Origin of the sequence: Flavobacterium piscis, from assembly GCF_001686925.1 — a bacterium.
Lineage (GTDB): Bacteria > Bacteroidota > Bacteroidia > Flavobacteriales > Flavobacteriaceae > Flavobacterium > Flavobacterium piscis.
The window spans coordinates 230,686-321,954 of record NZ_LVEN01000044.1 but is presented as its reverse complement, the minus strand read 5'-3'; the positions used below and the strand labels follow the sequence as shown (position 1 = coordinate 321,954).

Sequence of the window (91,269 nt, the reverse complement as noted above, 5' to 3'; positions counted from 1 at the left end):
AACGAGTTTGAATGTACATTGTAATCTGTCTAGACGTCCACGGCACAACACATGCTGTAGTATATCACTTTACAAATGAGAGAGTGTATGTTGACATGCCTGTCAAGAAGGTAGTTGGAATTGTGAGCTGTGTCTATAATGTAACCCCGACAGTGCCTGTAGTAACAGATAATTGCGGTAATACATTAACCCCATCTGCGCCTTTGATATCCACAACACCTGCTTGTAACGGAGATGTAACTTACACTTATACCTTCACCGACTGTACAGGAAACACACACGATTGGGTATATACCTATACCATCGAAAGAGTAGATTTCACAATGCCGGCCAATCAGGGATCAACAGTTGCATGCGCGGCATCGATTGTGACCCCGACAGTTCCCACAGTAACTGATAATTGCGGTACTATACTAACGCCATCTGCGCCTTTGATATCCACAACACCTGCTTGTAACGGAGATGTAACTTACACTTATACCTTCACGGATTGTACAGGAAACACGCACAATTGGGTATATACCTATACCATCGAAAGAGTAGATTTCACAATGCCGGCCAATCAGGGATCTACAGTTGCATGCGCGGCATCGATTGTGACCCCGACAGTTCCCACAGTAACTGATAATTGCGGTACTATACTAACGCCATCTGCGCCGATAATATCTGCCACACCTGCATGTAACGGAGATGTAACTTACACTTATACCTTCACGGATTGTACCGGAAATACACACGATTGGGTATATACCTATACCATCGAAAGAGCAGATTTTACAATGCCGGCCAATCAGGGATCAACAGTTGCGTGCGCAGCATCGATTGTAAACCCGACAATCCCTGTAGTAACAGATAATTGCGGTAATATACTAACGCCATCTGCGCCAGTGATATCTACAACACCTGCATGTAACGGAGATGTAACTTACACCTATACTTTCACCGATTGTGCGGGAAAGACACATGATTGGATATATACCTATACCATTGAAAGAACAGATTTCACAATGCCGGCCAATCAGGGATCAACAGTTGCGTGTTCAGCATCGATTGTAAACCCGACAGTTCCTGTAGTAACCGATAATTGCGGTAATATACTAACGCCATCTGCGCCTTTGATATCCACAACACCTGCGTGTAATGGAGATGTAACTTACACCTATACCTTCACCGATTGTACCGGAAATACACACGATTGGGTATATACCTATACCATCGAAAGAACAGATTTTACAATGCCGGCCAATCAAGGATCTACAGTTGCATGCGTGGCATCGATTGAAACACCGACAGTTCCCATAGTAACGGATAATTGCGGTAACATATTAACACCATCTGCACCTTTGATATCCACAACACCTGCATGTAACGGAGATGTAACTTATACCTATACCTTCACGGATTGTACAGGAAACACGCACAATTGGGTATATACCTATACCATCGAAAGAGCAGATTTTACAATGCCGGTCAATCAAGGATCAACAGTTGCCTGCGCGGCATCGATTGTAATACCAATAGTTCCCGTAGTAACGGATAATTGCGGTACTATACTAACACCATCTGCGCCTTTGATATCCACAACGCCTGCTTGTAACGGAGATGTAACTTACACTTATACTTTTACGGATTGTACAGGAAATACACACGATTGGGTATATACCTATAGCATCGAAAGAGCAGATTTTACAATGCCGGCCAATCAAGGATCTACAGTTGCGTGCGCGGCATCGATTGTAACACCGACAGTTCCCATAGTAACCGATAATTGCGGTACTATACTAACGCCAGCTGCGCCAGTGATATCCACAACACCTGCTTGTAACGGAGATGTAACTTACACTTATACCTTCACGGATTGCACCGGAAACACACACGATTGGGTATATACCTATACAATAAATAACACCGTTGCACCAACCGGAACAGCACCCGCAAACCTCTCTTTACAATGTATCGAAGATATTCCAATTGCTAATGTAAGCGATATAACAAATGCAGCATCGAATTGTAATGGAACAATTGCAATTTCAGTATTTGATACTAATAACGGAGGTACCGGATGTACAGCAAGTCCTTACATCGTAACAAGAACCTATACGTTAACGGATTGTGGAGGATTATCAACTCGTTTAGTGCAAACAATTACTGTAATAGACGCAATGCCACCTGTTTTTGCAGAAGGACTACCGGCAAATTTAACTGTAGAGTGCTCAGCAGTAATTCCGGCAGCAGTTACCCTTACTGCTACTGATAATTGTTCGACTGCAATCGTTACCTATAATGAAGTAAGAATAAACGGAAATTGCTCAGGCAGCTATCAGCTTCAAAGAACCTGGACAGCAAATGATGCTTGTGGAAATGAAACATCACACACTCAGATTGTAACAGTAGCAGATACTACCCCACCAGTTTTTGTTGAACCTTTACCAGCAGCAACAGTTGAGGCGGATTGCTCGACTATTCCGCCTGCTGTACCACTTACCGCCACAGACAACTGCGGAACAACGACAGTTAATTACAATGAAACAAAGGTTGATGGATCCTGCAGTAGTAAATATAGCCTGATAAGAACATGGACCGCAAGTGACAATTGTGGAAATCAGAATACTTACACACAAACCATAAATGTATCGTGCATTGCTGAGGTTTATAATGCAATTTCACCTAACGCAGACGGTATCAATGACACTTTTAAAATCGGGGGAATTGATTGTTTTCCTAATAATACGGTTGAAATTTTTAACAGATATGGAATCGCTGTCTATAGAAAAGACGGCTATGACAATGTAACCAATCCTTTCGAAGGCATATCTGATGGACGTGCAACCTTTCAACGAGGTGAAAAACTCCCTACAGGTACTTATTTTTATACTTTACAATATGACGATAATGGAAAAAGAGTCGAAAGATCAGGATATTTATACATCAATAATCAATAGAGATTTAAAGTAGTGGTAATGACTTTTTGGTATTCATTAGCATATTAAATAATCTCGAAACTATAAAAGAGGAATGGCATCAAGCCAATTCCTCTTTATAGTTTATAGAAAATCAAATGGCGTAGAAAAAGTCGAATGATTTTCAATTATAATAAAATTACCACTACTACATCTGCAAGAACATTACAAACGAATTTTCAGAGAAACGCAAAATTTGTAGAATTCAGAACATTTAGATAGAATTCTTTAATTCTTTAAAAAAAAATATTTTACATAAATAATAATAAAACATTATACTTTTACTGTGAAAATTAATATTGCTAAACAAAAAAAGAATCTAAATATCTGAACCTTGGTAAAAGAATCCAAACAGAATTTACTTTTTAATGGATACAAGGGGCTTTTATTTTTAAATAAAATAAGTGAATTTATTTTTAAATATAAGTGGCTACCATTTTACTATAGCAGTAAAGAAATAAATTAAAAAATGAAACAGGCGATTATCAATACAACCGTGCACACCGGTGATGAAATTATTACTAACGGAGTTATTATTATCGAAAACGGAACTATTCTTTCCGTTCAAAAAGAGGTTCCAAATGACATTGAAACAATTGATTTACAAGGAAAACATATTGCGGCGGGCTTTATTGACATTCAAATCAATGGTGGAGAAAAACTCTATTTTAGCCAGACTCCTACCGAAGAAACAATTCAGGATATTTATGATGCAAGTTTAAAATACGGAACGACTCATGTACTTCCGTGTTTGATATCGTCATCGCATGACACTATTCTTCAAGGAATTGAAGCGGTTCGCAATTACATTCAAAAACAGGATAATGGCGTGATCGCAATGCATTTGGAAGGTCCGTTTCTGAATCCGTTAAAACGTGGCGCACATAGTATTGATCAGGTTCGCAAGCCTACGAATGCGGAACTTGAAGAAATTATCAGACTGGGAAAAGGCGTAATCAAAGTCATCACAATTGCACCGGAATGTTTTACAGACGAACAACTAAATATGTTGTTAGAAAGTGATATACAAATTTCTATAGGACATTCTACTATTACGCATAAAGAAGCGCAGGTTTATTTTTCGAAAGGCATAAAACTTGTCACTCATTTATTTAATGCCATGACGCAATTTGGTCATCGTGAACCAGGTTTGGTTGGAGCTACTTTTGAAAATGAAAATGTATATGCTCCTGTAATTCTTGACGGCGCACATTGCGATTATGCTGCAGCAAAACTGGCATACAAACTCAAACAAGATAAATTCTTTTTGATTAGTGATGCTACCTTTTTAGGCCGAAAAATAGCCAACTTTAAATGGGACAATTTTGACGCGCATCTTGACAATGGTTTTTACAGAAATAGCGACGGCAATCTGGCCGGAGCTACAATCTCTATGCTGGAAGCAGTGCAAAATGCTTATAATCATTTAGATGTTTCTGCAGATGAAGCAATAAAAATGGCCACGTCACGCGTTGCAAGCGCCATTGGTATGGAAGATCAAATTGGAAAAATAAAACAGGGCTTTCCTGCGAGTTTTGTACAATTTAACGATGATTTATCTGAAATAAAAACTTTGACTTTTCTTAAATAACAGTACCATTATTTCATAAATACTATTCTGATTACCTCAAAAACTTTCAGCTTTTAAATCAAAATCAAAACATTTTAGATCAGATTTAAAAGTTGAATTTTTAGTTACAAATTATCTTTCGCTTTGCTAAATCCTTAAAAAGTAAAAGAATAAGAAAATCTAAAAAAACCTACTTTTATAACAAATTAAAACAGCAATTTTCTGTCAATATTCTTGTTTTTAATAATGATATTGATAGTTTTGCGTTGTATAAAATAAACCCCAAATTTAACCTACAAACCTTATGAGAAAAACCATTTCTTATTTTTTGCCCTTTGCTATTTTCGCGAGCATACTTATTGGCTGCAGCGACGATGACTCGAAAGGAGACGATTACAAAGCCAATTATTTGCCCAGCATTGACGCTAGTAATTTACCAAAGGAAAACCGACCTATGACCATGTTCGAAGACGATGAAAACTCGTCGAAAATGTATGATAACAAGGATCGTTTTTTCCGCGTTAACCAGCCCATGCAGATCATCCAAAAAGGAAAAGATTCTGTACAGGTTTCTCTTTATTCTCCGGTTGGACTGAGCGATGTAAAAGTTTATGCCAAAATAGCCAACTACGACAAGCGCTTTTTAATTTATGAATTTTCTAAAGTTCCTGCTTTTCACCGTTCTTTTCACCAACTTCCTTTGATTGAAGGCAAACACGACTATCAGTTAGAAAACGGAAAAACGGTTACGATTGATAAAATTGGCGGATTTTCTTCCGGTGCGATCGAATTTTCGGTAGAATCTACAGATCCTTTATTTGCCAAATTCAAGAAAATTAAATCAAATCGACTAGTGCAATTCAGCACGCAGTACCACCTTAATAATCCTGCTGATGATCCTAATAAATATTTACCGATGAATCCTGTTTTGGCTAAAGAAGCGATCACAATGATCATCAATTTCTCGTATGCCATTAGTCATCCCTTGTATTATGATACATTCATGAATTTTGACCGTTACAAAAAAGAACAGGCTGCAACAGCCGGAACAGAAATAAATGGAGCCTTAAACTGGCACGGAAATGCTGATGATGTCGATGGCGTTTATGATTATCTGACAAAAGCTCAAATCGAACAAGCGTATAATACTTATATTGATAGCCGTACACTGAATATGGCCATGGTTGGCGGAGGTTCTGCCTGGGGCGGAGGTGCTTTGGCATCGCAATGGGAATCGGGTTATGTTACCGGACACTGGAAAGGCGAAATGTCAGTTTGGTCACACGAATATTCGCACCATTCGGGTTATAACCATAGTAGTAATTTGGCCAATAGCGGTCAGGGCGGTGGTCAGCAGGAAATGTTAACAGAGTTTTATAAATATCTGATACATTTAAATGATCTTCCTTTTACTGATCCGGATGTATTAAAAGGATACACAAAGACTACTTATCTAACAGGTAGTTACAAAAAACCTGTGTTTACTATTAATCCTAAAAATACATTTTTAGTAAAATATAAAGGAGAAGGAAAATGGAACTAACCTACAAAACTATCATGAACAAAATACCGTTTTTACTACTATTACTTTGCTTTTTTACCAATTGCAGCAAAGATTCTAATGGCGATGATCCCACTACTTACAATTACTTCTACCCTACTGACGAAGCTTCGATAACGGCGGCTCAAATTGGGGACGGAACGGGAACTTTAGATCCGAAAGGAATCGCCATTGCCAACGAAAAATTATATGTTGCTAATGGAAATGTCCTTGAGGTTTTTAACGCGGTAACTTTGGCCCATATCAAAACCATTACCGAATATAAAAAAGGAACTACCACTACTCCGTTGACCGAAATTACTTCTGTTGCTGTTGATAAAGGCCGAATTTATATTGGAAGCCGTGAGTCAAGACTTTTTGTAATGGACGAAAATACAAATGCGGGAATCAGCATTGTTGGAAACGGCCAATGGTGGCAGACTTTTGTACACGTTTTTGGCGTTGTGGTAAAAGACGGATTGGTTTTCGTGAAAGAAAAAGAAACCTCGATTAAAGTTTTTGAAACTTCTCAAATTACAGAAACCAGCGATTGGAATTTAAAACCTATCGCGAAACTGAATACTTTAAACGGTTTTGACCAGGTGTATTCACTTGATGTTGAAGGCGAAAATTTAGTCGTTGCCGGAAGAGATGCAAAAAGTTATTTGTATTACAATATTGCAGGCATCAGAGCCAATGCGGCAAGCTCACTTACTGAACCTATAAAACCGGTAACGTCGACTATGGTAACTAAACCAATTGCCGTAAGTTTTACCAGTGACTGGGCTGTTACGTCTGAAAATAACGGAAACATCAATTATTTAAGACTTTATCCTAAAGCAGATTTTATGGCTCGTAACTACACGGCAAGCGTAAATGCTACTGATGTTTTAGGACAAAATCCTTTTGGAAGCATTGTAGGTGTTGCACAACTTAACGATCGTATCTTTTTATCGGATAACACCAATAAAAAGATTAGAGTTATTAAGCTGAATAAATCTGTGATTGAGGAACAGAATTAGAAAATTCCAATTTTTGAAGTCCCAAATTCCAAATTTAAAAAAAGCTAAAATCTCAAGTTTCTTTATTGGAATTTGGGATTTTTTTTATTGGAATTTAAAATTCTTTTATTCGTGAAATTCTTTGTCTATGAACGCAGATGACACGGATTCGCTAAAGCGCAAACGCGGATTTAAAACGGATTTTTTTATTTTTTGGATTTATTTTTTTAGGAGATTTATTCTCATTTTATAACTCAATATTGTCATCCTGAGCGAAGTCGAAGGACACGTAAGAAGCTCTACAAAGATTCTCGATTTTCTTTGGCTAATTTCTAGTGATTTCTCCTCCGTCGAAATAACAAGATTGCGAATAAATTCCGCGTAAATCCGTTTGATCCGTACAATCCGCGGGCCATTCAAAACAAATTAATCCCAAAAAAAGCTTGTCTTCAACAGACAAGCTTTCTTATTCTCAAACGAAAAACTCGTTTAGATCTTTACTTCTTTCGCAGCAGCATCTTTCGATTTTACTAACTGATTCACTCTCCAAATAAAAAATATGGAACAAAGTGTAATAATCGCAATTACGTATCCTAAAATATCATAGTTTTCAAGCGGAGCAGTTTTTGTTTTCTGATGCACAATATATCCCGCACAAACTGCTGCAATTCCGCCTGCAATTTGCTGTAAGGAGGATGATATCGACATATAGGCACCACGATCTTCTAATCCTGGAATAGCAGTATTTAGCGTTGTAGCAGGAATCATTCGGCTCATGATTCCCATAAACAAAATCATATTGATCACTACGATTTCCCATAGCGGAATAGGATTTAGGTTTGTATAAATTAAAATCATAATGATCGAAAGTATAGAACCCGCTGCAAACAATTTAAACTTGCTTATTTTATCACTTAACTTTCCGACCAAAGGCATGATAAAAAGAACTGAAAGTCCGGTAAAGAAAAATACCATTGGCAATTCTAAATGGCTAATTTTAATATTATTGACCAAAAAAGCACTTCCGAAAGGCTGTAACATAAATCCTCCAACCGAAAGAAAGGCAATAGAAGCAAAACCTATCTGATATTGTTTGTTGCTTAGCGTATGCCAAAGGTGCAAAAACGGACTCTTATCTGATTGTACTTCAAGGTGTTTGACAATGGGCTGCATTTGGGTGATAATCGCAATCAGAATCAGGACGCCTAAAACGGCAATCATGATAAAGGCCGAATGCCATCCCCAATTGTTGGCAAAATACAAACCAACCGGAATTCCTAAAATCTGACTGGTAGCAAAAGCCATTTGTATAAAACCCATCACACGGCCTCTTTGGTGAATGACAAATAAATCGGTTACGATGGCTAAAGATACTGAACCAATTACACCGCCAAAAAGTCCGGTAACGATTCTTGCCATAAGCAACATCATGTAACTCGATGAAAGTGCGCAGAAAACGGTACCAATAATGAATCCTGTATAAAAGAAAATCAATAATTTTTTTCGGTCGAATTTGTCTGCAAAACCTGCTGCTAATAATCCCGAAATTCCGGCACTAAATGCGTAAGCAGAAACGGCAAAACCAAAGTTTGAAGTGGTCATGTCGAGTGTTTTCATTAAGATATCTCCCAGCGGAGAAATGACCATAAAATCAAGAATTACAGTAAACTGCAAAAGGGCCAGAATGGCGATAATGATTTTTTGGTTAAAAGTAAAAGTGGGGCTGTCCCCTGATGTTTTTTCCATATAAACTTGTTATTTTTTATTAGTTTAATTCCTGGCATTCATGACCAAATTCGTTGATCATACCAATGATTGTTTCGGGTTTTAGTACCGAAGAAACAACGCGAAGTACACAATCGACATCTTCGTGATCGATACTCCATTGCTGTATGTCCTGATGCTCGTCGAGCGTTTTACGCAGCTGGCAAGCCGGATCTACAGTGGCAATATTTGTTTTAAAAACGTGTATGGTATTTAAATCAGTTTCCATAATTTTTCATGGTTTTAAAGCTTTTATGGTTCGGCTAAAAGCTTCTTTCATAATTTCATTGGTAAGCTTAAATGGCTTTCCTCCCATACTCTTACCCTCAGTATGCAAGTTCAACAGCGTGTATAAAGGTCCGTAGGCGACAGACCAAAAAGCTTCAAATGTCATAGGAACCAGTTCTTTATTACGTAGTCCGTTATCTATGAACTCTTTCATAATCATTCTAAAATCTGCAAACTCTTTAATAGAATCCAGAATAATTTCTGAGTGAGGCGAATGTTTGACGATTTCAAAAAAAGCAACTTCCTTGGGGTATTTCATGGTAAATGCCGCGCGGTTTTCCCATTGCTTCCATAATCCTTCTTCAAACGACATTTGAGGCGAAAAGTTTTTTACCGTACTGGTAAAAAATTTAAGTGCCGTAACAGCACCTATTTTTTGTATTAAATCATCTTTGTCTTTATAATAAATGTATAAGGTTCCAACAGAAATGGAACAGGCTTTTGCCAGTTTATTCATGCTGAATCCCTGAAATCCGTCGCTTACGATTTGATCAATTGCAGTTGTAATGACCAGCTTCTCTTTGTCAATATCCCGAATTCTCATGCTTTTTTTTGGCAAAGATAAAATAATAAATGAATGAACATTCTTTTATTAATTATTTTTTTGAAATTATTTTAATGAAGAAAAATAACGGGATTTTAAATTCAGATTTAAAAACTCTTGATATGAAAAAGATATTTAATGGTTTCAACTGTTGGGACACAATATATTTATCGTGTTTGATTATTTCGATACGTTATTTTGATACGTTTCCCGTGGTTGAAACCACGGGCTATGTTGAAATACGATAAGTTAAGATTTTAAGAAATAGCGCCAAAGTTTGTTATTTCGAGGAACGAAAAATCTCCGCAAGTAGCTCGACAATGAATATTCACCACAATCTTGTCATCCTGACGCAGGAAGGATCACACACGAAACTCGACAACGAAAATCAACAATCTTTGTCGAGTTTCGTGTGTGATTTCTCCCTTCTGTTGAAATGACAAAAATGCGCAGATCAACTTTGAACACATGTGATTTCTTCTGTGAAATGACAAACTAAACCAAAATATTCTTATGAAAATGAGTGCCCTAGCCCCGATAGAAGTGGAAATCCTTTTTCTGGCTTCTTTAGCCAGGAAAAGATTGGAACGGATAGCGGGATTAGCTCCTGAAAAAATATAAATTAAATGTGTCTTTCAAGATATACAACTTTGACCAAATTAGAACCATACGTAATTTAAAATCTCCTGTTTATAAAAAATCTTTTTAATCCTTTAATCAGTGGCTAAAAAAAACATCTCACTTTATTCCATAAAAAAACTCCTGCTCAGATGAACAGGAGTTTCAAAAACAAATCTAATTTCAATTTCTAATCTAATTCTAATATTTATTTTTATGCTAAACCACGTGTTAACCAACCTCTTTTATTGGCTGTAACAATGGCGTATGGTGTAATCCAGAATAGGCTAAAGGTGTAAAAAACACTGTATGAATACGCCCAAAGCGAATCTGAAAAATTATATCTTTTTGCGTAAAACAAAACCGGAAAGCTTGATACAATTAAGATTCCTAAAAATGTTGAACTTAAAAACAATAGTGGGTGAATGGCGATAAAAAAGAACATGAAAAGCATGAACGGATACGCCATAACGATTCTTAATGCCTGGTTCAGCCATAAAAGTCTTGAACCAAATTTAGATCCTTCTCTAAAATCGGTGAAAACATATTTTGCCATTGCGATGTTTTCACGCACATTACTTCTACTCCATCTGATAAACATTTTATATAATCCGGTGTATTCTTCAGGAACGTTTGTTAGTACATACGCATTTCGCTGAAACAATACGTGTTGACCTTGTTTTAAAATCATATTGGTCATGGCGCGATCTTCTCCAATGTCTGATGGTTGTCCCATAAAAGTCTGGTTGATCCATTCGTCAAGACAAGCGAAAACGGCTGTTTTTCTGTAAGCTGCCGCTGCTCCGGGAGTACAAAGAACCGAACCTAATTTGCTTTCGGCAGAACGCATAAATTCGAAACTCATTACGAAACTTACATTCAGCATTTTTGGTAAGATTGCTTTTTTGCTGTTCAAAACATGAACGTTTCCTGCCACTGCTCCGCATTTTTCGTCTACCACAAACGGGCTAACTAAATTACGTAGCGTATCTTTTTTCACGATCGAATCACTATCTACCGTTACAAAAATTTCACCTTTTCCTAATTCAAATCCACGGTATAAGGCGTGACGTTTTCCTGCGTTTGCCGGTTGTTGAAAAATCGTTAAACGATCTCCTAATTTTATTTTGGCCTGTTGCATCCAGTACCAGGTATCATCTTTACTTCCGTCATCAACGGCTAATATTTCTAGTTTATGTGCAGGGAAATCACTGTCGGCCAAACTCAATAAAGTATCCCAAACCAGTTTTCCTTCGTTATACGCAGGAACTATTACGGTAACTGTTGGCAACATTTCATCCGAAACGGATTCGATTGGCTTGTATTTAAAAAACAAGTATAAATTGTACAGGAAAACTCCTGTCTGAAAGAAAAATAATAATCCCGCAATGATCAAAAATGGCAGTCCCCAATTTGAGTTCAGACGCTCAATCTGAAACTGATCGAAGTCATCCTGCATATGATAAACAGAATAAGCTCCAACAAACATTAAGATAAAAGTACTTACCAGCACAAATAATCCAAACTTACTTTTGGTTCGCTCGTTTACTTTTTTTGTTGTTGCATGATCATTACTAATACGAAAAATGGAACTGTTTAAGGCTTGTTCGTTATTAAGATCTGATTTCGAGGTATAAAATTGTTCTGTTGTTAAGGTTTCACTTTTCATATGACACTACTTTTTGATTGCTTGCTATGGGCGTTTAGTTTATTTGCTTTCCCCTCGATTCGTTATTTTCATTTATCGAAAGGAATATCTACGTTATCCCATTTTGCAAGCGTTGTGCCATTATGTGTTTTTACTGGTTTTGAGTTGTTTAGGGGACTTAGTGTTTTGGAGAGTGTGTAATTATTATACGTTTTTGGGATACAGTATACAGTTTTTATTGGGGGTTTGAAAGGTTTCTGGGGTTGAGGTTTTGTTGTGCCCGAGAGGGCTTGAAGTTTTATTATAACGCTTTCTGAGATTTATTATTGTTATGCTGAGAGAAGTTGAAGGATTTTTGGAGTTTGGGATTTAAAATATTGGAATTTAATTTTTAGGAGCTATTTCCAGCCATCCGCTATATCTTTTCCTTGCTAAAGGAGCAAGAAAAAGGATGTCGCTTCTGTCTGGGCTAGGGGTTTTGGGGTGGTGAGAACATTTTTTTATTAATTTGAAAACTCGGGTATAAATACGCATTGTGGTATTTATAATTAATGGTACTCTTGTTATAAATATATTTTAGTGTAATATGGTTTTCCGTACCTTAATTTTAAAGCTTTTCAGTATGTTTGTATATTCCTAGTATTTATATCTTTTAAGTAATAAAATCAATACCCATCTGAATTCAAAAACTAGATAAACATAGATGACATCAAAATTTTCATTTTTACAAAGTAACTATCCTGAACTATTCACAATTAGTGAATTGTCAGAAAAGTTATATTATGTTGATCCAAATTCGTCTCTAGCTAAATCGCGTTTGTTTTCAGAAAAAATGACAATTCTAATTTGGCAATTTGAAGATTTAGGTTTATTTGATGGCAATCAGGTAGAACGAATAAACAAATTATTTTATAGCAATTCTATACCAGAAGTTATAAAAGATCTTTTCCATTCTATTAGAAAATCGGGGAATAGAGCAAGTCATGATGGAAATAGCTCAAAACAAGAAGCTTTATTTGTTTTAAAAAAATGTTATCAGTTAGCAAGATGGTTTTACGAAACTTATGAAAGTAGCATTTTAGTAAAAGACGATTATGAACTTCTTCCAGAAATTGACCATAAAAAAACAATTGAAACACTTAATAATGAATTAAGCAAACTTTCTAAAGAAGTCAATGATTATCAATCTAAAATTGCAACATTAAATGCTTCTACAAATATTATATCTAAGCGAAAAGAAAAATCTAATAAAAACGCGAATAATATAAATCTCGATGAAGCAGATACCAGATTATTATTAATTGATAAACAATTGGCCAGTGCTGGCTGGGAATGTGATTCTATTACAATTAATTATAAAAATAATAAAACACTTCCTGAAAAAGGTAAAAACAAAGCTATTGCAGAGTGGCCATGTAATGGTAAATGGGCAGATTATGCTCTATTTGTCGGCACAGAATTATATGGAATTGTCGAAGCTAAAAAATATTCAACTGATATTTCAACTGATTTACGTCAATCTAAAATATATGCAGAATGCTTAGAAATTTCTTCAAATTTCAAAACATTAGGAGAATGGAATTCATTTAAAGCACCATTTTTATTTTCTACAAATGGGAGAACTTATATTGAGCAATTAAAAACCAAAAGTGGAATTTGGTTTTTAGATGTAAGGAAGGATCGTAATAGAGCCTATCCTTTAAGAGGATGGTTTTCACCAGAAGGAATTGTTGAACAATTCTCAAGGGATGTTGAAAAAGCAAACGCTCGATTAGAAGAAAGTGATTACAATTATTTGCAAAATCCAAACGGATTAGGATTACGCTATTATCAAATTGATGCAATAAAAGCGGTTGAAGATAAGATTATCAATAATCCTGATGACAAACGCTCTCTTTTGGTTATGGCAACTGGTACAGGAAAAACTAGAACAACTATAGGTTTTGTTTACAGAATGATTAAATCAGATCGTTTTAAGCGAATTCTATTTTTAACTGATCGTAGATTATTAGCACTTCAGGCTTTAGGTAATTTTAAGGATAATAAAGTCGAAGATATTAATACTTTTTCCAATATCTATAAAATGGAGGAAATGAAAAATATTATTCCTGAACCTGATACTCGTTTGCATTTTGCTACCGTTCAAAGTATGGTAAAGCGATTGTTTTATTCTGAAAATGAGATTTTACCAATTGATACCTATGATTGTATTATTATTGACGAAGCTCACCGAGGGTATAATTTAGACAAAGAGATCAATGAAGAAGATTTAACCTTTAAAGATGAGAATGATTATGTTGGACAGTATAAAAGAGTAATCGAATATTTTAACGCTTACATTGTTGGCTTAACAGCAACGCCTGCCTTACATACAACCGAAATTTTCGGAAAACCTGTACACAATTATTCTTATCGCGAAGCAGTTATTGACGGATTTCTAACAGATCACGAACCACCATATATTATTAAAACAAGACTAAGTGAAGAAGGAATATTATGGGAAAAAGGAGAAAAACCTAAAATATTAAATTCTGAAACTAATCAAATAGAAGAATTAGCAGAGTTAGAAGATGAATTACACATAGAAATTGAGCAGTTCAATAAATTAGTAATTACTGAATCCTTTAATCGTGCCGTAATTAAAGATTTAGTTCAAAGATTAGATCCTGAGGGCGATGAAAAAACATTAATTTTTGCTGTTCGTGATAGCCATGCCGATTTAATTGTACAATTACTTTTTGAAGAATTTGAAGCTATAGGAGTTGAAGTCCCTCAAGATGCAATACAAAAGCTTACAGGAAAAGTATACGAAGTAGAAAACTTAACCAAACGTTTTAAAAACGAAAAATTTCCAAATATTGTAGTTACTGTAGATTTATTAACTACAGGAATTGATGTACCTCAAATAGTAAATTTAGTATTTATTCGCAGAGTGCGTTCTCGTATTCTTTTTGAGCAAATGTTAGGCAGAGCAACACGATTATGCCCTGAGATTGACAAACAATTTTTTAAAATTTATGATGCTGTAAGAGTTTATGAAGCCTTAGAGGATTATACTCAAATGAAAACAGTTTCAAATCCTTCTATTTCTTTTCAAAAATTGATTGAAGAATTAGATTATATTGATACTCCTGAACGTGCTAAAAAACAATTGGAACAAATTGTAGCTAAGTTGCAACGCAAAAAGAAGCAAATTAATCAAGGCCAACTTGAACACTTCATGTATTTAGCGAAAGGCGATTCACCTGAAGAATTTATTGAAAATTTATTAGAAATTGAAGATAATAATATCAAAAAAGTTTTAGCTAATTATGCCAGCCTTTGGGATTTTCTGGATAAGAAAATATATCAACCAAAAATGCAATTAGTTTCAGAGCATTTAGATGAAGTTACTGGAATAGAACGGGGATACGGAAAAGCCGAAAAGCCAGAAGATTACATTCAAGGATTTAAAAAATTTATTGAAGAAAATCGAAATCAAATAGTAGCCCTAAAAACTATCTGTACAAAGCCATCTGAACTTGATCGAAAATCACTTAAAGAATTAAAACTTTTATTAGATCAGAAAGGTTACAATGAAATTACATTGACCACAGCTTGGAAAACTGTAAAAAATGAAGATTTAGCCGCTGATATTATTTCTTTTATTAGAACTCTGGCATTAGATACCGATTTGATAAGTCATGAAGATCGTATTAAAAATGCAGTTACTAAAGTAAAAAATAGCCGTACGTGGAATGCTACCCAAATAAAATGGCTTGATCGTTTTGAAAAGCAATTATTAGTAGAAACAGTACTAACCAAAGCCGATTTAGATGCCAAACCTTTTAGTGATGAAGGAGGATTTTCCCGATTGAATAAAATCTTTAATAATGATTTAGATAATATTTTAACGGTATTAAATGAAAATTTATATACTGCCTAACCAACCATTTTTCTTAACAAATCCATGGAACGTTTATTGAAACAATTTTACATTTTAACAGCATTCATATTTATTTCATTTTCATTAAATGCACAGAAAATTTCTCTGGCAGAACTTCATACTTTAAGTTCAAATAAAAACTGGGAAACTTCTAATAAATATTTATTATCTAAAGGCTGGGAATATTATAATTCCAAAGTTGGCGATGATGAAAATTACAATGTTATAACATGGTCTTTTCAAAGAGATTACTATGACGATAAAAAAGCAAATGGGTGGTTTTACATTTATACTTTTGACGGATTACCAAATAAGGTAATGTATCGTTTTAGAACTAAGGCATTTTATACCACTGTAAAAAATCAACTAACAGCTAATGGCTATAAACTAAGTGATGAAGAAATTCTAAACCAAAGAGTAATTGCAAAATATACTAATTCAAATTATGTATTGGAGCTAACTTATTCTAGAGAAGAAAATGATGAAAATGATTATGGACAAAACAGTTTTACGGCTTATGAAATTACTGTCTATAAAAAAGGTGGCGTTTACGATCCTAATAATGGAAAAAAAGTTTTATTCGATGAAGATGGAAATCTTGATACCGAATATACTTTAAAAGATGGCAAAATAAGCGGAGAAGTCAAATGGTTTAATAAGGATGCAACATTAAAACGAGTTGATAATTTTAAAGCTGGGCTCGCTGATGGTCTTTCTACCACTTATTATTATGACGATACAGATAAAAAACTTAATGGTAAATATTTTGGTATTATAAAGAACGAAGCAAAAACGGGAAAATGGCAATTTAATATTATTGAGAATAACTCCGAAAGAAATTTATCTTATGAAACCTATATAAATGACATTAAAGAAGGAGATTTCAGAGATTTTACAAGTGACAGCTTGATATATGGAACTTATAAAAATGATCAGATTAATGGCAAATATATTGTTTATCGTGACTTAAGTAGAATATTTTTAGGAAATGCAATTCAAACAGATACAACAAAATTAGTGAAAACCAGCGAAGGACATTTTTTGAATAATAAAAAAACCGGATATTGGAAAGAATATTCTCTATCAGGTTTACTAAAAGCCGAAGGCAATTATGCTGACAGTTTAAAAACCGGAAAATGGAAAATTTATTATGAAAAATATATTGACGAAAAAGATAAGGAACTTCCCTACTCCGGAAAATTACATACAGAAGAAAATTATGTTCAAGGAGAATTAGACGGACAGGTTCTGAGTTATTCTTTTCTGAAAAAAGTTGAAGTTCCTTGTGAAAATACCGAAGATCGTGATTGCTTTATTGAAGAATTCATACCTGTAAATGCGAAAGTTCATTACACGAAAGGATTATTGAACGGATCTTTCGAAATGAAAAATGAGAAAAATGAAGTAATTGCAAAAGGATTTTATCTCAACGGAAAGAAGTCTGGAGAATGGACACATCTCAATAGTAGTGCAGTTTCTTTATTTGATGATCACACAATAGAAAAAGGATTTTATACCTCAGACTCAAAAGAGGGAAAATGGGAACGTTTCGATTTTGACAATAAACTAATCGAATCTTATTTCTATAAAAAAGATTTAATTGATGGAGAACATCTTTTATTTTCTAAAGGCCGAATAACAGAGAAAAGATTATTCAGCAACGGTGATCTTATCAATTTAACTCTTTTAGATTCAAATGAAAACGCGAGAATCAATTATAAAATTACAACCGTTTCCGATACAAAGTTAATATGCGAAAAATTTGAAAAATTAGCCGACGGTCTTTTTACCACTCAATTTAGTATCAAAAAAGAAAGTGGTAAAGCTATTAATCCTGCTACATTTGCAATTGACTTTGAAACATTGGATAATAATTTAAAAAGTAAAGATGGTTCTTATAAAAAACAAACACTGGATAAAAAAATTATAGAAGAAGGAAATTACTCAAACAATATAAAAGTTGGAACATGGGTAAATTATTATTACGATCAAAATATAAAAACAAGCTTTGAATATAATGGTTATGGAATAGTTCAATCTGAACAATATTATGATTTAAAAAGTAACACTTTCTTCTCAGGTGAATTTATATTCAGAAATTTTGAAGACGGAATTATTGAAGAACGAAAAGTAAAAGACGGTTTTAGAAATGGCACTACACGCTATAAGGACAATAACGGTAAAACAATTAAAAAAGAAACCTATAATACAGGTATTCTAAAAGAATAAAATTAAAAATACAATAAATAAACAATGAGCGCACAAGAAATAGCCAACAAACTCTGGAATCTTTGTAATGTATTACGTGATGATGGTGTTACCTATCACGAATACTTAAATGAGTTGACCTATATTCTTTTTCTAAAATTAAGTGAAGTAAAAGGTTTTGATGATAAAATTCCGGAAGAATATAAATGGCAATATTTTGTAAAAGAACACGACAACAATGAAGCTTTCGCCCGTTACCGTGAATTTTTAGCAACCGTAAGTAATAAAACTGAAAGTCAAAGTATAAAAGAAATTTACATTAATGCCTCTACAAGCTTACGTAAGCCTGTAAATTTTCGTTCTTTAATCACTGCTATAGACAAGTTAGATTGGTATGAAGAAGACGATCGCGATGTTATGGGAGATATTTACGAAAGCCTTTTAGAAAAAAATGCTGGTGAAAAGAAAAGTGGTGCAGGACAATACTTCACTCCTCGCCCATTGATTAATATCATGGTTGACTTAATGGCGCCGAAATTAGGTGAAAAATGGACAGATCCTGCTGCAGGAACTTTTGGTTTCATGATTTCTGCAGATCACTATTTACGAAGTAAAACTGATAGTTATTTTCATTTATCTGAAAAAGACAGACATTTCCAAACAACTCAAGCTTTTTCTGGTGTTGAATTAGTTCCCGATGCACATAGATTAGCTTTGATGAATGCTCGTTTGCACGGAATGGAAAGTACTATACATTTAGCTGATACGTTAACTGAATTTGGTAAAAGCTTAAAAGATTTTGACGGTGTTTTGGCCAATCCTCCATTTGGAACCAAACAAGGTGGTGAACGCCCAACACGTGACGATTTTACGTTTCCGACCAGCAACAAACAATTGAACTTTTTGCAACACATTTATCGTAGTTTAAAGAAAGACGGAAAAGCAAGAGCAGCAGTAGTCTTGCCTGATAATGTTTTGTTTGAGGAGGGTGATGGACAAAAAATACGTCGTGACTTGATGGACAAATGTAACCTGCACACTATTTTACGATTACCAACCGGAATCTTTTATGCTGCAGGTGTAAAAACCAATGTATTATTTTTTACAAGAGAAAAAAAAGAAACCAACAATACACAAAATATTTGGTTCTATGATATGCGTACAAATGCTCCAAATTATGGTAAACGTACACCATTTACTGAAAAAGCTTTTGAAGATTTCGTTCTAGCATATACAGGTGGAATACCTTTTAATAAAGTAGAGAAAGAATATGATGGTTTAGTTTCTGATGAGAAAAGAAAAACCATTAAAGATGAAAGATGGCAAAGTATATCTCGTGCCGAAATCGAAAAAAAGAAGTATAGCTTAGATTTAGGTTTAATTGCTGACAGTTCTTTAACTAATTCTGATGATCTAGGCGAACCTATTGATATTGCAAAAGAGGCATTATTAGAATTGCAAAGTATTACCGAGCAATTAAATGCTATGATTAAAGAGTTAAACTAATGGAAAAGCAATTACCTAAAAATTGGATTGAAACAGAATTTAAAAATATAACCTCTTTTGTAATCGGTGGTGACTGGGGAAAAGATACTTCGGTAATTGATGATGATTTTATTGAAGTTTTATGTATAAGAGGAAGTGAAATTAAAAATTGGACTAAGAACAAAGGAAATACAGCATCATTACGAAAAATAAAAAGAAGCAGTCTTACAAATAGGAGTCTTAAATTCGGAGATATTTTATTAGAAATTTCAGGCGGTGGCCCTGATCAACCCGTAGGTCGAACTGTATTTATTGATAATGAAGTATTAAATTTTGAGTCACATATTGAAAAGGTTTGCACTAATTTTTTAAGATTAGTTAGAATCTATGAGAATATAAATAGCGAATATGTAAATCATTTTTTACAATATTTCTATTCTACAGGAGAAATCACGAAATATCAAGGTGGTAGTAATAATCTTAGAAATTTAAAATATAAGGAATATGAACAAATTTATCTTCCATTACCACCACTAGCAGAGCAAAACCGAATTGTAGCCAAGCTAGATACACTTTTTGCTCAACTGGAAACTATAAAAACCAGTATGGCAAATATTCCTTTATTGCTTAAAGATTTTCGTCAGCAAGTGCTTACGCAAGCGGTTACTGGTAAATTGACTGAGGAATGGAGGAAAGGGAAGAAATTAAGAGAATGGAGCAACTGCATGCTTTTAGATGTGATAGTTGAAAAACCTAGAAATGGTTATTCTCCTAAGAGTGTAGAATACGAAACATCTTTAAAAAGTTTGGCTTTATCAGCTACAACTTCTGGAAAATTCAATGCAGCATATGTAAAATATTTAGATATCGAAGCACCTAAAAAAGATTCGCATTTATGGTTAAAAAATGGAGACATATTAATTCAAAGGTCTAATTCTCTAGATTATGTAGGAACACCAGCAATTTACGATGGTAAGGATTTTGATTTTATATATCCTGACATAATGATGAAGATAAAATCTAATGATTCAATATTAAATAATTTCTTGATGTATGTATTGTCATCACAAAAAACTAGAAAGTATTATAGAGATAATGCCTCTGGAACAGCAGGAAATATGCCTAAAATAAATCAAGAAATAGTTAGTAAAACTCCAATCATTTTACCTTCAATCAAAGAACAACAAGAAATCGTTAATCGCGTAGAAAGTTTGTTTGGTAAAGCAAATTCTATTGAAGAACAATACAAAACATTAAAACAAAAAATGGATACTTTGCCACAAGCCTTATTGCATAAAGCTTTTAAGGGAGAACTTACGGAGCAGTTGGATAGTGACGGTGATGCGAGGGAGTTGTTGAAGGAAATACAGGAGTTGAAAGATCAAACAGGAGTTAAAAAGAAATTGACTAAACAAGTTATATAACAATAAGAAAATATTTACATGAGATTAGTTGCTGTATATTTTATCAATAATAATAGATTAGGTAAGGAAACTTTAAATTTTGGTGGACAATATTTTTATAAAATAGATCTTGTTGGCGATTTTACTGTTGAAATAAAAAGAGAAAAAAACAGCTCATTTATAGAAGGATTTTATCATAGTCAAATTTCTTCTTTATCAGCCATTATTGGACAAAACGGATCCGGCAAAACAACAATTTTAAAGCATATAAAAGATATAAATCAAAGAGCATTTTTTATTTACGAACACGAAAATAAAACCTATATAGTTCATCGTAAAAATAGTAGAATATTCGAATTAGAAGAAAAATTTACAAGTCTTTTAGAAATTTCTTTCGATGAAAATATTTTTTATAATGATCGGATATTTTCAGAATTGGAAGAATATGAAGAGTCTAGTGATTCCGATGGAGTGCTCATTAAAAAAAAATCCAAGATTAAATATTTTTATTATTCCGTTTTATCAAATTATAATCCTAGATTAAAATCAGTAGATGATTTTATTGTAAAAGATCATGACAATAATATTATTAACATAAATAATGAAATAATACTTCGCCAGATAAATTTTTTATTTAATCTAGAGCTAATAGATAGATTAAAAAAAGTTTATCATGACTTTCCTTCATATGAATCATTGACAATAATTATTAAAGATAATTTTATAGATGATTTCGAAATACATGACTCAGAAAAATTTTTTAAGGAAAACACATCTGATAAACATCTTCCACAGAATTATAAATCTTTCTTTTTTGAATTAAACCAACTTTACAAAAAAGTGCCTTCTGATCAAAACAGAGTTTTTATAAGTCTATATTATAGATTTTTATATTTCTTCATAATGGCTAGCAATTATTCTCTAGCTAAAGTTGTTGGAGAAATAGAAGCCGATTTTTTGAAAACAAAAAATGCAATCGAAAATGGTTCAATGTCCATCGATTTATTTAAAAGCCTTATTTCATCATTTAGTATTTCACTTAAGTTTGATTCTTCAAATATAGAAGAGTCAATTAATTCAATCATTTCTAACGTACAAGAATTTGTTGGCATACAAAATTTCAAGGACCTTGAATTCAATATTCTGGAACAATTTATGAAATCATACTTTCAGTTGTTAGCGATGTTAGAAAATAACAATAATGATGGTAAATTAAAAAATCTTAATTTTTTAACTTTTAAACCAAATAAACATTTATCATTAGGAGAAGAATCTCTTTTAAATTTTTTCTCCTCTATTTATGATAATAAACAAGTTAATTGTAACACGGTAGTTTTACTTCTAGACGAACCTGAATTAGGTTTTCATCCTGAATGGAAAAAGAAATTTATAAATTCCATTATTCATATACTTCCTGAACTTTATAAAGAAATTAGCAAGGATATAAGTAATATTCAAATAATTTTCACATCCCACGATCCGCTAACATTGTCTGATATAGCAAATTCAAATATTATATATCTTCAAAAGATGCATGATAATAAATTGCAGATATTTGAAAATAGTATTAATCAAAAAACATTCGCAACCAATATAAATGAACTATTATCAAGTAGCTTTTTTCTTAATGACGAATTAATAGGCGATTTTGCAAGAGAAAAAATAGAATCAATTATATTAAAACTTAATTATTTTAAACTTTTAAAACAAATAGATGTTCTTGATAAAATTGTAGCAATTGAAAAGAAAACAAAAGAAGAAGAATTAAAAAAAATCAATTCAGAAATCAAAATAATATCAAATAAAAACAACATCACATTATCCATTGCAGACATCGAAAGTGAAAAAACAAATAGTATAATTCTGAAAACGATTAATATAATTGGAGAACCAGTAATTAGGCATAAACTATTAGAAATGTATGAAGAAGTTTTCATTGAAAATCATAAAAAAATAAGAGCAGAAAAAATAAAGCGTTTACTGGAAGAGAGTGGTTTAACAAAAGATGATTTATAATTATGATTTATATTAATCCCTTAGATCCGAACATAATCTCAGCTAAAGAATATCATTTTAAGCAAATTAGATGTTTTATCAATAAAAAAGTTGGAGGACCTTCTTGCGCAATAGCTTTAAATTGTAAAATATGCAAGTCAAAAATTAAGAGAGTTGATATCCATAATTCAGCCTTAAAAGCTTTTTTTTTAGATCAAATGAATTTAGAGCTGTTAATAAATTCAGAGCCAGAAGGTCTTAGCTTATTAAATAATGAATTTTGGAAACTATTGATTCCTGGTTTTGATATTATAACTTGGATTGGTTATTTCGACCGAAAGAATTTGACTCCTCGTTCTTTATCCCCTAAAAGGTATGTTTCTGGTATTTTGTACAAATACTTCATCGATGATTTGAACAAAATAATTAATTACGACTGGTTTATTGATAAAAATAAAAAATATTATTCTGCTTATGATTTAGCAAAGAGCCTTGATAGAAATTCTTGTACCTATTGTAATCGTGTATATACTTCAACAATAATAAATAAAAAAGGAAATAAGATAATTAGACCAACTTTAGATCATTGGTTTCCTCAAAGTGATTTTCCATTACTAGCTTTATCTTTTTACAATTTAATTCCTTCCTGTTCAAATTGCAATAGTTCAGTAAAAGGAGCAACTAATTTTAATCTTAATAACCATATTCATCCGTATGTTGACGAATTACAAACAGAAAATTTTTCTTTTAAATATCGATATAATTCTAAGTTAAATAATTATAGGATATATCTTCAGGACGTAAAGATTTCAAATAGTAAAGCAAGAAAAACACTAGAAGGAATGTATATTGACGAAATGTACAATTCGCATCAAAGTGAGTTAAGAGATTTGATAAAAATCAAAAAAAACTATTCAAAATCATACATTGAAAGTATTGAAAAATTATTTGGAAATAAACTCTCTAAACCAGAGGTTTACCGAATTTTATTTGGTGTTGAATATGATTCAAATGATTTTCATAAACTGCCATTAAGTAAATTTAAAAGTGATATTTTAAAAGATCTGGATATAATATAAAGACATAATAATAAATCAAAAACACACAATGAATATATTTTTCGGTAAAATTTCGCAAAAGTTTGATATTGTACAGTTAATAGAAGGATATTACACTGCCCCAAAAGAATCTTCATGGTTTGGAGAACTCCAACTTGGCGATTATGTGTATATGATTGGTGGCGATAAAGTACAATTTTGGCAAGCCAAAGAATGGGGAATTAAAAATGATAAGGAATCTTTGATTTTTGATATTATAAATTCTGATTTAGGAGTTAATGTTTCTCAATTAATTACACTAAAATTTTTAAAGTTAACAAAAGCTTTAGCCGTTCTAACTTCAAGATCAGCCCGAAGTAAAGCTTTTTTTAAATTGGAGATGTTAAAAGATATTCCTTTAACAAATTTATCTAATTCTCAATTTTATAAAAATCCTGAATTATTCAGAACAATCAGAATTATCAAAAAAGAAGATGTTATCGAAAATTCGGAAGATATTCAATTAATTTATGAGGATAATAAACTTCATCTTTTCGACAATAATTTCATTGCAAATTCAATAAAAAAAGAATTTGTTGACAATCTAGATAAAAAAGGAAAAGGCGCAAGAATGAAAGATAATGTATTAGAATATTTCTCTAATGCAGTAAATGATTTGCCAGCCACAATTACCTACAAGCAAATAGGATTAAGAAGTTTTTACGATACTTTTTTTTGCGAATATAAAAATAGCGAAAAGTATTTTCTAGTTGGTGCTTTTTGGAAAGGACATACCCCAGAAGACATGACAAATACTTTTTTGAAAGAAAGTTTCTGGCAAAATGGTTTTGAAACAGAATTAGTAGATGATGTAAATAAGGTACCCGAAGGAAGCCATATAGCAATAAAAGCCTCTTATGTAAGAGAACGGAAAACATCAGTAATGATGATTAAAGCTAGAGGTATTGTTCAAAAAAACCTGCAAGATGGACATAACCTCGAAATAGAATGGGAAGAAGATTTTATACCTTTCGAAGTTCCTATCGGCTCTTACATTAGGCATACCATCAAGGAGATTAATAATAAAGATCATATTCAAGCAATATGGTACGATAGTGAACAACCAATTAAAGAAAACACTTCTATAGAAGATAATAACCTTCCTAATAATATGGATATTCCTAAAAACCAAATCTTATATGGACCGCCTGGAACAGGAAAAACGTATAAATTACAAAGTGAGTTTTTTGAAAATTTCACGCTTAAAGAATCCTCAATTACTAGAGAACAATTTCTTGAAAATTTAGTTTCAGAATTGAGTTGGTGGCAGGTTATTAGTATTGCATTATTTGACTTAAAGACTGCAAAAGTTAATGAAATATACGACCATGAATTAATTAGAATTAAAGAAAAATTATCTGATTCGATAACAGTAAGACCTACAATATGGGGACAATTACAAAGACATACAATTTTAAATTGCCCTAATGTAAATGCCCGAGAAAGATCAGAACCACTATATTTCAGTAAAGATAAAGAATCAAATTGGACGATAGATAATGAATTATTAAACCAATATTATCCAGAAGCTTTTGATATTTTAGAATCTATTAAAAACTTTACAGGAAATGAAGGAATAACGATAAAAAACTACGACTTTGTAACCTTCCATCAATCATTTAGCTATGAAGATTTTATAGAAGGAATAAAACCTAAATTAGAGGATGGAGAAACTGAATTAAGTTTTGAAATTAAAGATGGGATATTTAAAAAACTATGTTTAAAAGCTGAAGCGGATCCAGGAAGTAATTATGCCATTTTTATTGATGAAATCAATAGAGGGAATGTTTCTGCAATTTTTGGTGAATTGATTACCTTAATTGAAGAAGACAAAAGGCTTGGTGCCACTAATGAACTTAAAATAAAATTACCTTACTCTAAAAGAGAATTTGGAGTTCCGTCAAATTTATATATCGTCGGCACAATGAACACTGCAGACAGAAGTGTAGAAGCATTAGATACAGCTCTAAGAAGACGTTTTTGTTTTGTTGAAATGATGCCAGATCCAAAAGTACTTGAAAAGAAAAACTTTAACGATCGAGTTTTAATTATGGAGAAGATTAATCAAAGAGTTGAATTACTATTAGATCGCAACTACACTTTAGGTCATTCTTATTTTATTAAAGAAGATTTTGAAAATTCTTTTAAAAATGAGATTATACCTTTACTACAAGAATATTTCTATAATGATTGTGGAAAAATAGGTTTAGTTTTAGGAAGAGGTTTTGTAAGAGAAAAAGAAATTTCCAAAAATAATACTGCTTCTGTTTTTGCAGATTTTGATACTAAAAATGATATTGATATAATTAAATCATACGAATTGATTCCTTTCAATGAAATTGATTTTAAATCCGCGATAGAGACTTTATTAATTTAAATATGTCAAAAGAAAACACTATCCAAGTTTTTGAACATGGCTTTCTTCCAATTAAAGGTAAGTTCGAGCCACGACATTTTGTGGCTCTTTCTAAACTTAATGCACTACATAATTATCAGTATTTTGATTTAAAACACAATGGTGTAGTGTTCAAACAATTCGTTGGTGTTATTCAGGTTGACGGTTTAACAATTGAGATCTTGCCTAAAATTGATAATGACGGTAAAAGTACTAATGTGTGGCAAAAAGCTTTAATAGAAATGCTTCGCGTTACAAAAAAATTGAAAGTCCAAAAAGTAGATCAGGCAAATGTAAACAGACAAAATATTCATTTACTGGACCTCTACTTTGAGTGGTTTTTAAATGAAGTTCAATCCTTAATTCATCAAGGTTTGATCAAACAATATTATAAAGAAACCGGAAATGTCAAAGCATTAAAAGGTAAATTAGAATTTGCAGGACACATCAGTAAAAATCTTGTTCATAAAGAGCGATTTTTTACTACTCATCAAGTCTATGACAAAGATCATCTTGTTCATCAAATAATTTCTAAAGCTTTAGATATTGTAGAAAAATGTACCAAAGGCAACTATTTATATTCTAAATGCAAAACCGTACAACTGGATTTCCCAGAAGTAAAAAACATTTCAGTTACTGAAGCAACATTTTCAAAAATTCCCAAAACCAGAAAAACCGCTCCTTATGAAACCGCTTTAGCAATTTCAAAATTTATTATATTAAATTTCGCTCCCAATATTTCAAGTGGTTCAGAAAACATGTTAGCCTTATTATTCGATATGAATAATTTATGGGAAGAATATATATTGGCAAGATTGAAACAATCAGAAAGAAAAGTAACTGTTCGCGGTCAACAGTCTACAACTTTTTGGAATAGCATTTCAATAAGACCTGATATTGTACTTGAACATGTGAACAATAAATTTATTATTGACACAAAATGGAAAAACATTTCAAACGATAAAACTTCAACACACGATTTACGTCAAATGTATGTTTATAACGACTATTGGAATTCTGATAAGGCAATATTGTTATATCCATCAAATAAAACAGAACCACCTCTATTTAAATCATTTGAAGATCATAGTATACAAAAATACAGAATAAACAATGGGAAAAATGAAGAAATAAAACAACATCAATGTGGTTTGGGGAAACTTTCTATTTTCGAAAAAAATGGATCTGAATTAAATAAAAACATTGGCAATGAAATAATAGATTGGTTTATCGATCCACAATAAGGTTAATCAATTATTTTAACCCCCTACTCCTCATACATCTCCATCCACAACCTCGTCTCCTCCAAATCCAACTCCTTCTCAATCTTCCTGAAAATCTCTTCATTGACAGAACCCGATTTATGCATCGATTCTAATTTATTGCGTTCTACGTTTAGAAGATCGATTTGAAGTTTGGTGAAGTCGTTAAAGATCTCGCCGCCCATTATATTTCCTTTTCCGAAGAAATTGGCTGGGAGTTCGGTTTTTTGGAGGCGGTTGAATTTTACCTCGTATTTGCTTTTGATGTTGTGCAGCAAATCATCGTTGAGTAACGAGAAATTATCTTCGATATGGGTGATGGTTTGCGAAACGATGATGTTTCTTATCTCGTATTCTTCGGCGATGATGGAATATTTTTCGATTTTTAATTTTTTGATCAGCCAGGGCAATGTCAGTCCCTGAATGACCAAAGTCGAAAGAATCACACAAAATACCAGATAAATGATGAGGTTTCGCAATGGGAATGCTTCCGTTTCGTTCATCATTAGCGGAAGCGCCAAAGCAGCCGCCATCGACACCACACCACGCATTCCTGACCAGCCGAAAACGATCATGTTCCGGAAATCGAATTCTTCCTGCAAACGGATTTTTTTACTGATATATCTTGGCAGCAATGTCGCCGGAATCACCCATAAAAAGCGTACCAAAATCACGACCAAACTTACCGAAGCGCCCCAAATAAACAAAGACCAACCGGAGTAATCCCCGATCCCTTCGATAATTTGTCGCAACTGCAATCCGATTAAAATAAAGATCAATCCGTTTAAGATATTGGTTAGAACACTCCAAATTGTTCCCGTCATGATTCGGCTTTCGTGCGTGAAAATCGTTCCGGATCTTGCCGAAAGAAAAAGTCCGGTTGCCACTACGGCCAAAACTCCCGAAGCTTCAAAATGTTCGGCAATTAAATACGATGCAAAGGGCGTTAGTAAAGTTAATGTCGCTTCGATCACCTCATCGCAGACAAACTTTTTATGAATAAAACTCATGATATAGCCTACGCCCAAACCAATAGCGATTCCTAAAACCGACATGATCACAAAATTCAGTCCGGCTTGCCACAGTACAAAATTTCCAGCAGTAATAGCGGTCAAAGCATATTTGTAAGCGACCAGACCACTGGCATCATTCACCAGACTTTCGCCTTCCAGAATTGCAATTAATCTTGGGTGCAAACCCAAACCTTTTGTTATGGAAGTAGCCGAAACCGCATCAGGAGGAGAAACAATCGCACCCAGTAAAAACGCTAACGGCCAGGAGATATCATCTATCAGCATATGGGCTGCAATGGCTACGGCCACGGTGGTAAAAAGTACCAAACCTACAGCCGCCAAAGTAATGGGACGAATGGTTTGTTTAAAATCTGACCAACTGGTGTACCACGCCGCGTGATACAAAAGTGGCGGCAAGAAGACAATAAAAACCACTTCGGGACTTAAAGCAATGACCGGAAGCCCCGGAATTACACTAATGATTACGCCGCAAAGTACCAGCACAATCGGAATGGGGAAATTGTATTTTTTACTGATGAGGCTCAAAAAAGCAACACCAAATAGTAACATGATAATTACGGTAATATTTTCCATTTTCTGATTGTTTTGGTAATCCTGGTATTTAGAGTACGAATATAATATTTTTAAACTTTGCGTTAATTTTTTTAAACACATAGAAACATAGATTAAAACTTTATTGAAGATGATTTTAAAAAATCCTGATTTTCTCACATAGCTATAACCTATATCAAAAACCGATGATTTCCTGACAGCTTACTATGTGAATTCATGTTGAAGTGAAACGACTTTTTTTTCGCCCTCTAAAGCTATGTTTCTATGTGTTTAAAAATTATAGCCACTGATTAAAAAAATACAATGTTGAAATAAAATGCAGTAACAAAAAATACTCCTTTTGAGAACTTTGTCAAAGTTTTGAACTTTGACAAAGTTGGTGACATCATTAATTTTTAAAATTTCCATCTTTCAAAAAATCATTTTAATCCTTTATCCCGATAGCTATCGGGAGTGGCAAAAAAATAACACCCAACACAATTAAACTCAACCCCGCAAAACCTCTTTTAACCAAATTTTATCATACTTTCCATCATAAATAACCCAAAAAAAATTACATTTGACCCTTAAATTCATTGCCTTATATTATGATTCAGAAAAGAAATTTTATTGGTTTACTGACCCTGTTAGCTGTCTTTTTTTATGCGCCGTTAACCTATTCACAAACCAAAGCGGCTACAACTGAAACTGCACCGGTTAAAGCTGATACTACTCCGCCTAAAACCCAGACCAAATCGAAACTTTTTGAAGAAAGTGCTACCGACAGCGATTATTTGATGGCGATCGAAAAAGCCGGAGAAGTTTTGGAATCTGCTCATAATGACACCGAATTTGACGGAAACAGTCATCGTTTGTTTGGAGAAATTAAAAGAACGCAGGGAAAACTCGATCTTATTCTGGTAAGCTTAAAAGGGGCAAACCCTAACGTGCGCAACCAGCAAATGTATCGTATTGTGCTCAAAGAAATCGAACACGAACTTGACGAACAAAATACGGCAATTAATTCCCGCAATCTGGCGCTTGAAAAAATCAAAGGCAGGGTAATTGATTTGCGCAAGGATAAGACTTTAATGGGACTTTTGAAAGATACCATTAAACGCCAGCAATTTAAAAAAGAATTTGCCAATCTTAAAGAAAGATACCTGAGCACAGACAGTTTAATGAACAAAAATCAGGGCATTTTAAATACCAATAAAAGACTTACCGTAGAACGAAAAATTGCCGTTTCGAATGCGCTAATTACCGTAGAAGGTAAATTGGAACAATCCGGAATAAGCATGCTCAGAAAAGAATATCCTGCTTTGTGGAATATCAGCGATTCTACTTCTAAAAAATTAGTCGGAAAAAATATCAGGGCTAAAATAATTATCGAAGAAAATGTCGCTTCGTACTATTTGAGTTATAAAGCAGGCGCATTGATCTTTTTGGTATTATTAATGGGATTATTGGGCTGGTACATTTTTCGTAATTTAAAATACCTTAAAAATAATGGCCACGAAGAACATTTATCTGAATTTAACTTTAAATATATCAATAACGGCATCATCGTTCCAGTTGCTGTAGTAGGTCTTAATATTGCGGTAGTGAGTAATTTGTATGCTCCGGCGATGTTTATAGAGCTTATTCAGCTTGGTCTTTTGGGACTTATTACGATTCTCTTCAAAGACAATTGGTCAAAAGTGGCGATGCGCAATTGGCTGTTGCTTTTAGTTTTATTTTTTGTATTGTGTTTCCTTGACTTATTTATAGCCGTTGGGTTTATACAACGCTGCGCTTTTATTATCATCAATATTTTGGGTGTTCGTTATGGATTCGTTCAAATTAAAACCCTAAAAGATCAGCTTTACTACAAAGGATTTTTTAAATGGGCAACGATCATTTTTATTGGTCTGAATGTACTGGCAATCCTTAATAATCTTTTTGGAAGAGTTTCTCTTGCCAATATGTTAAGCATAACTGCTTTTATATCGCTTACTCAAATTGTTGCACTAAGCGTACTTTTGAAAATAATTTTGGAAATTATCCTTTTACAAATTTATACGACCCGTGTAAAACGTGGTATCGAAAAGATTTTTGATTACGAAAGCTTGTCTGAAACACTCAAAAAACCTTTCATCATCGTGATTAGTTATATGTGGATTGTAGTCATTGCAGCCAATTTAAACATTTGGGAATCTTTACGTACGGGTTTAAATTCATTATTAAGTCATCCCAATACCATCGGAAGTATCACTTTTACGCTTGGAAACATCGTACTGTTTTTTATCATTATCTGGGTTGCGCATTTATTGCAGAATTATGTAGCGTACTTTTTTGGTGAAGTTGATGATGAAAACGAAGAAAACATCAACAAAAAGCAACATTCTAAATTATTGATCACGAGACTTGTGGTTTTAATTTGCGGTTACCTTTTGGCCGTTGCTGCATCCGGAATGCCTTTAGACAAACTGAGTATTTTACTGGGAGCTTTGGGTGTTGGTGTCGGACTTGGACTTCAGAGTGTGGTGAACAATTTCGTTTCGGGGATTATTTTGATTTTTGATAAACCCATACAAATTGGAGACGTAATCAATATTAGTTCAGAATCCGGGCGAGTAAAATCGATGGGATTGCGTACCACCAAAATCAACTCGGCAAACGGTGCGGAAATTATTATACCAAATGGTAATTTATTGTCGCAAAACATTACGAACTGGACGTATACTGATAATTTTAAACTGGTAGAAATTGCTGCAGAAGTCAGCGGAGATGTTATGCCGGAAGACATTAATGCCTTAATATTATCCTCTCTTGAAAGCATGGATTTGGTAAACAATACGAAACCTCCGCATATTTATTACACTGCAATTGCCGATGAAAAATTCAAACTGCAAATAAAATTCTGGTGCAGTATTTACCGTACCGAAGAAACTATCAGCAGTGCGCGTCAGGTACTTTTTAGCAATTTTAAAGCTAAAGGTTTAACCATCTCAACATAATATTTACAAACTAATATTAACCAAGATGCTATATTAAAATCCGTTAAATTAAATTTTTGACGGATTTTTTTTGAGGTTAATTTCCGTGATAAGCAGATAGTAACAATTGTTGTACAATGTAAACTCTTTTTTTATTTTTATAATTCAGTAAAAAAGAACCTATAAAAAACCGTAAACCATTAATTTTAAAAACAATACCCAAAATTCACAAATTATTGATTTAGAATCTAAAGCGTTAAATTTATCGGTATAGTACTGATTAATAGTAATAAAATTAGTTCTATCTTAGCAGAATTAAATCGATTTTAAATTAAATATGATCTCTAATTAAGAGAAAGACAGTTCAAAACAGGATAATGCAAAAAAGTAAAATGTGAATTGAATTGCTGGAAAAGTAAAAAATTTATAATATTCAAAATGATTAAACAGAATTACAATTTATTGCTGGCGGATGATGATGAAGATGATTGCGATTTTTTTAAAGAAGCACTGGATGAATTAACGCTTCCCGTATCTCTCGTAACTGTTAATGATGGCGTGCAGCTTATGGATTTTTTAGCAGATCATTCCAGAGACAATTTACCGGACCTGCTTTTTCTGGATCTTAATATGCCCCGAAAAAATGGTTCTGAATGTCTAAAAGAAATAAAAGAAAGTGAAAATCTCAAAAACCTTCCGGTGATTATTTTTTCTACTTCGCTGGACAATGCAATTGTCGACGTGATGTATGCAAAAGGTGCAACGTATTACATTCGTAAACCCGGCGAATTTTCTCAATTAAAAAAAGTAATCGAAAACGCCCTTATTTTGGCGTCCGAAAATAATTTCAGGCAACCGTTAAGAGAGCAATTTATACTCCACCCCTAATTCGTTTCCAGAATGAGTTTTACAGATCATAAACATTATTTTCTATCCGATGGTGGAGAAATGGGCAAATTGATACGCGCTAAAGATTGGAGTACAACATCTTTAGGCGATCCTGAAAACTGGCCGCAAAGCCTTAAAACCATTGTGGCCCTAATGCTCAACAATCCCTTTGGAATGTTAGTGGTTTGGGGAGAAGATTATACCCAAATATACAACGATACTTACAGTCAAATTCTGGGTTCAAAACATCCTAAAGCTTTAGGGATTAGTTCTCAAACCACATTCTCAGAAGTTTGGGATATCCTTGCTCCTATGTTTCATGATGTAATGAATGGAAGTTCTGTTAGTTTTCCTGATTTTAAGCTCACATTAGACAGAAATGGATATGATGAAGATTGCTATTTTAATTTCTCGTACAGCCCCATTAAAAAAGAAAATGGCGTTGTAGGCGGTCTTCTGGTAACGGTGATTGAAACTACAGAAAAAGTAAGAGCAACTGAAGCTCTTAAAGAAAGTAATCACAGATTTAGAAACAACATCATGCAGGCTCCCGTAGCCATGTGTGTTATGAGAGGACCAGATCATGTTGTAGAAATTGCCAACGATCAGATGATTCAGTTATGGGGAGTCGAAGCCAGTGAAATTATTAACAAACCTGTTTTTGACGCTTTACCCGAAACAAGAAATCAATATCTTGAAGATGTACTCAATAGTGTGTACAAAACCGGAATAAAATTTGTTGCCAACGAGCAACTTGTTAAGCTGCCCCGAAACGGCAAAATAGAAGATACGTACTTGAATTTTGTTTATGAAGCCCTGAGAGAAGCCGATGGCACTATTTCCGGAGTTGTAGGAATTGCGATAGAAGTAACTTCGCAAGTGCTTTCGCGATCAAAAGTGGTAGAAAGTGAGCAAAAAGTAAGAGAGCTGGTCGAAAATGCACCTTTCCCAATTGCATTGTATGCCGGAAAAGACATGATTGTTGAACTCGCCAATGATTCTATTATAAAAATATGGGGAAAAGGGAATGACGTTATCAGAAAATCATTTAAAGATGTGCTTCCGGAACTGGATAACCAATTGGTTTTTGAACAAATTAGTGAAGTCTTAACCAGTGGAAAATCTTTTCATACCCAAAATACGCCTCTTGATCTTACTGTTGACGGAAAATTACATACTTATTATTTTAATTACAGCCTAACGCCTATATATGACGTAAACGGCAATGTATATGGCGTAATGAATACCGGAGTCGATTTGACTGATCTGAATTTAGCCAAGAAAAAAACAGAGGAAAGCGAACAAAACCTGCGTAGTATGGTGTCGCAATCGCCTATTGGTATCTGCGTATTGGATGCAGCAACTTTAATAACTGAAATTGTAAACGACAGTTTCATAGAAGTTGCAGGAAAAAAATACGAGGAAATTGCAGGAAAAAATTATTGGGAAGCTTTTGCTGAGGTAAGAGCTGCCTACGAAGTTCCGTTGCAAAAGGTAATTGAAGAAGGTAATCCGTTTTATGCCAATGAGGTGGAGATGAATCTCATCAGACATGGCAAAGAAGAAAAAATATATGTCACTTTTGTTTATGCTCCGCTAAAAAATACAGAAGGAAAAGTAACCAAAATTGCCATTTGGGTATTGGACAATACACCGCAGGTACATGCCCGACAAAAAGTTGAAGAAGCTGACAAACGTTTCAGAAATACGGTGAAACAAGCTCCTGTAGGAATTACGATTTTACGCGGTCCTAACCACGTAGCAGAAATGGCCAATGAAGCTTATTTAAAATTGGTAGGAAAAGAAGAAAGTGCCTTTGTTGGCAAACCTTTGTTCGATTCTTTGCCGGAAGTAAAAGGAACCGTTGGCGAGCTTTTGGATACTGTGTATTCAACCGGTATTCCTTATCACGGAAATGAATTGCCGGTGCCGATCAATAGATCTGGAGATCCGGAAATTTTCTATTTTGATTTTCTTTACCATCCTTTAAAAGAAGAAAATGGAGAAATTTCAGGCATCATCGTTACCGCAACCGAAGTTACTGAAAAAGTTGAGGCCAGAAAGAAAACGGAACTTAACGAAGAGAGGCTCAATATTATAGTTGAAGCCAGTGAACTGGGCACTTGGGAATTGTATGTAAAAACAAAAAACCTTCAATATTCCAACCGATATCTGGAAATAGTAACAGGTTATAAAAACAAGGAATATCTAACTCATGCCCAACTTCTTAGCCATGTTCACCCTGATGATTTACACATACGGGAGAAAGCTTTTAAAGAAGCTATTGCCTTAGGAAACATTCATTATGAAGCCAGGGTAATATGGGATGATCAATCTATTCATTGGGTAGAAGCAAAAGGGAAAGTATTTTATGACTCCGAAAACAATCCTGAAAGATTGTTAGGAACTATACGAGATATTACCGACGAAAAAAATCACCAGCAGGAACTTGAAGCCAGCGAAAAAAGATTCCGTAGACTGGTAATGGAATCTCCCGTTCCTAAAGCAATTTTAAAAGGGAAAGACATGTTGATCGAAATGGTCAATGGTGCCTTATTGAAAAATATCTGGAGAAAAAATGAAAAAGACATTCAGGGTAAAAATATATTAGAGGTTTTCCCGGAACTCCAAAAACAAAAATATGCCCAACTGCTAAATGACGTTTATACGAGCGGAAATCTGCATTCAGAATCTGAGTCTTTATTTTATATTACTATTGATAATATTGACCATAAAATGTATATCGATTTTGAATTTGCACCTCAGCGCGAGTTAGACGATAGCATTTCAGGGATAAAAATCACCATGATTGATGTCACCGAAAAAGTAGAGGCAAGAAAAAAAATAGAAGAAAGCGAAAAAAGATTCCGTTCCCTCACCGAAAGTATTCCGCAGCTTATTTGGGAAACAGATGATAAAGGAAACGCTTTGTTTACATCAGGCAAATGGTTTGAATATACAGGAGTAGTTCCTAGTGGTGAAGAAGTATGGAAAGCCATGATTCATCCTGACGATTTTGAGGAAAACAATAAAGTATGGAGTAAAAGCCTGGCAACCGGAGCAATGTATAAAGCAGATGTGAGGGTTTTAAGGAAAGACGGAACGTATAGATGGCACTCTGTTCTTGGTGAACCTGTTTTGAATAAAGACAATAAAATCATTAAATGGGTAGGTGCTTTTACCGATATCCAGACAGAAAAAGCTTTTACCCAGGAATTAGAAGAACAAGTTACTGCGCGTACCAAAGAACTCGCGCAAAAAAATGTCGAACTGGAGCAAATGAACAAAGAGCTTCAGTCGTTTGCCTATATTTCGAGTCACGATTTACAGGAACCTTTAAGAAAAATTCAAACTTTTGCAACGCAGATTATCGAGAAAGAATCTGAGAATTTATCCGATTCAGGAAAAGATAAATTTCAGCGAATGCAAAATGCAGCACAGCGAATGCAAACGCTTATTAATGATTTGCTCTCCTACTCGAGAACCAATATTCAGGAAAGAAAATTCGAAAAAGTCAATCTTTCTACCATTATCGATGAGGTAAAAGAAGACCTGAAAGAAGAACTGGAGCAAAAAGGAGCCATAATAGAAATTGAAAATACCTGCGAAGCAAATATTATTCCGTTTCAGTTCAGACAATTATTGTATAATCTGGCCAGTAATTCCATAAAATTTGCCAATCCGGATATCCCTACTGTAATAAAAATAAACTGTGAATTTACCAAAGGCGAAAATTTAGATCATGAATCTTTAGTTAAAGAAGCAACTTACTGCCACATTAGTTTATCGGATAATGGTATTGGTTTTGAACCCCAGTACAGCAAAAAGATATTCGAAGTTTTTCAGCGTTTACACGGAAAACTCGAATACACCGGAACAGGAATTGGCCTTGCAATCGTAAAAAAAATAGTAGAAAACCACAACGGAATCATCACTGCAAAAGGCGAAAAAAATAAAGGAGCTACTTTTGATATTTATATCCCTGTAGTTTAAAATTAAAACAATAAAAAACGGAAACAACTTTTAGAAAGTCGTTTCCGTTTTCGTTTCTAATTCTCCCAAGGAATTAGAAAAATTTACTTTGATAAATTATCTTGTATAAACAGTAATAATACCAGTTGCTTTATCTTTCAATTTCAGCTCTTTGTTTGTAAGGTTCATGATATCACTAGTTGAGCTTAAAGCACCAATAGTAAGCGTTAAATCATTATGAGATCTTACGTAAGTTCCTGCAGTTTCTACTAAGGCACAATCAGAACCATTGTAATCACCAATAACTGCTGCATTACTCAATCTTAGATCTAAATAATCTCTACTACATCCTGCTTGATTTTGCGGAGCATCTGTTAAAACTTCTTTCCCATCGATAATTACTCCTGTTTGGCTAAGGTTGTATTTCCCCTGAATTGGAACGATTGTTTCCCCGTCATTGTCATCGCTGCTACAAGATCCTGCAAATAAACCAATGCTCAATAATAATCCGAATAATATTCTTTTAGTTTTCATGTTTGATTTCTTTAAAATTATTTTATGCTAAATTAGTTTTAAAGTCAGCCAACAATGTTCTATAATTTTCGGTTTGATTTACATAATTTTATTCAGGTTTAAAGAATTGCTTTACGAAATTGAATTCAAAACGATTATTTATATGGCTTATTACTTACGTATCTACCAATCATATAATGAGTTATAGGTTTTAAATACAAACTTCTTCTTTCAGGATGATATCCTATTTGATTAAAGCATTCTAATGAATCTGATGATCTGGCATAAAAAACAACTGCTTTCTCGTTTACAAAAAATGCCGTTGTATCGCAAACTTTAATCCTTTCCATGTTAACCTGATTTGCATCTAATAGTTCAATGTTATTATCTGGTGCTTTCAAATCACAATCTACTATCTCGTATTTAGTACCAGTCCATTGCATGCAGCCTTTACTTGGAAAAAACTCATAAATCGCGGCAAACCCTACGCATAACACAATGGCAACTCCTATCGCTGTTACTTTAATTTTTCTTTTTAGTCTATTTAAGAGTTTCTCTTTTATAATTAAAAATAAACTGATTCTTTGTGGTACTATTTGTTCAATCTCAACTTCTTCTTCACTATAAGGAGATGTTTCTTGATTAGCAGGATTAGCAATTTGGTCTTCCTGATAATTTTTATTTTCATTCTCAATTTCATTCCCTTCAATTTCAATTTCCTCTTCTCTCTTATCCTTTATACCAAATGCAAAAGGAATTTTAGGGCTACCTATGGGTTGCTCAATAATAGGTATACCCTTTTCTCTAAACTTTTTAAAAGGTCGTGGTTCATAATCGACTAAAATTGCTGCTAATTCTACAGTCGTAATTTTTGCTGGTACTTTATCCTCACGAAAAAAAGCTCCGACTTTTTTAAATTTATTAGTATAAGTAATCGAAGTATTTTCATCTTTTGAGTTAAAATCAAATCTAAAAAAATTTCGATATACAACTAAATCATTTTCCTTAGGGGATAAACTAAAAATTTCCCAACATAAATCTCTGAGAAGTGCTTGCGAAGGATTATCTAGATAATGTGAATATTTTCCATCAACTTTTTCACTTCTATACTTCTTTATAATAGCCTCTCTGTAGTTCTTTTCAATATTTTCTCGAGTAATTTTTTCCATAAGCTTTCAGGATTTTTAGGATTTCTTTTAGGATTTTCAGTACATAATCGGAAAGTTAGGACTTCCTGGAATTCCGCATAAACACTGGCGAATAAGCGCTTTACATTTGCAATAACAAAATTAGTTCTTGTTTTATTTCGCGATTAGAACAAATGTACAAACTAGTTTAATTAACAAAGTGTGGAAAACCGTAAAACGGAGTTTATCCGGGAAGTATAAATAAAATTTTACTGTCTACACACTTCACTTCCCAACACAAAATGATGTTGCACTAAAAGTTCCGGAAAAGTTCCGAACAGCAATACTCATGCTTAATCCTTAAATATAAAAAAAAATGAAAAAGCTAATATTATTGGGAGCGTGCGCTCTATTGACAACTATGATTTCTTGTACTGCTGATGATTTCGAAGATACTAAAACAAAACCTGAAATACCAGCATACGCTGACGGACCTGGAGATTCTCCTATCGTGGTTCCGCCACCACCACCGCCAAAACAATAAAATAATAATCAATAAAAGTCTTTAATTTACAATTAATCACTATTTTCGGGGAAAGTACCATTTATGTTACGATCCCCGTTTTTTTGTTGTATTATCTTTTTATGTTTTCTTTCCTGCAAAAAAGAAAACATAAAGCCTGTAGATAGAACATCCATTATAAAAGTAGCTGTCGAATTTCAAAAAATTGGAATAACAAATGTCCAGAATAAGAATTTTAATAGTGCTTTTTATTCTTTTAATAAATCAAAAATAAATTTTGAAACAATTAAAGACAGTGTAAATATTGTTTACAACCTTATTCAAATGGCCTCTATTCAACAAATAAACGGCGATTATTATGGCAGTAAAGAAACACTAACAGAAGCTTTACCCTATCTTAAAAAGAAAGATGTATATAGTGCTTCGATAAATAATTTCTTTGGAATTGCAGATAAAGAACTTTCTCTTTATAATGATGCTATTTTTTATTATAAAGAAGCGCTAAAAGATTGCACAGATGAAGGATCAAAACAATCTCCTTTAAATAATATTGCTGTTGTATATACTCATCAAAAAAAATATGATAAAGCCATAACTATCTTAGAACCTATTCTAAACGAAAAGTCTCTTGGCAAAGATCCTGTTAGAAAAGCACGGATTCTTGACAATTTAGGGTTTGCTTATTTTAAAAATGGAATAACCGAAAAAGGACTTTCCCTAATGAACGAAGGTTATCAATTGAGAAAACAAATTGATGATTTTTACGGAAGCATCGAAAGCAATTTACACCTCGCAGAATATTTTTTAAAAACTGATTCTAAAAAATCTAATCAATATGCTCAGGCGGCATATGAAATCGCTACAAGATTTAATAGTGTCGATGAACGTTTGAAAGCTTTATCGTTTTTAATCTCTAATGATTCCGGAAATAAAAATGCACAATATGCACAAAAGTATATTACTATAAATGATAGTATTATAAAGGTTCGCAACAACTTTAAAAACAAGTTTGCCAAAATTAAATACGATTCTAAAAAAGAAAAAGACGAAAATCAAAAACTGCGATTAGAAAAAGCAGAGAATTTATTGTCGATACAGGAACAAAAATATCAAAAAGTAGTGGCCGGAATTGGGGTGATCTTCTTGATAATTGTTATTGTTATTCTAATACGCTATTATAGAAACAGAGGCCGAATCGAAAAAATAAAAACCGCCTACGATACCGAAACCCGTATTGCCAAAGATATTCATGATGAACTGGCAAACGATGTTTTTTATGCCATGACTTTTACCCAGACGCAGCCCTTAAGCAGCGAGAATGCAAAGGAAACGCTGATTCAAAAACTAGATCATATTTATTCCCGCGTTCGCAGAATTTCGCAGGAAAATAGTACTATTGATGTTACAACAAATTATGCCGGTAACTTAAAAGAAATGCTTTCGACTTATAATACCAACATTACAAACGTCATTATAAATAATATCGAAAAAGTGAATTGGGAATTAGTCGATAATATAAAAAAAGTCGCTATTCACAGAATTCTGCAAGAGTTAATGGTCAACATGACAAAACATAGTCAGGCCACATTGGTTGTTGTAAAGTTTGACAGCAACGGAAAAATTATTTTTATTGATTATACGGATAACGGAAAAGGCTGCCAAAAAAATCAAATTGCAAAAAATGGTTTGCAAAATATGGAAAACCGTATTCTGGCCATAAAAGGAACTATTACTTTTGACACTGAACCTGATAAAGGATTCAAAGTAAAAATAACTCTGCCTAAATAAAAGCCTTATGTTTAAAAAAGTAATAATTGCCGAAGATCTTGAAGATATAAATTTAGGAATCGAGCAAACCTTAAAAAACTTAGATATTGTCAATTTTCAGCATGCAAAATATTGTGATGATGCTTTTCTAAAAATACGAAAAGCCATTCTGGATAATGAACCTTATGACTTATTAATTAGTGATCTTTCTTTTAAAAAAGACCATCGTGATGTACAGATTACATGTGGCGATGAACTTGTTGAAAAAGTTAGGGAATTACAGCCAGATATTAAAATTATAGCCTATTCTGTAGAAGATAAAAGCCATCGCATTAAGTCTCTTTTTGATAATGCTGATATTGATGGCTTTGTATTAAAAGGCCGAAATAGTATTGAAGATCTAAAAAAGGCAATTCATATCACTTCGACTTCAGATCAAAAATTTATTTCTTATGAAGTTGCTGCGGCGCTTCAGGAAAAAAGCAATTTTGAAATCGATGATTTAGACATTCAAATCTTAAAACACCTATCATCTGGAACTGCACAAGACGAAATCATACAAATCTTTAAAGACTTAGGCATCAAACCCAACAGCAAAAGTGCAATGGAAAAAAGACTTTCTAAACTAAAAGACTTTTTTAAAGCAAATAATACCGTTCATCTGGTTTCTATTGCAAAAGATATGGGGATTATTTAAAATCTCGTTATAAATTATTAATTCTATAGAGCTCCTTCGGGGGCTTTTTTTATGGCTTAAAATTTAAAAAAATACGGATTACGGATTTCCATAAAATACTGGTTTCAAATAGGTTTAAGTTTGAATTGTTTAAAAAAAATAATTAGGTAAAACAAAATCAGGTATTAGTACTCTACCTGAGTAACTCAATTCTAATTAGATTTAGAAAATTAATCTATTAACTATAAAACCAAAATTATGAACAATCAAATTATTGAAGCAATCGAAAATCAAAACATCATTGAGTTTTCATACGAAGGAAAATCAAGAGTCGTTGAACCACATTGTTACGGAAAAACTACTGCAGGGAATGAAGCAATAAGAGCTTATCAAATTGACGGATTTTCATCATCTGGAAAAATGGGATGGAAAATATATGACCTTAGAAAAGCCGACGACATAGAAGTTACTAATGATACTTTTAGTACTCGAAATGATTATAAAAGAGGTGATCAAGGAATGTCTGAAATTTATGCTGAGATATAATTATGGAAAGATATGCAAATAGAAGCAGTGGATCGGGAGTTTCAGCTTATGAAATTGGATCAGATTACATAAGGGTAAGATTTTCTTCAGGAAGTACTTATCAATATAGCTATAGAAAAGCAGGACAAGTTAATGTCGAAAATATGAAAAGATTAGCTTCAGCAGGTTCTGGATTGAACAGTTATATTAATTCTCATGTAAAATTTAAATATGATTAACTATGAAAGATTCAATTATATATGCAGGTCAAAATTTAAAAATAATTTTCATCGATTATACAGAAAAAGATGGAAGCAATGAAGGATTGAGAGAAGTTGAACCTTATAGTTTTAGAATTAAAGGAGGAATCGAAATATTTTTTGCTCATGATTTAAATAAAGGAGCAATAAGAGGGGGTATTATTTCTTCAATTAATGACATAAAAATTACAGAGAATATGTATAGCCCTAGATGGAAAGTCGAATTTTAACCATAAAATATGATAACAAAAATTGATTTTATCAAAAATTTTGGCATCTATAAAAATTTCGAATGGAATAACATTATAGATATTGAAAATTTTAAAGAAAAAAATATTATTTATGGATGGAATTATTCGGGAAAGACAACATTATCAAGAATATTTTCGTCTTTGAGAGATAAGACTATACATAATAGCTACAAAAATGGATCGTTTAAATTATCGTGTGACAATATTAGTTATGATAAAACCAACTTAGTCACATTTCCTTATGAAGTATTAGTTTTTAATGCAGAGTATGCTAAAGAAAATTTGCGATGGGAATTTGATGAGAATATAAATGCAATTTTTTTTGAAGTTGGAAATAATGCTAAAATTTCTTCTGAAATAGACAGACTTAATAACTTAATAGATTTAATTATTGGTACCTCATCTATTAAAGGTAAAAAGGAAAACTTAGAAATCATAATGCAACAATATGAAGATTTCGAAAATCTATTTACTATTGAAGCTGGTAGAATTAAAAACGATTCTTTTTCAAGCCTTATAGAATTCAATAAAGCACATTTAAAAAAAATTAGAGACAAAATTATTCCTGACTTAGAAAAACATATTATTAAATCAAAGCCAGATCTAGAAAAAATTGTAAAAACTGTAAAAATTGAAAATGCTAAGCCTAAAATTGAAAACATCAATTTTATAAGTTCTTATGAACAAATAATTGAATTAACAAAAGCGGCGCTGTCATCAATTCCTTCTAAATCTAATGTAATAAAAATTTTAGATGATGATCCTAAAGCATATTATTGGGCAAAAAAAGGATTAGAGATTCACGAATTGAATGATAATTGCAAATTTTGTGGAAATCAAATAAGTAATGCCAAGTATAAAAATTTATTAAATTACTTTCAAAATGAATCGTCTAAACTAAAGCAAGATATTGATGACATTCTTTTTCTAATTGAGGAAGAAGAAGTTAAACTTAAAGAATTAAATATACCTTTAAGCATAAATGATTTAAATGAAAACTTTCAACATCAGTTTACAAAATTAGAAACTAGTATTTCAAAGGAAATTTATAATTACAAAAAACATTTAAATAAAATTACAAAGATTTTACAATCGAAATATACCAGTAAAATTTATTCAAACGTCAAAATAAATTTTAAAACAAATGGTAATATTAATACTTTAAAATGTGTTGATTCTTTTAATCAACTTATTAAAGAAAATAATAATTTTTTTGATGACTTCAATGAAATTATGACTAAGGAGAGAGATCATTATAAAAATCATTTAGTTGCAATATATTTAAAAAATACAAAATATTTATCTAAAAAAAATAAATATGAAAAAGCTAAAAATCATTTAGAAATATTAGATCAAAAAGTTAAGAAATATACAAATGAAATATTTCAACTTAACTCATCTAAAGAAAGTGATGCTGCAGGATCAATATTATTCAATTCTTTTATCCAGAGTTTTTTAAGTAGAGATGATATAGAAATTAGATTAAATACATCAACAAAAAAATTTAATTTAATGAGAGGAAGCGAATTAGCAGAAAATCTAAGCGAAGGGGAGAAAATGGCAATTTCTTTTTCACATTTTTTTGTTAATCTAAAAAGTATAGAAGAAAAGGGTAAATTAAATAATTATATCATATACATTGATGATCCAATATCAAGTTTGGATAGTAATCATATTTTTCAAATTAATTCATTATTGAAGGAAATTTTTTTTGATAAAAAAATCATAGATCCTAATAAACCTCAAAACCTACAGTGGGTTCTCAAATGTAAACAGCTTTTTGTTTCAACACATAATTTAGAGTTTTTAAATTTACTAAAGGAATTACCCAAAAAAGGAGCATTTAATAATAAGGAATCAAAATATTTTATTTCAAGAAATAAAAATGAAGCTGAAATCCAAAAATTACCCGCTATATTTAGTACAATATCATCTGAATATCATTTCTTATTTGGTGAAATACTAGAGTTTACAAAGAATCCAGACAGGACATTATCTCCAAAATTGTTTACAATACCTAATATAGTAAGAAGATTTTTAGAAATGTATACATTAACAAAATATCCTAATATGAAAGAGGAAGTAGATGGGAGAGCCGAAGTTGTTTTTGGAAAACAAGAATCAAAACGTATTCTTAAATTATTGCATTACTTCAGTCATTTTAATAACCTTGATCGATTACAAACGCACAGTAATTTTATTTCAGATATAGAACATGCATGCGATGATCTTATAGAATTAATAAAAACAAATGACAAACTACATTATGATGCATTAGAAGCTTCAACAATAAACTAATCATGTCAACAATAAAACTAAACCAGCAACTCAAACGCTTAGAAATCCAAGAGTTTGAAATAGAAAACCAAATCGTTTTCAATTACTTTGATAACCTTTCTGTAAGCGAAAGAGATGAAAAACTTTTACGTGCAATTTATATTGGAGTTTTAGCATTAATGGAAGATAGAATTTCTTCATTCTTAGCGAAAACTAATAATGAATTGGGAACAGAACTTGAAAGTCTCAAAATGATTTTCGAAATGAAAAAAGAACTTTTTTATAAATCGACAATAAAAGGTTCACTTGCTGAAGATGATATTGCAGACTATCTCAACAATTATTTCTCAGAAAAGAGATTAAAGGACAGGGCTTTCTTAACTGGAAATACCAGTGGAAATATTCCTAGAAACAAAACTGGAGATATTATTTGCGAAGTAAATGGAATGTCTGATTTAAAAATTGCGATTGAATGTAAGTTTGATAAAAGCATTCGCTTTGGAGAAATTGAAAATAAAGAAATATTCACAAGAAAAAGTGATACAGCTTGGAGTCAATTAATAGAAACACAAGCAAACAGGGATTCAAAAGTGAGTTTAATTGTTTTTGATATTTCATTAATTGACAATTCAATACTTAAAAATTTTGATAATGTTGGTTACATTCCAAGCGTAGGTTTTATTGCTATCATAAACTCACAAAAAGGAGATTATTCTAATCTTGCCATTGCCTATATGCTTGCACGTGATATCGCTTTAAATTCAAAAGAAATTGAACTTGATAAAAATGTTCTTGCAATGATTGTAAATAGAATTATCAAAGACATCAATGAAATACTTTCTATTAAATCATTAGTAATAAACAATATTGAAAATAATAAAGCAATTCTAAAACAATTAGAAAAGTCAATATTATTAATGGAATTTAATCAAGAATATTTAAAACGTTTTTTAAATATTGGAACATTAACAAAGAAAGATTTATTAGATTTTTATACAGGAGATGATGTAAAAGATAAGTTTAAATTAATCGAAAAGGATATTAATGAAATTTGATTGAGCCAATAAAATTTATGCTATATCATTGTTTATTTACGGATTTCCATAAAATATCGATTCTAAATGAGTTTACATTTGACTAAATAATTTTTTTTATTCAAAACGCCTATGCAAAAAAACTACCTCATCTTATTTTTATTAATTACGTTTTTTTCCTGTAAAAAAGCTTCTGCTCCTCCTCCACCGGAAATTAATTCGTTTTTAAAACAAGTAATTACGCCCGATGATCGAAAAACAATAAAAGCCGAAGAAGCAAAAACGTATCATGTCAACGACACTTACCAATACCAATACAGAACCGGACATTCCGGGCAATACGAATACAATTATGATGTGAAAGGAATAGACATTGACGGCGATTCGGTTTTCGGAAATATCAATGTTCAGGGAAAATACGGTGCCGGGATTTTACTTAACGATACTATTCCTGATATTGAAATTAACACTGAATGGGTTGCGTACGGAAAACTAAATGCCACCGATTTACAAGGAAATAAATACCAATTAATTGTCAAATAAAAACTATGATAAAATATTCCTTACTCTTACTATTTGTTTTTTTAACTTCTTTTATGCCTCCTGAAGCCGCTGTTTATATTTGTGGCCCAACCGGTGCAAAAAAGTATCATTTTAATGAAACCTGCCGCGGCTTATCATCTTGTAATCACGGAACTGTAAAAACATCCCTGAAACAGGCAAAAGGTTTAGGCCTTACACTTTGCGGATGGGAAGATTAAAAATCTTTCCATTTTTTTTATTTAATCATTTGATAATAATGACTTTACGTTAAATTCACATTAGTTTTATTAATTTGATTAAAACTAAACGTTATGAAATTCTTCAACCTAAATTTTCTGGTTTCGTTCAAAGAATGGCTGTTTTTAAGAGCTATGCAATCGTCTTTCCTTCATTAATAAATTACAATAAAAATAAAGGAAAACTTATTTGAATGAATAAAATAGAGAACTCATTTTTGAACAAAGACCAATTTGGAGATGATTTCTTGTGGGGTGTTTCGACCGCCGCTTTCCAAATTGAGGGAGCACACGATGCCGATGGAAAAGGTTCTTCTATTTGGGATGTTTTTACATCGCAAAAAGGAAAAATTAAAAACGGACATCATGCTTTAACCGCTTGTGACTTTTATAATTCGTACCAAAACGATATTGACTTAATACGAGAATTAAATATTCCGAATTTTAGGTTCTCTATCAGTTGGCCCAGAATTATGCCTACAGGAACTCATCCTGTAAATCAAGCCGGAATAGAATATTACAACAAAATCATCGACTCTTTACTTGCGTCCGGAATAGAACCCTGGATAACACTTTATCATTGGGATCTGCCACATGCCTTAGAGACAAAAGGTGGCTGGACCAATCGCGAATCAGTTTCCTGGTTTTCAGAGTATGTAGAAGTTTGTGCACAATATTTTGGAGATCGCGTAAAAAACTGGATGGTGATCAACGAACCCTCTGTTTTTACAGGCGCAGGATATTTTCTGGGTATTCATGCTCCGGGCAAAAAAGGTATCACCAATTATCTTAAAGCCATGCATCACGTAACGCTGGCTACTGCAGCAGGCGCGAAAATAGTGCGAAACAGGATTCCGAATGCTAATATTGGTACAACTTTCTCCTGTACGCATATTGAAGCCGCAACAGAAAGCCCTAAAGATATTGAAGCCGCAAAACGTGTAGACACTTTACTGAACAGAACTTTTATAGAACCTATCCTGGGATTGGGTTATCCGCAAACTGATTTGCCGGTATTAAAAAAACTTAATAATTATATTTTAGACGGTGATCTCGATAATCTGGCTTTTGATTTTGATTTTATAGGCCTGCAATGTTATACTCGCGAAGTTGTAAAATCATCAATGCTGATTCCGTACATAGGTGCTGAACTTATAAGTGCCGAAAAGAGAAATGTAATTTCAACCGAAATGGGTTGGGAGGTTTATCCTCCCGCATTATATCACGTCCTTAAAAAATTCAACGAATATAAAGGCATTAAAAAAATTATCATTACCGAAAACGGCGCCGCTTTTCCCGACACTCTAAGCAACGGAAAAGTTTACGATATCAAACGTACTCATTATATTCAGGATCATTTAGAGCAAATTCTAAAGGCCAGAAAAGACGGTTTAAATGTAGAAGGTTATTTTGTATGGAGCCTTACCGATAACTTTGAGTGGGCTGAAGGTTACAACGCAAGATTCGGCTTAATTCATGTCGATTTCGACACGCAGCAACGCACCATAAAACATTCGGGATTGTGGTTTAAGGATTTTTTATCCTAAAACTAATCCTTAAAAATATAAAAGCCTTTCGCAATTAAGTTGTGAAAGGCTTTTTTTATCTAAAATAAAATCATTTATCGTTGAACTCTAAAAGGATATTGTTGTTTTAAAATTCCAATAGTAATCTTGCCATTGTTTTTTAAATGGGTGGTCACAAGAAGATATCTTTCTTCGGGATAATTTATATTATAACTAAAGATCGTATCATTTACTTTAACCTGAAGCAAATGTTTTCCTTCATCTGATACTGGCAGTTTTGCCGTTTCATAAGTAGGCATTTCATTTGTTGCTTTTAATTTAATTTCCTGAACTTTCTTTTTATCCAGAAGTACTTCAAGTTTTAAGTTATCCAGTTTCATATCTGTTGGCTGTTCAAACGAGACAACATATTTTTTGCAACCAAAAGTGCATAAAACAATACATAGTAGTAGAAGCTTTTTCATAAGATATTTTTAAAATGAAAGTAAATAGAAATTAAAACCTAATGCAATATTTTTATAAATATAGATAATTTTATTACAATTCAACCACTAGAAAAAGTAAGTTTTATAGCTTTAAATATTAGAAATTTAAAACCCTGAAAAATGAAAAATTATTTACTGAAAAAAAATAAAAAAACGACCTTTTCCCTTGTATTTATTAGGTTTAACGGTTATTTTTTCTTATCTTTATAGTATAAATAACAGAAAATATATGCCAAAAAACAAACTCTTTAAAAGCCAGAATTACTCCTTAAAAAATTATTATTTTTACTTCTTTACGCATTTTATTTTTGAAAATGCTTTAAAATTTCATTTCGAAATTTTTCACTTTAATCTTTATGCTGCACAAAATACAAATTTGCAGATGACATTAGAGCAACCGCTCCATTTACAATCCTAATCATTTTTCCAAATATATTTTCTAAGACATTTTTCTAGAAATATATTTCTGAAATTAAAGAAAAGATTTCCTTTTTCAGGATCTTCTTTCGACTCTTTATGTTCAATTTCCAATAAATTAAAATGTAATGCTATGATTTATTTATCATTTTCCGATGCCTGAATTGGTTCTACTACTAATCTCAATTTATTAATTTGTTCAATATTATCAATTCATCTTTTTTTATCATCTAATCCAACCTTTTTAGCGCTTTTTGTCTCTATATAATAAAAGGTCAGATTGGTTTTTCATTCCACTAACACGTTCTAACGAGCCTAAATTTACCATGTATTGTATTTTGTTTTTAGGAATTTTCGGGAATCTTGGGAAAACGCGGGAATTCCGGGAATCCCTTATCTACAAAGGTCTAAAAGCACCTTTCCTTTGCAATAGAAATTAGTTCAGGTTTTGTCTGCAGACTAAAACAAATATAAAAACTAGTTCAAATTAACAGTGTAAAAACCGTAAGACTGAGTTTATTCAGGAAGTATAAATAACGTCTTACTGTTCTACACGATTTACTTCCTAAAAATCAATTTGGTATTGCTCCAAACAAGTTCTGGTTAACTCCGGACAGCAATACCTATGTCTAATTTCTAAATTAAATCAAAATGAAAAAATTTATACTTTTTATAGCTTTTGCGCTATTGTTCACTATATTTTCTTGTACTCCTGATGAGTATGAGACACAACCAAAAAAGGATACAGAAAAAGCTGTTAATCCTGTAAAAGCAACTTATGCAGATGGTCCTGGTGATGATGTTACGAAACCACCGCCACCAATACCAAAAGATTAATAAATATACTTTTAGTATCTAATTAATTACTATTTTCGGGGAAAGTAAATTTATATGTTACGGTCCCCGTTTTTTTATTTTATTCTACTTCTTTTTCTTTTTTCGTGCGAAGAAAAAAAGACCATAAATACTAGCAAAGAATCTATCCGAAAAGAGGCCCTTACTTTAAGAAATAAAGCTATTGAAAATTACGGTAATCAAAATTTCAATACTGCCTTTGATGAGTTTTATAAATCAAAACAACTTTATGAAACTTTAAAAGAAAGCGGAAAAAAAGATAGTGCCAATATAGGTTATATACTTACTCAAATGGCAGCAATACAGCAAGTCAACGGAGATTATTATGGTAGTAAGGAAACAGTTACTGAAGCATTACTTTATGTTAAAAAGAACAGTGCTTACACGGCTGAAATAAACAATACATTAGGGATTGCTGATAAAGAACTTTCTATTTACGATGATGCCATTCTTTACTATAAAGAAGCAGCAAAAGATATCATAGATCCTATTCAGAAGCAAATTCCAATAAGCAATATTGCGGCAGTTTATATCCAGCAAAAAAAATTCGATAAGGCAATTATTCTTTTAGAATCCCTTTTAAATAAATCTTTAAAAAACAAAGTTCAACCAATTGACAATGCAACAATTATAGACAATTTGGGCTATGCTTATTTTAAGAAAGGAATGGATGAAAAGGGGTTGCTTTTAATGAATGAAGCACTCCAGACGAGAAATGAATTTAAAAGTGAATATAAAAGCATCGAAAGCTATCTTCACCTTGCCGATTATTACACTAAAAAAGATATCCAAAAATCAAATATAAATGCTCTCGCAGCTTACAATATTGCTACAAAGCTAAATAGTGTCGATGAAAGATTAGAAGCATTGCAAATTTTAATTTCAAATGATCACAGTGCTCAAAACAATCAATATGTGCAAAGGTATTTTGCGTTAAACGACAGTATTATTAAGGTTAGAAATAATTTTAAAAATAAGTTCGCAAAAATAAAATACGATGCAAAAAAAGAAAAGGATGAAAACGCAAAACTTCGTTTAGAAAAAGCAGAAAACCTATTATCGCTTCAAAAAGCTACTTACCTCCGAATTGTATTTGTAATTGTATTTGTATTTTTAGTCATTTTGATCGTTATTTTAATACGCTATTATAAAAATAAGAACAGGGCTATAGAATTTAAGACTTCGTACAACACCGAAACCCGAATTGCTAAAAAAATTCATGACGAATTGGCCAACGATGTCTTTAACGTCATTGCTTTTACCGAATCTCAGCCATTATCTACAGAAAGCACCAAAGAAAATCTACTTCAGAAATTAGATGATATTTATGGACGTGTGAGGGGAATTTCAAGAGAAAACAATAAAATTGAGACTGGTACCGATTTTATAAAAAGCTTAAAAGATATGCTTTCGACTTACAATACCAGCGAAAGAAACATCATGGTTACCAATGTAGAAACCATACACTGGGAAAATATCGATGAGATAAAAAAGATTACCATTAGCAGGGTTTTACAGGAATTAATGGTGAATATGAAAAAACACAGTGAAGCCAATCTAGTGGTCATAAAATTTGAAACTGATCCTAAATCAATCTTAATAAATTATACGGATAACGGTAAAGGCTGCGAAAAAACCGAGATGGTACAAAATGGTCTCCAAAACATGGAAAACCGTATTCAGGCTGTTAAAGGAACTATTAATTTTGACACAGAACCTGGCAAAGGCTTTAAAGCAAAAATAATAATGCCCAAATAGTCAAATTAAATTTAGACATGATAATTACAAAAAAGCCTTTCAAAATTTTACTCTTGAAAGGCTTTTTCTTCTACAAATTAACAGGCAATATTATTTCCATCCGCCGCCTAAGTCTCTATAAACATGGACAGCAGCATTTAGTTGTTCTTTTTTAGTATCTACCAATTCTAATTTCGCTTCTAATGCATCACGCTGCGTCATCAATACTTCGAAATAATCAACTCTCGCTGATTTAAACAAATCGTTTGACACATCAATAGAAGTATTTAAAGCGTCTACTTGTTTCGATTTAAGATCATAACCTTTTTGAAGATTTTCGATTTTAGAAAGTTGGTTCGAAACTTCTAAATAAGCATTTAAAACCGTACGATCGTAATTGTACAATGCCTGAAGCTGTCTTGCATTGGCGCTTGCAAATTCTGCTTTGATCGCATTTCTGTTGATTAACGGTGCAGCAAGATCTCCCGCTAACGAGTATAAAATAGATTCCGGAAACGTAAACAAATAAGATGGTTTAAAAGCCTGAACTCCTACAGCTGCAGAAATATCCAATGAAGGATAAAACTCAGCACGGGCTACTTTTACATCTAATTTTGAAGCTACCAATTCTAATTCAGCTTGTTTTACATCAGGACGATTCGCCAATAACTGAGACGGAATTCCTGAACTTACAGCAGCCGGCAATAAACTTAAAAAGTTGTTAGTATTTGTTCTCTTGATTTCCTGTGGATATCTACCCAACAAAAAGTTGATTTTATTCTCTGTTTCTTTGATTTGCTGCAAAATTCCAAACTCCAAACTTTGCGAAGTCAAAACCTCTGCTTCAAATTTCTTAACTCCTAATTCTGTTGCTCTTGCAGCCTGCTTTTGGATTTTTACAATTTCTAAAGCATTAGTCTGCAATTTGATTGTTTGTTTTACAATATCCAACTGCGTATCCAAGGCCAATAATTCGTAATAAGAATCGGCAACTTCAGCAATAAGGTTGGTAATCACAAAGTTTTTACCTTCAACTGTAGCCAAATATCTGTTTAATGCCGCTTTTTTAGAATTGCGCAATTTTTTCCAGATATCCACTTCCCAATTGGCGTAAGCCGAAATAGTAAAATCTCCCAATGGATCAGGAGTTTCTACTCCCGGTTTAATTTCGGTAGTAGCATCACCCGCACCCTGACTGGTATATCTACCTACTTTTTCTACTCCAGCTCCGGCGCGAACACCAACAGTGGGTAATAAAAGTCCTTTTTTTACACGAATATCATTTTTAGCAATTTCAATTTCCTGTAAAGTGATATTTAATTCCTGATTGTTTTTCAGGGCAACATCAATTAAATCAACCAGATTTTGATCTTTAAAGTAATCTTTCCAGACTAAAGCTGAGGTATTATTGTTTGCGTCCTGAGTTTGGGTTGTTGTACCAAACGATTCAGGAACTGGTGTACTGGTTGTAGGTGCTGCCTCAGGCGCAGGGGCTTTACACCCTGCAACCGTAAGACATATACCTAACGCAATACCATATTGATATGATTTGAATTTATACATGGTTATCATCAATTTCTTCTGTTAATGGATTTTCTTCTTCATTTTTTACCAGTTTATGCTTTTCTGCAATTTTAGCAAAAATGAAATACAAGCCCGGAATTACAAATACCCCACAAATAGTACCTATAAGCATACCTCCAGCAGCTGCAGTACCAATGGTTCTGTTACCAATTTTACCCGGACCACTAGCAAAAGCAAGTGGCAATAATCCCGCAATAAAAGCAAATGAAGTCATCAAAATAGGACGGAACCTCGCTTTCGCTCCCTCCATTGCGGCTTCAAGCACTGATCTTCCTGCTGCATGTCGCTGTATCGCAAACTCTACAATCAGTACGGCATTTTTACCTAGTAAACCAATAAGCATTACCATTGCTACCTGAGCATAAATGTTGTTTTCTAATCCTGTTAATTTCAGCAATAAGAAAGCTCCAAAAATACCTGCCGGTAAAGAAAGAATTACAGATAATGGTAAAATAAAACTCTCATATTGAGCCGCTAACACAAGGTATACGAATCCTAAACAAATCATGAATACCCAAATGGCCTGATTACCCTGAGCCACCTCATCTGCAGAAATACCTGCCCAGTCAATATCATACCCTCTTGGTAATTTTTTCTCTGCAACTTCCTGAATCACTTTAATAGCGGTACCTGAACTATATCCAACAGCGGGTCCACCACTAATTTCAGTAGAATTGTACATGTTATGTCTCGTAATTTCTGAAAGACCGTACACTTTTTCTAATTTCATAAAGGCCGAAAAAGGAACCATTTCATCACGATTATTTTTTACATAAAGTTTTAAAATATCATCCGGTTGTGCGCGATATTCAGGAGACGCCTGAACGATAACTTTATAATTAATTCCGTATTTAATAAAACTAATTTCATAGTTACTACCTACAAGAGTTGACAAAGTATTCATGGCATTTTCGATAGAAACACCTTTTTGCTGTGCCAGATCATTGTCGACTTTCATCATATATTGAGGGAAACTCGCACTAAAGAAACTAAACACATTCGATAATTCCGGACGTTTGTTCAGTTCTTCTACAAACTCTTTGTTAACAGCTTCCATTTTTTTGAAATCACCAGAACCTGTTTTGTCCAGTAAACGAAGCTCAAATCCTCCTGCTGCTCCATATCCGGGTACTGCTGGCGGCTGGAAAAATTCGATGTTTGCTCCTGGAATATCTTTTGATTTTTCTTCTAGTTCGGTCATAACTTCCTGTACAGATTGTTTACGATCGCTCCAGTCTTTTAAGTTGATCAAACATGTTCCGGCATTAGATCCCGTTCCCTCTGTCAAAATTTCATAACCCGCCAATGAAGAAACCGATTTTACTCCGTCTACCGTTTCGGCTATTTTTTGTAATTTCTCAGCAATATTATTGGTTCTTTCTAATGATGAACCCGGAGGCGTTTGTATAATAGCATAAAACATTCCCTGATCCTCATTTGGAATAAACCCTGAAGGAACTGTACTGCTAATTAACCATGTTCCGGCACAAAAAACTAAAAGGGCAATAATAGTAACGGCTCTTCTGTTTACAATTTTACCTAGTACATTTTGGTATTTTCCTTGTGCAAGATTAAACTTGTTGTTAAAACCATCTATAAATCTATTTATAGGAGTTCTCTTTTTAGGTGTCGCATGATTATTTTTTAACATCATCGCACAAAGTGCCGGTGTCAAAGTCAAAGCTACAATACCAGAAAGTATAATTGCTGTTGCCATCGTGATCGAGAACTGTCTGTAGAAAACTCCAACAGGACCTGACATAAACGCAACCGGAATAAATACTGCAGCCATTAAGAATGTAATCGCAACAATAGCTCCTGCAATTTCGTGCATCGCTTTTTTGGTCGCTTTAAGCGGAGAAAGATGTTCTTCTTCCATCTTGGCGTGAACGGCTTCGATAACTACAATAGCATCATCGACGACGACTCCAATTGCTAACACCAAAGCAAATAGGGTAATTAAGTTCAATGAAATATCAAAGAAAGTCATGAAAATAAAGGTTCCTATCAGGGAAACCGGTACTGCAATAGCCGGGATAATTGTAGAACGCCAATCGCCTAAGAAAAGAAATACAACCAAACCTACCAGAATAAACGCCTCAATCAAAGTGTGAATTACTTTTTCGATAGAAGCATCAAGGAATTTAGAAACGTCATAAGAGATTTCATAATCCATTCCTTTTGGGAATTTTTGTTTTATTTTTTCGAGTTTTGCCTTTACATCTTCAATAACCTGATTCGCGTTACTTCCAAAAGACTGTTTTAATACAATCGCTGCCGATGGTCTTCCGTTTAAGTTCGAATAAATATCATACATCGAGCTTCCAAATTCTACTTTGGCAACATCTTTCAAACGTAAAAGTTCCCCGTTAGCGTTTGATTTTACCACAATATTCTCGTATTGTTCTTTGGTTGTAAAACGTCCTGAATATTTTAATACATATTCAAATGCCTGAGAACGCTTACCGGAACTTTCTCCTGTTTTACCAGGAGAAGCTTCTAAACTCTGACTTGATAAAGCCTCCATGATCTCATCTGCAGAAATTTTATAAGCTAACATACGATCTGGTTTTAACCAAATACGCATGGCATATTCACGTGTTCCCAAGATATCTCCTGATCCAATACCGTTTACCCTTTTTAGTTCAGATAATACGTTGATATCAGCGTAGTTATACAAGAACTTCATGTCGGTGTTCTTATCCGTACTATAAAGATTCACGTACATTAACATACTCGGAACTTCACGAGTAATTTTTACACCTTCCCGAACTACCAATGGCGGTAGTTTATTGGTTACAGAAGCTACACGGTTTTGAACATTAATTGCAGCCTGATTAGGATCTGTACCCAAATTAAATACAACCTGAATACTTGCTTCACCATCATTTCCTGCATCAGAAGTCATGTATTTCATTCCGGGAACTCCATTTAGGGCTCTTTCTAACGGAATAACTACTGATTTGATCATTAACTCTCCATTCGATCCAGGGTAATCTGCTGTAACGTTTACCATCGGTGGCGAGATGGAAGGAAACTGGGTGATAGGTAAATTCAACACCGACAATATTCCTAAAAAGACAATTATAAGCGATATTACTATCGACAGTACAGGTCTTTGAATAAATTTATTAAACATTTTTATATTTTTTTAATGATTAAACCTATTCTGCTTTTACGCGCAAATGATTGATAACCGTTTGAGGAGCTTGGTATTCGAATTTAATTTTATCGTTTTCTTTTACTTTTTGAACTCCTTCAAGTAAAATCTTGTCGTTCTCAGTAAGTCCGGTTTTAATCACATATAAATCAGGTATTTCGCCTGTAATTGTAATTTCTCTTGAACTTACTTTATTGTTTTTATCCACAACAAAAACATATTTTTTATCCTGAATTTCGTAAGTCGCTTTCTGCGGAATTACAATGGCGTTTTTAAGAGGAACCATCATTTGAACTTGTCCGGTTTCACCATTTCGAAGTAATTTTGCTGAATTAGGGAATCTCGCTCTAAAAGCAATATTTCCGGTTTCATTATTAAATTCACTTTCTATAACTTCAACATTTCCTTTTTCTTTAAAAATATCTCCATTCGCTAAAACAAGGCTAACTTTATTGTCAGCACGGTCTTTTACGTCAGTTTGATACTGTAGATATTCAGGTTCTGATACGTTGAAATAGGCAAACATCTGACTGTTGTCTGAAAGGCTTGTCAATAATTCGCCTTCGTCGATAAGACTTCCTAATTTTAAAGGTATACGGTCAATAGTTCCGTCAAACGGAGCTCTGATTTCGGTAAATGATAAATGCAATTTTGCCAATGCAACTTCGGCTTTTGCAGATTGCAGTTTTGCCTGAGCTACACTTAATTCGTTTTTAGAAACGATATTTTTATCGGCCAGTAATTTTGAATTTTGCAATTCAATTTCTACTGATTTTTGTTCAGCCTGTGCTTTAAGCAATTCAGCCTGATACATATTGGGCATAATTTTAAACAACAGTTGTCCTTTTTTCACAAACTGTCCTTCATCAACATAAATGTTTTGTAAAAACCCTTTTTCCTGGGCACGAAGCTCGATATTTCGAACAGATTTAATTTGCGAAACATACTCCTTTGTAAACGAAGTATCAATTCTAACCGGATTAGTTACGGTGAATTTTTCTGCTTCTTCTTTTTCTTCTTTTTTAGTTGTACAACTAGTAAGGCACACAAGGGCAAATAAGCCTGTGAACAAGATAATTCTTTTCATGATTTTAATGGAAATTAAGCGATTGAATGCTTGGAATACAGTGATTCCTTTAGATGAAAAAATGCATCAGGCAGCCTTAGTTATAACTTAACTTTCATATAAGATGAGGTAGAAAAAAATATACTTCAACAAAATATTACGGATCACAACTTAGGTAACCGATGTATACTGTTGAATCAAATTCTTAAAACCTGTTGGGTAATGTAAATAGGATTTGACTGGCCACAGAATGGCACGAAGATTTTAAAACGATTGTAATCATTTACAATAGTCTGGCTTGAAAAGGATAAGTACCAATTGTCAAGTAAACTGTAATTTGTTGGAAAAAACTTGTTTGTAAGCCCATCTTTAAGATCATCACTTCCAAGATATTCCTCTTCAAGATCTACATCGGCATCTTCAATGATTGAACTGCCCTGATCCTGATTCGTGAATTTCACTCGGTGCTTTTTCTCAAGGGTATGGTGATGAAAGTTTTTAGGAGTACCCGCATTAAGATATTGCCCTCCGCCAAGCAGAAGCAAATTCATGAATACTAAAAATACTATTAACTTTCTCATTTGGCTGCGAAAGTAAGCAAAGTATCGAAACAAAAAAAGATTTTTTTATAAGCTTTAACATTTAATAAAAGCGAAAACGTTTTCATTGATTTTTTATTTATGAAATCTATTAAATCGCTATTTTTTTATGGCTAATTATCTTAAAATTGCTTATAAAAATAAACTAAATATGAAAGAAAAATAACACACATTAAAGACGATAAAAATGTAATTGTTTAATATTGGTCGTTTTAACTCCATTATTACGATTATAGTTTCTATAAAATAATTTCCATTATTGTAAATTCCTGATTTGCTTTAATAAAAGTTTTAAGAGTATCTTTCATTCCGAATTTCTCGTAAAAAGATTTTTTATTGGTTCTTGCATTACACCAAACTTTTTTTAAGTTGTTTTCTTTTGCAAGCTTCAAAATATAATGCAGCAGTTGAGAAGCACTTCCTTTGCCCTGAAATTCTTTTAAAGTAGCCAGTTTTCTAAATTGCATTTCCTCATCGACAACAAAGCAGGAAACTATCGAAATCAATTTTTTCTGATCGAAAACACCAAAATGCAATCCTAAATTATCTTCTTCTAATTGTACAAATTCTAAAGGCTGATCCGGCCACATTACTTCGTGCCTGATTTGCCAGGTTTGCGACGCTTTAATTGGTTTGATTTCCATAAAACATTATTTCTTCGGGTATACAAATTTAGAGGATTTAAAAATCATATTCTCTAAAACCAAAAATTTTCATTTTATTGATTATCAAAAACATACAACAAATAAATAATACAAATCGTTCTTTTTCAATTAATAATATTTATTTTTATAGTATCTAAAAATAATAAATCCAGTTATGAAAAAATTCATTTTAGCAGTATTACTATGTATTAGTATAAATGGTTTTGCACAATTGATACAAGTTGGACCTCAGTTTTCTTATAATATTACTTCTCCGCTTACGGATGACTTTAGTTCAAAAAGCTCCGGAACAGGATTTGGCATTGCAGGATTTGCCAGGGTAAATTTATTGCTTTTTTATGGACAGGCAGAATTTGGTTATGCTAAATCAGAATTTAGTCTTTCGCAAACCGGAATTGGAGAAACTGAGTATAAATTATCAGGAACTGATGCTACCTTACTGATTGGTTTTAAAGTTGTTCCTTTAGGAAAATTAGGAAATGTTCGCATTTTTGCCGGATATAACTGGAAGAGTTACTCTGATATTAAAGCCAATAATAGCTTGAATTATATTGCTTTTGAAAAAAACAACAGCAGCATTCTTGGAGGAGCTGGTGTCGATTTATGGAAACTGACGTTAGATTACAGATATCTTGCCGGAGTTTCAGACCTTGATCCGTCTGGCAGAAATGTAAAAACTGCAGTTTCTAATATTTCGCTTGGTTTTAAGTTTTTATAAAAAAAATTAAACATAAAAAAAGGGAATCTGATTATTTTAGATTCCCTTTCTTGTTATTTTACTTTAATATAAAAGCGTTCTATATTATTGTTTTCTATTTTTTCTATACCATTATCGCCAGTTTTACCAACATTTATTACACGAAGTTCATCTGATTTTTCATTAATAGAACAATTCCATATTGTACCATCTGATAAAATCACATCCGAAAACAAGGCATCTGACTTATGTTGATTATAATAAACCAAAGGTTCTGTTTTGATTAATTTCTTTTCCTGTGTCTTTTTATTCTTCTCATAAAATAAAATTTCATTTGGCAGAATAGCAATAAATTCCTCAGCATCTTTTTCAGCAGGACTTTCGTTTTGGTTAAATGCCCAAACCGGTTTATTTCCATTCATTTTCCAGGTTCCCAATGCCTGAGTCAAAATCGAGTCTCTCAAAACAGTTTTCAAAGTATCTACTTTTTGAATGGATTCTTTACCAATTTCGGTTTCAGGTTTAATTCTGGAAGCGAGATGAAATAGATCTAAGGCTTTTTTAAAATCAGCTTTTTTATAGTACGATAGTGCTAATTCGTATCGACTTTTTTGAAATGCTGTTTTCGGATCGTTTTGAGCGACTGTTTTAGAAACAATAAATAAAACAATTAAAAGTAAAAGTTTTTTCATTTTTGTAGTAGGTTTTGTATTTTTTTGCAAACCTAGTTTTTTAATTCTAAAACTTTTATAGCATTTCATGATTTTTTTACCAAAAACTTCCCTTCATTAAATAAAAAAGAGAGCATCTAAATTGTTAGATACTCTCTTTTAATATGTATTAAAACCTAATTAATAATACGTTAAACCGAAAATGAATACAAAATTTCCATTGCTTTGTTCACATCTTTTTGATTAACAAAAATATGATCGTGATAATAGGCAGCAACGACATTACAACTAATATTTTTCTCAGAAAGTGCTTTCGAAAACGCTGCTGTAAGACCAACGGCCTCAAGTGAAGAATGGACTGTTAGCGTTATCCAGGACATCACACCCGAATAATCAAATTGTAATTGATCGGCTATTTCTTTTTTTAGAATTAATGTAATAGCTTCTTTTTCCTTGAATAACATTACAACGTTATTCAAATCCAGATTTTCAAATTTCTCCACTTTACAAAAAACATAATCTCCTGAAACGTGTTCAGGTTTCATACTTTTAAGCAATTTTTCTAAATCCTTTTCTCCCGACATGGTTATGTATTATTTTATAATCAAAGTATTATTTGATGGCGTGGCATCCATAAAAATGCCTCCGTCTAAAGTTACTTGCTTGATTTGTTTTTTGTTTTTTAATGCAATAGCAGTTCTTTTTTGATTGGCTTTCCAGATCTCAGGAGTCTGGTGTAAAGTTTCTGTCGAATTATCTGCATAAACAACATTTACATCAAAAGGAACTGCAAAACCACCAACATTTTCTACTGAAACTACATTCTTAGCGACATTTTTTATTGAAAGATCTATGTAATTATTCGTAAAAAACCAGTTATTGAAAAACCAATTCAGATTTTGTCCTGAAGCTGTATTCATAGAATTAAAATAATCCCACGGAATAGGATGTTTACCATTCCAGTTATCCATATAAGCATGAAGGGATTTTTTGAACAGATCATCGCCAAGCAAATCTTTTAAAGCCAAATAAGAAAGTGATGCTTTACCATAGGAATTATTTCCGTATCCGGAACCTGAAACCTGTGTAGACATCGAAATGATAGGCTGATCTTCTTCTGTAGATTCATCTTTGATATAATTCTGAACTCTAAATTCTTTATAAAATTTATCAGCGGCTTCTTTTCCGTGTTCTGCAATTCCAATTAAGTATTCAAAAGTTGTTGCCCATCCTTCATCCATAAAAGCATAACGTGTTTCGTTGATTCCCATATAAAACGGAAAATAAGTATGTGCCACTTCATGATCCTGAACCAGTTGTGCAAAAACAGGATCTCCCATTTGCGAGTCGTTACACATCATAGGATATTCCATATCTGCAAAACCCTGAAAAGCAGTCATTTTAGAAAATGGATACGGTACTCCCGGCCAATTGTTCGAAAAGAAGTCTAAAGCATATTGATTGTTTTTTACCGAATTTACAAAATCGGTTCCTTTTATATCATAGGCTGCCTGCACACTCGCGCGGCGATTTGTTTTTTTATCCACCACAACACTGCTGGCATCCCATAAATAGTGATCACTTAACCCAAAACAAACATCTGAGATATTCTGCGCTTCGAATTTCCATACATTCCATTCATTTTGTTTCGTTACTAATCTGCTTTTTAGTTCAGTCTCATTTGCAATATGTAAAATTTCATCTGTTACATATGATTTTTTCAAACGCGCTGCAAACTCGGGTTGCAAAACTTCGTCAGGATTTAAGAAATCTCCCGTTGCATACACCACATAATTTTTAGGTGCTTTTACAGAAAATACATAGTCATTAAAATCATTATAAAATTCCTGACGATCTGTATGTGGCAATCTGTCCCAACCGTTGTAATCATCAAAAACACTAACACGAGGATAACTATAAGCTACAAAAAAAGTAGTTTCATCGATCTGTCCTTCCCTTCCGCTTTCTTTAGACAAAGGATAATTCCAATCGATATTAATTGTAGCTTTAGAATGAGGAGGAATACCTTTTTTCATTTTTACATTCCCAACCGTACCCCAGCTTCGTGCATCTTCCTTATAGATTTCACTTTCAATTTTTAAAGAAGTAATGGTCAATCCATCACTCAAAAAATCATCACTTACAGTTCCGCTTCGCGGTGAAGATGGTTTATGCAGATTATTTACAAATCGAACAACTAAATTCCTTAAAGTATCATTGCTATTATTTTCGTAAACGATAGTTTCTGTTCCGCTGACAAGTCTTGTTTTAGGATCTACCGAAATATCCATGGTATATTTTCCATGATTTTGCCAATAGTTTTTTCCAGGTTTTCCGTCTATAGAACGCGTACCTTTTTTGTAAGCCTCTTTTATATTTCTTGGCATATAAAGTTCTTGGGCAAAGCTGTTTTGGGTTAAAAAAGCAAAGACTGTAAGGAGCAGTATGATTGATTGTTTTTTCATAAATGATTTTAAGATTTTGATGATAAATTGATTAAAATATTAGTTGATGTTTTTAACTTAATGTTACACAAATTTAAAACTATAGTTTTTTATTTTACACAAAAACAGTAATCTAAAACCACTACAAAAGAAAAACCGTCTAATTCTAAAAAAGAAAAAGACGGTATTTACAATTAATATATAACCTTGATTACTACAAAATATAATCGGTATTAATAAAATTCGATTCTTTGCTATTTAGCAATTCCTGCAAAATTTCATTATTATAATCGATATCTTTTGAAGCAACAAACGTACGGATTGAGAATGAACGTAAAGCATCCGGAATACTCAATGTTCCTACAGCAGAATCTTTACGACCTGCAAACGGGAATGCATCCGGACCTCTCTGGCAAGAACTGTTGAGGTTTACTCTACAAACCAAATTTACTAACGAGTCAATAAGCGGTGCTAAGGTTTTTATATCTTTCCCAAACAAACTTACTTGTTGACCATAATTTGATTCGGCCATATCTTCCAGTGGTTCATCGATATTTTTAAAAGAAATAATAGGCACTACTGGTCCAAATTGTTCTTCGTGATACACACGCATATCTTTATTTACAGGATATAAAACTGCAGGGAAAATATAATTCTCGGTATGTTTTCCACCTTTTTCATTTAATATTTTTGCGCCTTTACTTGTGGCATCATCAATTAACCCCTGAATATAATTAGGTTTTTCAGTTTCAGGAAGCGGTGTTAGAGAAACTCCTTTTTCCCAAGGATTTCCAAAAGTCAACGCATCTACTTTTTCAGAAAAACGCTTGTTGAATTCTTCCCTAACAGATTCATGAACATATAGCACTTTTAAAGCCGTACAACGTTGTCCGTTAAAAGATAAAGTTCCTGCAATACATTCCTGAATCGCCAAATCCAAATCGGCATCCGGTAAAATAATCGCCGGATTTTTAGCTTCTAAACCTAAAATCAAACGCAATCTGTTTTTATTTGGATGTTGGTCCTGCAAAGCAATTGCCGACTTACTATTTCCAATTAATGCCAAAACATCAATTTTTCCTGATTTCATGATCGGAGAAGCAACTTCACGGCCTCTTCCATAAACAATATTAATTACCCCTTTTGGAAAACTGCTTCTAAAAGCTTCCAATAACGGAGAAATGCATAAAACACCATGTTTAGCAGGTTTGAAGATCACTGTATTTCCCATAATTAGAGCTGGGATCAACAATGAAAAAGTTTCATTAAGAGGATAATTGTATGGTCCAAGACACAATACAACTCCAAGAGGTCCGCGGCGAATCATAGCATTTACACCTTGTACTTTTTCAAAATGCGAACTACGTCCGTTTAATTCTTTATAGCTGGCAATAGTATCGTAAATATATTCAACTGTTCTGTCAAATTCTTTTTGCGAATCGCCAAGGTTTTTTCCAATTTCCCACATCAAAAGTTTAACCACTTCTTCGCGGGTTTCCTTCATTTGCTTCACAAAATTTTCCATACATTTTATACGGTCAACTACTTTCATGGTTGGCCATAATCCCTGACCTTTGTTATATGCCGCGTTGGCAGCTTCAACTACTTCTGCAGCTTCTTTTTCGGCCATAAACGGAATAGATCCTAATAATGTTGGAGTATATTGTTCTGTAGATGAAATCGTTGAAAACACAGGAGTAGTTTGTCCTGTCCATTGTTTTAATTCGCCATTTACAAGATAAGTATCTTGATTTATAAGGTTTTTAATCTGGTATTCTTCCGGTATCAAACTCATAATCTGGTAATTTTTGTTTGGTTATTAATAGTTTATTAAAAGAAAAAAGAGGCTTTTTTGCGCCTCTTCATTTATTTTTATGGATTTACGGTTTCGCCTTCCCAATCCAGTATTCCGCCAAGCAAGTTGTAGGCATTATCTATACCTAGCTCATTCATAATCTGACATGCTTTAGCACTTCTGGCTCCAGAACGGCAATACACATAATAATTTTTATTTTTATCAAGTTCTTCGATTTCGTAAATAAAACCTTGTCCTTTATTGATGTCAATGTTTACGGCTTTCTCAATATAACCGTCATTAAATTCGTCTTCAGTTCTTACGTCCAGTATAACTGCATTCTCGTCAGCAGCAAGCTGATTAACCCAATCTTCTTGTGATAAATTCATAGTATCTGTTTTTTGTAAAATTACGACGTTTCTATTAATTAAAAACGTGCTCAATGCGATTTCGATTATTATTCTCAGAAAACGTTTTAGAGAAAGTATTATAATCAGTGAAATACAAATTTACTTACTATTTTTAAAATTACACTCTATAAAATCGATAGAAAATAGGATTTTTGCATTTTCATAAAATGCATCTTAAAAACAGTTTTCTGACAATTAATACGATTTCAATCTGCTATCTTTGTATAAAATTAAAGGTTTAAATCTTAATTTGATAAAAAAAGTTGGCCACCAATATTTTTTTGCCACAGATTAAAATGATTAGAATGATTAAAATTGTTTGCTAAGAATTGCACTAATTCTCATTAATTAATTCGTGCTAATTCGTGAAATTCGTCGCAAAAAATAAAATTTAAACACATAGAAACATAGGTATATTTTGTTAAGTTTAGAGCAAAATAAATAACACATTATTTACACATAGCTATGTGCATTAATGCAAGTGAAACGCCTTTTTTTGAGTAACTAAAAGCTATGTTTCTATGTGTTTAAAAATTCAATCCTTGATTTTTTTAAAATTATATCTGTGAAAAACAGTTCAAACCGTAAAATCCGTGGGCTATTATTACCACAATTAACATATGCAAAACTCACTTAAAAATATTTTTCCTAATTTCTCCAACGAACTCATTTCAACCATAGAAGAGAACGGAAGCCTGCAAGATTTTGAAACCGGAACCATTTTAATGCGAACCGGACAATACATAAAAAACACCGTTTTGATCACCAAAGGAAAAATCAAAATCTATCGTGAAGGCGAAGATGGCGGTGAGTTTTTAATGTATTATTTACAACCCGGACAAGCCTGCGCGATTTCTATGATTTGCACCGCCAAAAGCGAAAAAAGCCAGATTATGGCCAAAGTAGTCGAAGATGTTACGGTCATGATGATTCCGCTGCAAATGATGGACAAATGGATGATGGAACACAGAACCTGGTACGAATTTGTTATCGAAACCTACAGAAGCCGTTTTGAGGAAGTTCTTGAAGTAGTAGACAACATTGCTTTTCGCTCTATGGATGAACGTTTGGAATTTTACCTCAAAAGACATTCTGATGCCTGCGGATGTTCTGAAGTTAATTTGTCGCATCAGGAAATCGCAACCGAATTGAATACTTCACGTGAAGTCATTTCAAGATTACTCAAAAAAATGGAACAAAGAGGTTTGGTCAAACTTAATCGCAGCCAAATTGAGCTTTTAAACACGAATTTCACGAATTAACACTAAGTTTTTTTTTATTTTAACCATTTAAGGTATTAAGAAAAATTAAGATTAATGCTTAATTCCCTTTTTAGTTATTAAGAGATAAAGAAGCTAACTTAACTTTCTTAATATCTTAATGGTAAAATTAATATTTAAAGACAACAGTTGTCACATTGAGCGAAGTCGAAATGCTTTGCGCGTTATGGAATTCGCTCTAACTGACAAATCAATTTGTGCAAATTCGTGAAATTTGTGTTTATTTTTTTTATGTGATAAATGTTACTGTAGATTTCTTTTTATCCAAGCACCTTTGCATAAAACAAATGCAATGGAATATTTAGGTTATTTTGCTTCGATTATTATCGGGATTTCGCTGGGCTTAATTGGCGGAGGCGGATCGATCCTGACCATTCCTATTTTAGTGTATTTGTTTAAAGTAAATCCGGAGCAGGCTACCTCTTATTCTTTGTTTATTGTGGGATTGACTGCCATGTTTGGGAGTTATAGCCATTATAAAATGGGAAATCTTAAACTCAAATCGGCATTGTACTTTGCGATTCCTTCTGTGATTTCGATTCTGATTATTCGTGAAGTTATTTTTCCGCAGATTGCTTCTACCCTATTTTCTATCGCTTCCTATTCCGTTTCAAAAGATTTTCTAATTATGATTATTTTTTCAGTTTTGATGATCACAGCAGCAATCTCCATGATTAGAAAAAACAAACCTAAAATAAAAACAACCGAAACCAATTACATACAATTAAGCATAATAGGTTTCGTAGTCGGAATCATTACCGGATTTCTGGGTGCCGGAGGCGGATTTCTAATCATTCCTGCCCTGCTCTTTTTTGCCAATTTACCTATGAAACAAGCCGTTGGAACATCATTACTGATTATTACCATCAATTCAACCATAGGTTTTGGAGGCGATTTATACATTGGCACACCCATAAATTATCCGTTTTTATTAGGCGTTTCTGCCATGGCACTTTTCGGAATGATTATCGGAAGTCAGCTTTCGAAAAAAATTGACGGAACGAAACTCAAGCCTCTTTTTGGATGGTTTGTACTCGTAATGGGATTTTATATTATTACCAAAGAGGTTTTGTTTTAAGTTTTTTTGTTTCTCACAGATTTAGTTTACTTGTAGTGTAATCTTCGTCAAAGTTTTGAACTTCGACAAAGATGAAAACCAAAATGGGGAAACAATTACTGCTTCCCCATTTTTTATTATTTATTTCCACCAATGGTAATAATTATGCAGTCCGTCATATTCAAATCCACAACGCGGATATAATGTATTGCCTATATCATTTGTCTTTTCAGTTTCCAGCATCAAACCGCAGGCATTTGTTTCCTCACACCATTGTTTACTTCGGTCAATTAAGGCTACCGAAAATCCTTTGCCTCTATAATCAGGATGTACAAAAAGATCACTTAACAGCCATTGTTTTTGCAATTTGGTATAATGAAATAATTTGTAAAGCTGCACAAAGCCAACCGCTTTTTCGCCCACCATTGCTAAAAAAATATCCGACTCATTGTTTAATAATCGCTCTTTCAGAAATGCTTTTCCTTTTTCGACATCAGATTCCTGACGGTAAAAAACACGATACAGGTTAAAAAGTTCCGCTGCTTCGTCAAGGTCTTCAATACTTGCTTTTTTGATTTGGTAATTCATTGTTTAGATATTTTGATTAAAAAAGCGAAAGTATAGCAAAGAGCAAACTCACTTATAGTCCAGTTTATATAAAACAAGATCATCCAGTATTTAAAACGTTTAAGCTGGTATTTTCAACAAATAAAAAGGTGTTAATGTTTTGGGCGTTTTCGCCGCGGCGAACGGGCTATCCGCTATATCTTTTTCTTGCTAAAGAAGCAAGAAAAAGGATATCGCTCCTATCCCTAACGCAAACTTGTGTGAAATAGAAATTTTAGTTAAAAAAAATTGTACGATCAATAAAACCAATATCCCAGAAGAAGATTGCTTCAGTACTTTCAAGAACACACGCAAAATTGAATGAACGAAGCAATTAAATAAAAAACTAAAGCATCAAATTCTACAATTCAGAATGTTCAACTTTCGTAGATTTTTTTGATTCAATAAGTTGTTTTAATTTTGTCAATGATTGTTTTATATTTTCAGACTTTGTTTTCTTCAACATAAGATTAACTTTTTCTAGTAGATCATCGTAATTAAAATTAGGATAAATATTAATTAATTCAGTAAAATTCTTATCTATTCCATTAGCAATCAAATTCAACCCTAGATCACTATATGATTTTTCATTATTTATTTCATCCAAATAAATAATCATATTATTAACAAGAGTTTGTGTATTCCTATTTATCGTATTTAGTACTGATAATGAGTTTGGATCATCTGCCTTTTCAATAATTTCATCATTTCCAAGTTTGAAATATCTTAATTGTAAGCCTAATCCAAAATTAAAAACCTCAAGATATTCTTTTTCATAAATATATTTATCTGTCCTGTCAATTGCATTATAAATGGTAGTCATATCTTTCCATTTATCAAAAAATTGTTGCGCTATTTCATTTCTGTGTTTAAGCCCTAACTCTTTATCATCTAATACAACTTTAAAATTCTCCTGATCTGTTAATTTCTCAAGTAAAAGCTTAGTTTCCGGATTATCAAATGTTGGTAATTTTTCATCTGGTTTAGTTCCGTATTTAACCTCTCTAATTACGTTATCATAATCTGTAACATCCCAATATTTTTTTTCAAGGGGAAATTTATTCTCTTCTTTACAACTAACTAAACATAACAAGAGAAAAGCAAAAAGTAAAATTGTATTATTTTTCATTTATATAAACTTTGGGATTTTTAAAATTACTGTGTAAATTTAACAAACTATCTATATCATTTTGATACTTTCTTTGTTCACTAAAAACATAGCTATGAAAAGTATCATCATCATACTTAAATTGAAATTGTCTTTCTTTGATTTTTAACTCATTAATCAAGTTTTCAATTTGAATATTATCTCTGTTTTTCGATTCGAAAATTTTTTTCTTTATCATTCTGGAAAATAGTTCTGTTATCTTAAAATGATATAACTCATGAGTTAATAATTCCTTACTAAAAAGATCCTTGTTATAAACATATGAACTGGAAGGATGGAAAAATGATTCTACTTTTACTGAATCCTCTTCTATTTGATAATTAATTGATGTTTTTATATAGGCAAAATGTTTATTTCCATATAATGAATTTTGAAAAAACTCTAAACCCTTAAAATCATTAAACGTAATTTTATCTATTTCATCATATTTTTTTGGACTTTCGTAAGCTAAAAAATTTATTTCCGTTAAAGAATAAAATACAATTAAAAAAAATACTACAACACCTATTGCAATTTTAACCTTCATCTATTATTATTATTTTTAAAATTTCAAACCTCTTTTAAGCATACCAAAAATAAGATTTATCTTCTAAATAAAAAACTTACTGCGCAAAGCCATCAAATAATTTAAAAACACATAATTACTACATATTGAGATCGCTTCGTTCCTAGCAAGTATATACGTACCTTCTTGCGATAAACAAAGCAACGGCAATAGAAAAATCAATCATTATTGACATTTGACAACCTTGGGTTATAGCCCACTGAACAAGAAACTAACCTCCTTGGATTTAGCCAAATATACTCAACAATTTAGCTAAAGCCAACACTGCTGCATAAAAAAACCGTTGGTTAAAACCAACGGCTATTCATATAATTAATTTGTGTAATTAGTAGCAAAAAACAAAAACTTAATGTTCTCCATACCCAACATCATCCATCTTCCCGCTAAAAACTCTGTACTGGATAATAAAATAAATAATTACCAGAAACAAAGCGATAAAAAACCAGCTCAATCCGGCGTTTAATCCATATTCTCCGGCAGCAGTATTATAAATAGTCAATGACGGATTGACATTATTAGTTGAAGGCAAAACATTCGGAAAAATCGAAACCGCCGTTGAAGCAAATCCTCCAACCAGAAACAAAGTCGAAAACAAAAATCCCATTCCGTCTTTTTGCCAGGAACGAACTTTAAACAAACCTAAAATGCCAACAAAAGTCATTAACGGAAAAAACCAAAGAATTGGATTCTCGACGAAATTATGAAACGGTTTTGGCTCAATAAAATGCCAGATTTGCAGCGAAATACAAACTAAAACCAATAAAACAATATTTAGTTTAAAAACTACATTTTTCAGTTTTGGATTCAATGCCGAATTCGTTTTATAAATAATCCAGTTCGCACCATGAATTGTCAGCGCAACAACACTCACAATTCCCAGAAAAAGTGTGAACCAATCAATAATTCCCAACTCATTCGCCTGCGGACTAAAAGTTGGATTCCATAAAGGCAAAAAGAAAAAATGTGCTTCCTGAGTCGAAACACCGTTGGTTACCATTCCTAAGTTTACACCACGAACAATATTCCCCAAAGCAATCCCGAAGAATAAAGCCAAAAGCAAACTGGCGATCCCAAAAGCTTTATCCCAAATCGCTTCCCACATAGGATGATGCACTTGCCCGCGCATTTCAAGACCAATCGCACGGAAAATCAACAACCATAAAATCATAATCAACGGCAAATAAAATCCGCTGAAAGATGACGCATATAAAGTGGGGAAAGCAAAAAACAAAACACCTCCCGCAGCAATAATCCAAACTTCGTTCGCATCCCAAAACGGACCAATAGCGCTTGTAATTGCTTTTTTATCTTTTTCTTCTTTCGCAAAAAATAAATGAATAATTCCTGCTCCAAAATCGTAACCGTCTAATACAATATAAACGGCCAGAATTCCCATTAAAACAACGTACCAAAAAAATTCCATAATTATATTTTTTCTGAATTCAGTTCAACATTATGTGGTCCTTTATTGATGATTTTTCCAATCAAAAGCAAAAACAACATTCCAAGTAAAAGATACAATCCTATAAAACCTAACAAAGTAAATAAGGTATTTCCGGACGAAACCGTTGGTGACGCTCCCGCAGAAGTTCGCAACAAATTATAAACCAACCAGGGTTGTCTTCCTAATTCGGCCGTGTACCAGCCTGTGGTATTGGCAATATACGGAAATGGCATCATAAACATCAGCGACCACAAAACCCATTTGGTTTCGAATAATTTCTTTCTAATTAACTGAAAAAGTGCAAAAGCCATCAAACCTATAAATATGGTTCCGAGTCCTACCATAATATGATAAGCATAATATAAACCGGAAATATTGGTTGGGTGAAGATCTTCTTCAAACTGATCCAGACCTTTTATTTCCTGATGCCAGCTTCCGTAAGTAAGGAAACTCAGGATATTAGGAACGGCAATTTTATTATCCAGTTTTTTATCTTTTACATCGGGTTGCCCAATTAAAACAATTTCAGAACCTTTCTTTTCGGTATGAAAAATTCCCTCCATTGCTGCAAAAGTTACAGGTTGGTATTTTACGACATTTTTAGCCAGTAAATCTCCCGTTGGAACCGCTACAATAACACTAGAAATCAATCCGAAGATTACGCCTGTTTTCACGAACATTTTTCCGAAAGCAACATTCTTTTTACTCAAAATATAAAAAGCTCCAATTCCGGCCACAACAAATGAACTTGTAACCAAAGATGCTGCCTGATTGTGTAAATACGAAGGCCATAACCACGGATTCAGGAATAAGGCTTTAAAATTCGTCAACACAAATTTTCCGTTTTCGAGAATTTCATAACCTACAGGATTTTGCATCCAAGAATGTGTGGCTATAATAAGGTATCCACTTGCCCAGGAACCAATCATAATTAATAAGCCGGTTACAAAATGCCATTTATGTCCAATTATTTTTTCTCCAAACAAAAAGATACCCAGAAATGAGGATTCTAAGAAGAAAGAGAACATCCCTTCCATTGCGAGTGTTTGGCCAATAATTCCTCCGGTTAATTCAGAGAATTTTGCCCAATTGGTTCCAAACTGAAACTCCATTGGAATTCCCGTTACAACACCCATCGCAAAATTCAAAGCGAAAATTTTCATCCAGAAATGAGTGGCGTGATTGTATTGATCGTCTTTAGTTTTAAGATATTTCCATTTAAAATAAACAATGATCAGCGAAAGACCCATTGTAAGTTGCGGAAAAAGATAGTGAAAAGTAATGGTGAAGGCGAATTGCATTCGGTCATAAAAAAGCATTTCTTCCATGGCGGTAATTTATTTATGAAGTCTCCTCAAATTTACCCATTAAAACCTGAATTCCCTGCCTTTAAAAGAAGTTTTTTCTTTTTTAAACCATATAAGTTAGATAAGAAAATATAACCTTAGCTTAATCTGAAAAGGTTAAACATACTGCAATAAAAAAATTCATTTAATACATTTAATATAAATATAAAATTCGCAAAACCTAAAATGAACTTATACAATTATAGGGTAAAATTAATTATTCATCTTTCAAAATTCCTTTTGCAACACTTTCATTTATTAATCCTTCGGCATAACTCCATATCGTTTTTGAACCTTCTTTTATAACGCTCTTTTTTTCATATACTTTTTTATAACGTACATCAAATTCTTTCCAGGTTCCTCCGTTATTAGAAGTGTTTTGCAATAAAGGTTCTAGTCTGTCCATCGATTTTGCAAACTTGGCTTCGTTGGTTTCACCGGCTTCAAACTCTTCCCAAATAGCGATCATTTCATCAGCTTGCTTTGTAGGCAATAACCCGAAAATACGATTCGCCGCCAATCGCTCTTCATCAGTATTATCATGACTTTTTTGTGTATCGTATATAAAGACATCTCCGGCATCGATTTCGACAATATCATGTATCAGAACCATTTTTACTACTTTTAGAATATCAATTGGTTCGTTTGAATGTTCCGCCAAAACAATCGCCATCAAAGCCAAATGCCAGCTGTGTTCTGCATCATTTTCGTGTCGATCACTATTAAATAATTTTGTTTTTCGCTGGATATATTTCAATTTATCAATCTCTTTTATAAAAGCGATTTGATTTAATAAATCTTCTGTTTTCATATCAATAATTTCGTTAGTTGTAAAATTACGTAGATTTTTTTCTTCCACCATATAAGTAATGTAAGTTCATTTTATCATAATGCAGATTACGCAAACCGTCAATTTTAAAACTATTATTAATTTTTAAATGTGTATTTTTAAATTTCCTATGGGCTTTATATGGTAAAAACACCTTGTCTTTTTTTACACAAAAATCAAATTTGTGTAACATTAGTCACCTATTTTAAGCAAAAAGTAGGTTACCTTTGTATTCCCTTCTTTTAGAATACATATCATGAAAATAGAACAAATTTACACCGGATGTTTAGCACAAGGTGCTTACTATATAACCTCAAATGGCGAAGCTGCGATTATTGATCCGCTTCGTGAAATTCAGCCTTATCTGGATCGTTTAGAACGCGATGAGGTGAAACTGAAATACATTTTCGAAACACATTTCCACGCTGATTTTGTTTCCGGACATGTCGATTTAAGCAAAGAAACTCAGGCACCCATTGTTTACGGGCCAAATGCTGCTTGCGAATTCGACTGCATTTCTGCCGAAGACGGACAAGAATTTAAAATCGGGAAAATCACCATAAAAGCTTTGCATACGCCTGGTCACACCATGGAAAGCACGACTTATTTACTGATCGACGAAAACGGAAAAGATCACGCTATTTTCTCTGGAGACACCTTATTTATTGGCGATGTTGGCCGTCCCGATCTGGCACAAAAAGCAGCCGGAATGACACAGGACCAATTGGCGGGAATTTTATTTCATTCATTAAGAGATAAAATCATGACTTTGGCTGATGACGTTATCGTTTATCCTGCGCATGGTGCGGGAAGTGCCTGCGGGAAAAATATGAGTAAAGAAACGGTTTCGACAATTGGGAATCAAAAAGCAACGAATTATGCTTTGCGCGCCAACATGACCGAAGCCGAATTTATCGAAGAAGTTACTGACGGATTATTACCTCCGCCAGCTTATTTTAGTATGAATGTGGCCATGAACAAACAAGGTTACGAAAGCTTTGAATCGGTTTTGCATAACGGAATGAAAGCAATAGATGTAAAAGAATTTGAGGCTGTAGCCGAAGAAACCGGAGCTTTAATTTTAGACACCAGAAAAAGTGCCGATTTCCATAAAGGATTTATTCCGCAATCGATCAATATCGGAATCAATGGCGATTTTGCGCCGTGGGTTGGGACTTTGATTGCCAATGTAAAACAACCTATTATTTTAGTAACCGAAGCCGGCCTTGAAGAAGAAACCGTAACACGTTTAAGCCGTGTAGGTTTTGACGCAATTATAGGACATCTGGACGGTGGTTTTGAAGCGTGGGAAAAAGCAGGTTTTGAAGTGGATACGGTTAACCGAATTTCAGCAGAGCAATTTGCTTCTGAATTTAAAATAGAAGAAGACAAAGTAATCGATATTCGTAAAGAAACGGAATACGAAGCAGAACATATTGAAGACGCTTACAGCAAACCTTTAGCTTATATAAATGACTGGGTAAAAGACATTAATCCGAATGAGCATTTTTATTTGCATTGTGCAGGTGGCTACAGAAGTATGATTGCAGCGTCAATTTTACAAGCGCGCGGTTTTAGAAACTTTACCGAAATTGACGGTGGTTTTGGAGCCATAGCAAAAACAGAAATTCCAAAATCAGATTTTGTTTGCCAGAGTAAGGTTTTGAAAGCATAAACATTGAACATATTTTTTTCACCATATAAGTTATATAAGTTCATTTAATTACGGTACGTTTTAACTCTAAACTGGTTAAACTTATATGAGCTCATATAAGTTCAACGCGATTTAAATTCCAACTTATAATTACTTATATCACTTATATGGTGAAAAAAAAATCTAATTTTTAAATTATATGAATTTATTAGAAATCTTGAGAGAACCTTGGCCTTGGTACGTTTCAGGTCCGTTAATTGGACTGACTGTTCCTATTTTATTGCTTATCGGAAACAAATCTTTCGGGATTAGTTCTTCGCTTCGTCATATTTGTGCGGCTTGTATTCCGGCAAATATTTCGTTTTTTAAATACGACTGGAAAAAAGAAAGCTGGAATTTATTTTTCGTTTTTGGAATTTTCCTTGGAGGAGTTATCGCTGCTTATTTCTTAGCGAATCCAAATCCGGTTGCAATCACGCCACAACTTTCTGAGCAATTAGCCACTTACGGAATCACCGATCATTCGGGATTACTACCAAAAGAACTTTTTTCCTGGGAAAGTTTATTCACGCTTCGTGGATTTATCATGATCGTTGTTGGAGGATTTTTAGTAGGTTTCGGAACTCGTTATGCAGGCGGCTGTACAAGCGGACATGCCATTATGGGAATTTCAAATTTACAATGGCCTTCATTAGTAGCGACAATCTGTTTTATGATTGGCGGTTTTATCATGGCGAATTTGATTTTACCTCACATTCTTTCACTTTAAAATTTCAAAAATGAATCATTTAGAAAATAAAAATACAGACACAGAAGGAATCAACGGAAGTCAGATAAAAGATTCAGGATTCTCAAACCTAAAATATATGCTAGTCGGAATTATTTTTGGAATCGTATTCGTAAAAGCCGAAATCATCAGCTGGTACCGCATTCAGGAAATGTTTCAATTACAATCCTTCTTTATGTATGGCGTAATTGGCAGTGCAGTTGTCGTTGGTGTAATATCTGTTCAGATCATTAAAAGATTCAACATCAAAACTATTCAGGGAGAAAAAATCGAAATTCAGCCTAAAACGTTCAACAAAGGACAAATCTATGGTGGATTATTATTTGGTTTCGGTTGGGCCATTACCGGAGCTTGCCCTGGACCTTTGTTTGCGCAAATTGGCACAGGAGTTACGGTAATTGTGGTTACTTTATTAAGTGCAATTGCAGGAACCTGGTTTTATGGTTTTATTAAAGATAAATTACCTCATTAAGATTTAATACATAAAGAATGAGCAATACAACAGAACAATTCATTTTAAGAAAAGCAGCACTTTCTGAAGTTCCTCAAATCTGGAATATCCTTCAGGACGCAATAGAACAAAGGCGACAAGACGGAAGCACGCAATGGCAAGACGGATATCCTAATGAACTTACAATTCAGAATGATATAAAAAACGGTTACGCTTATGTACTTACAGAGAATGAATCGATTTTATGTTACGCTGCTATCATATTCGATAAAGAACCTGCTTACGAAGAGATACAAGGTAAATGGCTTACCAATGGTGACTATGCTGTTGTGCATCGTGTAGCCGCATCAAAACTGGCAAAAGGAAAAGGTATTGCCACAACACTTTTCAAAAACATAGAAGATATCTGCCTCACAAATACTATTTATAGTATAAAAGTAGATACCAACTTTGACAATATCCCAATGTTGAAAATTCTGGACAAACTAAATTATAGTTATTGTGGCGAAGTCTTTTTTAGAGGATCAGCACGAAAAGCATTCGAAAAAAAGTTGATTTAAAATAAAATCCCGGCATCAGGAATCAAATGAAAGGCACATCAAAAAAATGAACAAAATATATTTTCAAATCTTAGTATCCTTGTTCTTAATAAGTTGTTCAAATAACAAAAAATCAAATTCTCAAACATCAAATAACAACTATGCTGTTAAACTTGATAGCATAGAATTATTTGACAAATCGCGAAACCGCAAAATTCCCGTTGCAGTCTTTCAACCTAAATCCGATAAAAAAATTAAGAATCAGCAAGTTGTAATTTTTAGTCATGGATACGGAGAAAATAAAGGCGGTGACAATATGATTTATTCCTATTTAACCGAAAGTTTAGCCTCAAAAGGATATTTTGTTATTAGCATTCAGCACGAATTGCCTACTGACGATCTTCTGCCAATGGATGGAGTTCTTAAAGTCACACGGAAACCAAACTGGGAAAGAGGAACCGACAACATTCTTTATGTTTTAAATGAATTTAAAACCATAAAACCCGAATTAGATTTTAAGCATTTAACGCTAATTGGTCATTCGAATGGTGGAGACATGACCGCTTTATTTGCCGTTAAATATCCCAAATTGGTTGATAAAATAATAACAATGGATAATCGCAGAATGCCGCTTCCAAGAGTTAATCATCCTACAATATATACTTTACGCTCTAAAAACTATGCTGCAGACGAAGGAGTATTACCAACCGAGCAAGAACAAAAAAAATACGGAATGACGGTTCAGTTCACCCCTATCAATCACAGCAATATGGATAATGACGCAACTCCCGAAGAACGAAAAATAATAATGACAAATATTGAAAAGTACTTAAGCCTGTAAATTTTAAAAAAAATAAAAAATAAAACCCGACACATTTCAAAACGTGTTGGGTTTATTTTTTAACCAATAATCTAAAATTAAGGGGGGGGGTGTTCATTAGAAAAACCAATAATGTTATTACGAATAATTTCTCTCAAAATTGTAAATATTTGCATTTCGACGCGGGAGAAATATCCGTAAGTAAATCCGCAACGTAAATCCAATCTTTGTCGAGCTTCTCGCGGAGATTTCTCCTGCGTCGAAATGACAATATTGCGTTTAAACTTTGCTTCTTGGCGCCTTTGCGAGATTAATTTTATTCTTTAAAAAGCTTAACTTAATGACATTGACTTCTATTCATAGCAAACAACGAACCACTAGTTTCAAAAAAAAAAAAGACGAGTTTCGTTTTTTCAATCTATATAAAAAAGCTATTTCGAAGCAATAATAACCTCTACTCCTATTTCTTCTAGTTTCGTTTTGGTTTCGATATCAATACCATCATCTGTAATCAAGACATCAATTTTATCTAAATTACAAATCTTACCAAAACCCCTCACATTCATTTTTGTAGAATCTACCAAAATAATTACCTTTTCCGCCACCGAAATCATGGCTTGATTAAGATGAGCTTCTAATGCATTTGAAGTACTTAATCCAAAATCTAAATGAAGTCCGTCTGCACCCAAAAACAATTTATTACAAGAAAACTGGCTCAAAATCGACTCCGATATAGGACCAACCGCCGAGTTTGAGCTCTTACGAACATCACCGCCCAATTGTATCGTATCGACATTTGCTTCCTTACTCAATTCTAAAGACACCTTTAAAGACGGTGTAATCACTGTTAATTTCTGAAAACCTGAAATAATCTTAGCCAGATAATGCACATTAGATCCGGAACCCAATATGATGTAATCATAATTATTAATATACTTTAAAGCTTCTTTTGCTATTTGCTTTTTTTGCTCTACCTGCAGCCCTTCTTTATCGCTTAAATCTCTTTCGAAAGCATAAATAGGCTGCTTGCTTGCGCCGCCATGCGTACGGTGCAGCAAATTTTCATTTTCTAAAAAGTTCAAATCCTTTCTTATTGTTACGGTTGAAACATTAAGAATTTCGCATAAATCCGCCACATTTACATGTCCGTTTTTATCCAGTTCTTTCAGTATTTCCTCTTGTCTTTTATTTATAATAACCATAATAACCTGATAATATTAAGATTTTTAAAGCTATAAATGTACGATAAAAAAATAATTCCAAAAAAAACTTATTATATGACTTTTGTTTCGTTTAGTTTCGTTAATTTTGCTTTATAGAAACAAAAAAGAATAAAAGAAACAAAAACAAACACTATATGAAACGTTCAGAACAGTTATCGAAACTAAAAAACACTGAAAAGTGGGATGTAATTGTAATAGGAGGTGGAGCAAGCGGTCTGGGAACTGCTCTTGATGCCGCAAGCAGAGGTTACAAAACAATTTTAGTCGAAGCAGTAGATTTTGCCAAAGGAACTTCAAGCCGAAGCACAAAATTAGTTCATGGTGGTGTACGTTACTTAGAACAAGGAGATGTGCATTTGGTAAAAGAAGCCCTTAAAGAAAGAGGCCTAATGGCTCAAAATGCCGGTCATTTAGTCAAAAACCAATCCTTTGTAATCCCTAATTACAACTGGTGGGGCGGTTACTTTTATACCATTGGTTTAACCATTTATGATTTATTGGCCGGACGTTTAAGTTTAGGCCGTTCAAAATATATTTCGAAAAGAAAAACAATCGAAATGCTTCCTAATGTAGAAGAAAAAGGCTTAACAAGCGGTGTTATTTATCATGACGGACAATTTGATGATTCACGTCTTGCCATAAATATAGCTCAGACCGCAGCAGAAAAAGGCGCTTGTATTTTAAACTACTGTAAAGTTGTAAACTTATTAAAAGACGATAATAATCAGGTAATTGGGGTTCAGGTTCTGGATCAGGAAACAGGAGACAAATATGACTTAAAAGGATCTGCCGTTATAAATGCAACCGGAGTTTTTACCAACGCTATAATGAAACTAAACGATACTGTTTACAAAAAATATATCGTGCCGAGTCAGGGAATTCACCTGGTTTTTGATAAATCATTTTTACCTGGAGACCATGCGCTAATGATTCCTAAAACAAGCGACGGAAGAGTTTTATTTGCCGTGCCATGGCATAACCGAATTGTAGTAGGTACAACAGATACATTAATCAAAAAACAAAGCTTAGAGCCTATTGCCTTAGAAAGCGAAATTGAATTTGTACTGGAAACAGCACAACGCTTTTTAGCAAAAAAACCAACCAGAGCGGATGTTCTTTCTGTTTACGCAGGTTTACGCCCATTGGCAGCACCTAAAGAAGAAGGAAAAAGCACCAAAGAAGTTTCAAGAAGCCACAAAATCATTGTTTCCGAAACTGGTTTAATCACCATTACAGGAGGAAAATGGACTACTTACAGAAAAATTGCCGAAGACATTATCGACAAAGCAATCAAAACAAGAAAAATACCTGCAAAAGGCTGTAATACAGAACATCTTGCTATTCATGGCAATCAGCCTACTACTACTTTAGACAGAGAAAATCACTTATACATTTATGGTACAGATATCCCTAAAATACGTCAATTGCAGCAAACTGAGCCTGAATTAAATGAGAAAGTACATCCTGATCATGAATTTACAATGGCAGAAGCAGCCTGGGCGATTCGATACGAAATGGCAAGAACTGTAGATGATATTTTAGCAAGACGTGTTCGTTTGCTATTCTTAGACGCCAGAGCCGCAATTCAGTCTTCTGAAAAAATAGCACGATTAATAGCGAAAGAACTGGGACATGACGAAGTGTGGATAACCCAGGAAATTTCAAATTTCAAAGAAATTTCAAAAGGATTTTTGCTATCAGAATTTCAATAAAACTTATTACTTAATTATACACTATCAACCATGCAAAACAAATTAATCTTAGCTCTTGACCAGGGAACAACTTCCTCGAGAGCTATTCTATTCAATCATGAAGGAGAAATTGTAAGCCTCTCGCAAAAACCGTTTGAGCAAATTTTCCCCAAACCAGGATGGGTAGAACACGATCCTAACGAAATCTGGTCTTCGCAAATAAGCACTGCTGCAGAAGTAATTGCAAAAGTAGGAATCTCAGGCCGAGAAGTTGCAGCAATTGGAATCACCAACCAGCGCGAAACTACTATTGTATGGGACAGGGAAACCAGCGAACCTATTTATAATGCTATTGTTTGGCAAGATCGCAGAACAGCAAAATTTTGTGACGAATTGAAAGCACAAGGTCATGCTGATATGATTCAGAAAAAAACGGGCCTAATCCTCGATGCTTATTTCTCAGGGACAAAAGTAAAATGGATTTTGGATAATGTTCCCGGAGCTCGTAAAAAAGCAGAAGAAGGAAAACTTTGTTTTGGTACTGTTGACACTTGGCTTATCTGGAAACTTACTCGTACCAAGTTATTCATGACTGATGTTTCTAATGCCAGCAGAACTTTATTGTTCAACATTCATACCTTAGAATGGGATAACGAATTGTTAGAATTATTTGACATCCCAAGAGCCATGCTTCCCGAAGTAAAACAAAGCAGTGAAATTTACGGAGAAACCTGCACTACCCTATTTGCTACCAAAATTCCTATTGCCGGAGTTGCCGGAGATCAGCAAGCAGCGCTTTTTGGTCAATTGTGTACCAGTTCAGGAATGGTAAAAAATACTTACGGCACAGGTTGTTTTATGCTAATGAATACGGGTGAAAAACCAATTCAGTCTACTAATAATTTATTAACTACTATCGCCTGGAAAATCAACGGAAAAACAACTTATGCTTTAGAAGGAAGTGTTTTTGTTGGAGGAGCCGCTGTACAATGGTTACGAGACGGAGCAAAAATGATTAGCTCGTCAGAAGAAATTGAAGCTCTTGCCTCTAGTGTTCCTGATAATGGCGGCGTTTACTTTGTTCCTGCCTTAACCGGTTTAGGAGCTCCTTACTGGGATCAATATGCGAGAGGCGCAATGTTTGGTATCACCAGAGGAACTACAAATGCACATATTGCCAGAGCAACTTTAGAAGGGATTGCTTATCAGGTAAATGATTTAGTTAAAGCTATGGAAGCTGATTTTGGCGACAAAGGAAAAGAACTAAGAGTTGACGGAGGTGCTGCGAAAAATAATTTACTAATGCAATTTCAATCGGATATTTTTGGGTCAACTGTTACAAGACCAAAAACACTCGAAACAACTGCTCTTGGCGCTGCTTATCTGGCCGGACTTGCTGTAGGATATTGGGCGAGTCTAGAGGATTTGAAAGAACAGTGGTCTATAGACAAGGTATTTTCGCCAGAAATGGAAAAACCAAAAGTAGACATTCTTGTAAAGAACTGGAACAAAGCGGTAGGACGCGCATCTCAATGGATTGAAGACTAAAAAATAAACATTATGACTCCCTTTATAGCAGAAATTTTAGGCACAATGGTAATGATTTTATTAGGAAATGGCGTTGTAGCAAACGTGAACCTAAAAGGTACCAACGGAAACAGTTCAGGTTGGATTGTAATTACTACCGCGTGGGCATTTGCCGTTTTTGTAGGCGTAACTATTGCAGGGCCTGTTAGTGGGGCACACTTAAATCCTGTTGTTACACTTGGGTTGGCACTTATAGGAAAGTTTAGCTGGAGCTTAGTTCCTACTTATATCCTTGGTGAAATGATTGGTGCAATGTTAGGTGCTTTTTTAGTGTGGTTATCACATAAGGATCATTTTGCCGCAACAGAAGATGAAGGCGCAAAACTTTCCTGTTTTTCTACAGGACCTGCCATCAAAAATAATGTTTCGAATTTGCTTAGTGAAGCAATTGCAACTTTTGTTTTGATTTTTTCGATCTTTTACATTGCAGGACCAAGCCTCAATATTGCCAGTGATACCAATGCAGCAATTGGTTTAGGAACTATAGGTGCGCTTCCTGTTGCTATAGTCGTATGGGCAATTGGTTTATCATTAGGAGGTACGACCGGATACGCCATAAACCCTGCAAGAGATTTAGGACCAAGGATTATGCATGCTATTTTACCTATAAAAGGAAGCAGTAATTGGGGATACGCCTGGATACCTATTGTAGGCCCAATAATTGGAGCTTCGCTGGCTGCTGCATTATATCTTACTCTTAATTAACATCATCTTCTTTTAATATAAGAAATTTTATGAAAAATCTTTTTCTTTCTATGATAATAATCATAGGACTAGCTGGCTATGCTCAGGAAACAACGCCAGAAAGCAAAGAACCAAGCCGATTAAATTTTAATGTTACTCTTGCAACCAGTCATCTCTGGAGAGGATTAATTATAAGCCCAAGCATGACTGCTATGGGAGATATTCATTATACTTTTGATAAAAAACGAAACTTTTCGGTTGGGGTTTGGGGCGGTAATAGCTTTGATGGTAAATATACTGAGGTCGATTATTACGTTCAATACAAACATAAAGGACTCACAATTGGTTTGTGGGATTTGTTCAATACTACAAATGTGGAACATCCGGAAGTTTTTAATTATGATAAAAATACTACGACGCACCTTATTGATTTGAGAACTTCATATCGTTTTCCTGAGGCATTTCCTTTACGAATTGAAGCTGATATTATTCTTTATGGAAATGATAAGGAATTACAACCTGATCTTGATTATAAAAACAGATACTCCACTTATGTAGAGTTAGGCTATCCGTTGATAAAAAATGATCAGATCACATTAGATACATATATAGGTGCAGGATTTTCGCTTGACGGAAAATCAAATCTGTATTCATCGAATACAGATCATAATTTCAACATCGTCAATGCAGGTTTTAAAGCTTCGAAGGATATTTCGATATTTCAATATAAACTTCCTGTTTTTGCAGGCATTATGTGGAATCCGGCTGAAAAATATACTCGTATGCAATTAGGGGTTTCGTTATTTTAAAAACCGAAACAATTATTTCTTTATAAAACCCGACAAGTCTTTATGACCTGTCGGGTTTCTTGTATACTAAATTCGCATGAGGGATAGAAGCTAATCCGCCGCGGCGGACCGGATAGCCCGACAGCATCCCGATAAGAGGGCGTATACGCGCAAAGTAAATTTGCCCTCTTATCGGGATGGTGGCATGCCCTGATGTTTAATTTTAGATTTTTGAGTTTAGATTTTAGATTTCTGAATTACTTACATATTTGGATTGATAAGAACTTGTCAAAATTTTAAACTTTGGCAAAGTTGAGATTAGCAACTTTATATTTTAGTTAAATATCAAATAAACAGGATTTTAGATTGAAAAAATAAAGTATTTTTATACTAATTATATAGAGTTTATGAACCCGCATTTTGTTATTATTTGAATTAACAAAAAATTAACACAACATTTGTATGTACAACTATTAAAAGATATACATTTGTATATACAAATTATACACTTACGACTATGACAATTGAAGAGGTTATAAAAAGTACAGTTAAGATGGATAATGCGAAAAAAGTTATTCTGAATATCATGTACACGCAAAACGTGATTCAGGATCATTTCAACGAGTTGATAAAACCGTATGATCTATCCGGAGAACAGTACAATGTGTTACGTATATTAAGAGGACAAAAAGGAAATCCTGCTAATATGTGTGTCATACAGGAACGTATGCTGGCTAAAACAAGTAATACAACCCGATTGGTAGACAAATTATTATTAAAGGATTTTGTTACCAGAAATGTTTGCCCTGGCAATAGACGCAAAATTGAAGTTTTAATCACCCAAAAGGGATTAGATGTTTTGAAAGAATTAGACCCGAAGGTAGATGAACACGAGCGTGCATTTGCTGAGAATATAAGTCCTGAAGAATTAGAATTACTAAATAAATTATTAGAAAAATACCGAACCGAACAAAATTAATTTTATGAGCACATTATTAGACAATCTAAATTGGAGATATGCAACAAAAAAATTTGATGCAACAAAAAAAATATCTTCAGAAGATTTAAATACTTTAAAAGAAGCTGTTAGACTGGCTGCTTCTTCATACGGATTACAACCTTATAAAGTTGTGATCGTAGAAAATCCTGAAATTAGAGAACAATTGAAAGCTGCTGCTTACGGTCAGACTCAAATTACAGATGCTTCTCAACTTTTTATTTTTGCTAATGACTTAAATGCCGGACCAGAATCTGTAGCTGCTTATATTAAAAACATTAGCGAAACAAGAGGAATTCCTACTGAAGCTTTAGGCGGATTTGCAGATATGATGAATGGTGTGATTTCGAACTTATCACAAGATGCTAAAAATATCTGGACAGCAAAACAAACTTATATTGCTTTAGGAACTTTATTAGCTGCTGCTGCTGATTTGAAAATCGACGCAACTCCAATGGAAGGTTTTAATCCTGCTGCATTCAATGAAATCTTAGGTTTCGACAAATTAGGCTTAAACGCATCAGTAATTGCTACTGTTGGTTACAGACATGATGAGGACGACACTCAACACTACAAAAAAGTTAGAAAATCTCACGAAGAATTATTTATCACTATATAATTATTATTAATCCAAAATCAATTTTAACAACATGAAAAATTTAAAAACAATTGCAATAGCATTATTCGTAGCAGCGGCTAGTATTTCAGTAAATGCTCAAACTAAAAAAATCGACGTAAAAGCATCTACTATCAAATGGGTAGGTAAAAAAGTAACTGGAGAGCACTCTGGAACTGTAAACTTTAAAGACGGAGCTGTAGTATTTAAAGGAAAAAAATTAACTGGTGGTTCTTTTACTGTTGATATGACTTCTTTGACTGCAACTGATTTAACTGGAGAATACCAAGGGAAATTAAACGGTCACTTAAAAGCTGACGATTTCTTTGGAACTGACAAATTCCCAACTGCAAAATTAGTTTTCAAAACTATTGGAGCTAAATCTACTGATGTTTACACAGTAACTGCTGATTTGACTATCAAAGGAATTACTAAACCTGTAACTTTTGACATCGCTGTAGCTGGAAACACTGCAACTACTGCTTTCAAAGTTGACAGAACTAAATATGACATCAAATACAACTCTGGTAACTTCTTCGAAAACTTAGGAGACAAAACTATCAATGATGATTTCGAATTGACTGTAGCTTTAAAATTCTAATATTTTAAAATTCACACACAATTCTTACTATTATAAGAAAAACCCCAATGGTTCAAAACTATTGGGGTTTCTTTTTATTATTTACTATTTTTACTTCGTCCTTTTTATGTTTATTGGATCCTGACGGGTATCAAATACGTCCAGAATTTCAACTGAATTTTTCTCTAAATTTATCCAATAGATAATTTTATAATTTTTAAAAATTAAATAACGAATTTCTTTTGGATTATTAATTAGAAGATCTTCTTTTTGCCCAATTAAAGGCTGGTGTTTTAATTTTAGTGTCTCTTTTGTAATTCTCAAAACAAGTTTTCTTGCGACATCTATATTTGCTTCTTTTTTATAATAATCAAAAATACTTTTCAACTCTTTTTTAGCAAAATCAGTCCAATCAATTTTCAACTCCATTTCTCAATTTCAGAAATTAATTGATCGGATCCTGTTACACGTCCATTTTTGGAATCTTCTAAAGAATCAGAAATCCTTTTGCTAAAATCAGAAATTGACATTGGCTTTAATTCAGAGTCAATTTTAGTTTCTTTCTTCAATAATTTTTCAAACTGAGAAATAGCTTTCTCGCTTTCAAGTTTCAGAAAGTCTCTAATAAAAATCACTTTTCGAGTATCTAAATCCATCACATTTTATTTTTATCAAAGTTACAAATTATCTTTAAATGAAAATTTAATTGCAAATAATTTTAAAATCGCTATTCTGTAAAGTCCGCAATCTTATTTCCTTTCAAAAAGATAACATCCTTAATATTCACATAACACTTTCGTAATAACATCTAAGACTTTGATTAACATTGGCCTTCTAATTTTGGACTAATTAAAAAACAAAACTAGAAATCAAAATTATAGTTATGAAAGCAAAAATACATATTGCAATTATTACTCTTCTAAGTACCCTATTTTTACAAGCCCAACAACAACCTAAAGGAATTATTGGCAACTCAAACTGGATGGGCAACTGGACCAATTTTAAGCCAGCAAATACTGAATATAACGAAGCAACAAACATTATTGCCGGCACTATAGACAAAGATACCAAGTTATTAAAACGAAATACATACCAGTTAGTGGGTGTTGTTTATGTAACAAAAAATGCCGTTTTGACCATTGAACCAGGAACTGTTATTCGCGGAGACGACAAAACTTGCGGGACACTTGTAATAACGAATGGTGCAAAAATTATGGCCGAAGGATTAGAAACCGATCCTATTATTTTTACTTCGAATAAGGAAATTGCTGACAGGAAACCCGGAGACTGGGGCGGAATTATTGTCCTTGGAAAAGCACCAATTAACACCATTGGCGGCGTACATACCTTACCTTTTGATCTGGAACCAATGCTGAATCATTATGGAGGTCAGGATGCCGAAGATAATTCAGGGATTTTAAAATATGTAAGAATTGAATATTCCGGAAGGAAACTGAGTGCTGCCAAAGAACTTAACGGACTTTCGCTAGCCGGAGTGGGCAGAAAAACAGTTTTAAGCAATATCCAGATTAGTTTTTCTAACGATGATTCTTTCGAATGTTATGGTGGAGATTTAAACATGAACAACCTAGTTTCATACAGAACTACCGATGATGATTTTGATTTTACACAAGGAGCTCAAATCAATATTAGCAACAGTATCGCTATTCGCCATCCTTTTTCATCAGATATTTCAGGTTCAAGATGTTTTGAGGTAGATTCTTATGACAAAATTGGAAATACGGATATGACCAAAAAAATTACTAAAATAACGGCCAGCAACATTACTTTGGTAAACATGGAAGAAAACAATCAGGGACTTGTACGTGAGTCTGTTTACGTTAGAGAAAATACTTTATTTACTTTATCAAACAGTATCGTTTCAGGTTTTTCTCCGTTTGTTTTATTGGAAGGAAATATTGGAAATGGTGATGTTAATTTAGCTAAAATTGCATTTAAAAACTTAATCGTTAACAATTGTAATGGCGGAATTGTAAGCGAAGCAGGTGGTGCAAATGCATCACTTCAAAAATTCTACAGCAATCCTGATTTCGAAATAAATTATACAAAGCTCAAAAACAACGAATTGTTTACAACGCCCAATATCAAAGGAAATCCGGATTTTAGGATGAACCAAAACAACACAATTGCGATTGGAAATTAGCTCTTTAAAGTAATTTAAAACAGTAGAATTTAACAAATTTTAAAATTTAGAAAAGATTTTTTTGAAATTTTATGTATTCTAATCCAATTTACATTTATATCTTTGTCACATCAAAATAAGAAAATGAAAACATTAATGAACAATACTTGGTGGTGGAAGAATTTACGTCAAACGTCGTGAACTAAGCTTCCTATGGTATTTTCAAAACTATAAATATAAAAGGCTTGTCATCACGACAAGCCTTTTTTTTTGGCCGAAACTAAAGCAAATATTCTAAAAATTAAAACTATATACATTGAAACCTTTTATACTCAACACACACTACAAACAAATTCTGGCAGACACCATCACGCCGGTAAGTATTTATTTTAAAATCAGAGATAAATTTCCAAATAGTTTACTCCTTGAAAGTAGTGATTATCACGGAAATGATAACAGTTTCTCTTATGTTTGCTGCAACCCGATTGCGACAATTAAAATTGAAAACGAAATTATCTCCAAAACTTTTCCTGACGGAACTACCGAACAAATTGCAATTGATTCTTCGACGAATATTCCACAAGTAATTCAGGAATTTTCGAGCCAGTTTAAATCAGAGAAAAATGATTTTAAATTCATTAATAATGGTTTATTTGGATACATTTCTTACGATGCTGTTCGTTATTTTGAGAAAGTTTCGATTGCTAAAAAAGACACAGCTACTTTAATTCCTGACGTTTTTTATGCCGTTTATCAAAACATTATTGCGATCAATCATTTTAAAAATGAAGCTTACATTTTTTGTCATAGTGTTGATGGAAGAAACAACATTTCTGAAATTGAGCAATTATTGCAATCAAGAAACATTGCTTCTTATAAATTCGCAAAAGAAGGCGAAGGTTTTTCAAACCTGACTGATGAAGAATTCAAACACAATGTGGCCTTAGCTAAAAAACACTGTTTCCGTGGCGATGTGTTTCAATTGGTTTTATCACGTCGTTTTACACAAGGTTTCAAAGGCGACGAATTCAATGTTTACAGAGCATTACGCAGTATCAATCCATCTCCTTATTTATTCTTTTTTGATTATGGAGATTTTAAAATATTTGGGTCTTCGCCCGAAGCTCAAATTATAGTAAAAAACAGAAAAGCTGAAATTCATCCCATCGCCGGAACGTTCAAAAGAACCGGAAATGACGAGCATGATGCGGTTTTAGCCAAACAACTTTCTGAAGATAAAAAAGAAAATAGCGAACACGTAATGTTAGTTGATTTGGCCAGAAACGATTTAAGCAGAAACGGACATGATGTAAATGTTGAGAAATATAGAGAAGTTCAGTTTTTCTCGCATGTAATTCACTTAGTTTCTAAAGTTACCGGACATTTACATGAGAAAGCTACAACGATGCAAGTAGTTGCCGATACTTTCCCGGCAGGAACTTTAAGTGGCGCACCAAAACACAGAGCGATGCAATTAATCGAAGATTACGAAAAAACAAATCGTAATTTCTACGGAGGAGCAATTGGCTTCATGGATTTTGAAGGAAATTTTAACCATGCGATCATGATTAGAACTTTTTTAAGTAAAAACCACCAATTGCATTGCCAGGCCGGCGCCGGAATTGTTGCCAGCTCAGATGAAGAAAGCGAAATGCAGGAAGTTTATAATAAATTAAGAGCGTTGAATACAGCCTTAGAAATGGCGGAGAAAATATAATTTCTTTTGTTTCAGGTTTCAAGTTTCAAGTTGTTGGAACGTGGAAACAGAATGATCTGCAATGTCTCCCAAGGTTGAAACCTTGGGCCATGTTTGAAAAGCAAATTAAAAGAAATGCTATATAAAAATAGCCAACGGTTTCAACCGTTGGAGACAAAGAGTAGCAAAAACCTAACAATTAACAAACAAACCACAAACAATCATGAAAAAAGCATTATCAATTCTAGTTTTAATCATTACTATAGCGTCCTGCAATTCAGAAAAAAAAGAGAATCCACTTGAAGGAACCTGGCGTCTGATATCAGCAGAAACGACAGAAAAAGATTCGACTTTCTCGACTTTCAATCCAAAAACAAAAATGATTAAAATTATAAATGATACTCATTTTGCTTTTTTTAATCATGATTTGAATAATGGAAAAGACAGCACAGCAGCCGTATTTTTTGGTGGAGGCGGAAAATATACTTTGAAAGACAGTGTGTACACCGAAAATCTGGAATATTTCAACAACCGTCAATGGGAAAATGGCAAATTTGAGTTCGTAGTAAAAATTAAAAACGACACACTAACTCAAAAAGGAATCGAAAAAGTAGAAAAATTAGGAATCAATCGAATCATTACAGAAAAATACGTTCGAGAAAAATAAAAATTAGTTTTCAGTCTCAGTTTACAGTCTCAGTTTGAGGACTTAGTAACTCAGAAACTTAGCAACTTAGCAACTCAAAAAAAATGAAAAAAATATTAGTTATAGACAATTACGATAGTTTCACTTATAATTTAGTGCACTATTTAGAAGATTTAAACTGCGAAGTAACCGTTTACAGAAACGACGAATTTGATATTGACGAAATCGCTTCTTTCGATAAGATATTACTTTCTCCGGGGCCTGGAATTCCGGACGAAGCAGGTTTATTAAAAGAAGTAATTCAGAAATACGGACCAACAAAAAGCATTTTAGGTGTTTGTTTGGGACAACAAGCCATTGGAGAAGTTTTTGGCGGAACGCTTTCAAACCTTGACAAAGTGTACCACGGAGTTGCTACGAACGTAAAAACGGTAGTTTCTGATGAAATTTTGTTTGAAGGATTAGGAAATGAATTCGAAGTAGGAAGATACCATTCCTGGGTTGTTGATGCTAATCTACCAGACGTTTTAGAAGCCACTTCAATAGACGAAAATGGACAAATTATGTCACTGAGACACAAAACTTATGATGTGAGAGGCGTTCAGTTTCACCCGGAAAGTGTGTTGACACCAAAAGGGAAATTGATCTTGGAGAATTGGATAAAGAGCTAGTACTCAGTCTCAGTTTACAGTCACAGTTCAAAACCTTAGTCCCATAGAATCTTAGCAACTTAGAACATTAAAAAAAATGATAAATATTTCAGAAACCAAAGAAATCAACATTGAAGACATCTTGATTTTATACAAAGCCAACGAATGGAGTTCGGCCAACAAACCAAACGAATTATACAATGGTCTTTTAAATTCCGAAACTTTAATTACGGCTTGGGAAGGGACAAAACTAGTCGGACTTGGGAATGCGATTTCTGATGGATTTTTGACTGTTTATTATCCGCATTTATTGGTACTTCCGGACTATCAGGGAAAAGGAATTGGAAAAATGATTGTAGATAAAATGCAGGAGAAATACAGTCACTTTCACATGCAGATGTTAACTGCAGACGGAAAAGCAGTTGACTTTTATAAAAAAAACGGATTTGAAAGAGCCGGAAAAACAGAACCCA

General features: G+C 33.3%; 75 protein-coding genes (1 of these 75 only partly in view). 48 read left to right on the top strand and 27 right to left on the bottom strand.

Annotation, left to right across the window (positions count from 1 at the left end):
• Positions 1–95 precede the first annotated feature (95 nt).
• The 4 genes from FLP_RS21115 to FLP_RS21100 all read left to right on the top strand — a co-directional run bounded on the left by FLP_RS21115 (position 96) and on the right by FLP_RS21100 (position 7,092).
• A complete protein-coding gene (locus FLP_RS21115; RefSeq protein WP_065451484.1) occupies positions 96–2,942 on the top strand; it encodes a T9SS type B sorting domain-containing protein in 2,847 nt (948 codons plus the stop codon).
• 487 nt (positions 2,943–3,429) lie between these two features.
• A complete protein-coding gene (nagA, locus tag FLP_RS21110; protein ID WP_065451483.1) occupies positions 3,430–4,551 on the top strand; it encodes an N-acetylglucosamine-6-phosphate deacetylase in 1,122 nt (373 codons plus the stop codon).
• Between the two features lie 283 nt (positions 4,552–4,834).
• The gene (locus FLP_RS21105) at positions 4,835–6,073 is read left to right on the top strand and encodes a hypothetical protein (RefSeq protein ID WP_065451482.1); all 1,239 of its coding nucleotides are present in this window, start codon (positions 4,835–4,837) and stop codon (positions 6,071–6,073) included.
• A 14-nt stretch (positions 6,074–6,087) separates the two neighbouring features.
• A complete protein-coding gene (locus FLP_RS21100; RefSeq protein WP_244894301.1) occupies positions 6,088–7,092 on the top strand; it encodes a hypothetical protein in 1,005 nt (334 codons plus the stop codon).
• Between the two features lie 468 nt (positions 7,093–7,560).
• Here the strand turns inward: FLP_RS21100 and FLP_RS21095 are convergent, their stop codons facing one another.
• From FLP_RS21095 to FLP_RS21075, 4 genes are all read right to left on the bottom strand, one after another.
• A complete protein-coding gene (locus FLP_RS21095) occupies positions 7,561–8,817 on the bottom strand; it encodes an MFS transporter (protein WP_065451480.1) in 1,257 nt (418 codons plus the stop codon).
• Positions 8,818–8,836: 19 nt separating this feature from the next.
• Positions 8,837–9,064 carry a hypothetical protein gene (locus FLP_RS21090; protein WP_065451479.1) on the bottom strand — a complete coding sequence of 76 codons (228 nt, stop codon included), beginning with the start codon at positions 9,062–9,064 and terminating at the stop codon, positions 8,837–8,839.
• A gap of 6 nt (positions 9,065–9,070) precedes the next feature.
• Positions 9,071–9,667, bottom strand: a complete 597-nt coding sequence (locus tag FLP_RS21085; protein WP_065451478.1) for a TetR/AcrR family transcriptional regulator — start codon at positions 9,665–9,667, stop codon at positions 9,071–9,073.
• Positions 9,668–10,499: 832 nt separating this feature from the next.
• A complete protein-coding gene (locus FLP_RS21075) occupies positions 10,500–11,954 on the bottom strand; it encodes a glycosyltransferase family 2 protein (protein ID WP_065451476.1) in 1,455 nt (484 codons plus the stop codon).
• 682 nt (positions 11,955–12,636) lie between these two features.
• Here FLP_RS21075 and hsdR point away from each other — a divergent pair.
• From hsdR to FLP_RS21035, 8 genes are read left to right on the top strand one after another with little or no spacing between them, the layout of a single operon-like run.
• A complete protein-coding gene (gene hsdR / locus FLP_RS21070; protein WP_065451475.1) occupies positions 12,637–15,858 on the top strand; it encodes a type I restriction-modification system endonuclease in 3,222 nt (1,073 codons plus the stop codon).
• A 24-nt stretch (positions 15,859–15,882) separates the two neighbouring features.
• Entirely contained in the window at positions 15,883–18,087 is a 2,205-nt protein-coding gene (locus tag FLP_RS21065; RefSeq protein ID WP_065451474.1) for a toxin-antitoxin system YwqK family antitoxin, read from the top strand.
• 24 nt (positions 18,088–18,111) lie between these two features.
• Positions 18,112–19,572 (top strand): class I SAM-dependent DNA methyltransferase, encoded by a 1,461-nt coding sequence (locus tag FLP_RS21060; RefSeq protein WP_065451473.1) that lies wholly within the window; start codon positions 18,112–18,114, stop codon positions 19,570–19,572.
• Entirely contained in the window at positions 19,572–20,975 is a 1,404-nt protein-coding gene (locus tag FLP_RS21055) for a restriction endonuclease subunit S (protein ID WP_065451472.1), read from the top strand. The genes FLP_RS21060 and FLP_RS21055 overlap by 1 nt, the downstream gene beginning before the upstream one ends.
• A gap of 18 nt (positions 20,976–20,993) precedes the next feature.
• Positions 20,994–22,970, top strand: coding sequence for an AAA family ATPase (locus FLP_RS21050; protein ID WP_065451471.1), 1,977 nt, complete (start codon positions 20,994–20,996; stop codon positions 22,968–22,970).
• A 2-nt stretch (positions 22,971–22,972) separates the two neighbouring features.
• A complete protein-coding gene (locus FLP_RS21045) occupies positions 22,973–24,028 on the top strand; it encodes a hypothetical protein (RefSeq protein WP_065451470.1) in 1,056 nt (351 codons plus the stop codon).
• 28 nt (positions 24,029–24,056) lie between these two features.
• The gene (locus FLP_RS21040; RefSeq protein WP_065451469.1) at positions 24,057–26,423 is read left to right on the top strand and encodes an McrB family protein; all 2,367 of its coding nucleotides are present in this window, start codon (positions 24,057–24,059) and stop codon (positions 26,421–26,423) included.
• 2 nt (positions 26,424–26,425) lie between these two features.
• Entirely contained in the window at positions 26,426–27,685 is a 1,260-nt protein-coding gene (locus FLP_RS21035) for an McrC family protein (protein WP_065451468.1), read from the top strand.
• A gap of 23 nt (positions 27,686–27,708) precedes the next feature.
• Here FLP_RS21035 and FLP_RS21030 read toward each other — a convergent pair whose 3' ends face one another.
• On the bottom strand, positions 27,709–29,310 hold the full coding sequence (locus tag FLP_RS21030) for a Na+/H+ antiporter (protein ID WP_065451497.1): 1,602 nt from the start codon (positions 29,308–29,310) through the stop codon (positions 27,709–27,711).
• Positions 29,311–29,876: 566 nt separating this feature from the next.
• Here FLP_RS21030 and FLP_RS21025 point away from each other — a divergent pair.
• The 3 genes from FLP_RS21025 (at position 29,877) to FLP_RS21015 (ending at position 37,127) form a co-directional block, all read left to right on the top strand.
• The gene (locus FLP_RS21025) at positions 29,877–32,267 is read left to right on the top strand and encodes a mechanosensitive ion channel family protein (protein WP_065451467.1); all 2,391 of its coding nucleotides are present in this window, start codon (positions 29,877–29,879) and stop codon (positions 32,265–32,267) included.
• A 417-nt stretch (positions 32,268–32,684) separates the two neighbouring features.
• A complete protein-coding gene (locus tag FLP_RS21020; RefSeq protein ID WP_065451466.1) occupies positions 32,685–33,134 on the top strand; it encodes a response regulator in 450 nt (149 codons plus the stop codon).
• Between the two features lie 12 nt (positions 33,135–33,146).
• On the top strand, positions 33,147–37,127 hold the full coding sequence (locus FLP_RS21015) for a PAS domain S-box protein (RefSeq protein ID WP_065451465.1): 3,981 nt from the start codon (positions 33,147–33,149) through the stop codon (positions 37,125–37,127).
• 96 nt (positions 37,128–37,223) lie between these two features.
• On the opposite strand, the gene FLP_RS21010 is transcribed toward FLP_RS21015, so the two are convergent.
• Both FLP_RS21010 and FLP_RS21005 read right to left on the bottom strand, forming a co-directional pair.
• Positions 37,224–37,640, bottom strand: coding sequence for a lipocalin family protein (locus FLP_RS21010; RefSeq protein ID WP_065451464.1), 417 nt, complete (start codon positions 37,638–37,640; stop codon positions 37,224–37,226).
• Between the two features lie 134 nt (positions 37,641–37,774).
• The gene (locus FLP_RS21005) at positions 37,775–38,788 is read right to left on the bottom strand and encodes a hypothetical protein (protein WP_065451463.1); all 1,014 of its coding nucleotides are present in this window, start codon (positions 38,786–38,788) and stop codon (positions 37,775–37,777) included.
• A gap of 334 nt (positions 38,789–39,122) precedes the next feature.
• Here FLP_RS21005 and FLP_RS25580 point away from each other — a divergent pair, with 334 nt between their 5' ends.
• The 11 genes from FLP_RS25580 to FLP_RS20955 all read left to right on the top strand — a co-directional run bounded on the left by FLP_RS25580 (position 39,123) and on the right by FLP_RS20955 (position 48,385).
• Positions 39,123–39,290 carry a hypothetical protein gene (locus FLP_RS25580; protein WP_165606701.1) on the top strand — a complete coding sequence of 56 codons (168 nt, stop codon included), beginning with the start codon at positions 39,123–39,125 and terminating at the stop codon, positions 39,288–39,290.
• A 63-nt stretch (positions 39,291–39,353) separates the two neighbouring features.
• Positions 39,354–41,057: an ATP-binding protein gene (locus FLP_RS21000; RefSeq protein ID WP_065451462.1), complete on the top strand. Its 1,704-nt coding sequence runs from the start codon at positions 39,354–39,356 to the stop codon at positions 41,055–41,057.
• 7 nt (positions 41,058–41,064) lie between these two features.
• Positions 41,065–41,733 (top strand): response regulator, encoded by a 669-nt coding sequence (locus tag FLP_RS20995; protein ID WP_065451461.1) that lies wholly within the window; start codon positions 41,065–41,067, stop codon positions 41,731–41,733.
• Positions 41,734–41,970: 237 nt separating this feature from the next.
• Entirely contained in the window at positions 41,971–42,258 is a 288-nt protein-coding gene (locus FLP_RS20990; protein ID WP_065451460.1) for a hypothetical protein, read from the top strand.
• A gap of 2 nt (positions 42,259–42,260) precedes the next feature.
• Positions 42,261–42,476, top strand: coding sequence for a hypothetical protein (locus tag FLP_RS20985; RefSeq protein ID WP_065451459.1), 216 nt, complete (start codon positions 42,261–42,263; stop codon positions 42,474–42,476).
• A 2-nt stretch (positions 42,477–42,478) separates the two neighbouring features.
• The gene (locus FLP_RS20980) at positions 42,479–42,727 is read left to right on the top strand and encodes a hypothetical protein (protein ID WP_065451458.1); all 249 of its coding nucleotides are present in this window, start codon (positions 42,479–42,481) and stop codon (positions 42,725–42,727) included.
• 9 nt (positions 42,728–42,736) lie between these two features.
• Positions 42,737–45,046: an AAA family ATPase gene (locus FLP_RS20975; RefSeq protein WP_065451457.1), complete on the top strand. Its 2,310-nt coding sequence runs from the start codon at positions 42,737–42,739 to the stop codon at positions 45,044–45,046.
• A gap of 2 nt (positions 45,047–45,048) precedes the next feature.
• On the top strand, positions 45,049–46,080 hold the full coding sequence (locus FLP_RS20970) for a hypothetical protein (protein ID WP_065451456.1): 1,032 nt from the start codon (positions 45,049–45,051) through the stop codon (positions 46,078–46,080).
• Between the two features lie 111 nt (positions 46,081–46,191).
• A complete protein-coding gene (locus FLP_RS20965) occupies positions 46,192–46,602 on the top strand; it encodes a hypothetical protein (protein WP_089477418.1) in 411 nt (136 codons plus the stop codon).
• A gap of 5 nt (positions 46,603–46,607) precedes the next feature.
• Positions 46,608–46,820: a hypothetical protein gene (locus FLP_RS20960; RefSeq protein ID WP_243397502.1), complete on the top strand. Its 213-nt coding sequence runs from the start codon at positions 46,608–46,610 to the stop codon at positions 46,818–46,820.
• Positions 46,821–47,032: 212 nt separating this feature from the next.
• Entirely contained in the window at positions 47,033–48,385 is a 1,353-nt protein-coding gene (locus FLP_RS20955) for a GH1 family beta-glucosidase (RefSeq protein ID WP_065451455.1), read from the top strand.
• Between the two features lie 74 nt (positions 48,386–48,459).
• Here the strand turns inward: FLP_RS20955 and FLP_RS20950 are convergent, their stop codons facing one another.
• On the bottom strand, positions 48,460–48,828 hold the full coding sequence (locus FLP_RS20950) for a hypothetical protein (protein ID WP_123921692.1): 369 nt from the start codon (positions 48,826–48,828) through the stop codon (positions 48,460–48,462).
• Positions 48,829–49,917: 1,089 nt separating this feature from the next.
• Here FLP_RS20950 and FLP_RS20940 point away from each other — a divergent pair.
• Positions 49,918–50,103 (top strand): hypothetical protein, encoded by a 186-nt coding sequence (locus FLP_RS20940; protein ID WP_065451452.1) that lies wholly within the window; start codon positions 49,918–49,920, stop codon positions 50,101–50,103.
• A 54-nt stretch (positions 50,104–50,157) separates the two neighbouring features.
• Entirely contained in the window at positions 50,158–51,879 is a 1,722-nt protein-coding gene (locus tag FLP_RS20935) for a tetratricopeptide repeat-containing sensor histidine kinase (protein WP_065451451.1), read from the top strand.
• 90 nt (positions 51,880–51,969) lie between these two features.
• Here the strand turns inward: FLP_RS20935 and FLP_RS20930 are convergent, their stop codons facing one another.
• From FLP_RS20930 to FLP_RS20910, 5 genes are all read right to left on the bottom strand, one after another.
• Positions 51,970–53,421 (bottom strand): TolC family protein, encoded by a 1,452-nt coding sequence (locus tag FLP_RS20930; protein ID WP_065451450.1) that lies wholly within the window; start codon positions 53,419–53,421, stop codon positions 51,970–51,972.
• The gene (locus FLP_RS20925; RefSeq protein WP_065451449.1) at positions 53,414–56,581 is read right to left on the bottom strand and encodes an efflux RND transporter permease subunit; all 3,168 of its coding nucleotides are present in this window, start codon (positions 56,579–56,581) and stop codon (positions 53,414–53,416) included. The genes FLP_RS20930 and FLP_RS20925 overlap by 8 nt, the downstream gene beginning before the upstream one ends.
• A gap of 25 nt (positions 56,582–56,606) precedes the next feature.
• The gene (locus tag FLP_RS20920; protein ID WP_065451448.1) at positions 56,607–57,689 is read right to left on the bottom strand and encodes an efflux RND transporter periplasmic adaptor subunit; all 1,083 of its coding nucleotides are present in this window, start codon (positions 57,687–57,689) and stop codon (positions 56,607–56,609) included.
• Between the two features lie 176 nt (positions 57,690–57,865).
• Entirely contained in the window at positions 57,866–58,249 is a 384-nt protein-coding gene (locus FLP_RS20915; RefSeq protein WP_065451447.1) for a hypothetical protein, read from the bottom strand.
• 257 nt (positions 58,250–58,506) lie between these two features.
• Complete coding sequence (locus FLP_RS20910; protein WP_065451446.1) at positions 58,507–58,911, bottom strand: GNAT family N-acetyltransferase; 405 nt, start codon at positions 58,909–58,911, stop codon at positions 58,507–58,509.
• A 175-nt stretch (positions 58,912–59,086) separates the two neighbouring features.
• Here FLP_RS20910 and FLP_RS20905 point away from each other — a divergent pair, with 175 nt between their 5' ends.
• Complete coding sequence (locus tag FLP_RS20905) at positions 59,087–59,650, top strand: porin family protein (protein WP_065451445.1); 564 nt, start codon at positions 59,087–59,089, stop codon at positions 59,648–59,650.
• Positions 59,651–59,703: 53 nt separating this feature from the next.
• On the opposite strand, the gene FLP_RS20900 is transcribed toward FLP_RS20905, so the two are convergent.
• From FLP_RS20900 to FLP_RS20880, 5 genes are all read right to left on the bottom strand, one after another.
• Complete coding sequence (locus FLP_RS20900) at positions 59,704–60,321, bottom strand: hypothetical protein (RefSeq protein ID WP_065451494.1); 618 nt, start codon at positions 60,319–60,321, stop codon at positions 59,704–59,706.
• Between the two features lie 170 nt (positions 60,322–60,491).
• Positions 60,492–60,884, bottom strand: coding sequence for an ACT domain-containing protein (locus FLP_RS20895; protein WP_065451444.1), 393 nt, complete (start codon positions 60,882–60,884; stop codon positions 60,492–60,494).
• A 9-nt stretch (positions 60,885–60,893) separates the two neighbouring features.
• A complete protein-coding gene (locus FLP_RS20890; protein WP_065451443.1) occupies positions 60,894–62,765 on the bottom strand; it encodes a M1 family metallopeptidase in 1,872 nt (623 codons plus the stop codon).
• A 193-nt stretch (positions 62,766–62,958) separates the two neighbouring features.
• Positions 62,959–64,539 carry an NADP-dependent glyceraldehyde-3-phosphate dehydrogenase gene (locus tag FLP_RS20885; protein WP_065451442.1) on the bottom strand — a complete coding sequence of 527 codons (1,581 nt, stop codon included), beginning with the start codon at positions 64,537–64,539 and terminating at the stop codon, positions 62,959–62,961.
• A gap of 77 nt (positions 64,540–64,616) precedes the next feature.
• Positions 64,617–64,928 (bottom strand): rhodanese-like domain-containing protein, encoded by a 312-nt coding sequence (locus tag FLP_RS20880; protein WP_065451441.1) that lies wholly within the window; start codon positions 64,926–64,928, stop codon positions 64,617–64,619.
• 641 nt (positions 64,929–65,569) lie between these two features.
• On the opposite strand from FLP_RS20880, the gene FLP_RS20875 reads away from it, so the two are divergent.
• Entirely contained in the window at positions 65,570–66,211 is a 642-nt protein-coding gene (locus FLP_RS20875) for a Crp/Fnr family transcriptional regulator (protein WP_065451440.1), read from the top strand.
• 310 nt (positions 66,212–66,521) lie between these two features.
• Positions 66,522–67,307, top strand: coding sequence for a sulfite exporter TauE/SafE family protein (locus tag FLP_RS20870; RefSeq protein ID WP_065451439.1), 786 nt, complete (start codon positions 66,522–66,524; stop codon positions 67,305–67,307).
• Positions 67,308–67,427: 120 nt separating this feature from the next.
• On the opposite strand, the gene FLP_RS20865 is transcribed toward FLP_RS20870, so the two are convergent.
• The 6 genes from FLP_RS20865 to FLP_RS20840 form a co-directional block, all read right to left on the bottom strand.
• On the bottom strand, positions 67,428–67,874 hold the full coding sequence (locus tag FLP_RS20865; protein WP_065451438.1) for a GNAT family N-acetyltransferase: 447 nt from the start codon (positions 67,872–67,874) through the stop codon (positions 67,428–67,430).
• A gap of 379 nt (positions 67,875–68,253) precedes the next feature.
• Complete coding sequence (locus tag FLP_RS20860; protein ID WP_065451437.1) at positions 68,254–69,021, bottom strand: hypothetical protein; 768 nt, start codon at positions 69,019–69,021, stop codon at positions 68,254–68,256.
• Positions 69,011–69,586: a hypothetical protein gene (locus FLP_RS20855; RefSeq protein ID WP_065451436.1), complete on the bottom strand. Its 576-nt coding sequence runs from the start codon at positions 69,584–69,586 to the stop codon at positions 69,011–69,013. Before FLP_RS20855 ends, FLP_RS20860 begins: the two co-directional genes overlap by 11 nt.
• 385 nt (positions 69,587–69,971) lie before the next feature.
• Positions 69,972–71,048, bottom strand: coding sequence for a cytochrome d ubiquinol oxidase subunit II (gene cydB / locus FLP_RS20850; protein ID WP_065451435.1), 1,077 nt, complete (start codon positions 71,046–71,048; stop codon positions 69,972–69,974).
• A 2-nt stretch (positions 71,049–71,050) separates the two neighbouring features.
• Entirely contained in the window at positions 71,051–72,397 is a 1,347-nt protein-coding gene (locus FLP_RS20845; RefSeq protein ID WP_065451434.1) for a cytochrome ubiquinol oxidase subunit I, read from the bottom strand.
• A 235-nt stretch (positions 72,398–72,632) separates the two neighbouring features.
• Positions 72,633–73,226 (bottom strand): HD domain-containing protein, encoded by a 594-nt coding sequence (locus tag FLP_RS20840; RefSeq protein ID WP_065451493.1) that lies wholly within the window; start codon positions 73,224–73,226, stop codon positions 72,633–72,635.
• Positions 73,227–73,500: 274 nt separating this feature from the next.
• Between FLP_RS20840 and FLP_RS20830 the strand changes: the two genes are divergently transcribed.
• The 5 genes from FLP_RS20830 to FLP_RS20810 all read left to right on the top strand — a co-directional run bounded on the left by FLP_RS20830 (position 73,501) and on the right by FLP_RS20810 (position 77,516).
• Positions 73,501–74,919, top strand: coding sequence for an MBL fold metallo-hydrolase (locus tag FLP_RS20830; protein ID WP_065451432.1), 1,419 nt, complete (start codon positions 73,501–73,503; stop codon positions 74,917–74,919).
• Between the two features lie 178 nt (positions 74,920–75,097).
• Positions 75,098–75,667, top strand: coding sequence for a YeeE/YedE family protein (locus tag FLP_RS20825; RefSeq protein WP_065451431.1), 570 nt, complete (start codon positions 75,098–75,100; stop codon positions 75,665–75,667).
• A 10-nt stretch (positions 75,668–75,677) separates the two neighbouring features.
• A complete protein-coding gene (locus FLP_RS20820; protein WP_065451430.1) occupies positions 75,678–76,157 on the top strand; it encodes a DUF6691 family protein in 480 nt (159 codons plus the stop codon).
• Between the two features lie 17 nt (positions 76,158–76,174).
• Positions 76,175–76,696, top strand: coding sequence for a GNAT family N-acetyltransferase (locus FLP_RS20815; RefSeq protein WP_065451429.1), 522 nt, complete (start codon positions 76,175–76,177; stop codon positions 76,694–76,696).
• Between the two features lie 46 nt (positions 76,697–76,742).
• Positions 76,743–77,516, top strand: coding sequence for an alpha/beta hydrolase family protein (locus FLP_RS20810; protein ID WP_065451428.1), 774 nt, complete (start codon positions 76,743–76,745; stop codon positions 77,514–77,516).
• A 410-nt stretch (positions 77,517–77,926) separates the two neighbouring features.
• Here the strand turns inward: FLP_RS20810 and FLP_RS20805 are convergent, their stop codons facing one another.
• Complete coding sequence (locus FLP_RS20805; RefSeq protein WP_065451427.1) at positions 77,927–78,697, bottom strand: DeoR/GlpR family DNA-binding transcription regulator; 771 nt, start codon at positions 78,695–78,697, stop codon at positions 77,927–77,929.
• 155 nt (positions 78,698–78,852) lie between these two features.
• Here FLP_RS20805 and FLP_RS20800 point away from each other — a divergent pair, with 155 nt between their 5' ends.
• The 7 genes from FLP_RS20800 to FLP_RS20770 all read left to right on the top strand — a co-directional run bounded on the left by FLP_RS20800 (position 78,853) and on the right by FLP_RS20770 (position 85,682).
• On the top strand, positions 78,853–80,430 hold the full coding sequence (locus FLP_RS20800; RefSeq protein WP_065451426.1) for a glycerol-3-phosphate dehydrogenase/oxidase: 1,578 nt from the start codon (positions 78,853–78,855) through the stop codon (positions 80,428–80,430).
• 30 nt (positions 80,431–80,460) lie between these two features.
• Positions 80,461–81,957, top strand: a complete 1,497-nt coding sequence (gene glpK, locus FLP_RS20795; RefSeq protein ID WP_065451425.1) for a glycerol kinase GlpK — start codon at positions 80,461–80,463, stop codon at positions 81,955–81,957.
• A 12-nt stretch (positions 81,958–81,969) separates the two neighbouring features.
• The gene (locus FLP_RS20790) at positions 81,970–82,701 is read left to right on the top strand and encodes an MIP/aquaporin family protein (RefSeq protein ID WP_065451424.1); all 732 of its coding nucleotides are present in this window, start codon (positions 81,970–81,972) and stop codon (positions 82,699–82,701) included.
• Between the two features lie 50 nt (positions 82,702–82,751).
• The gene (locus tag FLP_RS20785) at positions 82,752–83,489 is read left to right on the top strand and encodes a hypothetical protein (protein WP_243397503.1); all 738 of its coding nucleotides are present in this window, start codon (positions 82,752–82,754) and stop codon (positions 83,487–83,489) included.
• A gap of 496 nt (positions 83,490–83,985) precedes the next feature.
• The gene (locus FLP_RS20780) at positions 83,986–84,447 is read left to right on the top strand and encodes a MarR family winged helix-turn-helix transcriptional regulator (protein ID WP_065451422.1); all 462 of its coding nucleotides are present in this window, start codon (positions 83,986–83,988) and stop codon (positions 84,445–84,447) included.
• A gap of 4 nt (positions 84,448–84,451) precedes the next feature.
• Positions 84,452–85,084: an NAD(P)H-dependent oxidoreductase gene (locus tag FLP_RS20775; protein WP_065451421.1), complete on the top strand. Its 633-nt coding sequence runs from the start codon at positions 84,452–84,454 to the stop codon at positions 85,082–85,084.
• Between the two features lie 31 nt (positions 85,085–85,115).
• Positions 85,116–85,682, top strand: a complete 567-nt coding sequence (locus FLP_RS20770) for a YceI family protein (protein ID WP_065451420.1) — start codon at positions 85,116–85,118, stop codon at positions 85,680–85,682.
• A gap of 90 nt (positions 85,683–85,772) precedes the next feature.
• Here FLP_RS20770 and FLP_RS20765 read toward each other — a convergent pair whose 3' ends face one another.
• Both FLP_RS20765 and FLP_RS20760 read right to left on the bottom strand, forming a co-directional pair.
• On the bottom strand, positions 85,773–86,090 hold the full coding sequence (locus FLP_RS20765) for a type II toxin-antitoxin system RelE/ParE family toxin (RefSeq protein ID WP_065451419.1): 318 nt from the start codon (positions 86,088–86,090) through the stop codon (positions 85,773–85,775).
• Entirely contained in the window at positions 86,081–86,317 is a 237-nt protein-coding gene (locus tag FLP_RS20760) for a hypothetical protein (protein ID WP_065451418.1), read from the bottom strand. The genes FLP_RS20765 and FLP_RS20760 overlap by 10 nt, the downstream gene beginning before the upstream one ends.
• Before the next feature lie 227 nt (positions 86,318–86,544).
• Here FLP_RS20760 and FLP_RS20755 point away from each other — a divergent pair, with 227 nt between their 5' ends.
• The 5 genes from FLP_RS20755 to FLP_RS20735 form a co-directional block, all read left to right on the top strand.
• Positions 86,545–87,825, top strand: coding sequence for a hypothetical protein (locus tag FLP_RS20755; RefSeq protein ID WP_065451417.1), 1,281 nt, complete (start codon positions 86,545–86,547; stop codon positions 87,823–87,825).
• Positions 87,826–88,120: 295 nt separating this feature from the next.
• Positions 88,121–89,521, top strand: coding sequence for an anthranilate synthase component I family protein (locus tag FLP_RS20750; RefSeq protein ID WP_065451416.1), 1,401 nt, complete (start codon positions 88,121–88,123; stop codon positions 89,519–89,521).
• Positions 89,522–89,723: 202 nt separating this feature from the next.
• Positions 89,724–90,167 (top strand): hypothetical protein, encoded by a 444-nt coding sequence (locus FLP_RS20745; RefSeq protein WP_065451415.1) that lies wholly within the window; start codon positions 89,724–89,726, stop codon positions 90,165–90,167.
• An 83-nt stretch (positions 90,168–90,250) separates the two neighbouring features.
• Positions 90,251–90,817 carry an anthranilate synthase component II gene (locus tag FLP_RS20740; protein WP_065451414.1) on the top strand — a complete coding sequence of 189 codons (567 nt, stop codon included), beginning with the start codon at positions 90,251–90,253 and terminating at the stop codon, positions 90,815–90,817.
• A gap of 76 nt (positions 90,818–90,893) precedes the next feature.
• Positions 90,894–91,269, top strand: partial view of a GNAT family N-acetyltransferase gene (locus FLP_RS20735; protein WP_065451413.1) — the 5' portion only. Its footprint extends 29 nt past the window's final position; 376 of the gene's 405 nt are visible here — the first part of the coding sequence; it begins with the start codon at positions 90,894–90,896; its stop codon lies beyond the right edge, outside the window.

Bases quoted from the DNA above. Each gene is read 5' to 3' on its own strand.
- FLP_RS21115 (WP_065451484.1), top strand. From the start codon at position 96: ATGCCTGTCAAGAAGGTAGTTGGAATTGTGAGCTGTGTCTATAATGTA.
- nagA (WP_065451483.1), top strand. From the start codon at position 3,430: ATGAAACAGGCGATTATCAATACAACCGTGCACACCGGTGATGAAATT.
- FLP_RS21105 (WP_065451482.1), top strand. From the start codon at position 4,835: ATGAGAAAAACCATTTCTTATTTTTTGCCCTTTGCTATTTTCGCGAGC.
- FLP_RS21100 (WP_244894301.1), top strand. From the start codon at position 6,088: ATGAACAAAATACCGTTTTTACTACTATTACTTTGCTTTTTTACCAAT.
- FLP_RS21095 (WP_065451480.1), bottom strand. From the start codon at position 8,817: ATGGAAAAAACATCAGGGGACAGCCCCACTTTTACTTTTAACCAAAAA.
- FLP_RS21090 (WP_065451479.1), bottom strand. From the start codon at position 9,064: ATGGAAACTGATTTAAATACCATACACGTTTTTAAAACAAATATTGCC.
- FLP_RS21085 (WP_065451478.1), bottom strand. From the start codon at position 9,667: ATGAGAATTCGGGATATTGACAAAGAGAAGCTGGTCATTACAACTGCA.
- FLP_RS21075 (WP_065451476.1), bottom strand. From the start codon at position 11,954: ATGAAAAGTGAAACCTTAACAACAGAACAATTTTATACCTCGAAATCA.
- hsdR (WP_065451475.1), top strand. From the start codon at position 12,637: ATGACATCAAAATTTTCATTTTTACAAAGTAACTATCCTGAACTATTC.
- FLP_RS21065 (WP_065451474.1), top strand. From the start codon at position 15,883: ATGGAACGTTTATTGAAACAATTTTACATTTTAACAGCATTCATATTT.
- FLP_RS21060 (WP_065451473.1), top strand. From the start codon at position 18,112: ATGAGCGCACAAGAAATAGCCAACAAACTCTGGAATCTTTGTAATGTA.
- FLP_RS21055 (WP_065451472.1), top strand. From the start codon at position 19,572: ATGGAAAAGCAATTACCTAAAAATTGGATTGAAACAGAATTTAAAAAT.
- FLP_RS21050 (WP_065451471.1), top strand. From the start codon at position 20,994: ATGAGATTAGTTGCTGTATATTTTATCAATAATAATAGATTAGGTAAG.
- FLP_RS21045 (WP_065451470.1), top strand. From the start codon at position 22,973: ATGATTTATATTAATCCCTTAGATCCGAACATAATCTCAGCTAAAGAA.
- FLP_RS21040 (WP_065451469.1), top strand. From the start codon at position 24,057: ATGAATATATTTTTCGGTAAAATTTCGCAAAAGTTTGATATTGTACAG.
- FLP_RS21035 (WP_065451468.1), top strand. From the start codon at position 26,426: ATGTCAAAAGAAAACACTATCCAAGTTTTTGAACATGGCTTTCTTCCA.
- FLP_RS21030 (WP_065451497.1), bottom strand. From the start codon at position 29,310: ATGGAAAATATTACCGTAATTATCATGTTACTATTTGGTGTTGCTTTT.
- FLP_RS21025 (WP_065451467.1), top strand. From the start codon at position 29,877: ATGATTCAGAAAAGAAATTTTATTGGTTTACTGACCCTGTTAGCTGTC.
- FLP_RS21020 (WP_065451466.1), top strand. From the start codon at position 32,685: ATGATTAAACAGAATTACAATTTATTGCTGGCGGATGATGATGAAGAT.
- FLP_RS21015 (WP_065451465.1), top strand. From the start codon at position 33,147: ATGAGTTTTACAGATCATAAACATTATTTTCTATCCGATGGTGGAGAA.
- FLP_RS21010 (WP_065451464.1), bottom strand. From the start codon at position 37,640: ATGAAAACTAAAAGAATATTATTCGGATTATTATTGAGCATTGGTTTA.
- FLP_RS21005 (WP_065451463.1), bottom strand. From the start codon at position 38,788: ATGGAAAAAATTACTCGAGAAAATATTGAAAAGAACTACAGAGAGGCT.
- FLP_RS25580 (WP_165606701.1), top strand. From the start codon at position 39,123: ATGAAAAAGCTAATATTATTGGGAGCGTGCGCTCTATTGACAACTATG.
- FLP_RS21000 (WP_065451462.1), top strand. From the start codon at position 39,354: ATGTTACGATCCCCGTTTTTTTGTTGTATTATCTTTTTATGTTTTCTT.
- FLP_RS20995 (WP_065451461.1), top strand. From the start codon at position 41,065: ATGTTTAAAAAAGTAATAATTGCCGAAGATCTTGAAGATATAAATTTA.
- FLP_RS20990 (WP_065451460.1), top strand. From the start codon at position 41,971: ATGAACAATCAAATTATTGAAGCAATCGAAAATCAAAACATCATTGAG.
- FLP_RS20985 (WP_065451459.1), top strand. From the start codon at position 42,261: ATGGAAAGATATGCAAATAGAAGCAGTGGATCGGGAGTTTCAGCTTAT.
- FLP_RS20980 (WP_065451458.1), top strand. From the start codon at position 42,479: ATGAAAGATTCAATTATATATGCAGGTCAAAATTTAAAAATAATTTTC.
- FLP_RS20975 (WP_065451457.1), top strand. From the start codon at position 42,737: ATGATAACAAAAATTGATTTTATCAAAAATTTTGGCATCTATAAAAAT.
- FLP_RS20970 (WP_065451456.1), top strand. From the start codon at position 45,049: ATGTCAACAATAAAACTAAACCAGCAACTCAAACGCTTAGAAATCCAA.
- FLP_RS20965 (WP_089477418.1), top strand. From the start codon at position 46,192: ATGCAAAAAAACTACCTCATCTTATTTTTATTAATTACGTTTTTTTCC.
- FLP_RS20960 (WP_243397502.1), top strand. From the start codon at position 46,608: ATGATAAAATATTCCTTACTCTTACTATTTGTTTTTTTAACTTCTTTT.
- FLP_RS20955 (WP_065451455.1), top strand. From the start codon at position 47,033: ATGAATAAAATAGAGAACTCATTTTTGAACAAAGACCAATTTGGAGAT.
- FLP_RS20950 (WP_123921692.1), bottom strand. From the start codon at position 48,828: ATGAAAAAGCTTCTACTACTATGTATTGTTTTATGCACTTTTGGTTGC.
- FLP_RS20940 (WP_065451452.1), top strand. From the start codon at position 49,918: ATGAAAAAATTTATACTTTTTATAGCTTTTGCGCTATTGTTCACTATA.
- FLP_RS20935 (WP_065451451.1), top strand. From the start codon at position 50,158: ATGTTACGGTCCCCGTTTTTTTATTTTATTCTACTTCTTTTTCTTTTT.
- FLP_RS20930 (WP_065451450.1), bottom strand. From the start codon at position 53,421: ATGTATAAATTCAAATCATATCAATATGGTATTGCGTTAGGTATATGT.
- FLP_RS20925 (WP_065451449.1), bottom strand. From the start codon at position 56,581: ATGTTTAATAAATTTATTCAAAGACCTGTACTGTCGATAGTAATATCG.
- FLP_RS20920 (WP_065451448.1), bottom strand. From the start codon at position 57,689: ATGAAAAGAATTATCTTGTTCACAGGCTTATTTGCCCTTGTGTGCCTT.
- FLP_RS20915 (WP_065451447.1), bottom strand. From the start codon at position 58,249: ATGAGAAAGTTAATAGTATTTTTAGTATTCATGAATTTGCTTCTGCTT.
- FLP_RS20910 (WP_065451446.1), bottom strand. From the start codon at position 58,911: ATGGAAATCAAACCAATTAAAGCGTCGCAAACCTGGCAAATCAGGCAC.
- FLP_RS20905 (WP_065451445.1), top strand. From the start codon at position 59,087: ATGAAAAAATTCATTTTAGCAGTATTACTATGTATTAGTATAAATGGT.
- FLP_RS20900 (WP_065451494.1), bottom strand. From the start codon at position 60,321: ATGAAAAAACTTTTACTTTTAATTGTTTTATTTATTGTTTCTAAAACA.
- FLP_RS20895 (WP_065451444.1), bottom strand. From the start codon at position 60,884: ATGTCGGGAGAAAAGGATTTAGAAAAATTGCTTAAAAGTATGAAACCT.
- FLP_RS20890 (WP_065451443.1), bottom strand. From the start codon at position 62,765: ATGAAAAAACAATCAATCATACTGCTCCTTACAGTCTTTGCTTTTTTA.
- FLP_RS20885 (WP_065451442.1), bottom strand. From the start codon at position 64,539: ATGAGTTTGATACCGGAAGAATACCAGATTAAAAACCTTATAAATCAA.
- FLP_RS20880 (WP_065451441.1), bottom strand. From the start codon at position 64,928: ATGAATTTATCACAAGAAGATTGGGTTAATCAGCTTGCTGCTGACGAG.
- FLP_RS20875 (WP_065451440.1), top strand. From the start codon at position 65,570: ATGCAAAACTCACTTAAAAATATTTTTCCTAATTTCTCCAACGAACTC.
- FLP_RS20870 (WP_065451439.1), top strand. From the start codon at position 66,522: ATGGAATATTTAGGTTATTTTGCTTCGATTATTATCGGGATTTCGCTG.
- FLP_RS20865 (WP_065451438.1), bottom strand. From the start codon at position 67,874: ATGAATTACCAAATCAAAAAAGCAAGTATTGAAGACCTTGACGAAGCA.
- FLP_RS20860 (WP_065451437.1), bottom strand. From the start codon at position 69,021: ATGAAAAATAATACAATTTTACTTTTTGCTTTTCTCTTGTTATGTTTA.
- FLP_RS20855 (WP_065451436.1), bottom strand. From the start codon at position 69,586: ATGAAGGTTAAAATTGCAATAGGTGTTGTAGTATTTTTTTTAATTGTA.
- cydB (WP_065451435.1), bottom strand. From the start codon at position 71,048: ATGGAATTTTTTTGGTACGTTGTTTTAATGGGAATTCTGGCCGTTTAT.
- FLP_RS20845 (WP_065451434.1), bottom strand. From the start codon at position 72,397: ATGGAAGAAATGCTTTTTTATGACCGAATGCAATTCGCCTTCACCATT.
- FLP_RS20840 (WP_065451493.1), bottom strand. From the start codon at position 73,226: ATGAAAACAGAAGATTTATTAAATCAAATCGCTTTTATAAAAGAGATT.
- FLP_RS20830 (WP_065451432.1), top strand. From the start codon at position 73,501: ATGAAAATAGAACAAATTTACACCGGATGTTTAGCACAAGGTGCTTAC.
- FLP_RS20825 (WP_065451431.1), top strand. From the start codon at position 75,098: ATGAATTTATTAGAAATCTTGAGAGAACCTTGGCCTTGGTACGTTTCA.
- FLP_RS20820 (WP_065451430.1), top strand. From the start codon at position 75,678: ATGAATCATTTAGAAAATAAAAATACAGACACAGAAGGAATCAACGGA.
- FLP_RS20815 (WP_065451429.1), top strand. From the start codon at position 76,175: ATGAGCAATACAACAGAACAATTCATTTTAAGAAAAGCAGCACTTTCT.
- FLP_RS20810 (WP_065451428.1), top strand. From the start codon at position 76,743: ATGAACAAAATATATTTTCAAATCTTAGTATCCTTGTTCTTAATAAGT.
- FLP_RS20805 (WP_065451427.1), bottom strand. From the start codon at position 78,697: ATGGTTATTATAAATAAAAGACAAGAGGAAATACTGAAAGAACTGGAT.
- FLP_RS20800 (WP_065451426.1), top strand. From the start codon at position 78,853: ATGAAACGTTCAGAACAGTTATCGAAACTAAAAAACACTGAAAAGTGG.
- glpK (WP_065451425.1), top strand. From the start codon at position 80,461: ATGCAAAACAAATTAATCTTAGCTCTTGACCAGGGAACAACTTCCTCG.
- FLP_RS20790 (WP_065451424.1), top strand. From the start codon at position 81,970: ATGACTCCCTTTATAGCAGAAATTTTAGGCACAATGGTAATGATTTTA.
- FLP_RS20785 (WP_243397503.1), top strand. From the start codon at position 82,752: ATGATAATAATCATAGGACTAGCTGGCTATGCTCAGGAAACAACGCCA.
- FLP_RS20780 (WP_065451422.1), top strand. From the start codon at position 83,986: ATGACAATTGAAGAGGTTATAAAAAGTACAGTTAAGATGGATAATGCG.
- FLP_RS20775 (WP_065451421.1), top strand. From the start codon at position 84,452: ATGAGCACATTATTAGACAATCTAAATTGGAGATATGCAACAAAAAAA.
- FLP_RS20770 (WP_065451420.1), top strand. From the start codon at position 85,116: ATGAAAAATTTAAAAACAATTGCAATAGCATTATTCGTAGCAGCGGCT.
- FLP_RS20765 (WP_065451419.1), bottom strand. From the start codon at position 86,090: ATGGAGTTGAAAATTGATTGGACTGATTTTGCTAAAAAAGAGTTGAAA.
- FLP_RS20760 (WP_065451418.1), bottom strand. From the start codon at position 86,317: ATGGATTTAGATACTCGAAAAGTGATTTTTATTAGAGACTTTCTGAAA.
- FLP_RS20755 (WP_065451417.1), top strand. From the start codon at position 86,545: ATGAAAGCAAAAATACATATTGCAATTATTACTCTTCTAAGTACCCTA.
- FLP_RS20745 (WP_065451415.1), top strand. From the start codon at position 89,724: ATGAAAAAAGCATTATCAATTCTAGTTTTAATCATTACTATAGCGTCC.
- FLP_RS20740 (WP_065451414.1), top strand. From the start codon at position 90,251: ATGAAAAAAATATTAGTTATAGACAATTACGATAGTTTCACTTATAAT.